Raw genomic sequence first — 100,317 nt, forward strand, 5'->3', positions numbered from 1 at the left:
CACCAAGATTCACAGGTCTTGCGAGGTGGCCGCCCCATTAGCGCCACCGCTGCAACGGATTCCGTTCGCACGAACATGGGCAAGACCACCGGTGTGTCCGGCACGCCGACGCAAGCGCCGCATTCCTTTGTCAACATTTTGAACTGATCAATCCAAAATAAGAGAGGGTCCCATGCCACTCGCCGTCTACATACTCGGGCTATCGATATTCGCCCAGGGCACCTCGGAGCTGATGCTCTCCGGCCTGCTCACCCAAATGGCCGCCGACCTCGGCGTCTCCATCCCCCAAGCGGGCCTGCTGATCTCGGCATTCGCACTGGGCATGCTGGTGGGCGCGCCAGCGCTAGCCGTAATCACCCTGCGCTGGCCACGCCGCACCGCACTGCTGACCTTCCTCGGGGTGTTCATCGCCGCGCATGTGGTGGCCCGCTGACCCCGGGCTACTGGGTGCTCTTCGGAACCAGGGTGGTCGGCGCATTCGTCTACGCCGGATTCTGGGCGGTCGCCGCGACCACGGCGCTGAGCCTGGTAGCGGAGAACGCGCGCGGTCGGGCAATGAGTATTGTCGCGGGCGGGCTGACCGTGGCCAATATCGTCGGGCTCCCGGCGGGTACGGTGATCGGCCAGCATCTGGGCTGGCGGGCCGCATTCTGGACGGTGGCCGTGCTGTCGGCGCTTGCCATGGCCGGGGTAGCGGCCAAGATTCCCGGCGGACGTCCCGCCGAGGTGCCGAACCTGCGCCGCGAACTGCGAACCATGATCAATCCGCGCCTCTGGCTGTCCTACAGCACAACCGCACTCTCGACCGGCGCGCAATTGGTGACCTTCGCCTACCTCGGCGCACTCCTGTCCCGCACCACCGCAATCGCGGAGAGCTGGATTCCCTTGGTACTCACGCTGTACGGCATCGGCGCGCTGATCGGCATCACCGTCGGCGGCCGGACCGCGGATGCCCATCCGTTCCGCGTACTGACCATCGGCATGATCGGGTTGATCATCATCTCGGCAGTGCTGGCGCTGACCGCGACCATGCCCGCACCGGTCGTAATCCTCGTATTCCTATTGGGCGCCTTCGGATTCGCCACGAATCCGGCACTGAACACCCGAGTATTCGCATTGGCCGGGGCTGCACCCACCCTCGCGACCGCGGTCAACTTCTCCGCATTCAATGTCGGCATCACCATCGGCCCATGGCTCGGCGGCCTGGCCATCGGCAGCGGCCTCGGCTACCCCTCGATCGCCTGGATCGGCGCTGCCCTCGCCGTCGCGGCACTGGCCACCGTCACTTGGGCGGCGGCGCTACACCGCCGGGGCCAGCAAGTCGACACCATCGGACCAGCGGATCGGGCAACGGCCGAGCTTACCGTCTGAAACGCATAACCCCAGGTGGAAATCATCGCCTGAATCGGGCGCGGTCCGCGCGGTGCGGCACGGGCCACCGTTGGTTGGGCGGCCGCGCTACACCGCCGGACCCAGCGGGTCGACACCATCGGACCAGCGGATCGGGCAACGGCCGAGCTTACCGTCTGAAACGCATAACCCCAGGTGGAAGTCATCGCCTGAATCGGGCGCGGTCCGCGTGGTGCGGCACGGGCCACCGTTGGTTGGGCGGCCGCGCTACACCGCCGGACCCAGCGGGTCGAGACGGTCAACCCGGTGGATTGCGCCATAATCAGGCTCACGGTCTGAATACGCACCATCGCAATGCTTCTCGATCGGACCCCGCCGACAGTGAATATCGCGCGGACTGCTCGTCGCCGCAACTGCCCGAACCCGTGCGCGGGTTCGGGCAGTTAAGCGTTTCGCCCGGTCCCGGTGGACTACTCGTACCCGCGCACCGTCTTCGCGTCCCGCCCAGATTCGCGCCGAAAACACGCACGGATCTCCGAAATGCGGCGGCCGCTGGCGGCCGCGCCGATGCTGCGGACGGTGCGGCCGTCGAGGAGGGGCGGCACCGTCGAGGAGGGGCGGCACCGTCGAGAAGGGGCGGCACCGTCGAGAAGGGGCGGCCGCCACACGAAACGTGCGCGTAGCCGCCGCAATCGCCGACGCTACCGATTCAGACGAACTGCGTCAGCCCGCGAGGCAGCCCGGACCGAGTAAGGCCTTCAGGTCGCCCATCAGGGCCGAGGACGGTGAAACCCGCAGGCTGTCATCCAATTTCCACAGTGACGTGTTGTCGCGTGCGCCCACGTGGCGGACGTGGACGTCCGCAGTGCCCGGATGCCTGGACAGGATGCGCTTGAGTTCGCCGATCTTGTCCTGTGTGCACAGGCGCGTCGGCATGACAACCGCCAGCGGCTTGGCCACACCGATAGAGGAGAGGTCGGGGACGGCGAGATCATTGGCGATCAAGGAGATTCGGTCATCACGTACCGATACTCTGGCCTTCACCAGCACGACCGCGTCCTCCACCACATCCGCGCCGTACACCGAATAGGCCTGCGGGAAGAACAAGACCTCGATACCACCGGTCAGATCCTCGATCTGCGCCGAGGCCCAGGCCAGGCCGTTCTTATTGATGCGGCGGTTGACCGAGGCGAGGATGCCGCCGATGGTCACCTGGGCGCCATCCTTGATATCGCCCTCGAGAATGGCGGGAATAGCCGTATCCGCCTGTGCCGCAAGCACATGTTCGACGCCGTTGAGTGGATGTCCGGACACGTACAGGCCGAGCATTTCCCGCTCGAGCGCCAGTTTGTGCTTGGTCTCCCACTCGTCATCGGGCACCTTGACGTTGAAGATCGAGGCCACCGATTCGTCGCCGTCATCGAGCCCGCCGAACAGATCGAACTGGCCGATCGCCTCGGCCTTCTTGGTGGACATCACCGCATCGATGGCATCGGAGTGCACCAACAGCAGGCCCTTGCGCGGATGTCCGAGCGAATCGAATCCGCCTGCCTTGATGAGGGATTCGGTGACCTTCTTGGTGCAGGCGATGGCATCGATCTTGTTCAGATAGTCCGAGAAATCGGTGAACTTCGACTTCTCCTTGCGCGCCTGGATGATCGAGGAGACAACATTGGCGCCGACATTCCGCACCGCGCCGAGGCCGAAGCGGATGTCCTTACCCACCGAGGCGAAGTTCATCTCGGATTCGTTGACATCCGGCGGCAGCACGGTGATGCCGAGGCGGCGGCAATCGGACAGGTAGACCGCGGCCTTGTCCTTATCGTCGCCGACGGAGGTGAGCAGGGCCGCCATATATTCGGCGGGATAGTTCGCCTTGAGATATGCGGTCCAGTATGAGATCAGGCCGTAGGCGGCGGCGTGCGATTTGTTGAACGCGTAACCGGCGAACGGAAGGATGGTGTCCCACAGCGCCTTGATGGCCGCCTTGGAATATCCGTTGGCCTGCATGCCCTCCTCGAAGCCCTCGAACTCCGCGGCCAGCACCTCGGCCTTCTTCTTACCCATCGCGCGGCGCAGAATATCTGCTCGACCGAGCGAATAGCCGGCCACTTTCTGCGCGACATGCATGATCTGCTCTTGGTAGACGATCAGGCCGTAGGTCTCACCCAGGATCTCCTTGAGCGGCTCCTCCAGCTCCGGATGGATCGGCTTGACTTCCTGCCGATCGTTCTTGCGGTCGGCGTAGTCGTTGTGCGCGTTCATGCCCATCGGGCCGGGGCGATACAGCGCGCCGACGGCCACGATGTCCTCGAATGCGGTCGGCTGCATGCGGCGCAGCAGATCGCGCATGGGTCCACCATCGAGCTGGAATACGCCGAGAGTTTCGCCGCGGGAAAGCAATTCGTAGGTGCGCGCATCGTCGAGCGGCAACCGGTCCATATCCAAGTCGATGCCGCGGTTGGCCTGGATATTCTCCAGCGCGTCGCCGATCACCGTCAGGTTGCGCAGACCGAGGAAGTCCATCTTCAGCAGGCCGATGGCCTCACACGACGGATAGTCCCAGCCGGTGATGAGCGCACCGTCCTGGGGGCGTTTCCAGACCGGGATCGCGTCGGTGAGCGGATCACAGGACATGATGACCGCGCAAGCGTGCACACCCGCATTGCGGATCAGGCCCTCGAGGCCGCGCGCTGTTTCGTAGATCTTGGCGACATCGGGATTGCTCGCGATGAGTTCGCGAACCTCGGCGGCCTCCTTGTACCGCTCGTGTTCCGGATCGGTGATACCGGATACCGAGATGTCCTTGGCCATGATCGGCGGCGGCAGCGCCTTGGTGATCTGGTCGGCGATGGCGAAGCCGGGCTGACCGAACAGCACACGCGCCGAGTCCTTGATGGCGGCCTTGGTCTTGATGGTGCCGAACGTGATGACCTGGGCGACGCGGTCGGTGCCCCATTTCTCACTCGCGTAGCGGACCATCTCACCGCGGCGGCGATCGTCGAAGTCGATATCGATATCAGGCATCGACACACGCTCGGGATTGAGGAAGCGCTCGAAGAGCAGACCGTGCGGAATCGGGTCGATATTGGTGATACCGAGCGCATAGGCGACCAGCGAACCGGCCGCGGAACCACGGCCGGGACCGACGCGGATGCCGACCTCGCGAGCGTGATTGATCAGGTCACCGACGACGAGGAAGTAGGCCGGGAAGCCCATCTCCAGGATGACGCCGATCTCGTACTGGGCGCGGTCCAGATATTCCTGGGGCGCGCCGTCCGGGAAGCGTCGCCGCAGTCCGAGGTCGACCTCGCGGCGCAGCCAGCTGGCCTGGTCGTGGCCATCGGGCACCGGGAAGATCGGCATCCGGTCGCGGTGCTGCCACACCTCGTCATAGGGCTGCACCCGCTCGGCGATCAGCAGGGTGGAATCGCAGGCGCCGGGCACCTCCATATCCCAGATCGCCCGCATCTCCTCCGCGGACTTCAGGTAGTAGCCGTCGCCGTCGAACTTGAAACGCGTTGGGTCGCTGAGTGTTTTACCGGTCTGGATGCACAGCAGCGCCTCGTGGTTGGTCGAGGCGTCCTTGGTGACGTAGTGGCAGTCATTGGTGGCCAGCGGCCGGATCCCGAGTTTCTTGCCGACCTCGAGCAGCCCCTCGCGGACCCGGCGCTCGATGGACAGGCCGTGGTCCATGATCTCGAGGAAGAAATTGTCCGGTCCGAAGATCTCCTGCCATTTGGCCGCCGCCTCCAGGGCCTCGCGGTCGTGGCCGAGGCGCAGCCGGGTCTGCACCTCACCCGACGGGCAGCCGGTGGTGGCGATGATGCCCGCGGCGTGCTCGGCGATGATCTCCTCGTCCATGCGCGCCCACTTGCCGAGCTGACCTTCCAAGGAGGCGAGTGAGGACAGCTTGAACAGGTTGTGCAGGCCGGTCGCGTTCTCCGCGACCATGGTCATATGGGTGTAGGCGCCGGAACCGGAGACGTCGTCGCCCTTCTGGCTGGGATCACCCCATTGCACACGCTTGGTGTCGAATCGAGAACCCGGTGCGATATAGGCCTCGATGCCGATGATCGGCTTGATATCGGCCTTCTTGGCGGAGTTGTAGAACTCCGAGGCCCCGTACATATTGCCGTGGTCGGTCATCCCGACCGCGTTCATTCCCAGCCGTTTCGCCTCGGCGAAGAGCGGAGAGATTTTGGCCGCACCATCGAGCATGGAGTACTCGGTGTGGTTGTGCAGGTGAACGAACGATCCGGACGAGGCGGCCAAGACGGTCCTTCCTCCCAAGGTCTCGACGGGGGTTGGTGTAGCGATTCTAGGGGTCCCCACCGACGAGTTCGGCTTCCCGCGCCGGGCTGTCGCAGGTGCCCGGCGTGTCGGTGGTGAAGATCACCGGCGAGTCTCGCGACCCACTATGCGGCTGTCCGATTTCCGCGACAGTGGGGTGGTCCGCGGATCGCTCGACACTACGCGAGCCATCGATCAAGCGCGCTTGCGCCAGACGAATTTCAAACCGGACCAATCGTTGTCGAGCGCGGCCACCTTCACATCCACGACGCCGATGGGCAACAGCAGTTCGCGCAGATCGTTCTCGGCGATATCGCTGACGTGCCCGCCCGCCTTGCGCGGCCAGGCGATCCACAGCATCGCCCCTTTGGCCAGCCGGGCGGCGAGATCCGATGCCTCGTCGGCGAGTTCGGCATGGGTGCGGTAGAAGGCGAGCACCACCTCGGCCCGATCCGGCTGATCGGCGGCGATTTCCACTTCGGGCGGAAGCTCCGGGATCCGCCAGCCCGGCGCGGCATGCAGGAGCACCACTCGGTGGCCGGCCTTGATGCCGAGTTTCTTGGCCAAAGGGGTTCCGGAGTAGCCCGCCGTCATGGCACGACTGTATGCCGATGGGATTGCCTGGTGGACCTGTGCGTCAGTTCGGACTAGAGGGCGCGCATCGCTCGGCGCGGTCGTCGGCCCCGATCCGCGCGGTCGACCACGCACTCACCGCGGGCAGCGCCATAATCGGGCGATGGTATGGCAGCGGCAGAACCGGACAGCGGGGGTGCTGTGACCACCGCCGTTGTCGCGGTCGGTACGGCATGCGTGCTGATCGTCGGCGCGCTACTGGTGTGGTCTCGGACGCGCAGGGTGGTGACCACACCGGCCGAGCGGGCGGTCTACTCGGCGCTGCACACCGCATCGCTGGCCGCGCGGCCGCTGCGCCAGGGGCTCAACGATCGCTCCGCGCAGGAGGCCGCACCGCATCTTCGGATACTCACCGGAGCCGACGCGTTGGGGGTGGCCGACGCGGACGGCACATTGCTGGCTTGGGACGGGCCGCATTCGGATCTGGCCGAGCCCTTCGCCGATGCGGCCAGGCGGGCGGTGGCGACCGAGCGCCCGGTGCTGGTGTCAGGACCGGGTCGCGGCGAACATGCCGGGCGGACGCTGATCGCGCAGCCGCTGCTCATCGAAAACGCCGGGGTGGCAGGTGCTTTGGGGGTGGTAACCACCGGAAAGCCGGAACCAGGACGCCTGGGGGCGGTCGCCGAGGTGGCGCGATATGCCTGCGGACAGCTGGAATTGGCGGAATTGGACGCCTCGCGCGCCCGACTCGATCGGGCCGAGGTGCGCGCGTTGCGGGCCCAGATCAGTCCGCATTTCATCTACAACGCGCTCAATACCGTCGCGTCATTTGTGCGTACCGATCCCGATCGGGCGCGCGAGCTGATCCTGGAGTTCGCCGACTTCACGCGATATTCCTTCCGTGCCGCGGGCGAATTCACGGTGCTCTCGGACGAACTACGCAATATCGAGCGGTATCTGGCGCTGGAGCGCGCTCGGTTCGGTGATGCTTTGCAGGTGCGGTTGCAGATCGCACCGGAAGTGCTCGGCGTCGTACTGCCGTTCCTGGCGCTGCAACCATTGGTGGAGAACGCGGTTCGGCACGGCTTGGCCGGGGCGACACGCGGCGGCACGGTGACCATTGTCGCGGCCGATGCCGGTACCGACTGCGTGATCAGCGTCGAGGACGACGGCATCGGGATGGATCCGGATCTGTTGCGCTCCGGTGCCCTCGACGCCATCGAAACCGGAACCGGCCCGGCGGGCTCCCGCGAATCCGCCCACGTGGGCCTGGCCAATGTCGACGACCGCTTACGTGCCGCCTTCGGCAATGACTACGGTTTGATCGTGGAGACGGCCCCTGGCGCGGGCACCAAGGTCAGCCTCCGCGTACCCAAATTCCGCGCGGGCATCCAGGCCTGACCACAGGTCACTTCGCACGGCGCACGACTGCGCGCCGCCACGACTGCGCGGTCTCACGGCCGCACTGACGAAGGCGCGCGTGGACCCGGTCCGATTCAGCCCTGGTCCAGGTATCCGGGCCGACTATGGAGGGGCTCCGCTTACCATGGAACGATTGTGACTCGGACCACCGACCACTCGGCCGCCGCACTGCGTGTGCTCGCCGTGGACGACGAGAAGCCCGCTCTGGATGAGCTGGTGTATTTGCTGCGCGCGCAGTCGGGGGTCGGTGACATCCACAGCGCGAGCGATGCGACAAGTGCGCTGCGGCTGATGCGGGCGCATCCGATCGATGCCGTCTTCCTCGATATCAATATGCCCGGGCTGGATGGCATGGAATTGGCGGGCATCCTGTCCGAGTTCGCGAACCCTCCCGCGGTGGTGTTCGTGACGGCGCACGATGATCAGGCGATCGCGGCCTTCGATCTGGGAGCGGTGGACTATCTACTCAAACCGCTGCGGGAGGCGCGGTTGACCGAGGCGGTGCGCCGGATCGTCACGGCGCGCGCGGCACCGGCCCCGGCGATCGCGGAACCGCGTGCCGACCCCAATGAAGTGATTCCGGTGGAATTGGGCGGAGTCACCACGCTCGTGCACCGATCGAGCGTGAGCTGGGTGGAGGCGGAGGGCGATTACGCCCGACTGCACACCAGTCGGGGATCCCATCTGGTGCGGATTCCATTGTCGGCGTTGGAATCCCGGTGGGAGAACGCGGGATTCCTGCGGGTGCACCGATCTTATCTGGTGGCGCTGCGGTTGGTGACCGGGCTGCGCTCGGTCGGCACCGGAACGGTGGTCCGGCTGCGGGCCGACGGCAAAGCCGCGGCGGTGGAATTGCCGGTGAGCCGTCGGCAGGTGCGGGAGCTGAAGCAGCGGCTGGTGCACGGCCCGCGACAGCAGTGGACGAATCCGTGACCACTGCCCAGCCGCGTCCGCCCAGACAGCGCGTCGTGCTCGCCGAACGCCGCGGCGCGCGACGCGTGCGGACCCGCACGGAAGTGGTCGAGCAGACCGAGATCGGCGAGGCGCTGATCGGCGGTCTGATTCGCGCGCAATTGGGGTTGGCGGTGCGCGTCGGGTTGGTCATGGTGCTCGTATTGTGTTCGCTTCCGGTACTTTTCCGGCTCGGGTCGGTGGGATCTTTTGTGCTGCTCGGGGTTCGGCTGCCGTGGCTGCTGCTCGGTATCGCCGTCTATCCGGTGCTGTACGGCGTCGGGCGGCTCTATGTCCGTCTCGCCGAACGCAATGAGCAGGACTTCCTGGAATTGGCCGAGGACTGACCTGATGTTTCGCGCCGCGACAACACTCGCGCACCGCCGCTCGGCCGAGCGCCCATGCGCCACGACATGTCGAATGGGCGGCAACTCGGTCGGCGGCGAGGAAAGGGGTCGTGCCGCATCACGGCCCGCCGCCCGCCAGCACTGCCGACCGGATGCCGGAACGGATCGGGGCATGGCGTGAACACGGCGACGGCCCCAGCGCTCACGGTGCTCGCACTACTGTTCGCCGCCCTCACCACGGTAGCGATCGGCGTCTACGGTGTTCGGTTGGCGCGCACCACCTCCGACTTCCTCGTCGCCTCACGCAGCGTCGGGCCGCGCTGGAATGCGGCCGCCATCTCCGGCGAATACCTCTCGGCCGCTTCATTTCTCGGTGTCGCGGGACTGATCGCGAAATACGGCGCGGACGCGCTCTGGTATCCGGTCGGGTTCACCGCCGGATATCTCGGTCTACTGCTGTTCGTGGCGGCACCACTGCGCCGATCGGGCGCGTACACGGTGCCCGATTTCGCGGAGTTCCGGCTCGGCTCGCTTCGGCTGCGCAGACTGGCAGCGGTCGTGGTGGTGCTGGTCTGCGGTGTATATCTCATTCCGCAGTTCCAGGGCGCCGGGCTCACGCTGCACATCCTGCTGAATGTGCCGAAATGGGTCGGCGCGGTAGCGGTGGGCGCGATCATCATCGCGAATGTAGCCGGTGGCGGCATGCGATCGATCACGCTGGTACAGGCCTTCCAGTACTGGCTGAAACTGACCGCCGTGGCAATCCCGGCGCTGGTGCTGCTCGGACATTTTCTGGCCGAGGATCGCGAACTCGGCACACCCGCTCCCCCGGTGGTCACCGAACGCACCACGGTTGATGTCAGCACCGGCGTGGTGGTGCGGGTCGGCGCGCCGCAACAGGTTTCGATCACCGGGACGCTCGACGATCGCAAGGTGGACGGCCCGGCCCTACTCACACCCGGCACACACGAACTGGCGGCGGGCACCGAACTGACCCTGGAGGCGGGCTCGGCCGTGCCGGTGGTGGCCGGAGCGCCGACGGACGGTGCGGCCTGGCTGGCGCCCGGCGGCGGATTCGGCGGCACCCATCCCACCTACCAGGTGTATTCGCTGATCATCGCCACTTTCCTGGGCACGATGGGGCTTCCGCACGTGCTGGTGCGGTTCTATACGAATCCCGATGGTCGCGCGGCGCGCACCACCGCACTCGCGGTGATCGGCCTGGTCGGGGTGTTCTACCTCTTCCCCATTCTGCTGGGGGTTTTCGCGCGGCTGTACGTGCCGCAATTGCTTATCACCGGAACCTCCGACGCCGCAGTCGTGCTGCTGCCCGGATCAGTGCTGGCTGGCCTGCCGGGACAACTGCTGGCGGCACTTGCCGCGGCAGGTGCGATCGCGGCGTTCCTTTCCACCTCGTCCGGACTGCTGGTCAGCATCGCGGGTGTGCTCAGTACGGATATGCTGCGCGGCCGGATTCGCGATTTTCGGGCCGCCGCCGTATTCGCCGGTGCTGTGCCCCTTGGTGTTTCGATCATGGTGGTGTCGCTGGATCTGTCCCGCACGGTCGCGCTCGCCTTTTCGGTGGCTGCCTCGACGCTGTGTCCGCTGCTGGTGCTCGGCATCTGGTGGCGTGGTCTGACGGCCAAGGGCGCGGCCACCGGACTGATCGCGGGCGGTCTGGCGGCGGGCGGCGCGACGGCGGTTTCGGTGACCGGCGGCATCTCCGACGAACTCGCGAACGGCTGGCTCGCTGCTGTTCTCGGCTATCCGGCGGCGCTCAGCGTACCGCTGGCATTCGCGTCGATGATCCTGGTCAGCGTGCTGACGCGGGGGCAGAATGCCCGCACGGTGGGACGCATCTTCGTCCGGATGCACGCACCAGAGCGGCTCGGCATGGGCGCGGACCGCGAGCGTGCCATCGGGCTGAGCCGCTGACCGTTCGTCGCGGCCAGCCGACCGTTCACCGCACAAACCAACGCCTTCACAGAGTGATCCACGCCACATCGTGAATCCCGCACGAGCGTCCCTTTATGGTCGGCGGGTAGTAAGCCACGTCACACGCTAGGACCCTGCGATGACCAGTATCGACCTCGACAAAGATGGCACGCCTCCGCGGCGCACGCCGACCGCGGAGGATTTCACCGCCGTCCAGTCGAGTCCCCAGTTCCAGGAATTGCGAAGCCGGTTGCGCCGCTTCATCTTTCCGATGACCGCACTGTTCCTGGTCTGGTACCTGAGCTTTGTGCTGCTCGGCGCCTACGCGCACGACTTCATGGCCACCCAGGTCATCGGCGATATCAACCTCGGCCTGCTACTCGGCCTCGGGCAATTCGTCTCGACGTTCGTAATCACCTGGCTGTATGTCCGGTTCGCCAATAAGGAACTGGATCCGCGCGCCGCGTCGATCCGCAACTATCTCGAGGGAGACCAGGCGTGAGGACGCAATATCTGTCGGCCGCGGAAACGGTCGGCAATCCCGCCGCGAATATCGCCATTTTCGGCCTGTTCGTGGCGATCACGATGGTCGTGGTGATCCGGGCCAGCCGCAATAACCGCACCGCCGCCGACTACTTCACCGGCGGTCGCGGCTTCTCCGGCCCGCAGAACGGCATCGCCATCGCGGGCGATTACCTTTCCGCCGCAAGCTTTCTCGGCATCGCGGGCGCCATCGCGGTATACGGCTACGACGGGTTCCTGTACTCGATCGGCTTCCTGGTGGCCTGGTTGGTCGCACTCCTGCTGGTCGCCGAAATGCTCAGGAACACCGGCAAATTCACCATGGCTGATGTGCTGAGCTTCCGACTGAAGGAAGGGCCGGTCCGCACCGCCGCCGCACTGACCACGCTCGCGGTTTCGCTGTTCTATCTGCTGGCGCAGATGGCGGGCGCGGGCGGTCTGGTCGCGCTGCTGCTCGATATCTCGGATAAGACCGGACAGAGCATCGTCATTGCCGTCGTCGGTGTGCTGATGATCGTGTACGTCCTGGTCGGCGGCATGAAGGGCACCACATGGGTGCAGATCATCAAGGCGGTGCTGCTCATTACCGGCGCGGCGCTGATGACGGTAATGGTATTCGCCAAATTCGGCTTCAACTTCTCCGACATCCTCGGCTCGGCACAGGACGCGGTGCACGGCTCGAAGACCAAGGGCGTGGCCGCCCGTGACGTGCTCGCCCCCGGTGCCCAATACGGTGGCAGCGCGACCTCCAAGCTGAACTTTGTCTCCCTCGGCCTGGCGCTGGTGCTCGGCACCGCGGGTCTACCGCATGTGCTCATGCGCTTCTACACCGTGCCGACCGCGAAAGAGGCACGGCGCTCGGTGGTTTGGGCGATCGGCCTGATCGGCGCGTTCTACCTGTTCACCCTGGTGCTCGGTTACGGTGCGGCCGCGATAGTCGGACCGGATCGCATTCTCGCCGCGGCGGGCGGGCAGAATTCGGCGGCGCCGCTACTTGCCTTCGAACTCGGCGGCGTAATCCTGCTCGGCATTATCTCCGCGGTCGCCTTCGCCACCATCCTCGCGGTCGTCGCGGGCTTGACCATCACCGCATCGGCGTCGTTCGCGCACGATATCTACGCGAGCGTGATCAAGAAGGGGCAGGTCGACGAGAACAAGCAGGTCAGGGTTTCCCGGATCACCGCGGTGGTGATCGGTGCGCTGGCCATCGGCCTCGGCATCCTGGCCAACGGTCAGAACATCGCCTTCCTGGTGGCGCTGGCCTTCGCGGTCGCGGCGGCGGCGAATCTGCCGACCATCGTGTTCTCGCTGTTCTGGAAGCGGTTCAACACCACCGGTGCCCTGTTCAGCATGTACGGCGGCCTGATCTCGACGATTGTGCTGATCGTGTTCTCACCCGCGGTATCCGGGACGAAGACCTCGATGATTCCGGGTTCGGATTTTGATTGGTTCCCGCTATCGAATCCCGGAATCGTTTCCATCCCACTGGCTTTCGCACTCGGCGTGGTCGGCACCTTCCTCGGCGGGCGCAAGCCGGAGGATCCGGCGAAACAGGCCGAGATGGAGGTTCGCTCGCTCACCGGTGTCGGCGCGGAAAAGGCGATCGTGCACTGACCGCATCCGAGGTGAGCCTGCCGCCCTTGTTGTTTCGAGAGGATTGATCGACGTTGACCAGTGCAACCACCGACCCGACCACCTACCCGCCGGATGCGGCATTCGCCGCGAGCGCCAATGCCGATGCGGCACTGTACGATCGCGCCGCCGCCGATCGGCTGGATTTCTGGGCCGAACAGGCTCGGCGGTTGCACTGGCATCAGCCGTGGACGCAGATCCTCGACTGGAGCGACGCGCCTGTCGCGAAATGGTTCGTCGACGGCAAACTCAATGTCGCCTACAACTGCGTGGACCGGCACGTACTCGACGGGTTCGGCGATCAAGTGGCCATCCACTGGGAGGGCGAACCGGGTGACTCTCGCGATATCACCTACGCCGAGCTGCTCGCCGAAGTATCCCGGGCGGCAAACTATTTCACCGAGCTCGGGCTGCGGGCCGGCGATCGAGTCGCCATCTATATGCCGATGGTGCCGGAGGCGATCGTCGCCATGCTGACCTGCGCCCGGCTCGGGCTCACCCATTCGGTGGTATTCGCCGGATTCTCGCCGACCGCCTTGCGCCAGCGGGTCGACGACGCCGGGGCCCGATTGGTGATCACCACCGACGGGCAGTGGCGGCGCGGAACCGCCGCACCTCTCAAGGCCGCTGTCGACGAGGCGCTGGCCGATGGCGAGCACACCGTTGAGCACGTACTCGTGGTGCGCCGCACCAACATCGAGGTGCCGTGGACCGATCGCCGCGATCTGTGGTGGCACGACACCGTCACCGACGCCTCCCCCGATCACGAGGCGCAGACCTTCGACGCCGAACATCCGCTGTTCATCCTCTACACCTCCGGCACCACCGGAAAACCCAAGGGCATCCTGCACACCAGCGGCGGATATCTCACCCAGGCCGCCTACACCCACCACAACGTCTTCGATCACCGAGCGGGACAGGACGTCTACTGGTGCACAGCCGATATCGGCTGGGTCACCGGCCACAGCTATATCGTCTACGGTCCGCTCGCCAATCGCGCGACCCAGGTCGTCTACGAGGGCACCCCCAACTCCCCCGATGAGCACCGGCATTTCGAGATCATCGAAAAGTATGGCGTCACCATCTATTACACCGCCCCCACTCTGGTGCGGACCTTCATGAAGTGGGGTCGCGAGATTCCGGATGCGCACGACCTGACCTCGCTGCGGCTGCTCGGCAGCGTCGGCGAACCGATCAATCCGGAAGCGTGGCGCTGGTACCGAGACATATTGGGCGGCAATAGAACTCCGATTGTGGACACCTGGTGGCAGACCGAGACCGGTGCCATCATGATCTCCCCGCTGCCCGGTGTGACGGCGGCCAAACCGGGCGCGGCCATGACCCCGCTACCCGGTATCTCCGCGAAGATCGTCGACGATGACGGGGCCGAACTCGAGCACGGCCGCTCCGGACTGTTGGTGCTGGACCAGCCGTGGCCCTCGATGCTGCGCGGTATCTGGGGTGATATGGACCGGTTCCGCGAGACCTACTGGGAACGATTCGCCGACCGCGGTTGGTACTTCGCCGGTGACGGCGCCAAACTCGACGACGATGGCGACCTCTGGGTGCTCGGCCGCGTCGACGACGTCATGAATGTCTCCGGTCACCGGATCTCCACCGCCGAGGTCGAATCCGCGCTCGTCGGACATGCGTCGATCGCGGAGGCCGCGGTGGTCGGCGCGAACGATGCGACCACCGGACAAGCCATCGTCGCCTTCGTCATTCTCACCGCGGGCGCGCACGATTCCGGCGATGCGCTGATCGGTGAGCTGAAAGCCGCTGTCTCCCGGGAGATCAGCCCGATTGCCCGACCGAGGGAGATTCATATCGTCCCGGAACTTCCGAAAACCCGTAGCGGCAAGATCATGCGCCGCCTGCTCCGCGATATCGCAGAGGGTCGAGAACTCGGCGATACGTCGACCCTCGTCGATCCGAAGGTCTTCGAGGCCATCGCCCGCGGATAGGCGCCGCCCCCCAGCGGCGGACCCGGCCACCACGTCGATGAGGGGGACCGGGTCCGCCGCTCCACGTCAGAGCGCCGGACCGCTACTGCGGATGTCGGCGTTGAACCGCTCGCCGGGTCTGCCACGTAGACAGATCGAACCGCGGCGCTGGCCTCGGGCCGGATGCGGCGGTCATCGTCAACGGCGAAACGGTAACGGTGAACAAGGCATCTGACCGACCTCTGGCTCACCTCAGCGCTGTGGTTCTTCCAGCACAACGGCATCGCCTTCTGATCGGAGTCCGATATGAACAACGATGATCTCGTCCTCGACCGCCGCCGCGTCGTGGTCGCGGGAGCAGGTGCGGCAGCCGCCGTGGCCGCCCTCACCGCATGCACCACCTACGGCAAGAACGACGCACCCGCGGCCGCACCCCCCAAGGCCGCCGCCGGATCGACCGGACCGAATGTCGCCGTCGGACAGCCGAATGCCATCGCCTCGACCTCCGAGGTGCCGATCGGCGGCGGTGTGATCAAGGGCGATGTGGTGGTGACCCAGCCGAATGCCGGATCCTTCGTCGGCCTGTCCTCGACCTGCACACATGCCGGTTGCAAGGTCGCGACGGTCTCCGGCGGCACCATCAACTGTGCCTGCCACGGCAGCAAATTCGGTCTCGACGGCTCGATCGTCAACGGCCCGGCTACCCAGCCGCTCGCCCCGAAATCCGTTCACGTCGAGGGTGACTCGATCATCCTGGGATAACCAGCGCACTACCCGCCGCGCGGCACACCGGCCGCGCGGCCTACCCCCACGAACGCTCAGGCCCCGCCGAACAATTCGGCCATCCGCCGGTCCATCTCATCCGGCGGCACATCCTCGACGTGCGTGGCTACGGTCCACCGGTGGCCCCACGGATCCTCGAACGCACCACTGCGATCGCCGTAGAACTGGGTGGTCATTGGGGTGAGTTCCTTGGCGCCCGCGGCCAGGGCGGCGCTGAAGGCGGCATCGGCGTCCTCGACATAGACGTAGAGGTTGACCGGCGTGCCGCCAACCGTCTTCGGGTCGAGGAAATCCATATCCGGAGCCGGATCGCCGACCATGATGAGCGAATTACCGAAGGTGAGTTCGCAGTGCGCGATCTTGCCGTCCGGTCCGGGCATGCGCATCCGCTCCGATGCGCCGAAAATATTCTTGTAGAAGTCGATGGCGGCAGCGGCTCCATCGATTGCCAATCCCGGCGAGACCACCGGATAACCCTCGGGGATCGGTTTCACATCGGACATGAGTTACCTCCGATCGAGGCGTTTGTCGGACAGGTGCGAGCCTATTCCTCACCCGGGCACGACATGCCTGATCGGCGCAAACCGCTACGGAGTCATTCGTTCCAGGTGACCTGCGTATTGATCGTCTGCTGCAGCAAGCTCGCGCTGCGCGGATCGCGGTAGGCCTGATGTCCGCCGACAGTGATCGAGCCCGCGACCGGCAGCGGCAGACCGAGATCGACGGTGATCGTGCCCGAGCCCTGCATGACGTAGTCCTTGATATCGAGGGTGCCCGCATTATTGGGCAGCGGCCACACCTGCGACTTCGGTTTCTGGGTCACCTCGAGTTCGATGGTCAGCCGGTCGCCTTCGCGTTTGGTCAGTGTTGCGGTGGTCACCTGATCCAGTGCGACACCGCCGTCGACCTCCTGACGCACCGTCCACACCGCACCCTCACCGACCGGTTGGTCGGGAAAGGCGATCGAGCGGTATACCGCCTGGTAGAAGGCCTGTTCCAAGGCGGCGCGGGCGGTATTGGAGGTGTCCGGTGCCGGGGCCAGCCGCAGCGCGGTGATCGCGCCGAGTTCGCTCATATCGAATCCGGCGTGCGAACCGTCGGCGGCGGTGAGCGCCTTGGCCAGCGACGGGTCCGGGCTGGAGATGGTGCCGAGAGTCAGCTCGACACCGTCACTATCGGTCTGCGCCGTCATCGGAATCGTCAGCGCGGGCGAGGAGAAATCACTCGGCGGCTGATCATTGATCTGCTGCTCGATGTGATGGTCGGTGCGCAGCGTCACCTGCTGCACCGTGCCCGCCGGATAGCCGGGACGCAGCAGCGACCGCGGCTCCTCCCCCGCAGAGACGACGGTGGCGACCGCCGCCGAAATCGGCACGGTCACTTCCTTGCCGATGCCGACCGGCTCGGTGCTGTCGGACTCGACGCGCGAATCGGCACCGTCACTGCAGCCGACACCGAACGCGGACAATCCGACCGCGAGCACCATCAGCAGCACACCCGAGCGCGCGATTCGGGGTACGTAGGGCGAAGACAACACCGTCACGAGCATCAGAGTACGACCGCTTCCTGAGTGTCAGCTGGGACATGCAGGTGACCGCGTGCGTAGCGCGAATCGTTACTCGAGAGATGATGGTCGGCGTGAGTGACGACCGGCCGCCCGAGGACAACTCCGTCGATAACGCGGTACCCCCCAGCGACGACGCAGAAATTCCGACCCCGACCGCCGAACCGGGGAAGCCCGCCGCACCGCTGCGGCTACGCACGCTGCTGATCATCGCCGCGGTATTGCTCGGCCTGGACCTGCTCACCAAGACCATTGTCGTGGCCGAGCTGACCCCGGGCGATCCGGTGCCGATCATCGGCGATTTCGCGCGGTTGTCACTGGTACGCAACCCGGGCGCGGCCTTCTCGATGGCCACCGGCATGACCTGGCTGCTGACCCTGGTCGCCGCGGCCGTGGTGATCGGCGTGATCCGGATCGGGCGCACGCTGCGCTCGCTGTGGTGGGCGATCGGGCTCGGCATGGTGCTCGGCGGTGCGCTCGGTAATCTGGTCGACCGGTTGTTCCGTGCGCCCGGACCGCTACAGGGACATGTGGTGGACTTCATCGCCGTCGGCTGGTGGCCGGTATTCAATCTGGCCGACTCCTCGATCGTGTGCGGTGCGATCCTGCTGGTGGTGCTGACGGTCTTCGGCTTCGAACCCGATGGCACACGCGCCGGACACGGTCACACCGAAGAGACCGCCGCCGAAACCACCACGGAGCCGGACGAGCCATCCGGCAACGACGCCAACGGTGCGGCCAACAGCAAGGGAAATGCGGCGTGAGCGAGCGAACCATGTCACAGCGGGCTTCGATCATGCCGGAACCGAGCGCCAGCGAGGTGCAGGCATGAGGGAAACCCGAAGCATGCCGGTACCCGACGGACTCGACGGCATGCGCGTGGACGCCGGACTGTCCCGACTGCTCGGGCTGTCCCGCACCGCCGTCGCCGCGCTGGCCGAGGAGGGTTCGGTGCAACTCGACGGCGTCGCCGCGGGCAAATCCGATCGGCTGGTGGCGGGGGCCTGGCTGGAGGTCGCATTCCCGGAACCGAAGCGGGAACTCACCATCGAGCCCGAGCCGGTCGAGGGTATGAAGATCCTCTACGCCGACGATGACATCGTCGCGGTCGACAAGCCGGTCGGCGTCGCGGCGCACACCGGCGTCGGTTGGACCGGGCCGACGGTGGTCGGCGGACTGGCCGCGGCGGGCTATCGCATCTCGACCTCGGGCGCGCATGAGCGGCAGGGCATTGTGCACCGCCTCGATGTCGGCACTTCCGGAGTCATGGTCGTCGCACAGTCCGAACACGCGTACACCGTGATGAAGCGGGCATTCAAGCAGCGCACCATCGATAAGCGCTATCACGCACTGGTACAGGGACATCCGGATCCGAGCAGCGGCACCATCGATGCGCCGATCGGCCGGGCCCGCGGCGATGCCTGGAAGTTCGCGGTCACCGCGGACGGACGCCCGAGCATTACCCACTACGACACCGTCGAGGCGTTCCAGGCGGCCAGCCTGCTCGATATTCATCTGGAAACCGGGCGCACCCACCAGATCCGGGTGCATTTCTCCGCGATCCGCCATCCCTGCTGTGGTGATCTCACCTATGGTGCGGATCCGCGACTGGCGGAGCGGCTGGGGCTGGAGCGGCAGTGGCTGCATGCGCGTTCGCTGGGGTTCAACCATCCGGCCGATGGCCGGTATATGGAGATCACCAGCGAGTATCCGGCTGACCTGAAGAACGCCCTCGACGTGTTGCGCAATGCCTGAAACATTGCGCCGCATTGCCATCGCCGTCGCAGCCGTCGGTTTCGCGGTGCTGATCGTGGTGCTCGGCGTACTCGATCCCCCACGACCGACCGGCATTTCGACCGACCGGCTCGGCCCGGAACGGGGCGAGCACGTCGCGGATTATGTTGCGCGGGCACAGGATTCGCTGTCCGGTTCGGATACCGAGGAGCACTGGGCGCTGGTCTCCTTCACCGAACCCCTTACCCCCGACCAGATTCCGGCACACAGTGGCGGCCTGCGTATTGCCGCGGCAAGCCACCATGTGTCGATCCCGCGGGTGAACACCCCGATCGTCACGGTGCAACTGCCTGCGGGAAATGCGGTAGCGGTGGCGTCCGCCGACAATGCCGCCTGGCAACTGCTGGCACAGCACGCGGCCGGCGAACGCACCGACCGCATCAATGCGGTGTCGGCGGCTCGGCTGCGCGCCGGGTGCGCATGCACCGTCGGTCTCGTAGTCCGCGGATCGCTGCCCGAACTCCGAAATCTGGCGGCCCAGAACGGAATCCGCGCCGTACACGCCCTACCCGCCGATGCGGTCGCGACCAGTTTCGCCATTGTTCCGTTACTGCCGGAGTACGAGGACATCGCACTGCCCGGTACCGATGACGGCCCCCTCCCGGATCAGTAACCGTCAGCGAGGCCGTGGTCCCGGCGCGCAGCATTCCGCGCCGGACTGGTCAATCCGGCAGTGCCACAACACCATCCAGGTACCGCCTGCAGCGGCCGATGAGCAGCACCCGATCGCCCGCGAGTTCACAGCGCAGCCTGCCACCGCGCCGGGACAGCTGGCGGGCGCTGAGTTCGGTCCGGCCGAATTCGCGGCTCCACAGCGGAACCAGCTGTGCGTGCGCCGATCCGGTGACCGGATCCTCGGCCACACCGAGGTCCGGACCGAAGACCCGAGAGACGAAGTCCACGGTATCGCCCGGCGCGGTGATCACCGCATCGAAGGCCAGCGGTGGGAAGGCCGCGAAATTCGGCCGCGCCTCGCGCACTTCGCGTTCGGAACCCACCACGACCACCTCGTCGAATCCGGAGAAGGCGCGCACCGCACGGACGCCGAGCGCATCCACCAGCGCCGGATCGGGCGTGACCTCCTCGGATTCCAGCGCGGGTAGGTCGAGTACGTATTCGTCGTCATCGGTGCGGTCGACGTGTAGCCAGCCGCTGCGAGTGAAGAAGCTCACCCGGTCCTCGCCGGGATGGATGTCCTCGAGAATCTGCGCGGCCGTCGCCATGGTGGCGTGGCCGCACATATCGACCTCCTTGGTCGGGGTGAACCAGCGCAGGTGCACAGCGGGCCACTCTCCGGGGGGATCACCCGCCTCGACTGGTAATTGCGAGGTATAGAAGGCGGTCTCGGCGAGGTTGTTCTCCTCGGCCAGATGTTGCAACAGCTCGTCCGACAACCATGCCGACAGCGGCATGACCGCGGCCGGGTTGCCCGAGAACGGTGCGTCGGCGAACGCGTCGATCTGGTGCAGCAAAACCTCCATAGTCGAGAAGGTACTCCAACCCTGAATGATCGCTTCGCACAAGGTATCTCGCGGCGCGGCGGGTCAGCCGTCCAGTTGTTCAGGCGCCCCCGCCCGGTGAACTCGGGAGTAGCGTGTGCTTGTCCCCCTGAACTGCGGCGGCGATCCACCAGGCGGCTTCGACGAGCACGATGCCGACCGCGCCGCAGATGAACGCCGCGGTGGTGAGCTCGATATTCGAGGGGTCGAGTTTGAAGAAATGCCTGGTGAACGGGATTGTGAACAACAGCACATAGGCGAGGACCGAGGCGCCGATGAGCACCACCTTCCACCACACATACGGCCTGGCCACGATGGCCAGCACCCACACCGCGATCATGATCAGGGTGATCAGCGCGGTGGTGCCCGCCTGCTCCTTCTGCTCGAAGGTGGCATGCGGACCCGCATAGGCGATCAGATACGCGACAAAGGTGGCGACGCCGATCACCACACCGGAGGGAATCGCCAAACGCATGACGCGCGAGACGAATCCGGAGCGGGCGCGTTCGTTGTTCGGAGCCAGCGAGAGGATGAAGGCCGGAATCCCGATGGTGAACCAGGCCGCGATCGTGACATGCCTCGGCAGGAACGGATATCCGATCGGATCGTAGTCGAAGATCTGCGAACCGACTCCGGCGATGCCGACCAGGAAGGCGAGCAGCACTGAGTACACGGTCTTGGTGAGAAACAGATTCGAGACCCGCTCGATATTGCCGATCACCCGGCGCCCCTCGCCGACCACATACGGCAGTGTGGCGAATTTGTTGTCCAACAACACGATCTGGGCTACCGCGCGGGTGGCCGGACTGCCCGACCCCATAGCCACACCGATATCGGAATCCTTCAGCGCCAGTACATCGTTCACACCGTCACCGGTCATGGCGACGGTGTGGCCACGAGATTGCAAGGCGCTCACCATGGCTCGCTTCTGGTCCGGGCGCACCCGACCGAAGGTGGTCTCGCGCTCGAGCACATCGGCGAGTGCGGCACGGTCCTCGGGCAACTCGCGAGCGTCGACCGCGTGATCGCCGCCACGCAGATCCAGTGACGATGCCACCGCGCCGACCGACACGGCGTTGTCGCCGGAGATCACCTTGATCGAAACCTGCTGGCTGGCAAAGTAATCGAGGGTTTCGCGGGCATCGGGGCGCACCTTCTGCTCGAGCACGACCAGGGCCGCGGGGTCGACAGCGCCCGGTGCGTCGGCGGCGTCGACCGGACGGTCACTGCGAGCGAGCAGCAGAATGCGCAGGCCCGAGGAACCGAGTTCCTCTGCGACACGGGCATCTTCGGACCTCGGGTCGAGCAGCACATCGGGCGCGCCGAGCAGCCAGTCGCCGTGCTCGCCGTAGGAGAACCCGCTCCACTTCTTCGCCGAGGAGAACGGTGCGACCGCGGTGTGGTGCCAATTCGGCTTATCGGCGAGCTCCTCCCCGATGGCCTGCACGCTCGCATTCGGGCGCGGATCGTCGGCGGCCATGGCGGCCAGAGCCTGTCGGACCTCGGCGTCGTCGAATGTGCCGAGCGTCTTGATATCCGACAGGCGCATTCCGTTCTCGGTGAGCGTGCCGGTCTTATCCGCGCACACCACATCGACGCGGGCCAGCCCCTCGATAGCGGGCAATTCCTGCACCAGACATTTGCGCCTGCCGAGTCGCACCACGCCGACCGCGAAGGCGACCGAGGTCATCAGGACAAGGCCCTCGGGCACCATCGGCACCAGCGCCGCGACCATGCCGGTGACCGCCGGCCGCCAGGACTCCTTACTGGAGAACAACTGGTTGTAGATACTCAGCAGCCCCGCCGGGATCAACAGATAGGTGATGACCTTGAGGATGGTGTCGATACCGCTGCGCAATTCGGACTTGACCAGCGTGAACTTACTCGCCTCTTCGGCCAGCGTGGCAGCGTAGGCGTCCCGGCCGACCTTCGTCGCACGGTAGGCGCCGGAACCCGAGACGACGTAACTGCCCGACATCACCGACGCGCCGATCTGCTTATCCACCGGATCGGCCTCACCGGTGAGCAGGGATTCGTCGACCTCGAGCAGTGCGGACTCCTCGACCGTACCGTCGACGACGATCTGGTCGCCGGGTCCGAGCTCGATCAGATCGTCGAGGACGACCTCCTTCGGCGCCACCTCGAGCGACTGTCCGTCCCGGCGCACGGTCGGCTTGGCCTGGCTGACAATGGCCAACTGGTCCAGGGTGCGCTTGGCGCGGACCTCCTGAATGATGCCGACCGCGCTGTTGGCGATGATCAGCAGACCGAACATCCCGTCGATAATCGAGCCGGTCGCCAGCACCAGGATGAACAGCACACCGAGGATGGCATTGATCCGGGTGAAAACATTGGCACGGACGATGTCGCGTACGGATCGGCTCGCCCGGTCCGGCACATCATTGGTCAGCCCGTCGCGGCGACGTTGCTCGACCTCCGCCGCGGTCAGCCCGGTGACGGCCGTATGGGGCACGGTAATCGACATGACCGCCAGGCTACCGAGAACTACCGTCGGTAGCGTGCAGCGAAGCAGAGCGGTCCCGGGTGTGGTGTTCGGTACAGGCGCATTTCTGATCTGGGGGCTGTTTCCGGCGTACTTCGGGTTGCTGGCCTTCGCCAATCCGGCCGAAGTGGTAGCGCAGCGGATTCTGTGGACGTTGGTGCTGGTGCTCATCGTGCTGGCGATAACCGGGCAGCTCGGTGGACTGCGCGGTATCGCCCCACGGACCTGGCGGATGGCAGCGGTGGCCATCGCGGCGCTATCGATCAACTGGGGCGTGTACGTCTACGGCGTCACCTCCGGACATGTGGTGGAGTGTGCGCTGGGGTATTTCATCAATCCGCTGGTGACGGTGGCATTCGGCGTGCTGATCTTCCGTGAGCGATTGGCCAGGGCGCAATGGGCGGCGCTGGGGCTGGGTGCGGTGGCGGTCGCCGTGCTCACCGTCGACTACGGCAGACCGCCGCTCATCGCGCTGGCACTGGCCTGTTCATTCGCCACCTATGGGCTGGTGAAAAAGGTGATTCCGTTGGACGCGCTGCACGGAATCGCGGCCGAAGGTCTGGTCGCCGCACCGTTCGCGCTGGCCTTCGTCATCGTATTCGCGATGACCGGGCGCAGCGAATTCGCCAGCGGCATCACACATTCCGGACTGATGATCTCGACCGGTCCGGTCACCCTGCTGCCGCTGTTGCTGTTCGCCGTTGCCGCGCAACGGGTTCCGCTCTCGACCATGGGACTGCTGCAATACCTCACGCCCGCGCTACAGATGGCCTGGGGCGTGGCCGTCGCGCATGAGCCGATGCCCGCGTCGCGGTGGGCCGGGTTCGCGCTCATCTGGGCGGCACTGGCGATTTTCACCGCCGACGCGCTGGTGCGTGGTCGGCGGCGGGTGCGGACCGCCCAGCCCGCACCGGCCAGTTCAGCCGACCGCCGCGGCGCCGGTCAGTAGGCGGTGTTGATGTGGCCCGGGGTCCACAGGCCGGAGTGGTCCTGCTGGGTGATTTCGGGTTCGGCGGGGTCGGCCTTGGGATCGATGCGGACCAGTTGTTGAAGTTCGCCCCAGTCTCGATGCCAGTCCTGGTCGAGGTAGGTGGCCAGGGTGCGCGGACGCAGCAGCATATTGGACCAGCCGAGCGGGCCGCCGCCGTCGTGGCTCTGCCACAGAGTGGTGATTTCCGCGCCAGGTCGGTCCGGCAGGATGCGGTAGGCCGGGACCTCGGCGATATTGTCGCGGTGATCGTAGGGCCGCTGGTTGGGGAATTGCAGGCCGACCATCCAGTCGGTGAGAACCGGAACCTGTGAGCCGACAACATCGTTCAGCGTTCTGGTCTGTGGTACCCGCGGCGGGGTGACGGCCAGCCACTGCTTGGGATTGCGGTCTCGGTCGACGGCGACGATGCGGATCACGTCCGCGCCGCTGGGGATTTCGCTGAACGGTACACGCAGGTTGCGCCACGACGGCGCCGGTCCGATATCGATTGGGGCGACCTTGCCCATGGGCTGCGCGGTCATCGCGGAATCGGTTGCACCGTATTCGATTTCGAGGGTCTGCCCCGGGGTGACGATGCCGTCGGCGTCGACCGAGCGGATCCGGCCCGCCGCGGTCAGCGCGATAATGCCATGACGATCACCGGATTCGGGAAGTCGATACCAGCCGGTGGTCAGATCGGCGGGCCCCGCATCTCCGGAGCCGTAGCTGCCCAGTACCGGCGTCGTCGCCGGGTTCAGTCCGAAAGGCAGTGCGGCGGAGGCGGTTCCGGCTGTGTTCTCCGAAGCCGACTTACTGCTCAAAGCATCGGCGATGCTGCCGGTCGGACTCGAATCGTCGTCGGGACGCAGATCGGCGGCCACGCCCGAACCGGTGAATCCGGTGCCGGAGCCCGACAGCGTGCTCACCGCATCGCCGGTCAGCGGCCGCAGCATGCCCGCATTCGGATCGGTCTCCACCAGCACATGACCGGCCAGACCCGCCGTCTTCCCGGTCAGTGCCTCGATATTCGAGCGCGCCAGCGAGAACGCCGGGCCCTGGGCCACGGCCGCCTTGGCGAAAGAGCCGACATCCCAGACCACGAGCAGCGCCAGCGCGATGGTCAGCGGCGGAAGTACCGACACTCGCCATGCGAGACGCGAAACCCGATGCGGGGTACCGGGCTCCGGCGCCCGCACATGCCACCACGCGGCCACGGCCAGCAGTACGGCGGCCGCGAGCAGGAACAATTTGTTGAGCTCGATACCAGCGATCACCGGCGGCTTGTCCCACCACGGAATGCCGTAAGACGAGACGTACCACCACTTATTGGGCCCGGAGAATACCAATGCGAGCAGAAATGCCACCACCGCGGCGAACAGCGCACGGTAGCGCGGCGCCCGCAAAACCCTTGGGGCCACGGCCATCGCGGTCACCATGGCGACAGCACCGGCGACGCCCGCGTAGACACCGAAGTGATGGGTCCACTTGGTCGGCGTGACCATGATCAGCAGCAGCGCGCCGACGGTGACACCGAGAATGCGCCGGGTCGGCCCCGCGGCCAGCACCGGAATCCGACCGCCCTTGCGCAGCAGCACGATGACACACACGATGAGCCCCGCGAGCATCACGAGCACACCGATCCGGCGGCCGACGGAGCCGTCCGTCTCGCCCTGGAAGAGGTACTGATAGCGCAGATATTCATTGAACCACTCGACATCCGGGCCGACGATGTGGTGGATCCGCTTCATCTCGAACATCGCCGCCAACGGCTGGTCGGCGAACATGATCGCCAGCACCACGATACCGGCGGCCAGCAGCGGTGCGAGCAGCACGGCGTAGCCGACCACTCGGGAACGCAACGATCCCCGAGTCCCGGTGCGGTCCATGATGATTCGCGCGACCGGTCGCAATCCCGCCAGTAGCGCCGCGATACAGATCACACCCGACGGCCCGGCCGTGCAGGCAAAGGCCGCAACCAGGATCGCGAATCCGGCGGGCAACAACCGCCGCGTGGCAATGGCACGCTCGACCAGACACCAGGTGAGCAGTAGTCCCAGCGCAACCGGCGGTTCCGGACGCAGTCCGTTGTCATAGGCGAGCCAGATGGTCAGGAAACCGAGTGCACCGCTGCACATCGCGACCCGGTTGCGACGCACCGCGACACCGAGCCGCGGCGCCACCTCGCGGCTGAGCAGCAGCCACATCAACACACCGCAGCACAGCGCGGGCAGCCGCACCCACGGACTGGCGATGCCGACCTGCGTCATGATCCGGATCAGGTCGTAATACGGTGTGCCGACCGGATTTTCGGGCACCCCGAAGTAGGCGAAGTAGTTGGCCATATAACCCGCGACACCCGACGCACGGGCCATACCGAACTGATAGCCGTCATCGGAGGTGGTCGACCCGATGAAGTGCCAGACCACCATGGTGCCCAGCACCACCACGTCGAGCAGGGTGAATGTCCACCAGCGCTGCGGCAGGAAGCGGCGCACCCGCCGACCGTCCAGCCGATCGAGCCGATACAGCGCGACGAGCGCGACAATCGTGCACAGCACCGCGAGCCAGATCGCCGCGCGTTTCACCGGCGTGGGCGTCGAGGAGAACCTGGTATCGAGTTCGGCGGTGACGCGCGCACCATCGGCCGCGGCCAGATCGCTGAAGATGCCCACCATCTGCGGTCGGTAGTCGCCATTGAGCACCACCGGGAATCCGGGCGCTTCGAATCCGACCAAGGTGGCGGTCGCGCTGGTGCTATCGGCGTGCACGGTGAGTTCACAGCCCGGAACCAATTCGGTCACCGGCACACTGAGCAATGCCTGATTGCGCAGCACCACATCCAGCCGCGCCGGAGTGTCGGCTCCAGCCTGCACTCGGGCGACGAATCCGTAGCGCTCGAGATCCGGCGCGTGATCGGGTCCGGTCGCCACAAGGGTGCCGCCCTTGGCGCTGAGCTGGTTGATCGCCGTGCATGGCAGGGTGGCGTCGAAAGTCAGTGGCGCATAGGAGATCAGCGGCGCCTCGATGCTGCGCGCCGACCCTGCCTGTGGCCAGGTCAGCGTCGCCGCGTCCACCCGGACCGGCAGCAGCGGCACCGCCACCGCGAACAGTGCGCCCAGCAGACCCGCGATCAGCGCGATCGGCCCGGCCCAACCCCAGCGCGTCTTCGATTGTGCCGTCCCGAGTTCGGATTCCTCGACGGACGGCTGCCCCGCCCACACCATCGTGTCAGCCACGGGGCCTGATCCTAACGGTAACTATTTCAAACGAAAGTTCTTGCCGGCGTGCGGCATTGATTCTCAGCATGTACACAGCTGTCGCGGCCGACACCGGGCCGGCCGCGACAGCTGACCCTTTCGAGCGACCTGCAAGCAGTCGCTACGGAGGGAACTCAGCCGCAGGCCGCCGACTGCTGGCCGAGGTTGGTCAGCATGGTGCAGGCCCAGGCCTTCTGGATCTTCCACTTGCCGTCCTCCGCGACGAACGGCACATCGATAATGTTCTCCTGGCCGTTGAGCAGTACCTTGGCCTTGGCATTGACGCTGTCGCCGAAGCCGGTCACATCGGTGACCGTGATAGTGACATTGGCGCCCTTGGCGGCCTCGGCCAGCCGGTTCGGCAGTTCCGGATCGGCCTCGGCGCCCTGCACGCCGTCGAGCTTCTCCGAATTGGGCACCGACGGATCCAGCGCACGCTGCAGCTGCGTGTTCAGTTCCGCGACGGAGGGGACCGGCGGCAGATTGGTGTTCGAGCTCGCGCTGGCCGAGGCCTTGGCGCTGGTACTTGTCTTCGCGGCCGGCTTGCTGTCTTTGTCATCGCTGCAGGCGGTCATGCCGAGTGCGGCGACGACGGCCAGGCCGGCGATGGCGATGCGTCCAGTCTTACGAAGCTTCAACTGCTCGTCCTTTACGTTCGAGTAGGTACATGTCGTTCCACCAACGGCAGCCGTCACCCGAATCGGCGACGCTGCACGAATGACCCAGGCTACCTGTCAGCGGAGACTGCCGAGCGGATCCGCCCGGGACAGACTGATGTCGTCGGCGGCAAAGGTACGCGCCGGACCGGGCCCTGTCGAGCTGGTCTCGAACCGAACAGTAACCACACCGAGCCCGGCGCCCTGCACCCACCCGTGCCCGAATTCGGGGTGCGTGACATCGAGTCCGCGATACCACAGCGTCGCGCTGCGCATCGGCGAATCGCCCTGAGCTGCACCGACGCTCGACTGCGTAGTCCCGGGGACCGGGAAGGTCGCGGTCTCTGCCAGCTCGACGCCGAGCGGCCCGACCGACGCACGCGCGCCGAGCTCTGTCGCACCGTCCTCGGCTGCCGATGGCCCCCGCTGAGTATCCCAACTATCGGAGTGCGGCGCGTCGCCCTCCCAGCTGCCCGCATCCTCGACCGGGGCCTGATCGAGCTCTGGGAACAACGACTCCTGCCGAACGGTCGACAGCCCGCCGTAACCCACCCCGACCAGCCGAATCGGCCCGAGTTCGGCCGGATCAATGGCCGAGCGCTGCGCCGCCGTCGTCAACGTGGCCAGCTCGGTCGTCGCGTACGGCAGGGTGAACGACCTGGTCACGATGCTCATATCGGACTTCTTCAGCTTCAGCACCACAGTGCGTGCGGCCCGGCCGTCCTTTTCCAGCCGACGGTGCGCGGCCGCTGCCATGGTCTCGATCGCCGGACGTAGCTGGGCCATCGTGACGATATCGGTCTCATAGGTGTTCTCAGCGCTGATCTGTTTGGCCTCGGCCCGTTCGGCGACCTGCCGGTCGTCGATGCCGCGGGCCAGCCGGTGCAGTGCCGCGCCGACGCTGCCGCCGAGGATGGACACCGCCTCCGATTCCGGCAGCGCCGCGAAGGCGCCGACTGTCTCGATACCGAGCGAACGCAAGCGGCCCTCGGCCACCGGACCGATCCCCCACAGCTTGCGCACCGGCAGCCCGGCCAGCAGTTGCTGCTGCTCATCCGGCGAAACCACCCGTACCCCATCGGGTTTGGCCATACCGGAGGCGATCTTGGCCAGCTGCTTACCGGTACCCGCACCGACCGAGGCGACCAACCCGGTCCGCTCCCGCACCAGCGCGCGCAGCTGCTCACCGAATTCGCGCACCTGCTCGACGGTCGCGCCCACCAACTCGGCCGGCTCACCGAACGCCTCGTCGAACGACAGTGTCTCCAGCACCGGGATGCGGCTGCGCAGTGCGTCGAACACCCGCGCACTGACCACGCTGTAGACAGCACCGCGCGGCGGCACCACCACCGCGGTCACCCCGACCAAGCGCCGCGCCTGATGCATCGGCATGGCCGAGCGCGCACCGAATACCCGCGCCTCATAGCTGGCGCCCGCGACCACACCGCGACCGCCGGTTCCGCCGACCAGCACCGGGCGCCCGCGCAGTGTGGGTCGGGTCAATTGTTCGACCGAAGCGAAGAAGGCATCCATATCGATATGCAGCACCCACCGCCGCGCCGTACGCACGGACGCGCCTCGCCCGGCGGCCATAGCGGTGTTGTCGGTGCTCACGCACCGGAATCTACGCCGCCGCACCGACAGGTCGGCCCACCGCGCAACCCGGCGTAAACCTGTGAATTCGGCAAGCAACCTGGGTTCCAGGTGGACGTCAGCCGAGTAGTTTCTGCGAGATTGCTACCGATCGGTGCGCCGCGACGACCGGGCGGGTGCGGCGCTCTGCCCTGCCCAACCATCCGTGACCAGGACCGATACCGATATGTTGCCGACTCGACATGCCCAACCCAAGCGTGGGGATCACCGGTTCGGACCCGCTCGGGTATGTGATGATCGGACCATGAAGATCCGCAAGGCCGTGATACCGGCCGCCGGAATCGGCTCCCGGCTGCTCCCGCTGACCAAGGCCATCCCCAAGGAGATGCTGCCGGTCGGCGATAAGCCGGTCATCGAGCACACCGTCCGGGAGCTGGTCGCATCCGGAATCACCGATATCACCATTGTGGTCAGCGGCGGAAAGTCCTTGATCCAGGACCATTTCCGCCCCAATCCAGCCCTGGTGGCCCAGCTCCGAGCCGACGGCAAGGACGCGTTCGCCGATGCGGTGGAGGAGGTCGGCGAGCTGTCCCGGCTCGGGCACATCACCTACCTCGATCAGCACGGGCCCTACGGCAACGGCACCCCGGTGCTCAATGCCGCCCGCAATCTCGGCGACGAGCCGATGCTGGTGCTGTGGCCCGACGACGTCTTCGTCGCCGGGGTACCGCGCGCCCAGCAGCTGATCGACGCCTACGAGGCGACCGGCGCGCCGGTGCTCGCGCTGATGCCGATGGATCCGTCCGAATCCAAGCGCTACGGCGTCCCGGTCGTCGCGGACGACCAGGGCAACGGCCTGCTGCGCATCACCGGGCTGCGGGAAAAGCCCAAGCCCGAGGACGCACCGTCGAACTATGCCGCGATCGGTGGCTATGTCGTCACCCCCGGCATCATCTGCGAACTGCGCAGGCAGACCGAGCAGTGGTACGAACATCGCACCGGCGAGGTGTACCTCACCGATGCGATCAATGTGCACGCCGCCGACAACCCGGTCTTCGGCCAGGTCATCCAGGGCCGCTGGTACGACACCGGCAATCCCGCCGACTATCTGGTGGCCCAATTCGCCTCGGCTCTGGCGCATCCCCAGTACGGACCACTACTGCGCCAGCTCGTCGACTGATATCGGGCTCGCCTCGCGCAGGGCGACGATCACGACCTTGTCGTCGGGCCAGCACTGGAACACGCCCTCACGTTCCGCATCGTTGCTCTACGGGCGAGCGCGATGGTCGTGGGAACGTAGCCGATCCGAATCAGAAGCGACGAATGGTGTAGATGTCGAAATCGCGCAGCGGATGCAGACCAACCGGAACGCCCCAGTCGTGCGCGTCCAGGACCTGCCCGGAGCCCGCGTAGATGCCGACATGCGAGGCGTCGTCATTCAGGATTACGACATCACCCAGCGACAGGGCCGGGAACGGAACCGTGGCACCGACCTTGGCCTGCTCCCAGGTAGTGCGCGGTAGTTTCACCCCGACCTGACGGAATGCCCACTGGACCAGACCCGAGCAATCCCAGGCGAACGGGCCGGTGGCGCCCCATTCGTAGGGTTTGCCGATCTGAGTGTAGGCCGCGGTCAGTGCGCCGAGTCCGGCGACACTCGGCAGCGGCAGGGCAGCGGAACCGCTGGAACTACCGGAACTACCGGAGCCGGAACTACCGGAACTACCGGAACTACCGGAGCCGGAACTACCCGAACCGGAGCCGCTTCCGGTATCACCACGCACCGGTCCAGCGAGGACGAGCGCCATGACAGTCGATACCAGAAACCCAACAGCTATCCGCCGCAATGCCCTTTTGTGCGCGGTGATCATGTGCTCGTCCCTTCCGTCGACCCGGTCAACGCGCGGTACCGGCCTCGCCGTCAGGGAAGGGGATCCGCACGCCACAGACCTGCGCCACCTACGTATTCACGTGTGGCGCAAGGTATTTCAGGTAGAGCAGTTCAAGTACGAACATTCACTGCGGTCACAGAAGTCGATCTGCACACCAGCAGCAACATGCAGATTGTGCCGGGCATTGTGCGATCACGACAACGAATCAGCTAATTCCCAGCATGTGATCTACATCACACCAGAGAAGATCATGGACGCGGGTCGGGGCGGGATCTCGAGATCCCGCCCCGACCACCTCGTTCCAAGGAACGGCCGTATCAGACCTTCGCGATCGATACCCGCACACCACCGACGATTTCGGCGGCATCCGCGCCCGGATCACCGAAAGTCAGCTCGGTGGCCAGGATTTCGCCCGCGATGAGGTCGCGGTGGGTCTGTGCCCAGACCTGCTTATCGGCGGGCACCGCGAGCACCACGGTGATGCGATCGGATACCGCCAGCCCCAGGGACTTTCGCGTCTCCTGCAGATCGCGGATCACATCGCGGGCCCAGCCCTCGGCCTCGAGTTCCTCGGTCACCACCGAATCGAGCACGACCAGACCGGCATTGCCGGGCAGGGCCGCGGTGGACTCCGGCTCGGCCGCGACCAGGCGCTGGGTGTACTCCTCCGGCAGCAGTTCGATGCCCGCCGCGGTGACCACACCTGCGGCGTTCTCGGACCATTCGCCCGCCTTCACCGCCTTGATCACCGTCTGCACATCCTTGCCGAGGCGCGGGCCGGCGGCCCGTGCGTTCACAACCAGCTCGAAACGGCCGTGCACGGCGACATCGGTGGTCAGGTCGACCTTCTTGACGTTCACCTCATCGGCGATGATGTCGGCGAACGGCCGCAGCCGCTCGGCATCGGGCGCGGCGATAGTGACCTCGGCCAGCGGCAGGCGCACCCGCAGGTTCTGTGCCTTGCGCAGGCTCAGCACCGTCGAACAGACCACCCGGACCTCGTCCATGGTGGCGACCAGATCCGGATCCTGCGGCAGCTCACCCTCCTTGGGCCAATCGGCCAGATGTACCGACTGCTCGCCGGTCAGCCCGCGCCAGATCACCTCCGAGATCAGCGGCAGCAGCGGCGCGGCAAGCCGGGTGACGACCTCGAGCACCGTATGCAGCGTGTCGACAGCATCACGGTCTTCCTCCCAGAAGCGCGAACGCGACCGGCGCACATACCAATTGGTGAGGGCGTCGGCGAAGGAGCGCAATTCCTCGCAAGCGCCCGCGATGTCGTAGACCTCGAGCGCCTCGGTCATCACGTCCTGGGTCGCGGCCAACTTGGCCAGGATGTAGCGGTCCAGCACATGCTGCGAATCGGTGCGCCACACACCGGTTTTCGAGGCGTAGAGCTGCAGGAAGGTCCACGCGTTCCACAGCGGGCGCAGCGCATGGCTGACTCCCTCGCGGATGCCGCGCTCGGTGACGATGAGATTGCCGCCGCGCAGGATCGGCGAACTCATCAGGAACCAGCGCATCGCATCGGAGCCGTCCCGGTTGAACACCTCGTTCACATCCGGATAGTTGCCCTTGGACTTGCTCATCTTCAGTCCGTCGTCACCGAGCACGATGCCGTGCGCGGCAACGGTTTTGAAGGCCGGGCTGTCGAACAGCGCGGTCGAGAGCACGTGCAGGGTGTAGAACCAGCCGCGGGTCTGCCCGTTGTACTCGACGATGAAATCGCCCGGGAAGTGGCTGTCGAACCACTCCTTGTTCTCGAACGGGTAATGCACCTGGGCATAAGGCATCGAGCCCGACTCGAACCAGCAGTCCAGCACCTCCGGCACCCGGCGCATGGTCGACCTGCCGGTCGGATCATCGGGGTTCGGTCGGGTCAGCTCGTCGATCATCGGCCGGTGCAGATCGGTCGGGCGCACACCGAAGTCGCGCTCCAACTCCTCCAGCGAGCCGTAGACATCGGTGCGCGGATAGTCCGGATCATCGGAGACCCACACCGGGATCGGGCTGCCCCAGTACCGGTTACGGCTGATATTCCAGTCTCGTGCACCCTCGAGCCACTTGCCGAACTGTCCGTCGCGGATGTGCTCGGGCACCCAGGTGATCTGCTTGTTCAGCTCGACCATCCGGTCGCGGAACTTGGTCACCGCGACGAACCAGGACGGCACCGCCATGTAGATCAGCGGCTGACCAGAGCGCCAACTGTGCGGGTAGGAGTGCTCGATCGTCTCGTGCCGCAGCAGCTTTCCGGCCGCCTTGAGATCCTTGATGATCACCGGATTGGCATCGAAGACCATCAGGCCCTCGTACGGCGGCACCATCGAGGTGAACTTGCCGCCCGGATCCAGCGGCTGCACGAGTTCGATGCCGTTGGCGGCGGCGACATCCATATCCTCCTCACCGAAAGCCGGTGCGAGGTGCACGATTCCGGTGCCGGACTCGGCGGTCACATAGTCGGCGGTCAGCACGCGATGCGCATTGGGATGACCGACGAAGAAGTCGAACGGCGGGTCGTAGGATAGATCCGCGAGAGCCGCGCCGTCGAACTCGCCGAGCACCTCGGGCTGGTCGCCCAATTCACGGGCGTAATGCGAGACCCGTTCGGCGGCCAGCAGATAGCGCTTCCCGTCGCCGACGCGCACATGCACGTAGCGGAAATCGGGATGCACGGCGATCGCGAGGTTGGATGGCAGGGTCCACGGCGTGGTGGTCCAGATGAGTGCGTTGGCCCCGTCGAGTTCGTGCAGCGGATGCTCGCCCGGCACGCGCAGCACCATATCCACGGTGACGGCCGGATCCTGGCGCATCTTGTAGGCGTCGTCGAGCCGGGTTTCCTGATTCGACAGCGGGGTCTGCTCGTACCAGCTGTATGGCAGCACCCGGAAGCCCTGGTAGATCAGGCCCTTCTCGTGCAGCGACTTGAACGCCCACATCACCGACTCCATGAAGTCGAGATCCAACGTCTTGTAGTCGTTGTCGAAGTCCACCCAACGGGCCTGACGCGTCACATAATCGCGCCATTCTCCGGTGTAGCGCAGAACCGAAGATTTACAGGCCGCGTTGAATTCCGCGAGACCCATAGCATCGATCTGTGATTTGTCCGTGATACCGAGCTGCTTTTCCGCTTCGATTTCCGCGGGCAATCCGTGACAGTCCCAGCCGAAACGTCGATCGACCCGCTTGCCGCGCATCGTCTGGAAACGCGGCACGAGATCCTTGACATACCCGGTGAGCAGATGTCCATAATGTGGCAAACCATTGGCAAACGGCGGCCCGTCGTAGAAGACGAACTCCGCTGCACCCGAACGGTTCTCGATACTGGCGCGGAAGGTGTTGTCGGCGGCCCAGGCGTCCAGGACCCGACGCTCCAGGTCGGGGAAAGATGACCCGCTGCCGGTTCCGTAGCGACTGCTTGCAGGTCGCTCGAAAGGGCCTGCCAGATCGACGCGCGGGTATGCGCTGCTGGAAGGTTCGTCCGCCATCGCGGATACGTCTCCTCGTGCCGCCGCGCCGTGGCGCGTATGTGTCAGCACGGGGACGATGACGACGCCGGTTGCGTCGAAACCGCGGTACCACCCCGCTTGTCCGGGCGGCGCGCCGATCCGCGCGACCAACCAGGACCTCTCGTTTCGAGCTGTGACGGGCTCGCCCGTTCGGTTCTACTGAGTGCGGTGTGCGCACCGTTCTTCCGAAGGCTCCCCGGTGATGGCCGGATCTACGCCGATTACATGTTTGATTCTAACCAGTACGGTCAAACCAGTTTGTTGGGCCCACAATTACCGTTTCGCATGCCGACCAGGCGGCGGCGCGGAATCACCCTCGGAGCTGCGCATGGAAAGCGCGCTCACCAGCAACAGCACAGCACCCACGATGCAGATGAGGATGCACCCCCAGGCCCATAGCACCGACCCAGTGGTCAGCGCGGCCACGAGCAGGGCGAACCCGATCGCGGCAAGGACCAGCGTCAAAACGAGCATATTTACCCCCTAGGCATGCCAGGCGGCTCGGCGTACCTCTAGTTACTCAAACAGCAACTACAGCGGAGATATCTCTCTACCACGAGATTACTTGGCGCCCTTGGCGAACGAGGCGGGAGCGAGATTGTTCGCGGTATTGGAGTCGACGAAGGCCTCGCCGCCATCCACCGGCACCGCCGAGCCACGGTTCTCCAACTCCTCGAGCTGGGACTCCAAGTACGACTTCAGTCGCACGCGGTACTCCCGCTCGAAGGTCTTGAGCTGCTCGATTCGGCTCTCCAGCACGCTGCGCTGCTGGGTGATGGTGGCCATGATCTCGGTGTGCTTGCGCTCGGCATCGGCCTGCAGCGCGTCGGCCTTTTCCTTGGCCTGCCGTAGCTGGTTGTCCGAACGGGTCTGGGCATCCGAGAGCATCGCATCCGACTTCTGCCGTGCATCGGCGATCATCGCCTCCGAGCGGGTTCGCGCGTCGCCGACCAGGCGTTCGGAGTTGGCCCGGGCATTCGACAGCAGGTTCTCCGCTTCGAGCTTCGCATCGCTGGTCAGCCGGTCCGCCATCTCCTGGGCGAGGCTGAGCACCTTGGCCGCCTGCAGATTCGCATCCGCGCTCGGCGCATCCTTGGCTACCGGGGCCGCGACCGGCATCGGAGGCGGCGGCGGGGCCTGTTGCACCGGTGGCTTGATGGGTTCGGGCGGGGGCGGCGGGGCTTGCTGGACCGGTGCTTTCACTGCGGCGGCATTTGCCGGACCACGATTTTTCTTGGCGTCGGCCAGTTCCGCATCGAGTTCAGCAACCCGCTGGCGCAGGTCAGCGTTCTCCTCGATCAGACGCGAGAGCTCCTGCTCCACGAGATCCAGGAAGGCGTCTACCTCATCCTCGTTGTAGCCGCGCTTCCCGATCGGTGGTTTGCTGAACGCGACGTTGTGCACATCGGCTGGGGTCAGCGGCATGGAAGGATCCCTTCACGCGTCTTTTGGAGATCTAGCAGATCTAGCAAGCTATCTTCTCGGTTCATTCTGTCACACCAGGGCTACCCGTCGGCGTGGCCGCCCACAAACGTCATCGAGATGAAGACGACGAAAAGCAGGACCATAATCGACAGATCGAGCCGAATTCCTCCCAATGACACCGGTGGTATCAACCGCCTCAGGAGTTTCACCGGAGGATCGGTGATCGTGAAGATCACCTCGAGGATGACGACGACGAAGCCGCTCGGGCGCCAGTCGCGGGCAAAGCTGCGGATGAACTCCACGATCACTCGGCTGATCAACAACAGCCAGAAGATGAACAGTACGAAGTAGAGCACCGCAAACAAGGCCACGATCTCACTCTGCCCCAAAATCCGCGTCGCGCAAAGTGACCACACCGCTAGCGACTGCTTGTAGGTCGCTCGAAAAGGTCAGCCCCATACGCAACGGGTCTAACAGAACCCCCGGATCACAGTGCTATTTCTGGTTGTAGAAGCCGGTTTCGGCGATCCTGCGACGTTCTTCGGCCGAGACATCGACATCGGCCGGTGAGAGCAGGAACACTTTGGTCGCGACCTTGTCGAATGAGCCGCGCAGCGCGAAAGCGAGACCGGCGGCGAAGTCGACCAGCCGCTTTGCGTCGGCATTGCTCAGATCGACCAGGTCCATGATCACCGGGTTACCCTCGCGGAAGCGCTCACCGATGATGCGGGCCTCGCTGTAGTCGCGCGGGCGCAGCGTCGTGATCTTGGACAAGGGACCTCCGTCCTCGAAGATCCCCGGCCGACGTGCGGGCGCGGGCTCGGGGCGCACGCGCTCCTCCAGTCGCCGCTCCTCGGCCTCGGGATCGACGGCGAGCGCACCCCTGGTGGCTCCCCGCAACATCGGCGCGCTGCCGCCCGCACGGAATCGCGACGCGCCCGGCGCGGCATCGATCCTGGTGGGACGGGGCCGCGCGTCATAGCGGTCGTCCACGTAGGGCTCTTCGACGTAGTCGTCGCGCCGAGACACCGGATATCCCGCCTTGTACGGCGACTTGTACGCCGGCTCAGCGTAATCCGGCTCATCGTCGTAGCGGTCTTCGGCATAGCGGTCCGCGCCGTAACCGGCGCGCTCGGAATAGTCACGGGGCCGGGGACGACGTGAGCCGCGCTCGTCCACACCCCGGGGGGCCGGCTCGGCGACATAGTCGTCTTCGTAATCCTCGAGCGGAACCATGCCGAAGTACGCCTTGAACTTGTGCAGCGTGCTCATTTCATAGACCTTCCTTCGGCCCCGGTGGCGGCCGGGTGTTGAAGTCTTGCTCAGTCCTCTCCAGTCCCAGCATATGTGTCGAATGTGACTGATGAGGTTTCTTTGCTACGCCGAGGTTATCGGTCGAGCGCCCATCAAGGCGGTACCGACACGCACACAGGTAGAACCGTGTTCGATTGCCGATTCCAGATCGCTGGACATGCCAGCGGACAGTTCGGCCGCTTCGGGATGATCCGCGCGTACCAGGGCATGCAAATGCGCAAGGCGTGCAAAAGCATCGTCCGGAACGGCGTCGAGCGGGGGAATCGCCATCAGGCCCGCGAGCTGCAGTCCCGGCGCGGTCGCCACCCGATCGGCCAGTGCCGCAAGATCTTCCGGGGCGACCCCACCACGACCCGGATCCTCGTCCAGGCTCACCTGTACCAATACGCGAACCGGTTCGCCGCGCTCGCCCGCGTCCAAGGCGGCCCGCGCCGCGGTGTCAAGGGCCGTTGCCAGGCGTTCGCTGTCGACCGAGTGCACCGCATGTGCCCAGCGCGCGACGATCCGCGCCTTGTTGCGCTGCAGCCGACCGATCATGTGCCAGCGCACCTCCGCGAGGTCGGTCAGTTCGGCGACCTTCGCGGTGGCCTCCTGCTCCCTGGACTCACCGAATTCCCTGCAGCCCAAGCGATGCAGGATGGCGATATCGGTGGCCGGGAAGAACTTCGTCACGGGCAGCAGCCGCACCGAGTCCGCAGCACGCCCGGCCGCATGACAAGCCGCGCCGATTCGCTTGTTCAGATCGGCGAGATTCGCCGCGAGTTCGGCGGTCCGGCCGTCCATTGCCTCGGCCGCAATGGATTCGGTACTCATGTGTCCGCCTGCATCCAGATGACACCGGCGATGCGCCCGGTCGGCGCGCCGCGGCGATGACTGAACAGCGTCTTGTCCTCGATCGTGCAGCGCGGATCGATGGCCACCCCGCCGATTCCGGCTTCGGTGAGCTGTCTGCTGATTCCGGCCCGCAAGTCCAGTGCGGGGGTGCCGCGCACGGTGGTTGTCGCACTGCCGGGCAGATGCGCCTCGACATCGGCGCGCATCGCGGCGGGCACCTCGTATTGACGGCCCGATGCGGCCGGGCCGAGGAAGGCGCCGATCCGTTCGATGCGGGCACCGGCCGAAACCATTGCGTCCAGTACCCGCGGCACGATGCCGATGCGCGCGCCGATTCGCCCGGCGTGCACGGCCGCGATCACACCGGCTTCGTCATCGGATAGCAGGATCGGCACGCAGTCCGCGGTGAGCACCACCAGTGCCAGACCCGGCGCGGTCGTCACCAATGCGTCGGTGGCCGCTACGGGTGCATCCCGTGGCCCATCAATGATTTCGACATTGCGCCCGTGGATCTGTTCCATCCACACGAGCCGATCCGGTGTCAGGCCGATACCCTGGGCCAGCCGGTCCCGGTTCCGCTGCACGGTCGCCGGGTCGTCCCCCACATGATCCCCGAGATTGAACGAATCGTATGGCGGCGCCGAGAAACCGCCCGCCCTTGTGGTCGTCACTCGTCGAACGACTCCCCCGCCTCCCCGGAACTTTTGCCGGTCGTCGTGCACGTCGACGGCGCCGTCGCGGGCCGACGGTCGTGTGCCCAGCTGGGTGCTGGACGTACCCGCCGAGTTACCCATGTGCTCCCCCGCCTCCCCGAGTCTTTTGCCGGTCGTTATGTGCCTCGGCAGTACTCGACCGGTCCGGCGGTTGGCGGAGTGGCTGAGCTTTGGGTGTACCCGATGAGTTACCCATGTACGAACGAAATCTGTCGTTGCTTTGGCATACCGCCAGTCTGCCAGCCCAGGCGACCGAATCGTGCGAACGGCGGCCTAGCGACGCATGAACGACGGCACGTCTACATCATCGTCGTCGTCATCGGAATCCGGCGGGTCGATATGCGAGCGCGTGTTGTGCGTGACCGTCGGCTCGGCCAGCGTGCGGGCCCGTTCGGAATCCCGGTAGCTCGGCACCGCGCCCCGGGTGGAGCCGGTTTGACCTGCGGCGGAAGCGGTTTCGGTGCGCGCGGCGGCGGCGATCTCACTGGCCCGGCTACTCTGGCCGATCTCACCGGCCCGAGCCGAACCGATCGCGCCGCGCCCCGCCTCGAAGGTGCGCCGGGCCGGGCCGCCGCCATCGAAACCGGCCGCGATTACCGTGACGCGAACCTCATCGCCGAGGGAATCGTCGATGACGGTGCCGAAGATGATATTCGCCTCGATATGCGCGGCTTCCTGCACCAGCGAGGCCGCCTCGTTGATTTCGAACAGACCCAGATCCGAACCGCCCGCGATCGAGAGCAGTACGCCGTGCGCACCGTCCATCGATGCCTCGAGCAGTGGCGAATTGATCGCCGATTCGGCGGCCTTGACCGAACGGCCCTCGCCGCGTGCCGAACCGATGCCCATCAAGGCGCTGCCCGCGCCGGACATCACGCTCTTCACGTCGGCGAAGTCGACGTTGATCAGACCCGGGGTGGTGATCAGATCGGTAATGCCCTGCACACCGTTGAGCAGTACCTCATCGGCGGAACGGAAGGCGTCCATCAGGCTGACCGCCGCATCGCCGAGCTGCAGCAGCCGATCGTTCGGGATGACGATGAGCGTGTCGCAGGATTCGCGCAGCAGGTTGATGCCCACCTCGGCCTGGTTGCCACGGCGCTTGCCCTCGAAGGAGAACGGCCTGGTGACCACACCGATGGTCAGCGCGCCGAGTTTGCGCGCGATGCTCGCGACGACCGGCGCGCCACCGGTACCGGTGCCGCCGCCCTCACCCGCGGTGACGAAGACCATGTCGGCGCCCTTGAGCACCTCTTCGATCTCGTCCTTGTGATCTTCGGCGGCCTTACGCCCGACCTCCGGATCGGCACCGGCGCCGAGACCGCGGGTGAGCTCACGGCCGACGTCGAGTTTGACGTCGGCATCGCTCATCAGCAGCGCCTGCGCATCGGTGTTGACCGCGATGAACTCGACTCCCTTGAGTCCCTGTTCGATCATCCGGTTGACGGCATTCACACCGCCGCCGCCGATACCGACGACCTTGATCACAGCAAGGTAGTTGTGCGGGGGCGTCATGGGCTCTCGCCTTCCTTCGATCTAAAGTCTGTCGTTTTCGAATTCTCGACATTCGGTCTGTGGCAGGTCCGAGCCAACCCTAAAGCTCAACCATAGGGTTAGCGTTATGTCAAGTATCCGACTGCTGCGGAACGCTATTCGCAGCCGCCGCGATAGGCGCGCAGGCGCGCCGAAACGACTGACAGAATCTTGTGTGATCCCTCTCGTCTCACCGCGCAACACGTCGTATCGTGAACGGTTGCCCCCGAACCCCCGGTCTCGCTGGGCTGTTCCCACTGCGGTCACAGTTCCATCGAAAAACCCCTGGGCACAATGGGTATCGATCACTTTACCGTGACCAGATTCGGACTCGAAACATCGAACACCGTTCCATCGCGGGTCAACAGCGGCATCACCACGGCCGCCTTGCGTTCCGCGTCATTAGTTCCTCCCCACAGTACCGCGCGACCGTCGCGCAGGTTCAGGGAAATATTCGAAATCGACCGCGCGACAACCTCGTCCACTTGCCCGATCAGCGCCGCAGGCAGTACCGACAGCACCGATGCCGCGGCCCGGGTGACCGGATCATCGCTGCCGGGATGTTCGGCAATGAGCTTCGCAACGCCGATGGGTGCGTCCTCGATCGCGAACTCCACACTCTCCGCATCCAACAGATGCGCGCCTTGCGGACTATCCCAGAACAAGACCGGCGTGCGCTCGTCCACCGTCACCTTGACGGTGGAGGGAAATACGCGCTGCACCCGTGCGCTGCGGACCTTCGGAATGCTCGCCACCCGCCGGGCCATCGCATCGGTGTCGATGCGCAACATCGAGCGGCCGGACGGGATCTCGAGTTTGTCGCGCACCTGTTCCTCGGGAACCACGATCAAACCGTCGATTTCGACCGTGCTCGCCGAAAGCATCGGGGTGAACCAGGCCAGTACCGCGACAACGGTAAGGACGCACACGCCGAGCAGACCCCACAGGCGCAGGCGACCCCGGTGTGCCCGGTCGAACCAGTCACCCGCGGTTCGCATCGCGGGTCACCGCCCGTATTGCGGACGCGCGCGCAGCCCATCGAGAATCTGGCTGCCGAGCATCGTCACATCGCCCGCGCCCATGGTGATCACCACATCGCCGGGCAGTGTCAGGCCCGCGGCCTGGCGGCCGACCCGCGACATATCCGGCTGGTAGTGCACGGGTTTGGTGACGGCTTGGGCGACGAGTGCGCCGTTGACGCCGGGCAGCGGCTTCTCCCGCGCACCGTAGACATCCAGCACGACGACCTCGTCGGCAAGGCTCAGCGCCGCGCCGAAATCCTGGGCGAAGGTGGCGGTGCGGCTGTAGAGGTGCGGCTGGAACACCACGATGACCCGGCCCTGTCGTGAGCGCGCACCGTCGCGGGCCTCCTGCTGCACCAGTTCCGCGGCCGCGCCGAGGACCGCCCGCACCTCGGTCGGGTGGTGGGCGTAATCGTCGAAGACGCGCACGCCGTTTTCCCGGCCGACGAACTGGAACCGGCGATGCACGCCGCCGAAACCTTCCAGCCCCTGGATGATTTCGTCCACATCCGCCCCAGCGGCACGCGCGGCGAGCAGCGCGGCCAATGCGTTGAGCGCCATATGCCGACCGGGCACCGCGAGCCGCAGGGTGCGCGGCGCGGCCTCATCGATGAGCTGGAATTGGGCCAGCCCGCCGACATCGCGTGGCTCCCAACTGTGCAGCCGCACGCCCACCGGCACCGGCGCGTCGGGCAGTTCACCCGATCCGTAGCCGAGCACCCGAACGTTCTTCTCCGCCAACCGCGCACCGACTCGCTCGGCCAGCGCCCACGAACCGGGATCGTCCAGACACACCACCAGCAGCCCGCCGGGACCGAGACGGTCGGCGAAGTCATCGAAGACCTGGACGTAGGCCTCATCGGAGCCGAAGAAGTCCAGGTGATCGGATTCGATATTAGTGACCACGGCGACATCCGGGTCGTACTGCAGCAGCGAGCCGTCGCTTTCGTCGGCCTCGGCGACGAAGATTTCGCCGGTGCCGTGGTGGGCATTGGTGCCCGCCTCGTTGAGTTCGCCGCCGACCGCGAAGGACGGGTCGAATCCGCAGTGCTGCAAAGACACGATCAGCATCGAGGTGGTCGAGGTCTTGCCGTGTGTGCCCGAGACCAGCAGCGTGCGATGCCCGCGCATCAGCGAGGCGAGTACGGCGGGGCGCAACAGCACCGGAATATCGCGCCGATTCGCCTCGACCAGTTCGGGATTGGTCTTCGGGATGGCGGCATAGGTGGTGACCACCGCGGTCGGGCCGCCGGGCAGCAGATCGAGGGCACTGGCATCGTGCCCGATGCGCACCTGCGCACCGCGGGCCCGCAGCGCGAGCACACCGCGGCTCTCCTTGGCATCCGAACCGGAGACCGAGCCACCACGCGCGAGCAGGATGCGGGCGATTCCGGACATGCCGGCACCGCCGATCCCGACCATGTGCACGCGCGCCAATTCGGGCGGCAGAGCCGAGCGCGCCTGGTCGGCGCCGGATTCGACCGCCCCGGATTCGGTGGCATCGGCTCCCGTGGTCACCGGCCGCTCACCTCGACGACAATGCGCGCGAGCGCGTCGGCGGCATCGCGGTGTCCGGCGCCTGCGGCGGACAGGCTCATTTCGATCAGCCGTGTGCGGTCGGTCAGCAGCGGTATCACCTCGTCGATCACATATTTCGGGGTCAGCTCGGCATCGGGGACGATTCTGCCACCACCCTGGCGGACGATCGGCCTGGCATTGAGTTCCTGTTCACCGTTGCCGTGCGGCAGCGGCACATAGAACGCGGGCAGGCCGACCGCCGACACCTCGGCGACGGTCATCGCGCCGGAGCGGCAGACGACCGCATCGGCGGCGGCATAGGCCAGGTCCATTCGGGAAAGATACGGCACGGCGATATACCGCGCCCCATCCTCATCCGATTGCGGGACCTCGAGAGTGTTCTTGGGGCCGTGCGCGTGCAGCACCGAAACGCCCGCCGCCGCCAGCTGTGGCGCCGCCCCGGAGATCGCCTTGTTCAACGAGACCGCCCCCTGCGAGCCACCGAAGACCAGCAGAACCGGGCCCTCGGCAGGCAGGCCGAAATGGGCACGGGCTTCGGCCTGCAGCGCGGCCCGATCCAGCGAGGTAATGGACCCGCGCACCGGAATGCCGATGACCTCGGCCTTGGCCAGCCCCGAATCGGGTACGGCGGCGAGCACTCTGGCCGCGCGCCTGGCGCCGACCTTATTGGCGATACCTGCCTTGGCATTTGCCTCGTGCACCACCACCGGCACCGCGCGCCTGCGGCCGAGCGCGCCCCGGCCCGCCGCGAGGTAGGCGGGCAATGCGACATAGCCGCCGAAGCCGACGATCACATCGGCCTCGACCGCATCGATGACCGCTCTGGTCTTGGCCACCGACGCACGGACACGGCCGGGCAGCCGCAGCAGATCCGCGCTCAGCTTGCGCGGCAACGGAACCGGCGGGATCAACTCCAGCCGATAGCCGCGCTCGGGCACCAGTTTGGTCTCGAGTCCGCGTTCGGTGCCGAGTGCGGTGACCCGGATCGATTCGTCGAGTCGCCGCAGCGCGTCGGCGACGGCCAGCGCGGGCTCGATATGTCCCGCGGTACCACCGCCCGCGACGATCACCGACAGTGGTTTGCGGGGTCGCTCCGCACTCACCTGGATCTTCCCCGATCTCTCGCATGGTTTATCGGATAGCTCGGCTCCCACGCCCTGGTCGCCCGCAGTGAACTCGTCCCTCGGCTCTCTGGCACGCGCCGTCGACCGGATTCGGACTGACTCCGCTGCCCCTGCGGCCGTGCGCCCCGCGCCCGGTCGGCCTTGGCCCGTTCGGCCCGTGCCCGCTGTTCGGCCGCCTTGGCCTTGGCCGCGGCCGAGCGCGCACGTGCCGCATCCGCCCGCGCCGGTGAGTACACCTCCGGCTTGGGCAGTCGCAGCAGTCGGCTGAATCTGCCGTCCTGTCCGGCCTGCAGCGCCGCAATCGCCTCGGGCTCGTGCCGGGCCGCATTGGCGATGATGCCGAACATGAACAGAGTGATCGCCAGCGACGAACCGCCCGCCGAAACCAGCGGCAGCTGCAGACCGGTCACTGGCAGCAGGTTGACCACATAGCCGATGTTGATCAGCGCCTGGCCGGTGATCCAGGTGGTCGCGGTCGCGGTGAGCAACCGCAGGAACGGATCGACCGAACGGCTCGCGATGCGCAGGCCGGTGTAGACGAACAGTGCAAACAGGCCCAACACCAGTGCGCAGCCGAGAAATCCGAGTTCCTCGCCGATGATGGCGAAGATGAAGTCGTTGTGTGCATTCGGCAGGTACTGCCATTTGGCCCGGCTCTGGCCGAGGCCACGACCCCAGATGCCGCCGTCTGCCAGCGAGTACAGCGCTTGGCGCGCTTGGTAATTGATGCCCTGCGGATCATCACCCGGGTTGAAGAAGGCGCGCATCCGGTCCGAGCGATACCCCGCGGACAGTGCGAGGACGCCTGCGGCGATCACGCCCGAAATCGCGATAGTGACGAACAACCGCACCGGCAGTCCGCCGAACCACAGCAGTGCGGCGAGCACGATGCCCAGCGCGATGGTGGTCGATAGATTCGGCTCCAGCACGACGAGCAGACACACCAGCAGACCGGCAGGCACCAGCGGCACCAGAATATCTTTCAGGCCGGCCTGTTCCGAGCGACGCGAAGCGAGCAGATGCGCACCCCACACCACCAGCGTCACCTTCACGATCTCCGAGGGCTGCACCGAGATCGGCCCGATGAAGAACCAGCGCCGCGCACCTTGCACCTCGGAGCCGATGCCGGGAATCAACACCAGCAATAGCGCCAGCACCGAGATCGCGAACAGCGGAAACGACCATTGCCGCAGTCGGCGCAAGGAAATCCGCAGTGCCAGATAGAACAGCACCGCGCCGATCGCGGCGAACATGGCCTGCTGGATGAACAGCGAATACGCCGATCCGCCGTCGACATACGCCTCGACGCTCGATGCCGACAACACCATGACCAGACCGAGCACCGTCAGCAGTGTCGCGATCGTGACGACGAGATGGAACGACGCGAGCGGGCGCGCCAGCCAGGCGCCGAATTTGGTGGCAGCCAGCCGATTCCGCCGTGTCGTCTCGGTCATAGATGCCGCCCGATGTCACCGTCTTCCAGCGCGGCCACCGCGGCGGCGAAACTGCGCCCGCGGTGGGTGTAATCGGCGAACATATCCAAGGAGGCCGCGGCCGGAGCCAGCAGTACGGTGTCCCCGGGACGAGCGAGCCCGGCCGCGGCGCGCACGGCACGCGTCATCACGGCGTCGGCTGTCTCATCGATACCGGCCTCACCCATCCCTGCATGGTCTCCCGCGCGGACCTCGACAACCGGGACCTCGGGCGCGTGTCGCGCCAATGCGGCCGCGATCACCGGCGCGTCGGCCCCGATGAGCACGGCGGCGGCGAGGCGATCGGCGATCTCCTCGACCAGATCCTCGACCGACGCACCCTTCAACTGCCCACCGGCGATCCAAACCACTTGCGGGTGAGCGAGTATCGACGAGCGCGCGGCATGCGGATTGGTGGCCTTGGAGTCATCGATGAATTCGACACCGGCCACATCGCGCACGAAGGCGGCTCGATGCGGACCGACCTTGTGCTCGATGAGGCCTTCTCGCACGAATTGCGGCGCCACATCGATGGCCCTGGTCAGCGCGGCGGCGGCGAGTGCGTTGGCGACACCGGCTGGTCCCTTGGGGCTGATATCGCCGACCTCGGCCAGGATGGCGGCCTTGGTGAAGGCGCGGTCGAGCAGTTTGCCGTCCACGACACCGAGTTCGCCGTCGGCGGGTACGCCGATCCGGAAGCCGACCGTCCGGCGCGCCTTACTGCGCCGGGCCAGCGAGGCGGCCACCGGATCGTCGAGTCCGACGACACCGACGCGACCGTAGAGTGCCCTGGACTTGGCGGCAGCATAGGCGTCGAGGCCGCCGTGCCAATCCAGGTGATCCTCGGCCACATTCAGCACCACACCGGCCTCGGGCCGCACCGAAGGCGCCCAATGCAATTGGAACGAGGACAGTTCGACCGCGAGCACCTGCGGACCGGGATTGCGGCGCAGCGCATCCAGGATCGGCAGCCCGATATTGCCGCAGGCGACACTGGCGATACCGGCCGCGCGCAGGATGGAATGCACCATCGAGGTGGTGGTGGTCTTGCCGTTGGTACCGGTCACCACCAGCCATTTGCGGACCGGGCCATAGATCCTGGCCTGATCGACCCACCAGGCGAATTCGACATCGCCCCAGACCGGGGTGCCCTCGGTCACCGCGGCGGCGAGCACCGGGGAATCCGGCCGCCAGCCCGGACTTGTGATGACCAGTGCGAAGCGGCTCCAGTCCGCGGTTTCCAGTTCGGTGCAGGTCGCGATGTCCAGACCGAGCCCGGCCGCCTCCGCCAATGCGGCGGCACCGCCGTCGGTGACCACCGGACGTGCGCCGATGTCGCGCAGCGGTTCGATCAACGAGCGGCCCGAGACACCCCATCCGGCCACCAGAACCTCGCGGCCACGCAGGAATTCGAGCATGGGCCCCGGTGTTCGCAGGGCCCGCGGAGAATGTTCGACCATCGCTACTTCACCCGACCGCTGAGAGATATTCGCTGTAGAACAGGCCGAGTCCGACCGCCGACGCCATGGCCGCCAACAGCCAGAACCGGATGATCACCGTAGTCTCGGCCCATTTGCTGAGTTCGAAGTGATGATGGAACGGCGCCATCTTGAACAGCCGATTGCGGGTTGTGCGGTACACCGCGACCTGCAACACCACCGAGGCGGTTTCCGCGACGAACAGCGCACCGATCACGACCATCAGCAACTCGGTGCGCGTCGTAATGGACAGGCCCGCGAGCATGCCGCCGAGGGCCAGCGAACCGGTATCGCCCATGAAGATCTTGGCGGGCGCGGCATTCCACCACAGGAACCCGACACACGCGGCTGCCGCCGAGGCGCAGACCAGCGCCAGATCCAGCGGATCGCGCACGTTGTAGCAGCCCGCCTCCGGGATCGTCGCGCAGGCGTTGCGGTACTGCCAGAACGTGATGATCACGTAGGCGCCCAGCACCAGGCTCATCGACCCCGCGGCAAGACCGTCCAGGCCGTCGGTCAGGTTCACCGCATTCGACCAGGCCACGACCAGCAGGCAGACCCAGCACAGGAAGATGATCACGCCCATCGACACCGTGGTGATATCGCGGACATAGGACAGATGCTTACTCGCCGGAGTCAACCCGTTGCCGCCGCGGAACTGCAGGGCGAGGATACCGAAAAGTACCGCCGCGCTGATCTGACCGACGTACTTGCCCGCGGCCGACAGCCCAAGATTGCGCTGCTTGCGCAGCTTGATGAAGTCGTCGAGGAAGCCGACCACACCGAGTGCGGTGGTCAGCCCGAGCACCAGAAGGCCCGAGGCGGAAGGCCCGTCGGCGTCGTAGCCGATGCCGATCAGATGTGAGCCGAGGTAGCCCGCCCACATGCCGACCAGGATGGCCACACCACCCATGGTCGGGGTGCCGCGCTTGGCCTGATGACTGGCCGGACCGTCGACCCGGATCTCCTGCCCGAAGCCCTGCCTGGCGAAGATGCGTATCAATAGCGGAGTCAGCAGGATGGAGACCGCAAGCGCGATCCCAGCCGCGAACAGAATCTGTCTCACGACTGAACCTCGCTGACGCTCGGCTCAGTCGTTCGGCAGAATGCCGCAGTGCCCATGGTTCGGCAGGAAGCCACGGCGTTCATGGTTCGCTCGCTTCGCTCACTCACGACTCCGCCTCGCTGCCGCTCGGCTCCGTCGTTCGGCCGATGGCCGCTGTGCCTTTGGTTCGCTCGCTCACGCCTCGCGCCTCCGTGCTACCCCGACTAATTCCCGCACGTTCCGCGCCGGTCAAATGTTCGGCGACCGCCCACAGTCCGACCGCCTTGGACGCCTTGACCAGCACCACATCGCCCGGCTCGACCTCGTTGTCGAGCAGCGCGATGGCCGCGCCGATATCGGGCACGAGGATCGACTCCTCGCCCCACGAGCCTTCCATTACCGCGCCCTGGTGCATCGCGTGGGATGGCCTTCCGGTGCCGACCACGATCAGCCGGGAAACATCCAGGCGCACCGCGAGGCGGCCGATCCGGTCGTGTTCGATGACGGATTCCTCGCCCAGTTCACCCATTTCGCCGAGGACGGCCCAGCTGCGGCGCGGGGTTCCGCCCGCACGAGACATGGTCACCAGCGCCTTGAGCGCGGCGCGCACCGAATCCGGATTGGCGTTATAGGAGTCGTTGACGACGGTGATGCCGTCGGCGGTGGTGCGCACATCCATGCGGCGGGCCGATGCGGCATGCGCGCCGCCGAGTGCCTGCGCGACGGTGTCGAGATCCGCACCGCATTCGAGCGCGACGGCGGCGGCGGACAGCGCATTGCCGACTTGGTGTTCGCCGTGCACGGCGAGCTGCACCGGGACGCTGCCCTTGCTGGTGTGCAGCGTGAAGCCCGCGCGTGCCTCGGCATCGAGATGCACATCGGTGGCGCGGATTTCGGCATTGCTCGCCTGGCCGACCGTCACCACGCGGGCCTGCGTGCGCGTGGCCATCGCAGCCACTTGCGGATCGTCGGCATTGAGTACCGCCAGTCCCGTCGACGGCAATGCCTCGACGAGTTCCCCCTTGGTCTGCGCGATCGCCTCGCGACTGCCGAATTCACCGAGATGGGCGGTGCCGACATTGAGCACGACACCGATCTTCGGCGGCGCGACCTGCGCGAGCGCGGCGATATGGCCCGGTCCACGCGCGGACAGTTCCAGCACCAGGAAGCGGGTGTCGGCATCGGCGCGCAACGCGGTCCACGGATGACCGAGTTCGTTATTGAATGATCCGGGCGGTGCGACGACCGGACCCAGCGGCGCTAGCACGGCCGCGAGCAGATCTTTGGTCGAGGTCTTGCCCGAGGAGCCGGTCACCCCGATCACGGTGAGTCCGCCTCTCGCAGTGTTGGATTTGCCGCGCTCGCGGGGCCCTGCGTGGTCCAGCTCCGCTACCGCCTCCGGGCCCGTCGCTCCCGCGGCGGAAAGACGTTCGACGCTCACCCGGGCGAGCGTAGCGAGCGCGGCCAGTACCGCGGCACCCGACCCATCCGAATCACCGGCCAGCGCAACGGATTTCGCGGGCACAGTACCCGGACTGGGAGTCACCACGATCGCGGGCACGCCAACCGGGCGCGCCGCGAGCACCGCGACCGCACCGGCGTCGACAGCTGACTTCGCATAGTCGTGGCCGTCGGCGTGCTCACCGGGCAGGGCCAGGAAAAGATCCCCGGAACCGATTCGACGCGAATCGAATTCGACCGAACCCGTTACCGTCACCTCCGGGTCGGGGGCGTCGTGCAGCGTGCCGCCGACGACCTCCGCGATCTCCCGCAGTGTCATCTCGATCATGAAACCGTCAAGTCCTCCGCGTCCGACCCCTGCGGACTCTGCTCAGTATTGGATCGGCCGCGCTCGCGGGGCCCTGCGTGGTCACGCTTCGCTGCCACCTCCGGGCCCGTCGCTCCCGCGGCGGTGTTGTCGTCCCGCGGGCCCCGCTCCCGTCGCTCCAACGCCGCCGCGAGCACCTCGCGGTCGTCGAACGGATGCTTCACACCCTGGATCTCCTGCCCTACCTCATGTCCCTTACCCGCCACCAGCACCACGTCGCCGGGACGGGCCCAGTCGACGGCGGCGGCGATGGCCGCGGCCCGGTCCCCGATTTCGCGCACCGCGCCGCGTTCAGCCTCCGGCACCGCCAGCGCGCCCCGGCGCAGCGCGGCGCGGATGGCGGCCGGATCCTCGCTGCGCGGATTGTCATCGGTGATGATCAGCAGATCGGCGCCGCGCGCACCGGCCGCACCCATCAGGGGGCGCTTACCCGCGTCCCGGTCGCCGCCCGCGCCGACGACCACGGCCAGCCGACCACCGGTATCGGCGGCAGTATCGGATTCGCGGTGCCCGCCGTGGATGCGCGTATCCCTTCCGGTGCCCGACGTCGACGGCCCCCCACTACCTGCCGCCTCCGGGCTCGTCGCTCCCGCCGCCAGATGACCGCGCAGCGTGGCGATCACCGACTCCACCGCCGCGGGCTTGTGTGCGTAGTCGACGATGGCCAGGAAGTCCTGTCCGCGCTCGACCCGCTGCATCCGGCCCGGCACGTCGACGGTGGCCAGTGCGGGCGCGGCGACGGCGGGATCCACACCGGCCGCGGTGCAGACCGCGACCGCGAGCAGTCCGTTGGCGATGTTGTAGCGCCCCGGAAGCCGCAGGCGCACATCGACATTCGCGTCCGGTCCGGCGGCGGTGAATTCCTGCTCACCGCCGTGCGCGGATACCTCGCCGGTCAGCTGCCAGGTGCCGGAACCGGTGGTGCATACGGTGATCGGTGCCGCGAGATCGGCGGCGAGGCGCCGGCCCCATTCGTCATCGACGCAGATGACCGACGTGTGCGCGGCGATCGGCGAATCGGCTTCGAAAAGCCTGCGCTTGGCGGCGAAGTAATCCTCGAAGTCGGCGTGGAAGTCCAGGTGGTCCTGGGAAAGGTTGGTGAACGCGCCCACGGCGAAGCGCACGCCATCCACCCGGCCCAGCGCCAGTGCGTGGCTGGAAACCTCCATCACGACCGCGTCCACGCCCTGCTCGACCATCAGCGCGAACATGGCGTGCAACTGCGGCGCCTCGGGCGTGGTCAATGCGCTCGGCACGCGGCGACCGCCGATCCTGGTCTCGATGGTGCCGATCAGCGCCGTGGACAGGCCGGCGGCGGTCAGCCCGGCCTCCACCAGATACGCGGTGGTCGTCTTGCCCGAGGTGCCGGTGATGCCGACGATGCGCAGCCGCTCGGACGGATTGCCGTAGAGCGCGCCGGAAAGTTCGCCGAGCACCGACCTGGGCTGCTCACGCGCCAACACCGGCACATCGAGCTCACCCACCAGTTCGGCGCCCGCGGGGTCGGTGAAGACGGCTACCGCGCCCCGTTCGACGGCATCGCGCGCGAAACGGGCGCCGTGCGCCTGCGCGCCCGGCAGTGCGGCGAACAGATCACCCGGTCGCACCGCATGCGAGCGCTGCTCGATGCCGGTGACCTGGATCTGCGCGAGGTCGGCTCGTGACGAGCTGGCACCGGTCATGGCCAGTACGGTGGACAACGGCGTCGACCGCGGATGGGTCGGCCGGAGCACGTGCTGGCTGGACTGCGCGGGCACAGGGCTCCTCTCGGGAATCGGCATGGACGGGATTGGGTGTCGAGTCAGGTTACCGACGTCGGCTCACCGCCGGGCAACGCGGCTCCAATCTTATGAAGCCTGCAGAACGAATCGTCGCGACGGCTCGAGTGATGGCGGGATCCGATCGCGCTGCAGCACCCAGGATGCGATGCTGTGGAACAGCGGTGCAACCGACCCGCCACCGCTGCCGTCGGAGCTGCGGATCGGCGCGTCGAGCATCAGGCCGATGACGTAGCGCGGGTTGTCCGCGGGGGCCATACCGGCGAAGGTGATGTAGTACGACGAGGTCGAATAGCAGCGGCAACTCGGGTCGACCTTCTGCGCGGTGCCGGTCTTGCCCGCAACCTGATAACCATCGACCGCCGCCGACGCACCGGTGCCCATTTGCACGCCCATCGGATCGCGCTGCACGACCGCCTGGAACATGGTGCGCAGCGTGGCCGCGGTCTGTGCGCTCACCACACGCACGCCGTCGGGCTGCGGCTCCTCGGTGCGGGTGCCATCCGGGGCGGTCTCGGCCTTGACGATGCGCGGCGGAATCCGCACACCGCCATTGGCAATGGCCTGGTACATCCCGGTCATCTGCAGGGTGGTCATCGAAAGGCCCTGTCCGATGGGCAGGTTCGCGAAGGTACCGCCGGACCACTGGTCGCGCGCGGGCACCTGGCCGGGGCTCTCACCTGGCAGCCCGACACCGGTGCGCTGGCCGAGGCCGAAGCGGTTGACCATATCCGCGAACCGGTCCTCACCGACCCGCTGCGCCAGCATCAGTGTGCCGACATTGGACGACTTACCGAAGATGCCGGTGGTGGTGTAGGGCAAGGTGCCGTGCTCCCAGGCGTCGTGCACGGTGACGCCCGACATCCGGATCTCACCGGGCACCTGCAGCACCTCATCGGGGTTGGTCAAACCGTATTCGATGGCCGCGGCCGCGGTCACGATCTTGTTGACCGAACCTGGCTCGAACGGATCCTGCACCGCGGGATTCTGCATTTCGGCATTGCCCCAATGCTGCGACCCCAGCGCGGGATTGAAGGTGTTGTCATTCGACATCGCCAGCACCTGGCCGGTCTTCGCATCCAATACCACGGCGGAGGCCGCGTTCGCGCCGGACATCTCCTTGGCCTGCTGCACCTGCTGCTGCACGTAGTACTGCAGGTCCGAGTCGAGGGTCAATTCGACGGAGTAGCCGTTTACCGCGGGCTGCTTATCGCGCCAGCTGCCCGGAATAACCGCACCGTCGGAGCCGCGGTCGTAGGTGTGCGAACCGTCGGTACCCGCCAGCAGCGAGTCCAGCGACGATTCGAGCCCCATCTGGCCGTGTCCATCCCAGCCGGTGGTGCCGAGCACATTGGCCGCCAGCGAGCCGCCCGGATATTCGCGCACATCCTGGCGTTCGGCGCCGATCTCGGGAAATTGCACGGTGATATCGGAGGCGATGCGCGGATCGACATTGCGGGCCAGGTAGACGAAGGCTGTATCGCTCTTCAGCTTGTCCAGCAGCGCCGATTCGGCGGGCGCATCCTTGCCGATCTTGTCGTGGATGGCCTTGGCGATGATTTTGAGCCGCTCATCGGGATCCGGGGCCTTGGCCGACTTCTCCTTCGCATCGGCGAGTTGTTTGCGCACGACCACCGGCTGGAAGGTCAGCGCCTGCGCGCTCAGGGTGTACGCCAGGGACTTGCCGTAGCGGTCGGTGATCGGGCCGCGGGTCGCCGTATCGATCTTGCGGGTGGTGCGCTGGCTGGCCGCCTGCGCGGACAGGCTGGGCGCGGAAATGCTCTGCACCCACAGCAATTGGAGCGCGACGACCGCCAGTGCGACCAGCATGATCACCCGGCCGACGCCGAGACGCAGGCGCAGCGGACGATCCGGGGCGGACGTGCGCGGTCTGGATGCGGTTGCCGGCCTCGATGTTCCAGCGGCTCTGGTCGAGCCCGCCTTGGATGCCGACGGCCCGCGGCGCTCACGCGACGCGGGCCTGGTCTGCCGCATGCTCATCGGGCGCCCTCGTCAGGGTTGGGCGCTGGTTGGGGTGCCTCGGGCTGCGCCGCTTGGGCTTGCGCTGGGACGGGCTGCGGAGTTTCCGGTTGCGGCGTCTCCACCGGAGCCTGCGCGACCGTACTCGATGTCGGCGGCGTCGCCGGTGTCGGGCTCGCCTGTCCCGCAAGGGCATTCGCGGGCTGGCCGGTATTCGGCTGGGTGGGTGGTGCGGTCGGCGTGGTCGTCACCGGAATCAATCGTTCGCCGCGGGCCTGGGCATTGACCGTCGGTGGGGCGGTCGGGGCGACCGGCGAGCTGTTCAGCGGCGGCACCGGTGCGCCCTGTGCGGGCGTCGGCTTGCCGATCACCGTTACCCCGCCATCGGGTCCGATCACCAGTCGGGCCGGATCCTTGGCCGGGATCATCCCGAGTTCACGGGCCCGCGCGGCGAGTTCGGGCGCGGAGTCGGCGGCCTCGACCTCGCGCTGCAGCGCCGCGCGTTCGTCGGCCAGCTTGCGGTTGGTCGCCCTGGCATCGCCGAGCTGATAGCTGTCCTCGGCCGAACGAGTGGTGAGCAGCAGGGTGAGCGCGAGGCCGCAGCCGAGCAGCGCGATGATGGCCGCCACGAACGGGATTCGCGTGGCCATCGCCGACGCGCGCTGCTTGGGCAGGTCGTGAGTTTCCCCCGATTGCTCGGCACGCATCCGACGTTTGGCATAGGCCCGTTGTGCGGCACCCGATTTCACCCGTTCGGCGGCCTGAACCCGGCGGGCGATCCGGCCCGGCGCCTCGACGGTACGCGTGCGCACACTCATGCTGTCCCCTCCTGGATTCTCTCCGCCGCGCGCATCCGCACGGGCGCCGCCCTCGGGTTCTCTTCGATCTCTTGTTCGGTCGCCTTCTCGGCACCTCGGGTCAGCAACTTGAATTCCGGTCCCATACCGGGCAATTCGACCGGCAGGTCGACCGGTGTCCGCGATGTGGTGCGCGGCGCCAACTCGTGTTTGACCACCCGATCCTCGAGCGACTGATATGACATGATCACGATCCGGCCGCCGACCCGCAGCGAGTCGAGGGCGGCGGGCAGCGCGGCGCGCAGCGAGTCGAGCTCGCCGTTCACCTCCACCCGCAGCGCCTGGAAGGTCCGCTTGGCCGGATGACCGCCCGTCCGCCGGGCGGCGGCCGGAATTGTGGCATAAAGCAATTCGACCAATTCGGCGCTCGTGCGGAACGGCTTCTGTTGCCGGCGGCGCAGCACCTCGGATGCGATCTTGCCCGCGAAGCGTTCCTCACCATAGGTTTTCAGTACGCGCGCCAGATCACCGTGACTGTAGGTGTTGAGCACATCCGCGGCGGTGATGCCGGTAGTCGGATCCATCCGCATATCCAGCGGCGCGTCGACGGAGTAGGCGAAGCCGCGCTCGGCCTCGTCGAGCTGCATCGAGGACACGCCGAGATCCATCAGGATGGCACTCACCGAACCAGTGGTCGGCAATCCGGCCTGCTTCAGCGCGGCCGCGATCCCGTCATATCGGATGTGTACCAAGGTGATTCGGTCCGCGAAGGGCGCCAATCGCGCACCGGCCAATGCCAGTGCATGGGTGTCGCGATCGAGTCCGACGAGATGGATATTCGGGTAGGTCCGCAGGAAGTGTTCGGCGTGTCCGCCCAAACCCAATGTGGCGTCGACATATACCGCGCTGGGTTCGGCGAGCGCCGGGCCGAGCAGCGCGTCGGCTCGCTGGAGCAGAACCGGAACATGGCGAGGACCGTCCTGTTCACGGTTCACCTCGACCTCCCGGAATCCTGCCTCGCGTCGTTGCGCATCGAGCCGTGTCAGTGGGATCACTCGCTGCGGGTCGCCTTGCTACACAGCTACTTTCGAAAATACGAATGCCGCGGGGTCTCTGACCGGAGCCTCGGCACCTGGCGTCGGGGAAGTACGTCAGGGTCCGCGCGTCCGGGCAGAGGCCGCGTGGCACTCGTTCGCTCAGGGCTAGAAGATTCCGCCCAGCGACTCGTCTCTCGCTTGCGCGTAGTCCTCCTCGTGCTCGGCGAGGTAGGACTCCCACGCCTGCTTATCCCATATCTCGAGGAAGTCGACCGATCCGATCACCACGCAATCCCGCGAAAGGTTCGCGTAGCGACGATGATCGGCCGACAACACGATCCGGCCCTGAGCGTCCGGACGCTGTTCATCCGTACCGGCCGCGAGTGCCCGAACGAATGCGCGCGCCTGCGGATTGCTTCGAGATGCCGCCGCGGCCCGCCGTGCGAGTGCGGTGAATTCTTCCTTGGGATATACGGCAAGGCTGTGGTCCTGACCCTTCGTGACCATCAACCCTCCCGCCAGATCGTCTCGAAACTTCGCAGGCAACGTCAGTCGCCCCTTGTCATCCAACCGAGGTGTGTAGGTACCGAGAAACAACCCGCTACCTCCCGGATCAACCCCGAGTTTCGGGGAGCACGATCACCTCGGATGTATGCCCTTCCTCTTGTGCGCGCTCCACATTACCCCACTTTCCCCCACTTTCAATCGAAACTCAGGGTGATCTGGCTCCCCGCGTCGTCGATTACGCAGGTCACCCCAGCTATCACGGTGGTGGAGAACTTTTTCCGTGTTCTGGCGACACGCGCCGCGCAGCGAGACAAGCGCCCGACAACTATCAGCAAACACCCAGGTTCCTCTGGTTTCAGCCGGTCACGGGACGGCGCGGAGGTGGGCGGTGGGAGGTTGTGGGGGAAGATCGTGGGGCGTTGTGGGGAACCGCGCGCGGCGAGCAGTCAGCAGTCAGGTGGTGCACGCATGAGAACGCGCCGCCGCACCTGTTCGGTGCGGCGGCGCGTTCGATATGTCGATGTCGGCTACGGGCGCGCTACTCCTGATCGAAGCGGCGGCGGAACCGATCCTCCATGCGCTCGGAGAAACCACCGGACTTGCGCCCTCGTCCCCGTCCGCCCGATCCGCCACTCGCGCCACCGGATTGGGCATTGCCCGACCGGTCGCCCTTGGCGATGCCCTTGGAACTGCCGAGCAGCAACAGCACGCCCGCGGCGAACATCACGATGAATCCGATCAGGCTGATGATCGGAAAGTCGCCGAGCTTCACCGGAGCGGCTATGCCGGCGACAAGTAGAAACAGACCGAGGACGAACAGGGCTGCGGCCTGGAGTCTGCGGCGACTCGAGGTCGAGCGAAGGCGTCCGCCGCGGACGGACGACGCGAACTTCGGATCCTCAGCATAGAGCGCGCTCTCGATCTGTTCGAGCATGCGCTGCTCGTGCTCGGAGAGTGGCACGGTACCTCCCCCGGCACTAGGACGTGGCTGTCGCCTCCGGGTAGGCGACAGATAGCCAAGGTCGACTATCTGCCACCAATGATACGAGTTCGATCAGTGCCGTACCACCTACTCGCCGATAACTAAGCGGTCATGCCCCCGGACCAGCCCGGCGCGGGACGCAATCGAGCCCTGGCATCGACCAGATCTTCCACGTCGTGAAGGAATGCGCCCACCCGCGAATAGAACTCGTCGGCCTGCTGATCATCCACATCGCGATCCAAGCCCGCCTCCAGCGCTGCCCTGATCTCCGAGCGAGCGCTGAAGTAGTCGGTCCACATGACGAATTCGGGCGCGGCGCGCTGCATCAGCACCCAGGCATTGCGCGAGCGCGCCCGCGGCGCGGCATCCGCCCCGGTAAACGCGAGCACGGCACCGGCACCGCGCAGCGCGGCGAGATACGCGGTCCGAAAACGCTCGCGCGGGTCGCTTTCCCCCGCCGCCTGCATGAGCAAGCCGTCCGCCCGCTGCAGCAGCTTGCCCGCCTTGCCGGGTTGCCCCGGGTGTTCGATCCGACCAGACATCAGCCGTCCCTCCGAGTCGCTCACCTGGCCTATCCTGGGCCCGAATGCCGAAGTTCTCAGCACCGCACGGATCGAACAGGTATTCGAACGTTTGAATTGAGATTGAATATAGGGACACCCACCGACAACTTTCCGCGGACCGACGAGAGCCATGACAGCCGTCAAGCCCAAACACATCCCCGCCAACGCCCCTGTCGTCATCGACCTTTCCATCGCGGCGCTGCGCTCCCGGCTGCACGACGCGCTGGCGGTGTACGTCGCGGCAATGGAATATCCGCACGGCACCGAACACCATCGCGCGCCGATGTGGACCGAGCACACCACCCGCGTCGGCTGGCAGGGCGTCGCCGCCGTCGTCCCGGATGATTCCGGGCAGATCGACCTGCGAACCGCGCCGATCGTGGCCATCGCTTACGGCTATCGCGGCGCCGCCCACCAGTGGTGGCACCAGCAGGTGCACAGCGGGATGCGCCGCTCGGGCTGGCCGGAACATTCTGCGCGCGAACTGCTTTCGGACTATTTCGAACTGACCGAGCTGCACGTACATCCGTCGGCGCAGGGGCGCGGCATCGGCGGCGAACTGCTGACACGACTGCTCGCGAATCGCACCGAGAGCGCGGTACTGCTATCCACACCGGAGGTGCACGGCGAGGCCAACCGCGCCTGGAAGCTGTATCGGCGACTCGGATTCACCGATGTGATCCGGAATTTCGTCTTCGCCGGGGATACCAGGCCGTTCGCGATCCTGGGACGGCGGCTGCCGCTGTGAGCGAGCGCGGCGAGTGAACATTGAGCACAGCCGGCCTACCGGTACGACGCAGCCGAGCGCCAGCGAGGCACAGTCGTGACGGTGGCCGTGATCGGGTCGGGCCACAATGCGCTCGTCGCCGCTTGCTATCTGGCGCGTGCCGGGGAACGGGTGGAGGTGCTCGAGCGCGACGAGGTGCTCGGCGGCGCGGTGTCGACGGTCGAACGTTTCCCGGGCCATCTGGTCGATCGCGGATCGTCGGCGCACATCATGGTGCGCCATACCGGGATAATCGAGGAACTGGAGCTGTCGCGCTTCGGGCTGCGCTATGTCGATTGTGATCCTTGGGGTTTCACACCCGCGGGGCCGGATGGTGGTGCGCCGATCGTGTTCCATCGCGACCTCGATCGAACCTGCGCCGGGATCGCGGAGGTCTGTGGGGGCCGGGATGCGGCGGCGTATCGGCGCTTCGTCGAGGTCTGGGGGCCGCGGTCGGCGCGAGTGATGCGCGCGTTCGGCGGTACGCCCACGCCGGGTCGGCTGCTGCGTTCGTTCTGGGGGCTGGACGCGCGCGATGGCGGAAGTGCGTTGTCACGGGAGTTCCTGCAGACCGGTGATGCCCTACTGGACAGCTACTTCGACGATGAACGGCTCAAGGCGTCGCTGGCCTGGTTCGGTGCGCAGTCCGGGCCGCCGATGTCCGAGCCGGGGACCGCACCGATGGTCGGATTCGCCGCACTGATGCATACGTTGCCGCCGGGACGGGCGGTGGGGGGAAGTGGGGCGCTGACAACGGCGCTGGTCGCGCGGCTGCGCGCCGACGGCGGTGTGGTGTCGGCGGGTGATGCGGTCACCGAGCTGCGGCAGGTCGGTAACGGCTGGCAGGTGCGCACAATGTCGGGCCGAAATTTGCATGCGGAAACCGTGATCGCGGGCACCCACGTGCTCACCACGCTGGATCTGCTGCGGGACGGCGGATTCGACGGTGCGGTGCTCGACGAGTGGCAGCGGCGGATCCGGGTCGGGCCCGGTATCGGCATGGTGGTACGACTCGCGACCTCCGCGCTGCCGCAGTATCCCGATAGCTCGACCGCCGAATCCGCCAATGGTCTGCAGTTTCTCGTCTCCGATCGACGGCAGCTGCGCCGGGCGCACGGTGCGGCGCTGGCCGGTGACTTGCCACCGCGTCCGGTAGTGCTGGCCATGAGTTTCAGTGCGCTGGATCCGAGCATCGCCCCGGCAGGTGAGCATCAGCTCTCACTGTGGGCGCAGTGGCATCCGTACGAGTTGGCCGACGGCAGTGACTGGGCCGCGCACGCGAAGTCGGAGGCCGATCGGATCATCGCCGAAGTCGACTCCTACGCACCGGGGTTCGGGGCGAGTGTGCTGCGGCGGTATGTGCAGACACCTGTCGACCTGGAGCGCGAGCTCGGGTTGCGCGGCGGAAATGTGATGCACGTGGAGATGTCGCTGGATCAGATGATGCTGTGGCGGCCGCTGCCGGAGCTGTCCGGGCAGCGGGTACCCGGCGCGCCCGGGTTGTATCTCACCGGGGCTTCGACGCATCCGGGTGGTGGGGTGTCCGGTGCGAGCGGGCGCAGCGCGGCACAGCTGCTGCTGCGCGATCGACAGCGCAACCGGTTTCCCCTGCTGCGCAGGCGATGACGGAGCCGACCGGACCAGTCGTGCCGAAGCCGCGCGAGCAACCCACGCCGAGGACGGAAATCCCTGGTACAGCGAGTCCGGAGACCTCCGGGCGGGCCAATCCCTCCGGGGCAACGGACACCAACACCCAGGCTCCGACGAACCTGGAAACCACCGGAAGACCCGAGCCCGCCAGCCCAACAGATTCCGACGTCAGCGGTGCTGACAAGAACCTGGCAAGTCGGCCCGGCGCGAGTCGGCCTCCGCGGTCGACTGCCGCCTTTCGATGGACGCCGCGGTTGCTAGCGCCGACGGTTCCCGCGGTGCTGCTCGTGCTCGTGCAGATCAGTTATCCGCTTGCCTCGGGCGACGCTCGCGACCTGGTGACCGTGCTGGTCGTGTTGCTGTCGGCGGGGACGGCGGTGGTGCACGCGGTCGCGACGCGCGGCATCAGGTACGCCTCGGGGTTCGTGGTGATTGTCTCGGGGCTCGGACTGGTTGCCGAAATCGTTGGTACCGCGACGGGGTTCCCATTCGGTTGTTATGAGTATGCCGACGGCAGATTGGGGCCCGCGGTGGCGGCGGTGCCGTTGGTGGTCGCGCTGGCCTGGACCGGTGGGCTGTATCCGGTGTGGATGGTTGCCGGGTTGTTGACTCGACGTTGGGCCGGGCGAGTTGTTTTGACCGCGGTCGGGGCCGTCGGTTGGGATCTGTTCCTCGATCCGCAGATGGTGGCGGACGGACAGTGGACTTGGTGTGCCGCCGGTCGGGGGTTGCCTGGACTCGCCGAGATTCCGTACACCAACTATCTGGGGTGGTTCGCGTTGGCGCTGGTGATGGCCTTGCTGCTGACCGGCTTGGATCGCGTCGTGGGGACGGGAAATGCGAATACGTTTACGCCCGCGGCAGAGCGCCTGCCAACGACAGCGCAGACACCGGCGGCAGCCCCCGATGCGGCGGAGGCTGGCACACTGGCGCTGGAGTTGGGAACGCCTGACCCGACCAGTCCGGAGCACGAATCCCGAGGTCCGGTATCCCCGATCTCGGCAGACGCGGTGGTGCCGGCGGCGGTGTTCATGTGGACCTGGCTCGGGTCGACGCTCGCGCACGCGGTGTTCCTCGATCTGCCGTATTCGGCCTGGTACGGATGTGTCGGGCTGGGGGTGCTCGGCACACCGCTACTGGTGCGGTCGGTCCTGGCCCGGCGGGGGTGAAGCGATGCGGATACCACCTGTCCGACACTTCGGTCGGCGTGCGTTGCGCCCGTCGCGTGGCAATTCGGGGCGAGCGCCTGGCACGATGTGTGCCGTGCAGCCGAGTCCTCTCACCGCGATGCCCGACACACCGGTTCTACCGCCGCGTTCGCCCCGGCCCGCAGCGCGGGCGGCCGCGGCAGTACTGCTGGCCGCAATGCTGGTGCCCATGCTCGTGGGCTGCCTGCGGGTTCAGGTGTCGATGGGTGTGTCGTCCAATGACCGGGTCTCCGGTCGGATCGTGGCCGCGGTGGTGCCCGCGGACGCCAATGACAAGGGCCCGCAGTTGAAGGCGCCCGATTCGCTGGCCGCGAAGGTGCGGGTCGAGCCGTACAGCCAGGATGGCTATGTCGGCAGCAAGGTGTTCTTCGAGGATCTGTCCTTCGGTGAGGTCGGCCAACTCGGCGCGCTCTCCGATCAGACCCAGGGCATGTTCAACCTGTCGTTCCAGCGCACCGGCGATCTGGTCAGCCTCAATGGCCGGGTCGATCTGAAATCCGTTCCGCCGCACGGTTCGGATGTGCAGTTCACGGTGGCTTTCCCGGCCCGCGTCGCCAAGACCAACGGCAATCGCGAGGACGACTCCACCGTCTCCTGGAAACTGCCGCCCGGCGATGTTTCCACCATGCGCGCCGAGGTCAGCTACGCGGACCCGAATACCCGCTCCTTCGCGGGCTGGGCGGGCATAGTCGGCGGTATCACTCTCGCTGTCGCCGCCATTATCGCCGCCATCGCCTATATGGACCGCAACCCGACGCCGCCCGGCGCACCCGAGAGCGACTTCTCACCGAGCAACCTGTGGCGTTCACTGACCCGCCGCTGACGCGAACCCTGCGTACGGGCGCGGCGATCGCCGCGTGGACGGGCGCGGGTATCGCGCTGTTCGGTTGCGGAACCGCGTTATTCAACCGCGTGACGGTGCGCAGGCTGTCGACCGGACCGAATACGGTGATCGAGCCGGTCACGGTGTGTATCCCGGCTCGCGACGAGGCAGCGCGACTACCCGGGCTGATCGATGATCTCCGCGGTCAAGTGGGTGTGCCGCGACTGCGGGTGCTGATTCTCGACGATGCGTCCTCGGACGGGACCGAAGCGGCTGCGCTCGACGCGATTGCGGGCGATTCGCGCTTCACGGTGTTCCGCTCCGAGGCCGAACCCGCACCCGGATGGACCGGGAAGGCCGCCGCCTGCGCGCGACTCGCCGAGCTGGCCGAGGCCACGGTGCTGGTCTTTCTCGACGCCGATGTGCGATTGGCACCGAATGCGATAGCTGCCGCGACCACCGAATTGCGGCGCAGCCGGGCCACATTGTTGTCACCGTGGCCGTACCAAGTGACAGAGTCGCTGGCCGAGGCGCTGGTGCAGCCGCTGCTGTGCTGGTCGTGGGCGGCCAGCCTGCCGATCGCGGCAGCCAATCGCAGCCTGCGCCCCTCGACCGCCGTCGCCTGCGGCCAGTTCCTGGTGTTCGATGCCACCGCCTATCGCGCCATCGGCGGTCACACCGCGGTCGCCGCGAGCCCTACCGAGGACCTGGATATCGCTCGCGCACTACGTCGTTCGGGTCGCCGGACCGCGCTGGTCGTGGCAGGCCCAGCGGCGAGCACCCGAATGTACCGTGGCGCGGCCGAACTGGAGACCGGTTACAACCGCTGGCTGTGGTCCGCCTACGGCGGAACGGCGATCGGCGGCACGGCGGTGGGAGCTGTTGCGACACTGGCCTACTGGGTGCCCCCACTGGCCGCGATCGGCGGTCGAGGCTCCGTACGCACCGCCGGTCTCATCGGCTACGGCGCGGCGGTCGCCAGCCGCCTGCTCGCACGCTCACTGGAACGCGGCACCACGACCCGCACAGACATCCTCGCGGGTCTAGCACACCCGATCTCCATCGACGCCTACCTCCGCCTTTGGACCCGCTCCCGCCACGCCCACCGCACCAACCTCCTGACCTGGAAGTCCCGCCCCCTAGCGCCCACCCGCTGATCAAGATCACGTGGAATCTGTGGCGGCATCGCCCGAGAGCCCCCGCCCTCAGGTCCACCTGATCTTGATCCGGCTCAGCGTACTGAGGTGAGTCCGACCGTCGGGAGGAAGAAGCAGGACTTGGTGCCGTTGTCGACGGTTCCGAAAACCGCGGCGAGTACCGTGCCGGATCCGGTGTCGACCGGGACCGCGCGCACCCCGCCGACCGGGAATGCGGCGAAGAGATCCTGGATGGCACGTTCGGCCAGTGGCCTTATCTCGGTCGGGATTTCGGTGGGCACCATCTTGCGGACCACATCGGAGATCGATCCCATGGCGGTGATGCCGCTGCGGCCATTGGCGAGGTTGACCCAGGCGACATTCATGCCCGTGGCATTCGTGCCGTCCGGGCGCAGGCCGTAGGGGACGAAGGTGAACATGACTTGGCCCGCCTTGACGGCGGTCGGGTCGAGCCCCGGAATCGCCACCGTGGTTTTGGGCCACGGGCCGGGCACCGCACCCGCGACCGCGGGGACCAGACCGAGTGAGCTGGTGTCGGAGCAGAACGGCGCGAGCGCCGGGTACAGGAACGGGTCGACACCGAAGGTCCGCAACGCCTCGACGACGTCTCGGTAAGCGGCGAACAAATCACCCGGCGCGGCCTGGGCGGACGGTGCGGTCGCGGCCGGAACGGGTGACGCGGGCATCGGCGCCGGACCCGCGGCGGCGATGCCGGGGGCGGCGAGAGTCAGCGCGACCGTACCGGTCGCGATGGCGGTTAGCGTGGTCAGACGGCGCAGCAGGGTCACGACAGGCCTCCTCATCGTCGGGCACGAATCGAGGTCCGAGACTACTCCGGCAAACCTTCGCAACAGTGTCTATTTCGACGAGCGACACGTTCGTGCCGCGCGCCGTCGCGGCAACCAGCAGGTGTGCAATCCGGACGGAAAGCACGCGAAGAACGGCGTCCGAAATGCCACGATCCACTGTGCGACCGAGCCAATAGTGCCTGCTCATGGCCATGCAAACAAGGTCTGCGCTCACGCTGATTCGTACCCTTGTGCCGGACTTCGCCTGCTTCGCATGATATTTCGGCTAGACCCATTGACCGACCCGTGCTCGGCGTCGGACACACCATCCAGAGCGACCGAGAGACCTGGCTCGTCGACGTCGCAGCAACCCCCCGGGCAACCGGGTGCGGGTGCTTCCGCCGGGAACGATGGAGGAACCGAAATCATGAGCGCGTCCGTCGCATCCGATCCGGTATCAGATGTACCGATACCGGGTGCCCACGCACCCGATGCCACGGCATCGGGTGCACCCACTGCTACCGTAAGCGCCACTGACGCACCGGCGATCGCCAGGTCCTGGCACCCGTGGCGCTGGGTGGTCAGCGCCATCGCGCTCGTGCTGCTGGCCCAGTTCATCCACGGACTGGCCACCAACCCCGGCTGGGATTGGTCGACATTCGCCAAATACTTCACCGCGAAATCGGTGCTGTCAGCGCTGAAGGTCACCTTGGAGCTGACCCTGTGGGGTACGGCACTGGGATTCCTGATCGGTACGGCATTGGCGATCGCCCGGCTGTCGAATAATCCGGTGCTGCGGGTGATCTCGTGGGTCTACATCTGGGCCTTCCGCTCGATTCCGCTGATCGTGCAGCTGCTGTTCTGGTTCAACATCGCCTACCTGTACCAGACGCTCTCGCTCGGAATCCCGTTCGGCCCTTCCTTTCTCACCTTCGAGGTGAACGGAGTGATCAGCGGCTTCACCGCGGCCGTCATCGGACTCGCACTGCATCAGGCGGCGTATGCGGCCGAGATCATCCGGGCCGGATACATTTCGGTCGATCCCGGGCAGCTGGAAGCAGCTGCGGCGCTGGGTATTCCCCGGGTGCGCCAGTTCCGCACGGTCATCGCCCCGCAGGCCATGCGCTCGATTCTGCCGAATGCGACCAATGAGGTCATCAGCCTGTTCAAGGGCACCTCGATCGTGTCGGTCATGGCGATCGCGGAACTCTTCTACCAGGTCCAGGTGATCTACGGTCGCAGCGGCCGGGTAGTGCCACTGCTCATGGTCGCCACCGTTTGGTACATCGTGCTGACCACGATTCTGTCGGTGGTGCAGTTCTATATCGAACGCCACTACGCCAAGGGCGCGCACCGCACGCCGCCACCGACACCGGCGCAGCAGGTGTGGCGCAGGCTGCGCGAGATCGCCGAAATCGGTTCCGCCGCACCGCGCGGGGCGACTCGATGAGCGCGCCGGTGGCCCTGGCTCCTGCGGTAGAGGTGCGCGGGGTGCGTAAGTCCTACGGCAGCACCGAGGTGCTGGCCGGCATCGACCTGACCGTACGAGCCGGTGAGGTGGTCACCGTGATCGGACCGTCCGGCTCCGGCAAGTCGACGCTGCTGCGGGTGGTCAACCACCTGGAGTCGCTGGATGCGGGCACCGTGCATATCGACGGTGAATTGATCGGATATCGGCTGCGCCGCAATAAGTTGCACGCGCTGTCGGACCGCGAAGTGCGCAAGCAGCGCTCGCATATCGGCTTCGTCTTCCAGCAGTTCAATCTCTTTCCGCATCTGACGGTGCTCGACAATGTCACGCTCGCACCGATTTCCGCGCAACGTCGCCCGCGTGCGGAAATCGAGGCCGAGGCGCGGGAATTGCTCGAGCGGGTCGGCATCGGCGAACTGACCGATGCCTATCCGCGGCGGCTGTCCGGCGGACAACAGCAGCGCGTGGCCATCGCGCGGGCATTGGCGCTGCGACCGCCGGTGATCCTCTTCGACGAACCCACCTCCGCACTGGATCCAGAGCTGGTGGGTGAGGTCCTCGATGTGATCCGCGATCTCGCCGATGGTGGGACCGCGCTGGTGATCGTCACCCATGAAATCGGTTTCGCCCGTGAAGTCGCCGACACCGTCGTATTCCTCGACGGCGGCGTGATCGTCGAACAAGGTCCGCCCGCCGCCGTACTCGACAACCCGCAACACCCGCGCACCCGCGCATTTCTGTCCCGAGTCCGTTGAGCGCGGTGCGCGCTCCCCGATGAACAGGTATTCGATGAAGCTCTCTGCCCTGGTCGGCCTGGCCGCCGCGGTTGCCTTGCTGGCCACCGGCTGCGGCACCGATCCGGACGCGGAAAACTCCGCACAGCCCGCCGGTTCGATCACCTTCGACCTCTCCCCCGGCCAGTCCGGCCGGATCCACGCGCCCAAGGTCGACGCCATTGCCGCCGAACTACCGCAGGCCATCCGGGACCGCGGGACGCTGGTCGTCACCGGATCCGGTGGTGCTGCACCGCCATTGCGGTTCTACGCCACCGACGACAAGACCATCGTCGGGTCCGAGGTGGATTTCGCCTCGCTCATCGCCGATATCCTCGGACTGAAACTCGTTGCACAGGTGGCCGATTGGTCGCAGAACTTCGTGCGGGTCGATTCCGGCGAGGCCGATGTATTCATCTCCAACGTCACCGTGACCGAGGAGCGCAAGGAGAAGTACGACTTCGCCACCTACCGCAATGACACCGTCGCGCTGGAGATCCCCAAGCAGAGCAAGCTGGAGTATTCCGATCGTAAGAGCCTGGCGGGCAAGCGGATCGGCGTGGGCAGCGGCACCAATCAGGAGCAGCTGCTGGTCAAGTGGAACGAGCAGAATATCGCCGAGGGCCTGCCCCCGATCGATATCGCCTACTTCCAGCAGGTAACCGACTATTACCTGGCGCTGGCCTCGCAGCGCCTCGATGGATATATCGGACCGAACCCGTCCGCGATCTATCACAGCACCACCGCGAATCAGACCAAGATCGTCGCGACCTTCTCCGGCGCCGGTGACGCATTGCAGGGCGAGATCGGTGTGCTCACCAAGAAGGACAACGGGCTGATCGGCCCCATCAACAAGGCCGTCAACAACGCCATCCAGACGGGCACCTACCAGCAGGTCATCGATCGCTGGGGGTTGCGGACCGAGACCGTGCCGGGTTCGCGGATCAATCCGCCCGGCCTACCGAAGAAGTCGTGATCACATGAAGTTCCTGCTGTTCACCCTCGTCACCCGGGTGCCGGATCCGAATACCGGTCGGCTGCCCGAGACCAGGGAGCGACTGCTCGACGTCATCGCCCAGGCCCGCATCGCCGAGGAGCTCGGCTACGACGGATTCGCCGTCGGTGAGCGGCACGAGGATCCGTTCCTCTCGGCCGCACCGCCGGTGATCCTTTCCCATATCGCCGCGGTCACCTCGCGGATCAGTCTGTTCACCGCCGTCACCACGCTGAGTCTGTTGGATCCGGTACGCGCGTTCGAGGACTATTCGACGCTGGACAATCTCTCCGGCGGCCGCCTCGAACTGATCATCGGCAAGGGCAACGGTGCGGCGCAGGCGAAGCTGTACCACGTCACCGCCGAGGACCAGTGGGATCGCAATCGCGAAGGCTATGAGCTGTTCCGGGCGCTGTGGGACAGCGACACCGTGACCTGGGCGGGCCGGTTCCGGCCGGAACTGGTCGAGGCCAAGGCGCTGCCGCGGCCCTGGCAACCGCGCATTCGCATCTGGCACGGCAGCGCGACCAGCCGCGATTCGGTGGAACTCGCCGCGCGCCACGGTGATCCGCTGTTCTCGGCGAATGTCACCAATCCGATCGAACCGTATGCCGAACTGGTGCGCCACTATCGGGAGCGCTGGGAGCACTACGGACACGATCCGGCCGAGGCCCTGGTCGGCGCGGGCACCGCGGGATTCCATGTGGCGCGCACGTCACAGGAAGCCCTCGATGTATACCGCCCGATTTTCGAGGCTCGACTGGCATTGGCGCGCAAGCTCGGTCTGCCGATCGTATTCGAGACACTCGACGATTTCGTCGCGCGCAGTTCGGCGCTGGTGGGCAGCCCGCAGCAGGTGATCGACAAGGTCGGTCGCCAGCACGAGGCCTTCGGGCACGAGGTGATCCACCTGTCCGCCGAACGCGACGGCCGCAGCGAGTCGCAACATCACGCCGGCCTCGAACTCTTCCAGGCCGAGGTCGCACCCGAACTGCGCCGACGCATTCCGAGCCGACCACTGGCCACCGCGCCCAACGGCCGCGCCACCGCACGTCGCACCGACTACGACATCGATTCCCGCGGCGAACTCGTCCGCACCGAAACATCTGGAGTACCACAGTGATCCGTTCCCGACACCGAATCGCGGCGGTGGCCGCCGCCGTCACCGCGGCCGCGAGTCTGGCCGCCTGCGGCAGTGATTCGGCCACCGGCGGCGCCGACGCGGGCCCGCCACAGCCGGGCGGCACTCTGCGCTACGGCCTCTCTCAGGCGCCGACCTGCTCGGATCCGGCACAGTCCGGTACCAATCAGACGCTGTATGTGACCCGCCAGATCGTGGATTCGCTGACCGATCAGGATCCCAAGACCGGTGAGATCAAGCCGTGGCTGGCCAAGAGCTGGGAGATCTCCCCAGACGCCAAGGTGATCACCTTCCATCTCGCCGACGGTGTCACCTTCAGCGACGGCACCCCGCTCACCGCGGATTCGGTGCGCAACACCTTCGATTCGGTGATCAAACTGGGCGGGGTCAAGGCACCGCTCGGCTCCAGCTACCTCACCAATTACGTCGGCACCACCGCGGTAGACAAGCTGACCGCGCGGGTCGAATTCAGCAAGCCCAATGCCCAGTTCCTGCAGGCGTCCTCGACCGCGCAGCTCGGCATTCAGGGTGATGTCACCACGGCCGAACCCGCCGATCAGCGCTGCCTGGGCGACAATGTCGGCAGCGGACCGTTCACCTACGCGTCCTGGCGCCAGGACGCCTCGGCGACCCTGGCCAAACGTGCCGGATACCGCTGGGGTTCGGCGGTCTTCACCCATCAGGGCGAGGCCTATCTGGACAAGATCGAGTTCACGGTGGTGCCCGAATCCGGAGTCCGCACTGGCAGTCTCATCTCCGGTCAGCTCGACGCCGTCAGCGATGCGCTGCCGCAGGACGCACCGCAGATCGAGGCCGCGAACGGACGGGTGCTGAGCACCGCTAATCCCGGTGTGCCGTTCGGCTTCCAGACCAATGTCACGCGCGGACCGCTGCGCGATGTCGCGGTGCGCCAGGCGCTGCTGCCCGCGATCGACCGCAAACAGCTGGTGGACACCGTACTCGGACCGCAGTTCAAGCCCGCCACCAGTACATTGGCCAGCACTACACCCGGGTATCAAGATCTTTCGGCCCGGCTGAGCTATGACCCGGCCAAGGCGCGCAGCATTCTGGACCAGGCGGGCTGGACGCCGGGCGGTGATGGTATCCGCGCGAAGAATGGTGAGCGCCTGTCCTTCTCGGTGCTGTTCAGTCAGGCGTTCGCGGGCAATCAGGCCATCCTGGAACTGGTGCAGCAGCAGCTGCGCCAGGTGGGTGTCGAGCTGAAGCTGGATCTGGTGTCGGGTCCGGAGAGCACGGCTCGGCAGAACGTCAAGGATTTCGACACCACCTACTACAACACCACCCGTGCCGACGGTGACATCCTGCGCACCTCTTTCAGTGTCGACGGCCGCAATCTCAATGCCCGTGAACGCATCCCGGCGCTGGATGATCTGCTCGACGGTCAGCTGAGTGCCTCGGATACCGCCGCACGCACCGCATTGATCCGCACCGCGCAACAGGCCGTACTCGATGCGGGGCTGTGGATTCCTACCGTCGAACTGTCACAGGCGATCGGTGCGGCGCAGAACGTACAAGAGCTCGAGTTCGAGGCGTCCGCCCGGCTGCAGTTCTTCGACACCTGGTTGAGCGGGCGGTAGTCATGGCTCGGTATGTGGTTGTACGGGTCCTGCAGGCGATATGGGTGCTGTGGGCGGCCTTCACCATCTCGTTCGTGGTGCTCTACCTGCTACCCGCCGACCCGGTCTCCATCGCGGCCGACGGTGCAGGTGCGGGCACCCCGATCGACAAGGCGGCGATCGCTGAACTGCAGGCCCGCTACGGACTGGATCGTCCACTCTGGGAACAGTATTGGACCGCGCTGACGCACGCACTGACCGGCGACCTCGGCCACTCCATTGCCACCGGCCAGCCGGTCGCCACCGCGCTGGGTGACGCACTGCCCAATACGCTCGGATTGGCGGGGCTGGCACTGCTTTTCGCGGTGCTCGGCGGAGTGAGTGTGGCTTTCGCCGCGACCTATGCTCGCCGCCCGTGGTTGCGTGACGCGCTCAGCTCGCTGCCCTCCCTCGGGGTTTCGGTGCCGACCTTCTGGACCGGACTACTACTGCTGCAACTGTTCTCGTTCCACTGGCGGCTCGCCCCGGCCTTCGGCGGACACGGTTTCAAGGGCACGGTGCTGCCCGCGCTCACTCTCGCGATACCAATCGGGGCGGTGCTGGCCCAAGTGCTCGCCGCTGGGCTGGCGTCGACTTGGCGTCAGCCGTTCGTCGATGTGGCACTGGCCAAAGGGGGCTCGCGCGGGTGGGTGCTGCGCAAGCATGTGCTGCGTCCGGCCAGCGTGCCGACCTTCACCATTGCCGGTGTGCTGGTCGGCAATATGCTCGCCGGTTCCGTAGTGGTGGAGACCGTTTTCGCCCGTCAGGGCGTGGGCCGGCTCACCCAGACCTCGGTACTGGCCCAGGACATTCCGGTGGTGCAGGGCATTGTGCTGCTCACCTCGACGGTCTTCGTCACCGTGAATCTGGCCGTTGACCTGCTGTATCCACTGCTCGACCCGCGCATCGCCGGTCGATCCCGCCGTGCGGCAACCGATTCCGAGACCGACTCGAATGAAATCCCGGAAGAGGTGGTCGTCCGTGCCTGAGCTACCCCTCGACGCGGCGCGCGATAACGCCGTACTCGCACTGACGCCCGGGCACCTCATCAGCGGCTATGGCTTCGTGCCGAGGCCCGATCTGCGACAGCGGGTGACCGACCATGGTTGATGTCGCCGATGAGTCGCGCCGGGTCGCACTGCCCGGACTGCGCCGGCCAGCACTGCAGTGGAAGTCGTTGCGCGGCAATGTCGTAGTGATTCTGTCCGGTGCCGTCGCGGTGCTGGCGCTCGGCTGGGCGCTGTTCCCTTCGGTTTTCGCCAGTGGTGACCCGCTGACCGGAGTGCCCGCGCAGAAGTTCCAGGGGCCCAGTGCCCGACACTGGTTCGGCACCGACAATCTCGGGCGCGATCTGTATACCCGGATGGTGCACGGCGCAGGACTCTCGCTCACCGCAACCCTGTCCGCGGTCGCCATCGCCCTGATCGCCGGATCGATACTCGGGCTGCTGTCGGGATCGATCGGCGGCTCGGTCGACACCGTCATCATGCGGTTCGTCGATGTGCTGCTATCGATTCCGTCGCTGCTGCTGTCCCTTGCGCTGGTCACCGCGCTCGGCTTCGGCACCCGCAATGTGGCCATCGCGGTTGGCGTTTCGCTGATCGCCAACTTCGCGCGGGTCATGCGCTCGGAGGTGCTTCGAGTGCGACAGGCACCGTATGTGGAGGCGGCGCACGCTGGCGGGGTCCGCTGGTACACGGTGCTGGCCAGGCACGTCCTGCCGAACTCGTATCAGCCGGTACTCGCCTTGGCCGCGGTCGAATTCGGTATGGCGGTGCTATCGGTCTCGGCGCTGAGCTTCCTCGGCTACGGCGCGAAACCCCCCACCCCCGAATGGGGCTCACTGATTTCAGAGGGACGCAATTTCCTCGCCACGGCATGGTGGATGACCACCCTGCCCGGCCTGGTGATCATCGTCGTCGTCCTCTCCGCACAACGTCTCGGCCGCGCCGTAGGAAGGAGTCACAGCGCATGAGTAAGCGCAGCACGTCCGCCGATCCGACGGACGGCACGCCGCAAGTCCGCGACGTCACGAATGGACCGAATGGGTCCGCAGCGGCACTGTTGCGCATCGACGGCCTGCACGTGCGCTACGCCTCCGACAGCGGCGACGTCGCCGCACTCAGCGGCGTATCCCTCACCGTCGTACGCGGCGAGGTTGTCGCGCTGGTCGGTGAATCCGGTTCCGGTAAGTCGACTCTCGCGCAATCGGTGATCGGATTGCTCGGCCCCAATGCCGAGATCACCGGCGGGACCATCACCTTCGACGGGGAGACGGTGGATACCGGATCCGAGCGGGCGCTGCGACGGATTCGCGGTGCGCGGATCGGATTCGTACCGCAGGATCCAGGACTTTCGCTGAATCCGGTGCGGCGCGTGGGTGATCAGGTCGCCGAAGCGCTGCTCGTGCACGGACTCGCCGATCGTCGCGATGCGGCCACGCGAGCGATCGAATTGCTCTCGGATGCCGGACTGGACGTGCCGGAGTTGCGGGCGGCGCAATATCCGCACGAACTGTCCGGTGGCCAGCGGCAGCGGGTGCTGATCGCGGCGGCGATCATCGCCGGACCGGATCTGGTGATCGCCGACGAGCCGACCAGTGCGCTCGACGCCACGGTAGCGCGACGGGTACTCGACAAACTCGCCGCGCAGACGGCGGCGCGCGGCACAGCGGTACTGCTGATCACCCACGATCTCGCGATCGCCGCCGAGCGGGCCGATCGGATCATTGTGCTGAGCGGCGGGGAGATCGTCGAAACCGGTCCAACCGCGACGGTGCTCACCGAACCACGTCATCCGTACACGAAGCGCCTGCTCGCCGCCTCACCGAGTCTGGCCCCGTTCGACGGGTTCCGCACACCGCGCACGAGCGCCGGTCCGCCGTTGCTCACCGTGCGGGATGTGCACAAGCGCTTCCGCGCACCGGCCGGTGGTTCGGTCACCGCGGTGGCGGGCGTCGGATTCGAACTCGGTCGCGGCGAAACCCTCTCGCTGGTCGGCGAATCCGGCTCCGGCAAGTCGACTACGGCGCGAATCGCCTTGCGGCTCACCGAACCGGACAGCGGCGCGATTACGTTCGACGGGCAGGACATGACCGCGGTGAAAGGTGGACGGTTGCGCGACCTGCGCCAGCGCTTCCAGGTGGTCTACCAAAATCCCTACGGCTCACTGGATCCGCGCTGGCGAGTCGGCTCGATCATCGAGGAACCGCTGCGGGCCTATGCCGTCGGCGATCGCAAGGCCAGACAGGAGCGGGTGCGTGAACTGCTCGGCCAGGTCGCGCTGCCGGAGAACTTCGCACAGCGCCGCCCGGCGGAACTGTCCGGCGGACAACGCCAACGCGTCGCCATCGCCCGCGCGCTGGCCCTGCACCCGGACCTGCTCGTACTGGACGAACCGGTCTCGGCTCTCGACGCCTCCGTCCAGGCCCAGATCCTGGAACTGCTGGACCGCCTGCAAACCGAACTCGGACTGAGCTACCTGTTCATCTCCCACGACCTCGCCGTGGTGCGCCGCATCAGCGACCGCGTCGCGGTCATGCGCGACGGTCGCATTGTCGAATCCGGCTCCACCGCCGACATTTTCGACAACCCGCAGCACGAGTACACCCGCGAACTGCTGTCGGCCATTCCCACACCGCACGTCGCCACACCGGGGGCGGCCTGATGACCGGCACCCGACTACGCCATCCCCACCACAACCGCACACTCGAAGGAGTCAGAGCGTCATGACGACCAGCATCACCAGTCTTTTCGAAACCGAGTGGGCGCATTGGCATCACGCCAGGCAAGACCAGTTGCGTGATCCGCTCGGCTTCCTGAGCCTGACCGGATTGCATTGGCTCACCGACCAACCCGAGCGCATGCCCGACATTCCCGGCACCTGGTGGGTCACCGACGACAAGGTGTTCATCACCGCCCGGCCCGCCGACCGCCTGCGGTTCGAGGGCAGCGACATCGCGGGCGTACAGATCGTCATACCGGCCGAAGGCGCGCCGGGACTCGAGGTGCTGCACGAGAATCGAGTGCTCGAGGTGATTCGGCGCAGCGGCCTCTACGCCGTGCGCGTGCACGACCCGGCCGCACCGACATTGCTGAGTTTCGAGGGCATCCCGACCTATGCCCCGGACCCGCGCTGGGTGGTCGAAGGCCGCTTCGAGCCGTTCGACGAGCCGCGCACGATCACCACCGGAGCCGTCGTCGACGGGCTCGAACATCACCACACCGCCTCGGGCACCATCGAATTCACCATCGGCGAGGTCACCGAGCGCGTCATCGCCTTCGGCGAGCCGACCAACCTGCGGGTGCTGTTCACCGATGCCACCAGCGGCGTCACCACCTACCCTGCGGCCCGCTCGCTGGCCGTCGAGGCACCCGACGCCCGTGGCACCGTGGGTCTCGATTTCAACCGCGCGGCCAATCTGCCCTGCGCCTTCACCGATTTCGCCACCTGCCCGCTCGCACCCGCGGAAAACCGGCTGCGGGTTGCCATCGAAGCGGGCGAACAGGATCCGCGCCTGGGACGGTCCGCGTGACGATCCCGCTTTCCATCCTCGATCTGGCCCCGATCAGCGCCGGATCCACCGCACAGCAGGCCCTGCGCAACACCATCGATCTGGCCCAGCACGCCGAGCAGTGGGGTTACCGCCGCTACTGGCTGGCCGAACATCATTTCGTCTCGGTGGCGAGCTCCTCCTCCATCACGCTGATCGGCCTGGTCGCCGCGGCCACCACCCGGATTCGCGTCGGCTCGGCGGCGGTTCAGGTCGGCCACCACACCTCGGCATCGATCGTGGAGGCGTTCGGCACCATCGACGCGCTCTACCCGGGACGACTCGACCTCGGCCTGGGCCGATCGGGCCATCGCCGCACTCAGTTCGGCGCACAGCCCGCGCATCCCAAGGGCGGTCACCCGGTCGTCGATACCGTGACCGGGCGCACCGAGGTCCGCGACGGCGTAGTTGTTCCGCCACCGTTCGATCCCGGACGGATCACCGACCGGTCGAAGTTCATCGCCTCGCTCGGCGCACTGCAACAGCATGGCGCGCAGGCACCGGACTTCCCCGACCAGGTCGACGAGGTACGCACCCTGCTCAACGGCACCTACAAGAGCGCCGAAGGCATTGCGCTGCACGCGGTTCCGGGTGAGGGCGCACAGGTCGAGCTGTGGTTGTTCGGCAGCTCGGCCAGTGAAAGCGCCGAATTGGCAGGCAAACTCGGTCTGCCCTTTGCCGCCGCCTATCACGTCTCCCCCGGCACCGCCCTGGACGCGGTCGCGGCCTACCGAGCGGCCTTTCGGCCCTCGGTCGGCCTCGCCGAGCCGTATGTGGTGATCTCCGCGGACGTGGTCGTCGCCTCCGATGACGCGCGCGCCCAACATCTGGCCGCCACCTACGGTCACTGGGTGCACAGCATCCGCAGCGGTGCGGGCGCCGCGGACTATCTCGATCCGGATACCGCCACCCCGCTGACACCGGAGCAGCGCCGATTGGTCGACGACCGCCTCGCCACCCAGTTCGTCGGCAGCCCACGCACCGTCGTCGAACGCCTGCAGGCCCTGCAGCGGGTCACCGGCGCGAACGAACTCCTCGTCACCAGCGTCACCCACCGCCATGAGGACCGCCTCGAATCCCACCGCCTCCTCGCCGATGCCTGGGGGCTGCGGACAGCGCGCGCCGCGTAGCCAGCATGCTGCCCCCGTCGACCAATGTCGGGGCAGCTGGGAATTCCGCGCAACAACTGAGTTCGCAAGAACATCGGTAACTCGTCGGGTACGCCCAGCACCCGACCCCCGGCTAACTGTCGGCCCGCGACGCCACCGGTGTGGCACCCACGACCGGCAGAAGACTCGGGGAGGCGGGGGAGCTGGGTGCGGCGGTTACGCCGTAGCCGAGGTTGGTGAGGACCTCACCGGTGGCCTTGGCGAAATTCAGCGTGATGAAGTGCAGGCAGGGTGCGCCCTCAGCGATGAGGCGCTGGCCCATTTCGGTGGCGATTTCGATGCCGGCCTCGCGGACGGCGGCATTGTGCTCCTCCGACCCGTCACCGGCGGCCTTGCGCAGGCGCTCCATGACCGCAGGGGGCAGGGGACGTCCGCACAGTTCCTCGGCGCGTGCCACCGTGCGCAGCGAGGTGATGGGCATCAGCTCCGGGATGATCGGCTTCGCGCCCTCGATCGGATCGTAGGTCGCGATGCGATCGCGCAGGCGCAGATAGTGCTCGACGTCGAAGAACATCTGGGTAATCGAATACTCCGCGCCCGCACGCAGTTTCGCGGCCAGATACGCGGTGTCGTGCTCCAGATCCGGGGAGCGGTGGTGGCCCTGCGGGAACGAGGCGACGCCGACATGGAAGTCGCCGAGGTCGCGCACGATGCGCACTAGTTCCTCGGCGTAGGCCACACCCTCGGGATGTTTGCGCCATTCGCCGAGCGGATCGCCGGGCGGGTCGCCGCGCAGCACGAGAATATTGCGGATGCCCGAATCGGCGTACGCGCCGACCAGTGAGCGCAGTTCTGCGACGCTGTGCTCGACGGCAGTCAGATGCGCGACCGGCAGTAGCGTCGTCTCCTCGGCCAGCGCGCCGGTGATCCGCACGGTGCGGTCGCGAGTGGTACCGCCCGCGCCGTAGGTCATCGAGACGAAGGCCGGATGCATGCGCTCGAAAGTGCGCGCGGCCCGCCACAACCGCGCCTCGCCCGCGGCGTCACGCGGCGGATTGAACTCCACCGAGAAGGGCACAGAACCCCCCGAGTGGGTCCGCAGGCTCTGTACAACCGAGGGTGTTCCAGAGACGATCGGTGGCGTCGGGGACGGCCGGCCAGGGGTCGAACGTCCCCGCACGTTGTCGAAAGTCACCGGTCCAGTGTAGTGGTGGCCCCTCACCGGGCCGTCAGGTCGTCACAACCGTACGCGTATTCTGCGAGCAAGCGACATGCTCGCAGTCACCGGAACGACACGCGCGACGGTCCCCGTCCGGCAGCGAAGTACCTATAGCGCCCACGATCCACCGCGCACCAGCACCCGCACGACCTTGGAGGCTCCCCTGTCCGCCGGAACCGGTATCCAGACGCCTCAGGGCACCCCGCCCACGAACCACACGCCGGCGCCGGGCACCCCCGGATTCGTCGCGGCGGTCGAGGACGCGCTCAAAGCCTTTTTCCTGACCCGACGCCCCATCGTCGAACCGCTCGGTCCGGTTTTCATCCAGGCCGCGGACGCGCTCGAACTGTTCGTGCTGCGCGGCGGTAAGCGCACCCGCCCGGCCTTCGCCTGGACCGGCTGGCTCGGCGCGGGCGGCGATCCCACCGACCCGCACGCCGCCGCGGTCCTGAACGCCTGTGCCGCACTGGAATTGGTGCAGGCCTGCGCGCTGGTCCACGACGACATCATCGACTCCTCGCGCACCCGTCGCCGCTTCCCCACCGTGCATGTCGACTTCGAACAGCGCCACCGCGACCACGGCTGGGCCGGTGACGCCGAACACTTCGGCACCTCGGTCGCCATCCTGGTCGGCGATTTGGCGCTGGCCTGGGCCGATGACATGGTGCACACCGCCGGACTCGACGCCGCCGCCCTCGGCCGCTTCGCACCGGTATGGGCGCTGATGCGCACCGAGGTGCTCGGCGGACAGCTGCTCGATATCCACGGCGAGTCCGCGGGTGACGAATCCGTCGCGGCGGCGCTGCGCATCAACCGCTACAAGACCGCGGCCTACACCGTGGAGCGCCCACTGCACCTGGGCGCGGCACTGGCCGACGCCGATCCGCAGCTGATCGAGGCCTACCGGACCTTCGGCACCGATATCGGCATCGCCTTCCAGCTGCGCGACGATCTGCTCGGCGTCTTCGGCGATCCCGCGGTCACCGGTAAGCCCTCCGGCGACGATCTACGCGAGGGCAAGCGCACCGTTCTCGTCGCCGAGGCGCTGCAGCGCGCCGATGCCACCGATCCGGCCGCGGCCGATCTGCTGCGCACCAGCATCGGCACCAACCTGACTACGGACCAGGTCGAGCGGTTGCGCACGGTGATCACCGAACTCGGCGCGGTCGACGAGGTGGAGCGGCGTATCACCGAACTCACCGAACAGGGCCTGGCCGCACTGGCATCGAGTACCGCCACACCCGATGCCAAGGAGCGATTGCGCGCCATGGCACTGGCAGCGACGAGTCGCACGCACTAGCGGCGCGAGGAGATGCACATGAAAACTGTTGCGGGGTCGACCGATCGCGTCGTGGTGGTGGGCGCGGGCCTATCCGGCCTCGCCGCCGCCCTATATCTGACCGGAGCCGGGCGCACAGTCACCCTGCTGGAGCGAGCCGATCATCCCGGCGGCCGAGTCGGCCTATATCGCGGCCCGGACTACGAAATCGACTCCGGTGCAACGGTACTCACCTTGCCAGAGCTGGTCACCGACGCCCTCGCCGCCGTCGGTGCGACGCCCGAAACCTGCACGCCGCCACTGCGCATCCACCGACTCGCCCCCAGCTATCACGCCCGCTTCGCCGACGACTCCACCATCCGCGTCTACGCCGATCCCGAGGCCATGGCCATCGAGGTGGCCCGCGTCTGCGGCGAGGCCGAGGCCATGCGCTACCGACGGTTGCGCAACTGGCTCGCACAGATCTACCAGGCCGAATTCACCGAGTTCATGGATACGAACTTCGATTCGCCGCTGGATATGGTCCGCTACCCGGCCAAGCGCCGCGCACTGGCCACACTCGTGCGACTCGGCGGCTTCGGCAGGCTGGGCCCGCGCGTCTCGCGCTTCCTGCGCGATCCTCGTTTGGCCCGACTGTTCACCTTCCAAGCGTTGTACGCGGGCATGGCCCCGGCGAAGGCGCTAGCCGTATACGGCGCGATTCCACATATGGACACCTCGCTCGGCGTCTACTTCCCCGAGGGCGGCATGCGCGCCATCACCGCCGCACTCGCCGACGCCTTCACCGCGGCGGGCGGCACACTCGAGCTGAACGCCGAGGTCACCGGGATCGAATACGCGGGCAGGCGGGCCAGGCAGGTCCGCACCGCAGACGGGCGCACCGTCGACTGCGACGCCGTTGTCCTCACCGCCGACCTCGGCTCACTCGAGCGCTTCGGCGTGCGCCGCCGCCGTCGACTGCGCGCCGCACCATCCGCTGTCGTCGCACACGGCACCATCCCCGCCGCGATCGCCCAGACCTGGCCGATCCAGGCCCACCACGCCATCGATTTCGGGGACGCATGGAACCGGACCTTCGACGAGATCGCCGCCCGCCCCGGCCGCGGCCGCCTGATGAGCGACCCGTCATTGTTGCTCACCAGACCCGCCCTCACCGATCCGTCGCTCTACATCGACCGCGCCGACGGCAGACACGAACCGTTCTCGCTGCTGGCCCCCTGCCCCAACCTCGACGCCGCGCCGCTGGACTGGGACCGGCTCGGGCCCTCCTACCTGCGTGAACTCCTGAATGTGTTGGCGGAGCGCGGATATCACGGCATCGCCGAAAACTTCACCGTGGACCATCTCGACACACCCGGCACCTGGCACGAACAAGGCATGCTCGCGGGCACACCCTTCTCCGCGGCCCATCTGTTCCGGCAAACCGGCCCATTTCGTCCGCGCAATTTTTCCGGCGGCAGCGACAACGTGGTTATCGCCGGTTGCGGCACCACTCCGGGCGTCGGCGTGCCGACCACCTTGCTGTCCGGAAAACTGGCGGCAATCCGAATTATCGGCACCGCACAAGCCACTCGGGATGAATCCCCGCGCACCAGCGGGATAGTGTTCCCGGCGAGCCGATAAACTAACGGCCGACCTATTCGCCTGCGGTTGCGACCGCCGACCACTCCGGGGGGACCGACACCACATGCATCCCCCTGAGACGACGGCCGCCGCGCCCACCGACAACTCGATCACCGCGACCGAAGCAGAGGCGCGCCCATCGAGGGTTCCTGCGCGCCGGACAGCCCCGGCCGTCGCCGAACACGGATTCCGTACCTGGCTGCGGACTACCGCCGACTTCGTCCGCAGCCCCGAGGGACATTCGGCGCTGCTCGGTTTCTTCGGCGCGCTGATGATCACCTTCGGCGGATTCGGCGCGGGCAGCGTCCGCAAACGCGATCCGCTGCTCGAGGCGATACATCTGTCGTGGCTGCGGTTCGGGCACGGCTATGTGCTGTCCACCATGGTCATCTGGGTCGGTGTGCTGTTGATGATCACCGCGTGGGTGCGCTTGGGCCGCACCACGATCGGATTCGGCGACCGGCCCGACGCCGGAGTCACGCTGAACGAACTGCGCGCGATCGTCGGCATCTGGATCTTCCCGTTGTTGTTCGCGGTGCCGATGTTCAGCCGCGATGCGTATTCGTATCTGGCCCAGGGCGCACTGCTACGCGACGGCTTCGATCCCTACGTCTCCCCGCCGGTCGCCAATCCCGGTGTGCTGCTGGACAATGTGAGCCCGGTCTGGACCACCACCACCGCACCATACGGTCCGATCTTCCTGCTGCTCGGCAACGCGATCACCGCGATCACCGGCGATAACGTGGTCGCGGGCACCATCGCGCTGCGGCTGGTCATGCTGCCTGGACTGGCGCTGATGATGTGGGCGGTGCCGTATCTGACCAAGCACCTGGGCGGTAAGCCGAATGTCGCGCTCTGGCTGGCCGTGCTCAACCCGCTGGTCCTGATCCACCTCATCGGCGGCGTGCACAACGAAATGCTCATGGTCGGGCTCATGTGCGCGGGTATCGCACTCGTGCTCGAGCGCCATCATGTGGCGGGCATCGTGGTCGTCGCGATCGGCGTCGCCATCAAGGCGACCGCCGGTGTCGCACTGCCGTTCCTGGTGTGGATCTGGATGCTGCACGAGCGTGAACGTCGGGCGCTGCAACGCGCCGCGCAATCACCGGGTGCGACCCAAAGCCTCGAGAGCGAGGCCGAACCCGCGCGACCGAGCGCGGAAGTGCCGCATCCGGCGCTGATGTTCGCCAAGATCGCCGGACTCGGTTTGAGCGTGTTCGCGGTGGTCTTCGTGGCCGCCTCGGCCATCGCCGGGGTCGGCATCGGCTGGCTGACCGCGCTGTCGGGCTCGAAGAAGATCATCAACTGGCTCTCGCTGCCGACGATCATGGCGCATATGGTCCGCTGGGTGACGCCGTTCCCGATGGATCCGGTGCTCGTGGTGACCCGCGCCCTGTGCGCGCTGGCGCTGGTCGCCGTGCTGGCGTGGACCTGGTGGCGGTTCCGGCACAGCGAGCGCGAGGCGGTCTTCGGCATCCTCATCGCCTTCGTCGCCATCGTCATCCTTTCGCCCGCCGCGCTGCCCTGGTACTACTCCTGGCCGCTGGCGCTGGCCGCCGGGTTCGCGCTGTCAACCACCACGCTGATGGCGCTGGTCGGGCTGTGTACCTGGTTGATGCTGGTATTCCAGCCGGACGGTTCGATCGGGCTCTACAGCTTCGGGCACGTCGCCGCCGCGACCTTCGCCGCCGTGGTCGCGGCCCTGTCGCTGCGACGGGTGGACCCACTGCGACTGCGCGCTACCCCACCGGAGAGCAATCCGGTCGCCGTCATCCGGTCATGACCGAGGTCGCGCTGACCGCCCGCGGCTCGGAACTGGCCGCGGCATACCGCGTATGCCGGGCGATCGCCGCCGTACACGGACGCACCTACTTCCTCGCCACCCGACTGCTGTCGGCACCACGAAGACCCGCGGTGCACGCGCTCTACGCCTTCGCGCGCATGGTCGACGACATCGTCGATCACCCCACATACGACGCCGAACACGGACCCGCGGGCGAACTCGATCTGGTCGAGAAGCAACTGCGCGTCGCCTTGGAGCAGGCAAAGCCTCCCGTCGACCGGCGCACCCAGGTACTCGCCGCACTGGCCGACACCATCCAGCGCTACGACATCGCGCCCCAGTACTTCTGGACCTTCCTGGATTCCATGCGAATGGATGTGCCGGGCACCGCGCACTTCCGCGCCGAGTACGCCACCATGACCGAACTTCGCGGCTACATGCGCGGTTCCGCGGCCGCGATCGGTCTGCAACTGTTGCCCGTACTGGGCACGGTCGTCCCAGTAGCCGAGGCCGAACCCGCCGCCGCCGCACTCGGCGAGGCGTTCCAGCTCACCAATTTCCTGCGCGATATCGCCGAGGACTTGGACCGTGGCCGGATCTACCTCCCCACCCGCGAACTCGCGGCCTTCGGCGTCGACGCCGACCTGCTCGCCCACTGCCACCGGATCGGCCACACCGACCAGCGGGTCCGCCGCGCACTGGCCCACCTGATCGCGATCAACCGCGACCTCTACCGCTTCGCGAACCCGGGCATCGACCTACTCGACCCCCGTGTGCGCCCCGCCATTCGCACAGCGAGCACGCTCTACTCCGGCATCCTGGACGAAATCGAACACTCCGACTACGCGGTGTTCGCGCGCCGCGCCGTGGTCCCGCGCACCCGACGTCTGCGTGTCGCGGCAGTCGAGTTCACCGCAGCGGCCATGCGGATCTGAGCTCGACCGCAACGGTGACACTCACTCAACCACCACGGAGCGAGTCTCGACGGCTCGGACGCGCCTACCGGACGCTGCCGGACGAAGTCCGTCATCAATCTCTTGCGCTGGACGAGCGAAAGCGAGGCCACCGCACACCAGGGCGCCGTGAACACGCTGCGTCCGCGCGGCCGAGAACTCAGAAGGGGTCGGCCGCCGCGCGGCGCAGAACCTCGCGCGCGAGCGGGCCGTGTAATGCGTCGACTGGCTTACCGGGCAGGCTCTCGTCGTCGGTGAAGATCCACTCCAAGATCTCCTCATCGGTGTACTTGGCGTCTTTCATGACGGTGATCAAGCCCGGCAGCGACTTCACGATCGCGCCGGTGTCGTCGAAGAATCGCTCGGGCACGCCGGCAACACCATCGCGGCGCATGGCGAGCAACTGGTGGTCGCGCAGCATCTGATGCACCCGGGTCACCACGAGCCCGAGCTTGTCGGCCACCTCCGGCAGCGGGATCACCACCTCCGACTGGGGAAGAACATCGTCACTGCAAGGGAATGCACTCACCCGGATAACGGTAGACGGTCCCGCCCCACGTGCTTCGAGACACCCCTGGACCGTTCCCGCGCGATTCGATGGCACAACGGCACCCTGTCGGCCACAAATCATCACTTTGTCAACCACAACGGAGCGAGTCTTACGAGCGACCAGTTCGCGGCCCGTCTCGCGGCCGAGTGGTCGAAGCGCAGGCGCCGCAGGCGCGAGTCTCGACCGCTCGGCCGCGAGGCCCACCCGTCGCCCGACCACCACCCTCATCGAATCGCTCCGCGATGCTGACATTCCGGGCCGCGAACACGCCGCGCCCCGCGCGGCCAAAAACAGAGCCGATCGACACAGCTACGATCGTGAGCGGGCCGCGCGAGACGGTCAATCGCTTGTCGCATCGGAGCGATGGGTGAGAACTTTGTGAAAGCCGGAGGACATCACTTGATCGGGCAAATCCTGGAGGGGCGCTACCGCATCGATGCGCCGATCGCGCGGGGCGGGATGTCGATGGTCTTCCGAGGGGTGGATACCCGTCTGGACCGTCCGGTCGCGATCAAGGTGATGGATCCCAAATTCGCCGCCGATCCCCAGTTCCTATCCCGGTTCGAATTCGAGGCGCGCGCGGTCGCCAAGCTCAAGCATCCGTCTCTGGTCGCGGTCTACGACCAGGGCGTGGACGGCGAACATCCGTTCCTGATCATGGAGTTGGTCGAGGGCGGCACGCTGCGCGAGCTCCTGCGCGAACGCGGTCCGATGCCGCCGCATGCGGTGCGCGCGGTCGCCGAGCCGGTATTGGCCGCGATCGGCGTCGCGCATTCGGCTGGCCTGATCCATCGCGATATCAAACCGGAGAATGTATTGGTCTCCGATTCCGGCGAGGTCAAGATCGCCGATTTCGGTCTGGTACGTGCCGTCGCGGCCGCGAACACCACCTCGGCGAGCGTAATTCTCGGCACCGCCGCCTACCTGTCACCCGAACAGGTGACCGCGGGCACCGCCGATTCCCGCAGCGACGTCTACTCCTTCGGCATCCTGATCTTCGAACTGCTCACCGGCCGGGTCCCCTTCACCGGCGACACTTCGCTATCGGTGGCATATCAGCGCATCGAGAACGATGTGCCAAGCCCGAGCGAATTCATCGACGGAGTCCCGCCGGAGTTCGACGAGCTGATCGCGCGGGCCACCAACCGCGAACCCGCGCACCGCTTCGCCGATGCCAACGAGATGGCGGCCGAATTGCATTCGATCGGGGTAGCGCTGAATCTGCCGCCGTATCGGGTGCCCGCACCGCAGGAATCGGCCGAACACCTCAGCGCCAGCTACCAGGGCGCCGCGCCCACCCCGCAGCAGGCCAGGGCCGCGGCACCGCCACCACCGTCCGCGCAGCACACCAAGGTGGTCACCGCGGCGCGGCCGCGGGTGCCCGACTATGGTCCGGCGGACAACTACGGACCGCCGGACACCTACCGCGACCCCTACGCACCATCACATTCGCCGCAACCGTCACCCTTCGCGGACGACCGGAGCAAATCGCGTCGCACGGTCCTGCTCTGGGTCGCCATCGTCGCGGTCCTGACACTGCTCGTCGGGATCGGCGGTTGGTGGTTGGGTGTGGGGCGCTACTCGGCCGTCCCGTCGGTCGCCGGGAAGGATCAGGCCAGCGCGATTTCGGCCCTGTCGGATGCCGGTTTCGACACCGAGATCAGACAGAAGACCTCCGACACCATCCCGGTCGGCGGGGTGGTCGGCACCGATCCCTCGGCCGGATCCAAGGTCACCAAGGGCTCGACGGTGGCCGTGCTGATCTCCAGCGGCAAACCCCGCGTGCCGGATGTCAAAGCGGGCGACAACATTTCGAAGGTCAACCAGCTCATTCGCGATGCCGGACTGCAACCGGTGGACGCGGGCGAAACGGGCAGTACCGCACCCAAGGGCACCTTCGCGAAGGTGGATCCGGCTCCCGGCACCGTTCTGCCGCTGGCCGCGCAGGTAAAGGTGTACCGCAGCAAGGGATCTCAGCCGGTTAAGATGCCCGATCTGCGCGGCAAGACCACCGAGGAAGCTAACAAGGCGCTCACCGCGGCCGGAATCACGGTGCGCGAGACCAGAACTCAGTACGACCGCACCATCGAGGCGGATAAGGTCATCGCCACCGAACCGGCCGCGGGCGCCACGATCCAGGCCGGCGACGGCATCACCTTGATCGTCTCGAATGCCGTGAAGGTGCCCCTGCTGGTCGGCTCGAGCGTCGCCGACGCCCGCTCCAAGCTGCAGGCGCTCGGCCTGGTGGTGGCGGTGCGTCAGCTCGCCCCGTCCGAGAGCTCCGTGGTGATCGGCCAAGTTCCGGGCGTGGGTTCCAATGTCGAGGCGGGCAGTACCGTCTCGCTGACTGCGCTGCCCTGACGACAAAGAAGCGCCGCATGTCGCGGCGCTCCTCTTCGGAAGCCGTGGTCAGCGCAGCATTTCGGCGACCAGAAAGGCCAGTTCCAGCGACTGCTGGGTGTTCAGCCGCGGGTCACATGCGGTCTCGTAGCGACCGGACAGATCCAGATCGGAGATGTCCTGTGCGCCGCCGAGGCATTCGGTGACATCCTCACCGGTCAATTCGATGTGCAGACCGCCCGGATGGGTGCCGAGTGCGTGGTGCACCTCGAAGAAGCCCTGCACCTCGTCGATGATCCGATCGAAATGCCGGGTCTTGTAGCCGGTGGAGGCCTCGTGTGTGTTGCCGTGCATGGGGTCGCACTGCCAGATGACCTGGTGTCCGGTCGCCTGCACCTTCTCGATAATTGGCGGCAGCACGTCGCGCACCTTGGTATTGCCCATGCGCGAGACGATGGTCAACCGGCCCGGCTCGTTATTGGGATCGAGCCGCTCGACGTACTCCACAGCCTGATCCGGCGTGGTGGTCGGGCCGATCTTCAGGCCGATCGGATTGGCGAGCAGTTCCGCGAAGGCGATATGTGCGCCGTCGAGATGGCGGGTGCGCTCGCCGATCCAGAGGAAGTGCGCGGACAGGTCGTAGAGCACCGGCTCGCCCGCCGGGTTCTGGCCGAGGCGCAGCATGGCGCGCTCGTAGTCCAACACCAATGCCTCATGGCTGGCGTAGATGCGGGCCGACTGCAGACTTGGATCGTTCACTCGACAGGCGGTCATGAACGCCAGGCCGCGGTCGATCTCCTCGGCCAGCGCCTCGTAGCGCGCACCCGCCGGTGACTGGGCGACGAAGTCGCGGTTCCAGTCGTGCACACGGTGCAGATCCGCCATGCCTGCACTGGTCAGGGCACGCACCAGGTTCATGGCCGCACTGGCGTTGGCGTAGGCGCGGACCAGTCGCGAGGGGTCGTGCTCACGCAGCTTCGCATCGGCGACCAGCGAGTTCACCATGTCGCCGCGGTAGGACTTGAGGCCGAGCGCGTCGGTGTCAGAGGAACGCGGCTTGGCGTACTGGCCCGCGATGCGCGCGACCTTGACCACCGGCAGACTGGCACCGTAGGTCAGCACCACAGCCATCTGCAGCAACGTGCGGATATTGCCTCGGATATGCGGTTCAGTGTTATCGGCGAAGGTCTCCGCGCAATCACCGCCCTGCATCAGGAAGGCCTCGCCGCGCGCGACCTCCGCCAGCTGCGCGCGCAACTCCTCCACCTCGGCGGGCACGCAGATCGGCGGCACGCTCTCCAGCACGGTGCGCATCATTGCCGCCTGTTCCGGATCCCACGCCGGCTGCTGTAGCGCCGGACGCGCCAGGGCGTCATCCAGCCGCCTACGCAGCTCTGCGGGCAGCGGCGGCAGCTCCGGCAGGCGATCGATGGGTACGTCGACGGTCCAGTTCACCTGTTCAGAATACGGACCCTCCAGCACGCGCAGGTACCCGGTATTAGGGGTGGATTCTGCGCACCTAGGGTGGATAGCCGGGCACTATCGCCACCGTACCGATCTTTGGAGGAGAGACCGATCTCGCTTCGATATTTTTATGACTGCGAATTCATCGAGGACGGGTCGACGATCGACCTCGTATCGATCGGTGTGGTCTGCGAGGACGGCCGCGAATACTATGCGGTCTCAACCGAATTCGATCCCGAACGCGCTGGCCCCTGGGTCCGCAGGTACGTGCTGCCGCAGCTCCCGCCGCCCTCTTCCCGGCTATGGCGCAGCCGCGAACAGATCCGCAAAGACCTCTACGAATTCCTGGTCCCGCGCCCCAGCGTCACCCCCGAACTGTGGGCCTGGGTGGCCGCATACGACCACGTCGCGCTGTGCCAGCTCTGGGGCTCCATGGTCGACCTGCCTAATGCGCTGCCCCGCTACACCAACGAACTGCGTCAGCACTGGGAGGCCCACGGTCGTCCCGAACTGCCCCCGGTCCCCCCGGACGCCCACGACGCCCTCGCCGACGCCCGCCACAACCTGGCCAAATTCGAGGCCATCGAGGCCGCCCGCCGCCGAGTCTCCCTTTAAAGCAAAGGCCCCGAGTCGAAGATTCGACTCGGGGCCTTTGCTTATCTGTCAGTGCGCGGACTTACCGTTCTGACCGTTCGCCTTCGCCTGGACCTTCTGCAGTACGGCGAGCTGCTTGAGCTCTTCCGCGTGGTCGTCCTCGAAGGCCTGCTCGATCTCGTGCACCGGATCGGCGCGCAGGAAGCTACCGGTGCCCGGCTTACCGGCCGAACCCAGCTTGTTCATCTTCTTGGGCACCGTCGCGCCCTGGTACTCCAGCGGGATCGGGTGGCCGTGATCGTCGACCGGGCCCAACGGCTGGTGCACCTCGATGTACTCACCGTGCGGCAGACGCTTGATCACACCGGTCTCGATGCCGTGTTCGAGCACCGCGCGGTCACTGCGCTGCAGACCGATGCAGAACCGGTAGGCGATGAAGTACGCCGCCGGCGGCACGACCAGCAGACCGATGCGGCCCATCCAGGTAGTGGCGTTCAACGAAATGTCGAACTTCAGCGCCAGGATGTCGTTGACGCACGAGAGCGTCAGCACCACGTAGAAACCGATCGACATCGCACCGATCGCCGTGCGCACCGGCACGTCGCGCGGGCGCTGCAGCAGGTTGTGACGCACATCGTCGCCGGTGAGGCGCTTTTCGATCCACGGGTACAGGATCAGCACCGTGAACACCAGCCCCATGATCAGCGCGACCCAGAACACGGCCGGAACCGTGTAGTTACCGATGTAGATCTCCCACGGCGGCATCAGACGCGCCAAACCGTCGGTCCACATCATGTAGAAGTCGGGCTGCGAACCCGCCGACACCTGAGACGGGTTATAGGGACCCAGGTTCCAGATCGGATTGATCTGCAGCACACCGGCCAGGATCGCCACGATGCCGAGGGTGAAGGCGAAGAACGCACCCTGATCCGAGGCGAACACCGGCACGATCCGCGCGCCGACGACGTTGTTCTCGGTGCGGCCGGGACCAGGGAACTGCGTGTGCTTTTGGTACCAGACCAGCGCCACGTGCGCGGCGATCAGTGCCAGGAAGATGCCCGGGAACAACAGCACGTGCGCGATGTACAAACGCGGGATGATGATGTCGCCGGGGAAGTCGCCGCCGAAGATCATCCAGTGCATCCAGGTACCGATGATCGGGATACTCATCGTGATACCGCCGAACGCGGCCCGCAGACCGGTACCCGAGAGCAGGTCGTCGGGCAGCGAGTAACCGAAGAAGCCCTCGAACATGGCCAGGATCAGCAGCAGGCAGCCGATGACCCAGTTCGCCTCACGCGGCTTACGGAACGCACCGGTGAAGAAGATGCGGAACAGGTGCACGATGATCGATGCCGCGAAAAGCAGTGCGGCCCAGTGGTGCACCTGACGCACGAACAGACCGCCGCGCACCTCGAAGGTGATGTTCAGCGCCGTCTCGTAGGCCCGCGACATGGTCACACCACGCAGCGGCTGGTAGGCACCGTTGTAGACGACCTCGCTCATCGACGGATCGAAGAACAGGGTCAGATACACACCCGACAGCAGCAGGATGATGAAGCTGTAGAGGGCGATCTCGCCGAGCAGGAACGACCAGTGGGTCGGGAAGACCTTGTTGATCGACCGCTTCATGAACGCGGCGGCGCGGTACCGCTCGTCCGCCTCGTTGGCTTGGGCTGCAACCCGACTCATGAACGACGCTCCCAGTAGGCCGGTCCGAGCGGCTCGATGAAGTCGCCCGCGGCGACCAGGTAACCCTCGGAGTTGACGGTGATCGGCAGCTGCGGCAGTGCGCGAGCGGCGGGACCGAAGACCGGCTTACCCCATTCGGTCGCCAGGAACTGCGACTGGTGGCAGGGGCACAGGATCTTGTTGGTCTGCTGCTCGAACAGCGACGTCGGGCAACCGAGGTGGGTGCAGATCTTCGAATAGGCGAAGTAGTCGCCGTAGTTGAAGCTCTCCTGCCCCTTGCGCTTGATGGCCTTCTGCGCATCTTCGGTGCGCAGCCGGATCAGCATGACGGCGTTGCGGATACCGCGCAGGGACTGCAGCGTCGCGTGCTCGTCACCGCGCCACTTCTCCTTCCACGGGAACACCGTCTCCATCGCGCCCGCGTCCAGGTCCTCGGGACGCACCAGCATGACGTCCTCGGGGCGACCGGTGTCGCGACGGATGTAGATCGTCTCGCCGGGGAAGTCCGGGGTCCAGCCCGAGACCCACAGCGGCGACTTGTCGCCCTTGGCCCACGGGTTCTTGATCATGCCGCCGACGAAGACCAGCAGCGCACCGATACCGAGTACGCCGACACCGGCGCCCGCGGTCCGGGTAATCATCTTGCGGCGGCCCAGCGTGGAGGTGTCCAGCGCATCCTGCAGTTCGGCGACCAGGGTGCGGCGCTCGACCTCGGGCGAGGGTCCGTCGTGCCGGTCCTGGATGGACAGCTCTGCCGGGATGAACTTCTTGCGGATCAGCACCACCGCGACGCCGATGACCAGCACCGAGATACCGAGGCTGAGACCGACCAGCGGGGTGAACAGCGAGTAGGCGGTGTGGCCTTCCTCGTCCTTGCCCTTGAACTCCCAAGGCCAGAACAGGAAGACCCCGACCAGGACCGCGGCCGCGATACCGGAGACCGCGAACCAGAACGAGACCTCCCGCTCGGCGCGCTTCTCGGCGCGGGTGCCCGGCACCGGGAACCGCTCGCGCCGGTAGGCGACGTCGACACCGTCGCGCTCGGTACCGAGCTTGACCAGCTCGTCGCGCGACATCGCGTCGAGTTCTTCCTCGGTGGGCTCAGCCGGTGTGGTGTTCACCGGCTCCTTCGACGGCTGCGCACCGTCGTGGCCCTCATCCGGCCGACCCATGTCAGTTGGCTCCTTGCTATCGCTCATGCCTGCACCTCGCTGGCGCTCGGCTCCGTCATGACCGATATATCGGCTGTGTTTGTTGTTCGCTCGCTGCGCTCGCTCATGAACGTGATCCGATCCACATCGCGGCACCCACGACGAGCGTGATGCCGACCACCCACATGGCCAGACCCTCGGTCGCGGGACCGAACCCGCCGAGATCCCAGCCGCCGGGGCTCTTCTCCTCGGTGGCGTTCTTGACGTAGGCGACGATGTCGCGCTTCTCTTCCGGGCTCAGCTGCCGGTCGGAGAACTTCGGCATGTTCTGCGGGCCGGTGAGCATCGCATCGTAGATCTGCTGCTCGCTCGCGGGCTCCAACGGCGGTGCGAACTTACCGGAGGACAGCGCGCCGCCGCGACCGGTGAAGTTGTGGCAGGACGCGCAGTTCATCCGGAACAGCTCCGAACCGCGGGCCACATCCGGACCGCGCAGCGATTCCTGGGCGATCTCGCCGTTGGCGTCGCGCACCACGCTCGGGCCGCCACCGTTGGACGCGACGTACGCGCTGAGCGCGTCGATCTGGTGCGCGTCGAACTTCGGTGGCTTGCGCTGGGCCTGGGCCTCGTTGCGCGCCATCGGCATACGGCCGGAGGAGACCTGGAAGTAGACGGCCGCCTCACCGACGCCGATCAGGCTCGGACCGCGGTCGGGCACGCCCTGCAGGTTGGCGCCGTGGCAGGTGATGCAGGAGGTCTCGTAGAGCTGCTTGCCGTCGCGGATCAGCGCGGACTGGTCCTCGTGCGCGGTCGCGACCTGCGGGTCCGGCGTAATCGCGGTGGCGAGGAATCCGGCTCCGACGAGGCCCACCAACAGCGCAAGCCCACCCGCGATGCGACGCCGCATACGGCGTTGCTTGCGCGTCTTGCTTGCCTGGCCGTTCCCGGGGCTGGCGGGCTCTGGCGCTGACGGGGGAGATGAACTCATCTGTGTCCCTTTGGAGTAGACGGAACCGACTTGTGCAAAAGCTTTGAGGTACTGGCCCGACTCAGCGGACGAAGTAGATCGTGGCGAACAGCCCGATCCAGACGATGTCGACGAAGTGCCAGTAGTAGGAGACGACGATCGCGGCGGTGGCCTGTGCCGGGGTGAACTTACTGACCTTGGTGCGGACCAGCAGGAAGACGAAGGCGATCAGACCACCGATGACGTGCAGACCGTGGAAACCGGTGGTGATGTAGAACACCGAGCCGTAGGCACTGCTCGAGATCGAGGTGCCCTCCTTGACCAGGTTGGTGTACTCGTAGCCCTGACCGGACACGAACATCGCACCCATGATCAGGGTGACGACATACCAGCGCCGCAGGCCGAACACATCGCCCTTCTCCGCCGCGAACACACCCATCTGGCAGGTGAACGACGAGGCGACCAGCACGGTGGTGACCGGCACGGCAAGCTTCAGGTTCAGCTCGGTCGGTTCCGGCGGCCAGTTGCCGTGGGCCTGGGCGCGCGCGACGAAATACATCGCGAAGAGCCCGGCAAAGAACATCAGCTCGCTAGACAGCCAGATGATGGTACCGACGCTCACCATGTTGGGCCGGTTCAGCGAATGCACACGCTGAGTAATGGCCGATCCTGGGGTCCCTACTGCGGTCGTCACGGGGGTAAGTATGACTCGTCGTAGTACGACACAACTACCCGGGTGCGAAACTTGCCCTCCCGCGTCGGAAAACGCACGGACAGACAGCGTTTGATGGCCGCGCCTTCGGCGCGGCGTGTCGGCGGCCCCCAGGTGTCTCGCGGCCGACCATTGCGAGCGACCTGCAAGCAGTCGCTGGCGGCGTCGTCGAGACTCGCGACTGCGTCGCATGCGCTTGGACGACTCGGCCGCGAGACGGGCCGCCGACGGTCGCTCGTAAGACTCGCTCCGTTGTGGTGATGTAGGTGTGTGAATGTCGCGCGACCAGACGATTACAGCCTCAGATGGTGACAGGCGTTGGTAAGGAAAAGCTGAGATCAGGAGGCGGATGTGACGTGGTGGTGGCAACGGCTGTTCGGCGGGAACGAACCCGAACCGCTCGATCCGACCCGTTCCGATCTAGTAGTCGTCGCGGAATGCTTCGATGACTCCGAAGGGTGTTCGACAACACTTTCGCGCGCCACGGCTCTCCAAGCCGACGCGCCCGCACTGCTGCGCCACCATTTGCGTATTCCGCCTGATCGGATCGATGAGGTGTGTGCGATCGCGGCCCAGGACGGTTACGCCGCGGCCCCGCGCACCGAAGGTCCGCACGAACTGGAAGCGCTGACCCTGCAACGGGTTCAACTGCTGGACGCACTGCATTGTTCGCAGGAACGGGCGAGGATGGTCGGCCTAGCCCAGCGCCACGACGGCGTCGCGGACGGCTGGGACGCTCTGCAACCGGGTTCCCCGACCGCGCAGCGGTAATAACGTCTCGACCACTACGCTCTATCGCGACAGACTGGTGCGCGAACCAGTGGTGACAGGAGAAGTGGACATGCGCAGCTGGCCCCAAGTACTCGGGACCCTTGCCGATGGTGGCGATCTGGCAGCGGAGGACACGACCTGGGTGATCGACGAGATCTTCACCGACAATGCGACGCAGGCGCAGATCGCCGCATTCGGTGTCGCGATGAAGATCAAGGGCCCCACTCCTACCGAGTTGTCCGGTATGGCCGCGGGCATGCTCGGCCACGCCCGCCTGGTGCACGTCGACGGCGATGCGGTCGACATCGTCGGGACCGGCGGCGACCGGGCCGGTTCGGTGAATATCTCGACGATGTCCTCGATCGTGGTGGCCTCGGCCGGTGTTCCGGTGGTCAAGCACGGCAATCGCGCGGCCTCCTCGAAGAGCGGCGGCGCCGATGTGCTGGAGGCATTGGGCGTAAAGCTGGCTCTCGGCCCCGAGGCCGTTGCTCGCTGCGTGCGCGAGGTCGGCATCGGTTTCTGTTTCGCGCCGCTGTTCCACCCCGCGTTGCGTTTCGCCGGTCCGGCCCGCAAAGACATCGGCATTCCCACCGTTTTCAATGTGCTCGGCCCGCTCACCAACCCCGCGCAACCGCGAGCCGGGCTGGTCGGCTGCGCGTTCCCCGATCTACTTCCGGTGATCGCCGGGGTCTTCGCCGAGCGCGGCGCCAGCGCGCTCGTGGTGCGCGGCAATGACGGTCTGGACGAGATCACCACCTCCGACACCACCGACGTGTGGGTGGTGTCGGGCGGGAAACTGCGGGAGACCACCATTGATCCGACCCGTATCGGTATCGCGCGCGTCGAGCTGAGCGCCTTGCGCGGCGGCGACGCGGAGGTCAATGCGGGTGTCGCGCGCAGCGTATTCGCGGGTACCTCGGGCCCGGTGCGCGATGCGGTACTGCTCAATTCCGCCGCCGCCATCGTCGCCTACGACCTGTCCCAGGGTGTCGGCGATCCGGATGCTGATATCCACGACGCCATCGCCGCGGGCATCGATCGCGCGGCCGAAGCCATCGACACCGGCAAATCCGCAGCCCTGCTCGACCGCTGGGCCAAACTCACCAACACCCTCGGCGACAACTGACACCCCGCGCCGGGAATCATGCGCCGCATGTCGGCAGGCCCCTTGTGGCGGTAAAGGTTACAGTGACGCGGCAATCCGGCGTCGCCCGTTTCGCGTCGGGCCTACGCCGCCCGGCTCGACTCCTGAGGAGCACACGATGAAACGGGGCGTTTACGCGGTACTCGCCTCGGGCGCTGCCCGAACCTTCTCCGACTCCTCCATCCTCATTCGCTGAGTACGGCTCACTCGCCGAGAGAGAAGCCCGCCTCGACGTCGGCGCGGGAATAGGACTTGAAGGCGATGTGCGTAGTGGTGCGGGCGACGCCGGGGGTCTTGTCGATCCGGCCGGTCACCACCTCGGCGATCTCCTCGTGGTCGCGCACCCGCACGATCGCGATCAGATCGACATCGCCCGCGCAGGAATAGACCTCGGTGACGCCCTGGGTGTCGGCCACCGCCTGCGCGGTCTCCGGAATGCGGGCGTTCTCGGCCTGGATCATCACGATCGCGGTAATCATGGCTGTCAGCCTAGGCGGTCACCATGCTTGTACTCCGCGAGTTCGGCCTCCGGGCCGTGGAGTCGGGCCCCCGCCGCCGCATCGGCGAGAGCTGCCCAACCAGCCCAGCGTCCGGCACCGCGGATCGGCTCGCCGTATCCCTCACTCGTGCGCACGATCCGCACCCCCGGCCGTGCCAACCATCGCGTCACCAGACCGACCTCCTCCGGCGATGCACCACGCAATGGCGGCACCGGATCCGGCAGCACGGTCTCCGATGCCGCGACGATGCGTTCGATCACCGGCATCGGCGGCACACCCCGTGCCGAGGTTCCGGCCCCCGCCAGCCGCCCATAGCGGATCACCGCGTACTCCCAACCACCCGCGCCGTTCGGATGCGCCGCGATCAGTTCCCCGATCCGCGCCACCGCGGCGAGTCGTTGGGTACGGTGCAGTGCCCGCACCACCGCGCCGGTCCGGTCACGCAGTCTGGCGGCGGCCTCGAAATGCTCAGCCTGCGAATAAGTTTCGATGCGGTCGAGCATGGCCCGCAGCGCCGCGTCGGAGTGGCCCGCGAACAGCGCCCGAACGGCCGCGGCGACGGGTTCGTATTCCTCCTTATATATAGGAGTGCCACCGACGGCTGCCGGGCATCCGCCGACCACCGCGGGCGGACAGTCGTGGCGACCGTCGCGCGGCAGTCGCGTGGTGCAGGTGCGCAGGCCGCTGTGCTCCGCGATGGTCAGCGCGATGTCGTTCGCGTCCATCCGAGAAGGGAAGGGCCCCAACGCATCCGCGGTCGGTGTCCGCGCGATCGCGAATCGCGGAAACGGTTCGTCGGTCAGCGTTATCCACCAACCGCGCTTCGGGAATTTCGAGCGGCGGTTATAGGGCGGGGTGTGCGCGACGATCAGTCGCAGCTCGCGCACCCCGGCCTCCAGGCCGTGCGCGCACACCACATGGTCGACCCGAATAGCAAGGGAGACCATCTCTTTCATCCGGCCGCGGGTCTCGGATCCGGTGAAGTAATTGCGCACACGGCGACGCAAATTCACGGCCGTCCCTATATAGAGGACTTCGTCGGAGGGTCCGCGGAAAAGATAGACGCCCGGACTCGACGGCAGATCGTTGGCGAGCACCCGCTTGGCGCGTTGGCGCGGTGTGACATTCGGCAGATAGTCGAGCAGTTCGGTCAGGCTGTGCACGCCCAGATTGCCGACCCGTCCGATGAGGGCGTGCAGCACGTCCACGGTGGCCCTGGCGTCGTCGAGGGCGCGGTGGTTCGGCTGGGTGCTCGCACCGAGCAGCGGCGCGAGCACACCGAGCCGGACCGAGGGGGCTTCGTCACGGGCGAGTACGCGCCGCGCCAACTTCACCGTGCACACCACCGGCCCGCTCGGCCATGCCGTATCCATACGGGCCGCGGCGGCGCGCAGGAAGGCCATATCGAAGCGGGCGTTGTGCGCGACCAGCACAGCGCCCTTGGCGAACTCGAGAAAACCCGGCAGCACCGCCTCGATCCGGGGCGCCTCGTAGACCATCGCGGTGGTGATCCCGGTGATCTGCACGATCGCAGGCGGTATGGCCCGTCCCGGATTCACCAGGGTCGCGAACTCCCCCAGCACCTCACCGCCGCGCACCTTCACCGCACCGATCTCGGTGATCGCGTCAGCTTCGGGACTGGTGCCGGTGGTCTCCAGGTCGACGACCACGAAGGTGGTGTCGTAGAGCGGGGTCTCGAGCTCGTCGAAGGCCAACTGCAATGCGGCGGCCTGGCGCGGCGTCGGATCGGGCACGGCGTGCAGCGTAGGGCCTCGGTACGACAGGAACCGCCGGGAAAGCCACTCGGGATTTCAGCGGAGAAATGTCCGAATTACACGGCGAGGATTTCGCTCCGATTCCCACGAAATGATCTAGAACACCAAAAAGTGGCGCACATCACATTATTCAGCAAATTACATCAATCGGACGGACACGCCCGGGCGCCCGGAGTCGATGCCCTCGGCGTGCTGCCGATGCCCCCTACGAGAAGACCGTTCGGTCCGACTCGCCCGACTGAACACAAGTCAAGATACCTTCGCGACCTGGAAAAATTCGGATAAACCCAGCGTCTGAGACACGCCGCCGCCGGACGTCGGCCAGCTCGCCAGCGACGTCACCACCCTTGGGAAATCACACGTCGTTATCGTTTCGTGATTGGTGTGACTCAAGTCGCACATATTCGGCGGCAAATTTGTTGAGCATCGCCATTTCGGATGTCTCCGGCTTTACAAAACACCGTGATGTGTTCGTAACCTTTTCGAGACCTCACGGAGTTCGGCGCACCACCCGACGGTGCCTCGACACGCAGTCCGCTGTACCACCGGGTGCGGCGTCGTGGGGCAGATTGGAAGTACCGCATCATGGCGACCAACACCGTCAAGCGACATGCCAAGCGTGCCGTCGCGGCCGGAGCCGTCGGAGCTGCCTCGCTCGGCGTCTTCCTGTTGCCCGCCGCGCCCGCCTCGGCCCAGCCGGTCACCATCCCCGGCGTCGGCACCTTCGACGTGCCCAACGAGATCCCGATCCCGCCGGGTATCCCGGGCATCGAAATCCCCAACCCCGCACCGCTACCGTTCATGGCGCCCAAGAAGTCCGTCGGCGATATCGCGCTCGACGCCGCGATGAGCAAGCTCGGCGCGCCGTACGTCTACGGTGCCGCCGGCCCGAATGCCTTCGACTGCTCGGGCTTGGTCAAGTGGTCCTACCAGCAGGCCGGTCTGGAGCTGCCGCGCACCAGCGGTGAGCAGCTGAACGCGGGCGCCCCGGTCTCGCTCGACAACCTGCAGCCGGGCGATCTGGTGTCGTTCTACGGCGGCAGCCACTCCGGCCTGTACGCCGGTGACGGCAACGTCGTCCACGCCTCCACCTCGGGCACCCCGGTGAAGCTCGCGCCGATTTCCTCCATGCCGGTCGCCGGCGCGCGCCGCTTCTGAGCAGCTCTTTCGACCACCCTGCCCGGCCGTACGAAACGGCCGGGCGTCGGGACGGCATAGCGTAGCGATCGCTTGCGGGCCGTTCGAAGGGCCAGTGATCATTTTGTGGCCCACTGGACACAGACCTACGCCGTTCCGTAACCTAATCGAGACCTTCCCGGGTTGCGGAGTTCGCCGCAGCGGTTCCGCAGCTTACGGAGGCGACAAGATCGCTTCACGAGAGAAACGGGGCCTGGCGCGCTGTGACAGCACATCACCGGAGACATCGCAGTAAACGTCTGGTGGGAGGGGCATTAGCGGCCGCAGTCCTGGCCGCCGCACTCTGCAGTGGCAGTCCAGCCGGAGCCGATCCGGCCGCCATGCCGACCACGGCCAGTGAGGCCGTACAGCGGATGATCGACCTGTCTCGCGAATCCGAACAGCTCAATCAGCAGGCACTCGGCGCGCAGGCCGATCTCGACACCAAACTCGCCGCCCTGCACGATGCCGACGCCGAACTCGCCGCGGCCACCCAGACCGCCGACGCGGCCCGCGAGGAAGTCCGCAAGTTTCAGCCGATCGTCGATCGCACCGTGATCGCCGCCTATCAGGGCGCACGCACCAGCCGGCTCTCCGCTGTGCTGCTGAGTGATTCACCGCAGCGTCTGCTCGACCAGATGTCCACCATCGATGTGATCTCGGCCAGGAACTCCGAGCAGCTCAATCTCTACAAGCAGGCCACCGCCACCGCGACCGAGGCGGAAAAGGCCGCACGTGCCGCCGCCGATACCGCCCGCGCGGCCTCCGATAAGGCCGACCAGGTGCGCGCCGATCTCGAGCGCAAGCGGGCCGGCCTGTCCGGATCCATCGCGCAGGTCGTAGAGGCATGGGGGCAGTTGTCCACCAAGGACAAATCGGCATTGGCCGGATCACCCTTCCCGCCCGGTTTCGATACCGATACCCTGCTGCGCGGACTCGTCCCCGGCAGCGGCACCAGCGCATTGGCCGCCGGACTCACCCGCATCGGCGACCCGTATGTATGGGGCGCGACCGGACCGCATCAGTTCGACTGCTCCGGCCTGGTGCAGTGGGCCTTCAAACAAGTCGGCAAGGATGTGCCGCGGACCAGTTCGCAGCAGGCCACCTACGGCACCCCGGTGGCCCAGAAGGATCTGCAACCCGGCGACGTCGTGTTCTTCTACTCCGATATCTCCCATGTCGGCATCTATGCGGGCAATGGAATGATGCTGCACGCCTCCACGTTCGGGGTTCCGGTAGCCGTTGCGCCGATGGGGTCGACGCCCTATCACTCGGCTCGACGATACTGATCAGCTATGAGTAGCTTTCGGCGGGCCCGCGCCTGGTTGTTCGTGCGGCGCCGCTTCCAGTTCGTCGCCACGGTGGCGATGGTGACCATACTGACCGGCACCTGCGGTGCACTGCTGATGATGCCGAATTCGGTGCTGCCGAAACTGCATGCGGCCCAGCCGACTTCGATCGGCAGCCTGCGCGCCGCCGATGATGATCCGCGCCTGGCCGCGGTGCGGCGAACACTCGAACCCTTCGGACACCTCGTAACGGAGCAGCTGCCGACCGGGAACGGCCAGCAGTCCCTGGTCGTCGGTCATCCGGCCCAGCAGGCCGAAATCGATACTCTCGCAGGTGAACTCGCGGCCGCGACCACAGCCGTCACCGGCGTATGGGGTCCGGGCTGGGCCCAGTCCGCGATGGTGGTGGTCGCATCGAATCCGTCGGAGTTCGCCGCACTGGTGCGCTCGGGTGCGAGCATGCCCGCAGATGTCGCCGCGGCCTCGGTCGCTGATCCGTTTACACCGGGCACCCAGCCGACCGGGCAGCGCGTCGTCTTCAGCTCCGATGCCGGACGCCGCCTCGACGCCGGCGGTCTGCGCACGCTGCTGCGCCATGAACTCACCCATATCGCCACCCGGGCACAGACCGTCGACGGCGCGCCGCAGTGGATGCTCGAGGGCTTCGCCGAATTCGTGGCCCACCTCGGCGCCGGACAGCATTTCGCCGATATCGCACCCACGGTCGCCACCCGCATTCGCGCCGGAGATGTCCCGCGCGATCTCCCCTCGGCCGCCGACTTCGCGGGCAGCGGTGCCGTCGTCGCCTATGAGCAGGCGTGGTCGGTCTGCGCGTTCGTCGCCGATAAGTTCGACCAGCCGCGCCTGGTCGAGCTGTACCGCCGCATCGCCGCGGGTAAACAGGACTCCGCGAGCGAGGACCGCATCATGCGCGATGTGCTCGGCACCAGCCGTGACGATCTGGTCGCCGACTGGCGCAGCTGGTTGTCCGCCCGCGCCGCTTGATCTCGGACCGCTACCCCTACCCGCCACGACGGAGCGAGACTTGCGAGCGACCGTTCGCGGCCCGTCCCACGTCCGAGCCGTCGAAGCGCATACGCCACAGTCGCGAACTCCCCTCGCTGACGCAACCACGACGGAGCGAGTCATACAAACGACATTCGCGACCCGTCCCACGTCCAAGCCCTCGAAGCGCATACGCCACAGTCGCGAACTCCCATCACTGACGCAACCACAACGGAGCGAGTCATACAAACGACATTCGCGACCCGTCCCACGTCCAAGCCCTCGAAGCGCATACGCCACAGTCGCGAACTCCCATCACTGACGCA

At 66.5% G+C, this 100,317-nt stretch carries 84 protein-coding genes and 1 riboswitch; of the genes, 42 read left to right on the forward strand and 42 right to left on the reverse strand.

Annotated features, from left to right (window positions below):
* Positions 1–172 precede the first annotated feature (172 nt).
* Together AB0J47_RS29525 and AB0J47_RS29530 are read left to right on the forward strand one after the other, a co-directional pair.
* Positions 173–433 (forward strand): MFS transporter, encoded by a 261-nt coding sequence (locus tag AB0J47_RS29525; RefSeq protein WP_364353146.1) that lies wholly within the window; start codon positions 173–175, stop codon positions 431–433.
* A 14-nt stretch (positions 434–447) separates the two neighbouring features.
* Positions 448–1,371, forward strand: coding sequence for an MFS transporter (locus tag AB0J47_RS29530; protein WP_364353150.1), 924 nt, complete (start codon positions 448–450; stop codon positions 1,369–1,371).
* Positions 1,372–2,073: 702 nt separating this feature from the next.
* Here the strand turns inward: AB0J47_RS29530 and dnaE are convergent.
* Positions 2,074–5,625, reverse strand: coding sequence for a DNA polymerase III subunit alpha (gene dnaE, locus AB0J47_RS29535; protein ID WP_364353153.1), 3,552 nt, complete (start codon positions 5,623–5,625; stop codon positions 2,074–2,076).
* 213 nt (positions 5,626–5,838) lie between these two features.
* Entirely contained in the window at positions 5,839–6,237 is a 399-nt protein-coding gene (locus tag AB0J47_RS29540; RefSeq protein WP_364353156.1) for a DUF3052 family protein, read from the reverse strand.
* Between the two features lie 147 nt (positions 6,238–6,384).
* Here AB0J47_RS29540 and AB0J47_RS29545 point away from each other — a divergent pair, with 147 nt between their 5' ends.
* From AB0J47_RS29545 to AB0J47_RS29580, 8 genes are all read left to right on the forward strand, one after another.
* Complete coding sequence (locus AB0J47_RS29545; RefSeq protein WP_364353159.1) at positions 6,385–7,617, forward strand: histidine kinase; 1,233 nt, start codon at positions 6,385–6,387, stop codon at positions 7,615–7,617.
* 156 nt (positions 7,618–7,773) lie between these two features.
* The gene (locus AB0J47_RS29550) at positions 7,774–8,571 is read left to right on the forward strand and encodes a LytTR family DNA-binding domain-containing protein (protein ID WP_364353162.1); all 798 of its coding nucleotides are present in this window, start codon (positions 7,774–7,776) and stop codon (positions 8,569–8,571) included.
* Entirely contained in the window at positions 8,568–8,936 is a 369-nt protein-coding gene (locus AB0J47_RS29555; protein ID WP_364353165.1) for a hypothetical protein, read from the forward strand. The genes AB0J47_RS29550 and AB0J47_RS29555 overlap by 4 nt, the downstream gene beginning before the upstream one ends.
* 177 nt (positions 8,937–9,113) lie before the next feature.
* Complete coding sequence (locus AB0J47_RS29560) at positions 9,114–10,871, forward strand: cation acetate symporter (RefSeq protein WP_364353168.1); 1,758 nt, start codon at positions 9,114–9,116, stop codon at positions 10,869–10,871.
* 139 nt (positions 10,872–11,010) lie between these two features.
* The gene (locus AB0J47_RS29565; protein WP_364353171.1) at positions 11,011–11,373 is read left to right on the forward strand and encodes a DUF485 domain-containing protein; all 363 of its coding nucleotides are present in this window, start codon (positions 11,011–11,013) and stop codon (positions 11,371–11,373) included.
* Positions 11,370–13,007: a cation acetate symporter gene (locus AB0J47_RS29570; protein ID WP_364353174.1), complete on the forward strand. Its 1,638-nt coding sequence runs from the start codon at positions 11,370–11,372 to the stop codon at positions 13,005–13,007. The genes AB0J47_RS29565 and AB0J47_RS29570 overlap by 4 nt, the downstream gene beginning before the upstream one ends.
* A 53-nt stretch (positions 13,008–13,060) precedes the next feature.
* The gene (gene acs, locus AB0J47_RS29575; RefSeq protein WP_364353177.1) at positions 13,061–14,989 is read left to right on the forward strand and encodes an acetate--CoA ligase; all 1,929 of its coding nucleotides are present in this window, start codon (positions 13,061–13,063) and stop codon (positions 14,987–14,989) included.
* Positions 14,990–15,274: 285 nt separating this feature from the next.
* Complete coding sequence (locus tag AB0J47_RS29580) at positions 15,275–15,730, forward strand: Rieske (2Fe-2S) protein (protein WP_364353180.1); 456 nt, start codon at positions 15,275–15,277, stop codon at positions 15,728–15,730.
* A gap of 56 nt (positions 15,731–15,786) precedes the next feature.
* Here AB0J47_RS29580 and AB0J47_RS29585 read toward each other — a convergent pair whose 3' ends face one another.
* Both AB0J47_RS29585 and AB0J47_RS29590 read right to left on the reverse strand, forming a co-directional pair.
* Positions 15,787–16,254, reverse strand: a complete 468-nt coding sequence (locus tag AB0J47_RS29585; RefSeq protein ID WP_357474891.1) for a VOC family protein — start codon at positions 16,252–16,254, stop codon at positions 15,787–15,789.
* 92 nt (positions 16,255–16,346) lie between these two features.
* On the reverse strand, positions 16,347–17,300 hold the full coding sequence (locus AB0J47_RS29590) for a hypothetical protein (protein ID WP_364353183.1): 954 nt from the start codon (positions 17,298–17,300) through the stop codon (positions 16,347–16,349).
* Between the two features lie 77 nt (positions 17,301–17,377).
* Here AB0J47_RS29590 and lspA point away from each other — a divergent pair, with 77 nt between their 5' ends.
* The 3 genes from lspA to AB0J47_RS29605 all read left to right on the forward strand — a co-directional run bounded on the left by lspA (position 17,378) and on the right by AB0J47_RS29605 (position 19,722).
* Positions 17,378–18,079 carry a signal peptidase II gene (lspA, locus tag AB0J47_RS29595; protein WP_364353359.1) on the forward strand — a complete coding sequence of 234 codons (702 nt, stop codon included), beginning with the start codon at positions 17,378–17,380 and terminating at the stop codon, positions 18,077–18,079.
* Between the two features lie 64 nt (positions 18,080–18,143).
* On the forward strand, positions 18,144–19,070 hold the full coding sequence (locus AB0J47_RS29600; protein WP_364353186.1) for an RluA family pseudouridine synthase: 927 nt from the start codon (positions 18,144–18,146) through the stop codon (positions 19,068–19,070).
* The gene (locus AB0J47_RS29605; protein WP_364353189.1) at positions 19,063–19,722 is read left to right on the forward strand and encodes a hypothetical protein; all 660 of its coding nucleotides are present in this window, start codon (positions 19,063–19,065) and stop codon (positions 19,720–19,722) included. Before AB0J47_RS29600 ends, AB0J47_RS29605 begins: the two co-directional genes overlap by 8 nt.
* A gap of 49 nt (positions 19,723–19,771) precedes the next feature.
* Here AB0J47_RS29605 and AB0J47_RS29610 read toward each other — a convergent pair whose 3' ends face one another.
* Together AB0J47_RS29610 and AB0J47_RS29615 are read right to left on the reverse strand one after the other, a co-directional pair.
* Positions 19,772–20,590 carry a PhzF family phenazine biosynthesis protein gene (locus AB0J47_RS29610; protein ID WP_364353192.1) on the reverse strand — a complete coding sequence of 273 codons (819 nt, stop codon included), beginning with the start codon at positions 20,588–20,590 and terminating at the stop codon, positions 19,772–19,774.
* 79 nt (positions 20,591–20,669) lie between these two features.
* Positions 20,670–23,093 (reverse strand): HAD-IC family P-type ATPase, encoded by a 2,424-nt coding sequence (locus tag AB0J47_RS29615; protein WP_364353195.1) that lies wholly within the window; start codon positions 23,091–23,093, stop codon positions 20,670–20,672.
* A gap of 34 nt (positions 23,094–23,127) precedes the next feature.
* On the opposite strand from AB0J47_RS29615, the gene rarD reads away from it, so the two are divergent.
* Positions 23,128–24,060, forward strand: a complete 933-nt coding sequence (rarD, locus tag AB0J47_RS29620; protein ID WP_364353198.1) for an EamA family transporter RarD — start codon at positions 23,128–23,130, stop codon at positions 24,058–24,060.
* Here rarD and AB0J47_RS29625 read toward each other — a convergent pair.
* The 3 genes from AB0J47_RS29625 to AB0J47_RS29635 all read right to left on the reverse strand — a co-directional run bounded on the left by AB0J47_RS29625 (position 24,054) and on the right by AB0J47_RS29635 (position 29,587).
* Positions 24,054–27,317, reverse strand: a complete 3,264-nt coding sequence (locus AB0J47_RS29625; protein ID WP_364353201.1) for an arabinosyltransferase domain-containing protein — start codon at positions 27,315–27,317, stop codon at positions 24,054–24,056. The two genes, rarD and AB0J47_RS29625, sit on opposite strands and share 7 nt — an antisense overlap.
* Positions 27,318–27,472: 155 nt before the next feature.
* Positions 27,473–27,976, reverse strand: a complete 504-nt coding sequence (locus AB0J47_RS29630; protein WP_364353204.1) for a hypothetical protein — start codon at positions 27,974–27,976, stop codon at positions 27,473–27,475.
* Positions 27,977–28,072: 96 nt separating this feature from the next.
* The gene (locus AB0J47_RS29635) at positions 28,073–29,587 is read right to left on the reverse strand and encodes a DNA polymerase IV (protein ID WP_364353362.1); all 1,515 of its coding nucleotides are present in this window, start codon (positions 29,585–29,587) and stop codon (positions 28,073–28,075) included.
* Positions 29,588–29,891: 304 nt separating this feature from the next.
* Here AB0J47_RS29635 and AB0J47_RS29640 point away from each other — a divergent pair, with 304 nt between their 5' ends.
* Complete coding sequence (locus tag AB0J47_RS29640) at positions 29,892–30,767, forward strand: UTP--glucose-1-phosphate uridylyltransferase (protein ID WP_364353207.1); 876 nt, start codon at positions 29,892–29,894, stop codon at positions 30,765–30,767.
* 130 nt (positions 30,768–30,897) lie between these two features.
* Here AB0J47_RS29640 and AB0J47_RS29645 read toward each other — a convergent pair whose 3' ends face one another.
* From AB0J47_RS29645 to AB0J47_RS29755, 23 genes are all read right to left on the reverse strand, one after another.
* A complete protein-coding gene (locus AB0J47_RS29645) occupies positions 30,898–31,458 on the reverse strand; it encodes an NlpC/P60 family protein (protein ID WP_364353210.1) in 561 nt (186 codons plus the stop codon).
* 338 nt (positions 31,459–31,796) lie between these two features.
* Positions 31,797–34,964: an isoleucine--tRNA ligase gene (ileS, locus tag AB0J47_RS29650; RefSeq protein WP_364353213.1), complete on the reverse strand. Its 3,168-nt coding sequence runs from the start codon at positions 34,962–34,964 to the stop codon at positions 31,797–31,799.
* A 294-nt stretch (positions 34,965–35,258) separates the two neighbouring features.
* Positions 35,259–35,459, reverse strand: a complete 201-nt coding sequence (locus AB0J47_RS29655) for a hypothetical protein (protein WP_062988683.1) — start codon at positions 35,457–35,459, stop codon at positions 35,259–35,261.
* A gap of 87 nt (positions 35,460–35,546) precedes the next feature.
* Positions 35,547–36,410, reverse strand: a complete 864-nt coding sequence (locus AB0J47_RS29660; protein WP_364353218.1) for a DivIVA domain-containing protein — start codon at positions 36,408–36,410, stop codon at positions 35,547–35,549.
* 80 nt (positions 36,411–36,490) lie between these two features.
* Positions 36,491–36,781, reverse strand: a complete 291-nt coding sequence (locus tag AB0J47_RS29665; RefSeq protein WP_040688811.1) for a YggT family protein — start codon at positions 36,779–36,781, stop codon at positions 36,491–36,493.
* Positions 36,782–36,905: 124 nt separating this feature from the next.
* On the reverse strand, positions 36,906–37,682 hold the full coding sequence (locus AB0J47_RS29670) for a cell division protein SepF (protein WP_364353221.1): 777 nt from the start codon (positions 37,680–37,682) through the stop codon (positions 36,906–36,908).
* Between the two features lie 105 nt (positions 37,683–37,787).
* Positions 37,788–38,537 carry a YggS family pyridoxal phosphate-dependent enzyme gene (locus AB0J47_RS29675; protein ID WP_364353224.1) on the reverse strand — a complete coding sequence of 250 codons (750 nt, stop codon included), beginning with the start codon at positions 38,535–38,537 and terminating at the stop codon, positions 37,788–37,790.
* Positions 38,534–39,229, reverse strand: a complete 696-nt coding sequence (pgeF, locus tag AB0J47_RS29680; RefSeq protein ID WP_364353228.1) for a peptidoglycan editing factor PgeF — start codon at positions 39,227–39,229, stop codon at positions 38,534–38,536. The genes AB0J47_RS29675 and pgeF overlap by 4 nt, the downstream gene beginning before the upstream one ends.
* 315 nt (positions 39,230–39,544) lie before the next feature.
* Positions 39,545–40,786 carry a cell division protein FtsZ gene (ftsZ, locus tag AB0J47_RS29685; RefSeq protein WP_364353231.1) on the reverse strand — a complete coding sequence of 414 codons (1,242 nt, stop codon included), beginning with the start codon at positions 40,784–40,786 and terminating at the stop codon, positions 39,545–39,547.
* Between the two features lie 323 nt (positions 40,787–41,109).
* Positions 41,110–41,802 carry an FtsQ-type POTRA domain-containing protein gene (locus AB0J47_RS29690; RefSeq protein ID WP_364353234.1) on the reverse strand — a complete coding sequence of 231 codons (693 nt, stop codon included), beginning with the start codon at positions 41,800–41,802 and terminating at the stop codon, positions 41,110–41,112.
* Positions 41,803–41,808: 6 nt separating this feature from the next.
* Positions 41,809–43,248, reverse strand: coding sequence for a UDP-N-acetylmuramate--L-alanine ligase (murC, locus tag AB0J47_RS29695; protein ID WP_364353365.1), 1,440 nt, complete (start codon positions 43,246–43,248; stop codon positions 41,809–41,811).
* Positions 43,249–43,340: 92 nt separating this feature from the next.
* Positions 43,341–44,468 carry an undecaprenyldiphospho-muramoylpentapeptide beta-N-acetylglucosaminyltransferase gene (gene murG / locus AB0J47_RS29700; RefSeq protein ID WP_364353237.1) on the reverse strand — a complete coding sequence of 376 codons (1,128 nt, stop codon included), beginning with the start codon at positions 44,466–44,468 and terminating at the stop codon, positions 43,341–43,343.
* Positions 44,465–45,943: a putative lipid II flippase FtsW gene (ftsW, locus tag AB0J47_RS29705; RefSeq protein ID WP_364353240.1), complete on the reverse strand. Its 1,479-nt coding sequence runs from the start codon at positions 45,941–45,943 to the stop codon at positions 44,465–44,467. The genes murG and ftsW overlap by 4 nt, the downstream gene beginning before the upstream one ends.
* Complete coding sequence (murD, locus tag AB0J47_RS29710) at positions 45,940–47,379, reverse strand: UDP-N-acetylmuramoyl-L-alanine--D-glutamate ligase (protein ID WP_364353368.1); 1,440 nt, start codon at positions 47,377–47,379, stop codon at positions 45,940–45,942. Before murD ends, ftsW begins: the two co-directional genes overlap by 4 nt.
* A 49-nt stretch (positions 47,380–47,428) precedes the next feature.
* Complete coding sequence (gene mraY / locus AB0J47_RS29715) at positions 47,429–48,505, reverse strand: phospho-N-acetylmuramoyl-pentapeptide-transferase (RefSeq protein WP_364353243.1); 1,077 nt, start codon at positions 48,503–48,505, stop codon at positions 47,429–47,431.
* Positions 48,506–48,608: 103 nt separating this feature from the next.
* Positions 48,609–50,273 carry a UDP-N-acetylmuramoyl-tripeptide--D-alanyl-D-alanine ligase gene (murF, locus tag AB0J47_RS29720; RefSeq protein ID WP_364353246.1) on the reverse strand — a complete coding sequence of 555 codons (1,665 nt, stop codon included), beginning with the start codon at positions 50,271–50,273 and terminating at the stop codon, positions 48,609–48,611.
* Positions 50,270–52,093 carry a UDP-N-acetylmuramoyl-L-alanyl-D-glutamate--2,6-diaminopimelate ligase gene (locus AB0J47_RS29725; protein WP_364353249.1) on the reverse strand — a complete coding sequence of 608 codons (1,824 nt, stop codon included), beginning with the start codon at positions 52,091–52,093 and terminating at the stop codon, positions 50,270–50,272. The genes murF and AB0J47_RS29725 overlap by 4 nt, the downstream gene beginning before the upstream one ends.
* 66 nt (positions 52,094–52,159) lie before the next feature.
* Entirely contained in the window at positions 52,160–53,920 is a 1,761-nt protein-coding gene (locus AB0J47_RS29730; protein ID WP_364353371.1) for a penicillin-binding protein 2, read from the reverse strand.
* A 167-nt stretch (positions 53,921–54,087) separates the two neighbouring features.
* On the reverse strand, positions 54,088–54,888 hold the full coding sequence (locus AB0J47_RS29735) for a hypothetical protein (RefSeq protein WP_364353252.1): 801 nt from the start codon (positions 54,886–54,888) through the stop codon (positions 54,088–54,090).
* The gene (rsmH, locus tag AB0J47_RS29740; RefSeq protein ID WP_364353374.1) at positions 54,885–55,862 is read right to left on the reverse strand and encodes a 16S rRNA (cytosine(1402)-N(4))-methyltransferase RsmH; all 978 of its coding nucleotides are present in this window, start codon (positions 55,860–55,862) and stop codon (positions 54,885–54,887) included. Before rsmH ends, AB0J47_RS29735 begins: the two co-directional genes overlap by 4 nt.
* Before the next feature lie 207 nt (positions 55,863–56,069).
* Positions 56,070–56,501: a division/cell wall cluster transcriptional repressor MraZ gene (gene mraZ, locus AB0J47_RS29745; RefSeq protein WP_036535307.1), complete on the reverse strand. Its 432-nt coding sequence runs from the start codon at positions 56,499–56,501 to the stop codon at positions 56,070–56,072.
* Between the two features lie 448 nt (positions 56,502–56,949).
* Positions 56,950–57,372, reverse strand: coding sequence for a DUF3040 domain-containing protein (locus AB0J47_RS29750; RefSeq protein WP_062988705.1), 423 nt, complete (start codon positions 57,370–57,372; stop codon positions 56,950–56,952).
* A gap of 122 nt (positions 57,373–57,494) precedes the next feature.
* Positions 57,495–57,959: an SAV_6107 family HEPN domain-containing protein gene (locus tag AB0J47_RS29755; RefSeq protein ID WP_364353256.1), complete on the reverse strand. Its 465-nt coding sequence runs from the start codon at positions 57,957–57,959 to the stop codon at positions 57,495–57,497.
* Between the two features lie 127 nt (positions 57,960–58,086).
* On the opposite strand from AB0J47_RS29755, the gene AB0J47_RS29760 reads away from it, so the two are divergent.
* From AB0J47_RS29760 to AB0J47_RS29780, 5 genes are all read left to right on the forward strand, one after another.
* The gene (locus AB0J47_RS29760) at positions 58,087–58,704 is read left to right on the forward strand and encodes an N-acetyltransferase (protein ID WP_364353259.1); all 618 of its coding nucleotides are present in this window, start codon (positions 58,087–58,089) and stop codon (positions 58,702–58,704) included.
* Between the two features lie 75 nt (positions 58,705–58,779).
* Positions 58,780–60,348 carry an NAD(P)/FAD-dependent oxidoreductase gene (locus tag AB0J47_RS29765; RefSeq protein WP_364353262.1) on the forward strand — a complete coding sequence of 523 codons (1,569 nt, stop codon included), beginning with the start codon at positions 58,780–58,782 and terminating at the stop codon, positions 60,346–60,348.
* 311 nt (positions 60,349–60,659) lie between these two features.
* Positions 60,660–61,541 (forward strand): carotenoid biosynthesis protein, encoded by an 882-nt coding sequence (locus AB0J47_RS29770; protein WP_364353377.1) that lies wholly within the window; start codon positions 60,660–60,662, stop codon positions 61,539–61,541.
* Between the two features lie 196 nt (positions 61,542–61,737).
* Positions 61,738–62,403: a DUF3153 domain-containing protein gene (locus AB0J47_RS29775; RefSeq protein WP_364353380.1), complete on the forward strand. Its 666-nt coding sequence runs from the start codon at positions 61,738–61,740 to the stop codon at positions 62,401–62,403.
* A gap of 89 nt (positions 62,404–62,492) precedes the next feature.
* Complete coding sequence (locus AB0J47_RS29780; RefSeq protein WP_364353383.1) at positions 62,493–63,560, forward strand: glycosyltransferase; 1,068 nt, start codon at positions 62,493–62,495, stop codon at positions 63,558–63,560.
* 74 nt (positions 63,561–63,634) lie between these two features.
* Here AB0J47_RS29780 and AB0J47_RS29785 read toward each other — a convergent pair whose 3' ends face one another.
* Positions 63,635–64,348, reverse strand: coding sequence for a hypothetical protein (locus tag AB0J47_RS29785; protein WP_364353265.1), 714 nt, complete (start codon positions 64,346–64,348; stop codon positions 63,635–63,637).
* A 322-nt stretch (positions 64,349–64,670) separates the two neighbouring features.
* Positions 64,671–64,765: riboswitch (SAM riboswitch) on the forward strand.
* Between the two features lie 10 nt (positions 64,766–64,775).
* Between AB0J47_RS29785 and AB0J47_RS29790 the strand changes: the two genes are divergently transcribed.
* From AB0J47_RS29790 to AB0J47_RS29840, 11 genes are all read left to right on the forward strand, one after another.
* Entirely contained in the window at positions 64,776–65,798 is a 1,023-nt protein-coding gene (locus AB0J47_RS29790) for an amino acid ABC transporter permease (protein WP_364353268.1), read from the forward strand.
* Complete coding sequence (locus AB0J47_RS29795) at positions 65,795–66,574, forward strand: amino acid ABC transporter ATP-binding protein (RefSeq protein WP_364353271.1); 780 nt, start codon at positions 65,795–65,797, stop codon at positions 66,572–66,574. The genes AB0J47_RS29790 and AB0J47_RS29795 overlap by 4 nt, the downstream gene beginning before the upstream one ends.
* A 34-nt stretch (positions 66,575–66,608) precedes the next feature.
* Entirely contained in the window at positions 66,609–67,568 is a 960-nt protein-coding gene (locus AB0J47_RS29800; protein WP_364353274.1) for an ABC transporter substrate-binding protein, read from the forward strand.
* 4 nt (positions 67,569–67,572) lie between these two features.
* Positions 67,573–68,709 carry an LLM class flavin-dependent oxidoreductase gene (locus tag AB0J47_RS29805; protein WP_364353277.1) on the forward strand — a complete coding sequence of 379 codons (1,137 nt, stop codon included), beginning with the start codon at positions 67,573–67,575 and terminating at the stop codon, positions 68,707–68,709.
* The gene (locus tag AB0J47_RS29810) at positions 68,706–70,325 is read left to right on the forward strand and encodes an ABC transporter substrate-binding protein (protein ID WP_364353280.1); all 1,620 of its coding nucleotides are present in this window, start codon (positions 68,706–68,708) and stop codon (positions 70,323–70,325) included. The genes AB0J47_RS29805 and AB0J47_RS29810 overlap by 4 nt, the downstream gene beginning before the upstream one ends.
* 2 nt (positions 70,326–70,327) lie before the next feature.
* Positions 70,328–71,332: an ABC transporter permease gene (locus AB0J47_RS29815; protein ID WP_364353283.1), complete on the forward strand. Its 1,005-nt coding sequence runs from the start codon at positions 70,328–70,330 to the stop codon at positions 71,330–71,332.
* Complete coding sequence (locus tag AB0J47_RS29820; protein WP_364353286.1) at positions 71,325–71,453, forward strand: hypothetical protein; 129 nt, start codon at positions 71,325–71,327, stop codon at positions 71,451–71,453. Before AB0J47_RS29815 ends, AB0J47_RS29820 begins: the two co-directional genes overlap by 8 nt.
* Complete coding sequence (locus tag AB0J47_RS29825; protein ID WP_364353289.1) at positions 71,446–72,318, forward strand: ABC transporter permease; 873 nt, start codon at positions 71,446–71,448, stop codon at positions 72,316–72,318. The genes AB0J47_RS29820 and AB0J47_RS29825 overlap by 8 nt, the downstream gene beginning before the upstream one ends.
* A complete protein-coding gene (locus tag AB0J47_RS29830; RefSeq protein ID WP_364353292.1) occupies positions 72,315–74,009 on the forward strand; it encodes an ABC transporter ATP-binding protein in 1,695 nt (564 codons plus the stop codon). Before AB0J47_RS29825 ends, AB0J47_RS29830 begins: the two co-directional genes overlap by 4 nt.
* 61 nt (positions 74,010–74,070) lie before the next feature.
* Positions 74,071–74,877: a DUF1684 domain-containing protein gene (locus tag AB0J47_RS29835; protein ID WP_364353295.1), complete on the forward strand. Its 807-nt coding sequence runs from the start codon at positions 74,071–74,073 to the stop codon at positions 74,875–74,877.
* Positions 74,874–76,025 carry an LLM class flavin-dependent oxidoreductase gene (locus tag AB0J47_RS29840; protein WP_364353298.1) on the forward strand — a complete coding sequence of 384 codons (1,152 nt, stop codon included), beginning with the start codon at positions 74,874–74,876 and terminating at the stop codon, positions 76,023–76,025. Before AB0J47_RS29835 ends, AB0J47_RS29840 begins: the two co-directional genes overlap by 4 nt.
* A gap of 112 nt (positions 76,026–76,137) precedes the next feature.
* Here the strand turns inward: AB0J47_RS29840 and AB0J47_RS29845 are convergent, their stop codons facing one another.
* On the reverse strand, positions 76,138–77,199 hold the full coding sequence (locus AB0J47_RS29845; RefSeq protein ID WP_364353301.1) for a methylenetetrahydrofolate reductase: 1,062 nt from the start codon (positions 77,197–77,199) through the stop codon (positions 76,138–76,140).
* Between the two features lie 175 nt (positions 77,200–77,374).
* Between AB0J47_RS29845 and AB0J47_RS29850 the strand changes: the two genes are divergently transcribed.
* The 4 genes from AB0J47_RS29850 (at position 77,375) to AB0J47_RS29865 (ending at position 82,843) form a co-directional block, all read left to right on the forward strand.
* Positions 77,375–78,523, forward strand: coding sequence for a polyprenyl synthetase family protein (locus tag AB0J47_RS29850; RefSeq protein WP_364353386.1), 1,149 nt, complete (start codon positions 77,375–77,377; stop codon positions 78,521–78,523).
* 18 nt (positions 78,524–78,541) lie between these two features.
* The gene (gene crtI, locus AB0J47_RS29855; protein ID WP_364353304.1) at positions 78,542–80,125 is read left to right on the forward strand and encodes a phytoene desaturase family protein; all 1,584 of its coding nucleotides are present in this window, start codon (positions 78,542–78,544) and stop codon (positions 80,123–80,125) included.
* Between the two features lie 64 nt (positions 80,126–80,189).
* Entirely contained in the window at positions 80,190–81,908 is a 1,719-nt protein-coding gene (locus AB0J47_RS29860) for an alpha-(1->6)-mannopyranosyltransferase A (RefSeq protein ID WP_364353307.1), read from the forward strand.
* A complete protein-coding gene (locus AB0J47_RS29865; RefSeq protein ID WP_364353310.1) occupies positions 81,905–82,843 on the forward strand; it encodes a phytoene/squalene synthase family protein in 939 nt (312 codons plus the stop codon). Before AB0J47_RS29860 ends, AB0J47_RS29865 begins: the two co-directional genes overlap by 4 nt.
* A gap of 178 nt (positions 82,844–83,021) precedes the next feature.
* Here the strand turns inward: AB0J47_RS29865 and AB0J47_RS29870 are convergent, their stop codons facing one another.
* On the reverse strand, positions 83,022–83,390 hold the full coding sequence (locus tag AB0J47_RS29870) for an Rv2175c family DNA-binding protein (RefSeq protein ID WP_364353313.1): 369 nt from the start codon (positions 83,388–83,390) through the stop codon (positions 83,022–83,024).
* 384 nt (positions 83,391–83,774) lie between these two features.
* Between AB0J47_RS29870 and pknB the strand changes: the two genes are divergently transcribed.
* Entirely contained in the window at positions 83,775–85,772 is a 1,998-nt protein-coding gene (pknB, locus tag AB0J47_RS29875) for a Stk1 family PASTA domain-containing Ser/Thr kinase (RefSeq protein WP_364353316.1), read from the forward strand.
* A gap of 48 nt (positions 85,773–85,820) precedes the next feature.
* Here pknB and AB0J47_RS29880 read toward each other — a convergent pair whose 3' ends face one another.
* Positions 85,821–87,206 (reverse strand): class II 3-deoxy-7-phosphoheptulonate synthase, encoded by a 1,386-nt coding sequence (locus AB0J47_RS29880; protein ID WP_364353319.1) that lies wholly within the window; start codon positions 87,204–87,206, stop codon positions 85,821–85,823.
* 105 nt (positions 87,207–87,311) lie between these two features.
* Here AB0J47_RS29880 and AB0J47_RS29885 point away from each other — a divergent pair, with 105 nt between their 5' ends.
* Positions 87,312–87,830 (forward strand): polyadenylate-specific 3'-exoribonuclease AS, encoded by a 519-nt coding sequence (locus tag AB0J47_RS29885; RefSeq protein WP_364353322.1) that lies wholly within the window; start codon positions 87,312–87,314, stop codon positions 87,828–87,830.
* A gap of 48 nt (positions 87,831–87,878) precedes the next feature.
* Here AB0J47_RS29885 and AB0J47_RS29890 read toward each other — a convergent pair whose 3' ends face one another.
* The 4 genes from AB0J47_RS29890 to AB0J47_RS29905 all read right to left on the reverse strand — a co-directional run bounded on the left by AB0J47_RS29890 (position 87,879) and on the right by AB0J47_RS29905 (position 92,313).
* Positions 87,879–89,501: a ubiquinol-cytochrome c reductase cytochrome b subunit gene (locus AB0J47_RS29890; RefSeq protein WP_364353325.1), complete on the reverse strand. Its 1,623-nt coding sequence runs from the start codon at positions 89,499–89,501 to the stop codon at positions 87,879–87,881.
* Positions 89,498–90,673: a ubiquinol-cytochrome c reductase iron-sulfur subunit gene (locus AB0J47_RS29895; RefSeq protein WP_364353389.1), complete on the reverse strand. Its 1,176-nt coding sequence runs from the start codon at positions 90,671–90,673 to the stop codon at positions 89,498–89,500. The genes AB0J47_RS29890 and AB0J47_RS29895 overlap by 4 nt, the downstream gene beginning before the upstream one ends.
* 103 nt (positions 90,674–90,776) lie before the next feature.
* Positions 90,777–91,640 carry a cytochrome c gene (locus tag AB0J47_RS29900; RefSeq protein ID WP_364353328.1) on the reverse strand — a complete coding sequence of 288 codons (864 nt, stop codon included), beginning with the start codon at positions 91,638–91,640 and terminating at the stop codon, positions 90,777–90,779.
* 61 nt (positions 91,641–91,701) lie between these two features.
* Positions 91,702–92,313 carry a heme-copper oxidase subunit III gene (locus AB0J47_RS29905; protein ID WP_364353331.1) on the reverse strand — a complete coding sequence of 204 codons (612 nt, stop codon included), beginning with the start codon at positions 92,311–92,313 and terminating at the stop codon, positions 91,702–91,704.
* 369 nt (positions 92,314–92,682) lie between these two features.
* Here AB0J47_RS29905 and AB0J47_RS29910 point away from each other — a divergent pair, with 369 nt between their 5' ends.
* Positions 92,683–93,102, forward strand: coding sequence for a hypothetical protein (locus AB0J47_RS29910; protein WP_364353334.1), 420 nt, complete (start codon positions 92,683–92,685; stop codon positions 93,100–93,102).
* Positions 93,103–93,172: 70 nt separating this feature from the next.
* Positions 93,173–94,228: an anthranilate phosphoribosyltransferase gene (gene trpD / locus AB0J47_RS29915; RefSeq protein WP_364353337.1), complete on the forward strand. Its 1,056-nt coding sequence runs from the start codon at positions 93,173–93,175 to the stop codon at positions 94,226–94,228.
* 221 nt (positions 94,229–94,449) lie between these two features.
* Here the strand turns inward: trpD and AB0J47_RS29920 are convergent, their stop codons facing one another.
* Both AB0J47_RS29920 and AB0J47_RS29925 read right to left on the reverse strand, forming a co-directional pair.
* Positions 94,450–94,725, reverse strand: a complete 276-nt coding sequence (locus AB0J47_RS29920) for an Lrp/AsnC ligand binding domain-containing protein (protein WP_364353340.1) — start codon at positions 94,723–94,725, stop codon at positions 94,450–94,452.
* A 5-nt stretch (positions 94,726–94,730) separates the two neighbouring features.
* Positions 94,731–96,500, reverse strand: a complete 1,770-nt coding sequence (locus tag AB0J47_RS29925; RefSeq protein WP_364353343.1) for a DEDD exonuclease domain-containing protein — start codon at positions 96,498–96,500, stop codon at positions 94,731–94,733.
* Positions 96,501–97,106: 606 nt separating this feature from the next.
* Between AB0J47_RS29925 and AB0J47_RS29930 the strand changes: the two genes are divergently transcribed.
* The 3 genes from AB0J47_RS29930 (at position 97,107) to AB0J47_RS29940 (ending at position 99,991) form a co-directional block, all read left to right on the forward strand.
* Positions 97,107–97,679 (forward strand): C40 family peptidase, encoded by a 573-nt coding sequence (locus AB0J47_RS29930; protein WP_364353346.1) that lies wholly within the window; start codon positions 97,107–97,109, stop codon positions 97,677–97,679.
* Between the two features lie 281 nt (positions 97,680–97,960).
* Complete coding sequence (locus tag AB0J47_RS29935) at positions 97,961–98,986, forward strand: NlpC/P60 family protein (RefSeq protein WP_364353349.1); 1,026 nt, start codon at positions 97,961–97,963, stop codon at positions 98,984–98,986.
* Positions 98,987–98,992: 6 nt separating this feature from the next.
* The gene (locus AB0J47_RS29940; RefSeq protein WP_364353352.1) at positions 98,993–99,991 is read left to right on the forward strand and encodes a hypothetical protein; all 999 of its coding nucleotides are present in this window, start codon (positions 98,993–98,995) and stop codon (positions 99,989–99,991) included.
* Positions 99,992–100,317 lie beyond the last annotated feature (326 nt).

The organism is Nocardia sp. NPDC049737 (assembly GCF_040674755.1).
GTDB lineage: Bacteria > Actinomycetota > Actinomycetes > Mycobacteriales > Mycobacteriaceae > Nocardia.

Bases quoted from the DNA above. Each gene is read 5' to 3' on its own strand.
- AB0J47_RS29790 (WP_364353268.1), top strand. From the start codon at position 64,776: ATGAGCGCGTCCGTCGCATCCGATCCGGTATCAGATGTACCGATACCG.
- AB0J47_RS29635 (WP_364353362.1), bottom strand. From the start codon at position 29,587: ATGGCCGCCGGGCGAGGCGCGTCCGTGCGTACGGCGCGGCGGTGGGTG.
- AB0J47_RS29590 (WP_364353183.1), bottom strand. From the start codon at position 17,300: ATGCTCGTGACGGTGTTGTCTTCGCCCTACGTACCCCGAATCGCGCGC.
- AB0J47_RS29660 (WP_364353218.1), bottom strand. From the start codon at position 36,410: ATGCCGCTGACCCCAGCCGATGTGCACAACGTCGCGTTCAGCAAACCA.
- AB0J47_RS29725 (WP_364353249.1), bottom strand. From the start codon at position 52,093: ATGCCGATTCCCGAGAGGAGCCCTGTGCCCGCGCAGTCCAGCCAGCAC.
- AB0J47_RS29610 (WP_364353192.1), bottom strand. From the start codon at position 20,590: ATGGAGGTTTTGCTGCACCAGATCGACGCGTTCGCCGACGCACCGTTC.
- ftsZ (WP_364353231.1), bottom strand. From the start codon at position 40,786: ATGACGCCCCCGCACAACTACCTTGCTGTGATCAAGGTCGTCGGTATC.
- murD (WP_364353368.1), bottom strand. From the start codon at position 47,379: ATGCTCGAATTCCTGCGTGGCCGCGAGGTTCTGGTGGCCGGATGGGGT.
- AB0J47_RS29670 (WP_364353221.1), bottom strand. From the start codon at position 37,682: ATGAGCACGCTGCACAAGTTCAAGGCGTACTTCGGCATGGTTCCGCTC.
- AB0J47_RS29525 (WP_364353146.1), top strand. From the start codon at position 173: ATGCCACTCGCCGTCTACATACTCGGGCTATCGATATTCGCCCAGGGC.
- AB0J47_RS29580 (WP_364353180.1), top strand. From the start codon at position 15,275: ATGAACAACGATGATCTCGTCCTCGACCGCCGCCGCGTCGTGGTCGCG.
- trpD (WP_364353337.1), top strand. From the start codon at position 93,173: ATGCGCAGCTGGCCCCAAGTACTCGGGACCCTTGCCGATGGTGGCGAT.
- AB0J47_RS29615 (WP_364353195.1), bottom strand. From the start codon at position 23,093: ATGTCGATTACCGTGCCCCATACGGCCGTCACCGGGCTGACCGCGGCG.
- murC (WP_364353365.1), bottom strand. From the start codon at position 43,248: ATGGTCGGGATCGGCGGTGCCGGCATGTCCGGAATCGCCCGCATCCTG.
- AB0J47_RS29890 (WP_364353325.1), bottom strand. From the start codon at position 89,501: ATGAGTCGGGTTGCAGCCCAAGCCAACGAGGCGGACGAGCGGTACCGC.
- crtI (WP_364353304.1), top strand. From the start codon at position 78,542: ATGAAAACTGTTGCGGGGTCGACCGATCGCGTCGTGGTGGTGGGCGCG.
- AB0J47_RS29735 (WP_364353252.1), bottom strand. From the start codon at position 54,888: ATGAGTGTGCGCACGCGTACCGTCGAGGCGCCGGGCCGGATCGCCCGC.
- AB0J47_RS29920 (WP_364353340.1), bottom strand. From the start codon at position 94,725: ATGATTACCGCGATCGTGATGATCCAGGCCGAGAACGCCCGCATTCCG.
- AB0J47_RS29825 (WP_364353289.1), top strand. From the start codon at position 71,446: ATGGTTGATGTCGCCGATGAGTCGCGCCGGGTCGCACTGCCCGGACTG.
- AB0J47_RS29540 (WP_364353156.1), bottom strand. From the start codon at position 6,237: ATGACGGCGGGCTACTCCGGAACCCCTTTGGCCAAGAAACTCGGCATC.
- AB0J47_RS29865 (WP_364353310.1), top strand. From the start codon at position 81,905: ATGACCGAGGTCGCGCTGACCGCCCGCGGCTCGGAACTGGCCGCGGCA.
- ileS (WP_364353213.1), bottom strand. From the start codon at position 34,964: ATGGCGGACGAACCTTCCAGCAGCGCATACCCGCGCGTCGATCTGGCA.
- AB0J47_RS29645 (WP_364353210.1), bottom strand. From the start codon at position 31,458: ATGATCACCGCGCACAAAAGGGCATTGCGGCGGATAGCTGTTGGGTTT.
- AB0J47_RS29760 (WP_364353259.1), top strand. From the start codon at position 58,087: ATGACAGCCGTCAAGCCCAAACACATCCCCGCCAACGCCCCTGTCGTC.
- AB0J47_RS29690 (WP_364353234.1), bottom strand. From the start codon at position 41,802: ATGCGAACCGCGGGTGACTGGTTCGACCGGGCACACCGGGGTCGCCTG.
- AB0J47_RS29835 (WP_364353295.1), top strand. From the start codon at position 74,071: ATGACGACCAGCATCACCAGTCTTTTCGAAACCGAGTGGGCGCATTGG.
- AB0J47_RS29775 (WP_364353380.1), top strand. From the start codon at position 61,738: ATGCTGGTGCCCATGCTCGTGGGCTGCCTGCGGGTTCAGGTGTCGATG.
- AB0J47_RS29730 (WP_364353371.1), bottom strand. From the start codon at position 53,920: ATGCTGGTCGCACTGGCGGTCGTCGCGCTCCAATTGCTGTGGGTGCAG.
- pknB (WP_364353316.1), top strand. From the start codon at position 83,775: ATGGGTGAGAACTTTGTGAAAGCCGGAGGACATCACTTGATCGGGCAA.
- lspA (WP_364353359.1), top strand. From the start codon at position 17,378: ATGATGGTCGGCGTGAGTGACGACCGGCCGCCCGAGGACAACTCCGTC.
- murF (WP_364353246.1), bottom strand. From the start codon at position 50,273: ATGATCGAGATGACACTGCGGGAGATCGCGGAGGTCGTCGGCGGCACG.
- AB0J47_RS29585 (WP_357474891.1), bottom strand. From the start codon at position 16,254: ATGTCCGATGTGAAACCGATCCCCGAGGGTTATCCGGTGGTCTCGCCG.
- ftsW (WP_364353240.1), bottom strand. From the start codon at position 45,943: ATGACCGAGACGACACGGCGGAATCGGCTGGCTGCCACCAAATTCGGC.
- AB0J47_RS29900 (WP_364353328.1), bottom strand. From the start codon at position 91,640: ATGAGTTCATCTCCCCCGTCAGCGCCAGAGCCCGCCAGCCCCGGGAAC.
- AB0J47_RS29605 (WP_364353189.1), top strand. From the start codon at position 19,063: ATGCCTGAAACATTGCGCCGCATTGCCATCGCCGTCGCAGCCGTCGGT.
- AB0J47_RS29675 (WP_364353224.1), bottom strand. From the start codon at position 38,537: ATGAGTACCGAATCCATTGCGGCCGAGGCAATGGACGGCCGGACCGCC.
- AB0J47_RS29640 (WP_364353207.1), top strand. From the start codon at position 29,892: ATGAAGATCCGCAAGGCCGTGATACCGGCCGCCGGAATCGGCTCCCGG.
- AB0J47_RS29930 (WP_364353346.1), top strand. From the start codon at position 97,107: ATGGCGACCAACACCGTCAAGCGACATGCCAAGCGTGCCGTCGCGGCC.
- AB0J47_RS29600 (WP_364353186.1), top strand. From the start codon at position 18,144: ATGAGGGAAACCCGAAGCATGCCGGTACCCGACGGACTCGACGGCATG.
- AB0J47_RS29860 (WP_364353307.1), top strand. From the start codon at position 80,190: ATGCATCCCCCTGAGACGACGGCCGCCGCGCCCACCGACAACTCGATC.
- AB0J47_RS29800 (WP_364353274.1), top strand. From the start codon at position 66,609: ATGAAGCTCTCTGCCCTGGTCGGCCTGGCCGCCGCGGTTGCCTTGCTG.
- AB0J47_RS29655 (WP_062988683.1), bottom strand. From the start codon at position 35,459: ATGCTCGTTTTGACGCTGGTCCTTGCCGCGATCGGGTTCGCCCTGCTC.
- AB0J47_RS29830 (WP_364353292.1), top strand. From the start codon at position 72,315: ATGAGTAAGCGCAGCACGTCCGCCGATCCGACGGACGGCACGCCGCAA.
- AB0J47_RS29795 (WP_364353271.1), top strand. From the start codon at position 65,795: ATGAGCGCGCCGGTGGCCCTGGCTCCTGCGGTAGAGGTGCGCGGGGTG.
- AB0J47_RS29815 (WP_364353283.1), top strand. From the start codon at position 70,328: ATGGCTCGGTATGTGGTTGTACGGGTCCTGCAGGCGATATGGGTGCTG.
- AB0J47_RS29545 (WP_364353159.1), top strand. From the start codon at position 6,385: ATGGCAGCGGCAGAACCGGACAGCGGGGGTGCTGTGACCACCGCCGTT.
- AB0J47_RS29895 (WP_364353389.1), bottom strand. From the start codon at position 90,673: ATGGGTCGGCCGGATGAGGGCCACGACGGTGCGCAGCCGTCGAAGGAG.
- AB0J47_RS29565 (WP_364353171.1), top strand. From the start codon at position 11,011: ATGACCAGTATCGACCTCGACAAAGATGGCACGCCTCCGCGGCGCACG.
- AB0J47_RS29940 (WP_364353352.1), top strand. From the start codon at position 98,993: ATGAGTAGCTTTCGGCGGGCCCGCGCCTGGTTGTTCGTGCGGCGCCGC.
- AB0J47_RS29805 (WP_364353277.1), top strand. From the start codon at position 67,573: ATGAAGTTCCTGCTGTTCACCCTCGTCACCCGGGTGCCGGATCCGAAT.